Source organism: Bacillus sp. AFS037270 (assembly GCF_002585305.1).
Genome location: NZ_NUNF01000042.1, coordinates 1 through 85,573 on the forward strand (window position 1 = coordinate 1; position 85,573 = coordinate 85,573).

The window sequence follows — 85,573 nt, forward strand, 5'->3', positions numbered from 1 at the left end:
CGCTTCCGCTTTTCTTATTGAAGTCTGCTTTCTACTTGACGGCATACCTCATCAGCAGACATTCCATTTGCATCAATTACAGAGCCTTTTGTGCTGGTATCAGACATACCCATCACATTTGAATCTAGACCTGTAACTACACAACAATCACAGTTTTGTGCATCTGACTCCTGCTTTAATTCTACCACATCATACCCTTTTTCCCTTAATACTTGTTGAATATTTGTAAGAGATTGTTCTACTCCAACTTTTGCCATACAAAACACCTCCTCCTGTAGGTTATTTTGCCTTAAGATTTGGGAAATATTCCGTATAAGCTGCGATATTTGTCCAAAGGATATTAGGGGAGGTGTATGAAATGTCGAGAGGCAGAAAAGGTAAAGCCGATCCGTCCACCATCGGCCTTAATTCTTCACAAGTAGAAGGTCAAGGTACTACAACAACAGAGACTGGTTCAACTGAAGTACCTTCGTCTAGAAAGAAACAAAAAAGATATTAGAGTAAGAAAAGCGCAAGGCGCCNNGACCTCGAGCCGATGGCGCCTGGAGCTGGACAATTCTCGAGGTCAAAAACTTTTATACATTTTTATCTCATAAAAAAGAGGATGTCTGTTTTAGACACCCTCTTCATCTTATTGATACATTTCCGCCACTTGTTTTTGAACCTCTTCATTTTCTAAATATTCATCATAGCTCATTTGCTTATCTACAAGACCTTTTGGTGTGAATTCAAAAATTCGATTGGCAATTGTTTGAATAAACTGATGGTCGTGTGATGAAAACAGCATTGAACCTTTGAAATTAATTAATCCATTATTTAACGCCGTGATCGACTCCAAGTCTAAATGGTTTGTAGGTTCATCTAATAAGAGAACGTTTGCTCCATTCAGCATCATTTTAGAGAGCATACAGCGAACCTTTTCACCACCGGATAGGACACTGGCTTTTTTCAACACTTCTTCGCCGGAAAATAGCATTCTTCCTAAAAATCCTCTTAAGAAGCTTTCGCTATCGTCTTTTGGTGAGAACTGACGAAGCCAATCCACAAGATTCAAATCGCTATTTTCAAAGTACTCGGAGTTATCCTTTGGAAAATAAGCTTGGGAAGTGGTAATCCCCCACTTAAATGTGCCGCTGTCAGCTTCCATTTCCCCCATTAAGATTTTAAAGAGAGTCGTTTTTGCCAATTCATTCGTACCGACAAGGGCAATTTTATCGGCTTTATTCATAAAAAAGCTTATGTTATCTAGGACCTTTATTCCATCAATTGTCTTTGTTAATCCTTCAACACGTAATAAATCATTGCCGATTTCACGATCTGGTGTAAATCCTACAAACGGATAACGGCGAGAAGATGGCTTGATGTCATCAAGTGTAATCTTATCTAATAACTTCTTACGGGATGTAGCCTGTTTTGATTTAGAGGCATTGGCACTGAACCTGGCGATAAAGCTTTGAAGTTCTTTAATTTTTTCTTCTTTCTTCTTGTTCGCATCTGAAGCCATTCTGGATGCTAACTGACTAGATTCATACCAGAAATCATAGTTTCCAACATAAATTTGAATTTTACTGAAATCCAGGTCCGCAATGTGAGTACAAACCTTATTTAAGAAATGACGATCGTGGGATACAACAATGACCGTATTTTCAAAGTTAATTAGGAAGTCCTCAAGCCATTGAATTGCTTTGATATCCAAGTGGTTTGTCGGTTCGTCCAAAAGTAAAACATCTGGTCTGCCGAACAATGCTTGTGCGAGCAATACCTTTACTTTTTCAGAACCAGTTAATTCAGCCATTTTCTTATAATGAAGATCCTCACCAATTCCAAGGCCTTTTAACAAAATTGCTGCTTCAGGCTCTGCTTCCCAGCCGTTAAGTTCGGCAAATTCACCTTCAAGTTCAGCTGCTTTCATTCCATCCTCATCGGTGAAGTTTTCTTTCATATAAATAGCGTCTTTTTCCTGCATTACCTCATAAAGTCTTGCGTGACCCATGATAACGGTTTTGAGAACCTCAAAATCCTCATATTCAAAATGATTCTGCTTTAATACAGCCATACGCTCATTTGGCCCTAATTGTACTGTACCTGTTTGTGCTTCAATTTCACCGGACAATATTTTTAGGAATGTTGATTTTCCGGCTCCATTCGCGCCAATTAGTCCGTAGCAATTTCCTGGTGTAAATTTAATATTTACATCTTCAAATAATTTACGGTCACCATATCTTAAACTTACGTTACTTACAGTAATCATAGTAATAATCCTCCAGAACAAAAATATCTACTAATTATACCATTAATCTAGAGGAAGAGCGAATTCTTTACAGCTTATTAATATTATAAGAAAAATTTTCTAAAAAAATTTTTCCATTTTCACACTTTATTCATAATTTTGTTGTAGAATTGGGTTAAGAAGTTTTAAAGAGGGTGAGAAGTATGGCAAAAAAACAGCTTACTGAACTCGTTAACAAATTAAAAAAAGCTGGTATTAAAGCGAGTCTGACCAAACCAAAGTCAACTTATCTATTAACATTGCAGCAAATTAAATAAAATCCGATCCTTTGAATGATATTACTACAGCAAAAAGCGATTAATCCAAGTGGACTAAACGCTTTTTTTATTACTCTATTTTATCAAGTATTTTGTCGTAAACTTCCTGCTTATTAAACTCTTTTCCCATTGGGAACTTGGCAATAAATTTATTATCTTCATCAACAAGGTACGTAAAGGTAGAATGAATAAATTGGCCGTTTCCAGGATCTTTGTATTGGAATTGCAAAGCGTTCGTAATCTTACGAAGTTGTTTTTGGTCATCTTTTATTTGTTGTTTTTCCCCGGTTAAAAACAACCAGTTGTTGTCATTTTCTATTCCAAACCCCTTTTTATATTCTTGCAAAATCTCGGTTGTATCGCGGTAAGGGTCAATGGTTATAGTGACAAATTCTATGCCCTTTCCATAGATCCCCTTTTTCAATAAATCTTCCTTTAAATCAACCATTTTTTGTGTAGTTGTGGGACATACATCAGGGCAATGAGTATAAATAAATTCAATTAGTTTTAACTTTGTTTTATCTTTCCCGAAATTAAATGTATCTCCACTTTGTGTAATGAAAGTAGTGCTAGCTGGAATGGCTGCATTTGCATCACGGATAAGAAAAAACGAGATTCCTCCAGCAATCCCCAGAAATACAGCCAGGCTGCAAATAATATAAATCCTTTTCAAAAAGATCCCCTCCTACCATAAAGATAAATAAGTTTTCCGGAAAAAGATATGGATATTTTGTGAAAAAAAGTGGATGCACCCTAAACTCTATTCCTTTATACTTATTATAAAACGAGTGTTCACATCAGATTTCTTCAAAATTAGAGAGTTGGTGATTAGATGAAAAAGGCATGCAAATTCTTGATTCAGCTGATTATTCTTATTGTTATCTACCAAGTTGGGAATTTAACAGTTAAGTACTTGCACCTACAAATTCCCGGGAATGTGCTTGGGATAGTTGTATTATTGGTATTGCTCTGGTCAGGTTTGATTAAGGTGGAACAAATTGAATGGGCGGCAGGTTGGCTCCTTAAACATCTTGGCTTCTTTTTTATTCCAATATCAGTCGGCCTAATGACATTAGGAGATATTTTCAAGACAAAAGGTTGGATTTTACTTGTTATTCTTTTTATCAGTGCCATCTTGGGGATCATTGCAGCGGGAAAGACAACTCAAGCTGTCATTACGAAAAATCAAAAGGAAAATGTAAATTATCATGATCACGCTTTATAGCATCCTACTAACTATTGGTGTCTATTTATTTGCTCGTTTTTTAACACAAAAATATCCTTCGCCCTTAACGAGCCCTGTTTTCTTAAGTACAGTTATCATTATCATCATTTTGCTTGTTTCCAATATATCATATCAGGAATATAAACCGGCTAAATCGATAATGACCTACCTGCTCGGACCGGCAACTGTTTCCCTGGCAGTCCCGATTTATAAAAATCGTGAATTATTTATAAAATACATAGGGGCAGCTGTAGCAGGTTTATTCATTGGCAGTATTTCCACGATTGCAGCAGCTCTTTTACTTGCTAAAGGACTGCATCTTTCAAACTTTTATCTCCTTGGTTTGACGGTAAAGTCCGTTACTGTCCCGGTTGCTACAGAAATTGGGGGAATTATCCATGGGAATGTCTCTCTTATTGCAGCATACGTCATCATTACAGGGATGATCGGGGCCATGTTTGGTGCCAAACTTTTGAACTGGTTTAAGATAGACCATCCTTTTGCCCGAGGTTTGGCCATTGGTACGATTGCTCATGGTATTGGTACAGCTGAGGCGGTTAAGGAAGGGGAAATACAAGGTGCTGTTTCAGGTGCAGCAATGGGAATTGCCGCCGTCTTGACCTCGGTTATTGTTCCATATATAATAAATTTCATCATTTAATAGGCTAATGTTTGTTGACAGTTGTTGTTAATTATTGTATATTTTAGAAGAATTTAATTACTCAAAAAAGGGAGTATGTTTTATGTTAGGTGTCGTTCTTAACTAATCCAATCAATTGGATATGTTCATTCCATTATTCTCGTTCATTTTTTTCGTAAAATGGAGGGTTTCTTTAGTTGTGGAATGAGGTTAAGAACAATGAGCAAGCATAAGCATACATCTTATTCCAATGTAGCTGTGTACACTCGTGTAGACAGTTTTTATTTTGGATTAATTTAAGTATGAAAAAATGGATGGTTTACCATTCGTTTCTTAGAGCCGCAATGACATTGTTCATTGCGGCTATTTTTTATTATTAGGAGGTTTATAAAGTGAATCAACATACATTTAACATGTTGGAATTCCAGCAAATTAAGGACGAAATTGCTAACTTTGCATTAACCAAAGAAGGTAAAGAGAAAATAAAGAATCTTGTCCCATCAACAAAAGTTAAGCAAATAGAGGCATGGCTTGAAGAAGTTACGGAGGCAGTCGAGATTTTGAAAATTAGTGCAAGTGTTCCTGTGCATGGCCTGGATGGAATGACTGCCATCCTTCAGAACATGAATAAAGGAGCAGCACTTAGAGTAGAGCAACTAACAAAGCTATATGATTTTTTGGATAGCTGTGGAAAAATGAGGAGATACATGAAGGATAAAGCTTTTTATGCACCAAGGGTATCTGCCTATGTCGAGGTTATTGATGAATTACCTGAACTGGCCGCTGAAATTATTCGCTGTGTCCGTAATGGCAGGGTAGATGATTACGCAAGCAAGGAATTATTAAAAATAAGAAAACAACTTGCGATACAAGAGGAACGTTTGAAGGAAAAAACGATGCAACTGATCCGTTCCAATAATAATAAATTGTATTTACAAGAAAATGTGGTAAGTCAACGAAATGGGAGATATGTGATTCCGATAAAAAAAGAATATCGCAACAAAATAAAGGGGACGGTCCTCGATACATCTGCATCTGGGTCCACACTTTTTATAGAACCAGAAGAAATTGCTGTCTTTCAGGATCAATTAACGTGGCTTCTTTCAGATGAAGAAGTAGAGGTTCAAAAGGTGTTAACCTATTTAACAGGTTTAGTGGAACAAAAGGAGCAGCAAATCTGTCTTGCCGTTGAAACAATGATTCAATACGATTTTCTTTTTGCTAAAGCAAAATATTGCCGAATGATTAAAGGCTCTAAGGTGGGTATTAACCAATTTGAGGAATTAACATTAATACAGGCCCGGCATCCTCTTTTAGGTGACAAGGCTGTCCCATTAACTTTTACGATGAGTAGGGAAGAAAAGGCACTTGTTATCACCGGACCAAATACCGGCGGGAAAACTGTAACCATTAAGACAGTGGGCTTGTTAACATTAATGGTGCAAAGTGGTCTGCATATTCCTGCCGCTGAAGAAAGTAACATTAGAATCTTTGATCGAATATTAGTAGATATTGGTGACGGGCAAAGTATTACCGAAAATTTAAGTACCTTTAGTTCTAGAATTGTCAATATTATTGAAATCTTAAAGGATACGAATGATCGAACATTAGCCTTATTAGATGAACTTGGCTCTGGTACTGATCCGGGAGAAGGAATGGGGCTTGCTACCGCTATCTTAGAAACTCTTTATCAAAAAGGAGCAACCATTCTAGCAACGACTCATTATAGTGAAATAAAAGAGTTTGCAGAAGAACATTTAGGCTTTATAAATGGCTCAATGGAGTTTGATTTAACAACGCTCTCGCCAACATACCGGTTAGTGATCGGCCGGGGAGGAGATAGCCAGGCGTTTGCAATTGCCTTGAGACTCGGGATGCACCCAGCTATTGTTGAAAGAGCTCATTACATCACTTATAAGGAAGAAAAACAATATCTAAGTCAAGAAACAGAACAATGGAAATTAAAAGAATTAGAAAAACAGGTGATGATAAATAAGTACCAGCAGCAACAAGCTGCAGTAAAAACAGAAATACCAATTTATCATCAAGGTGATAATGTTAAAATTTCACCAGCAAATGAGTTTGGGATTGTGTACAAGGGTCCGGACCAGCATGGAAATTACCTTGTTCAAGTAAAAGGTGAAAAAGTATCTATAAACCACAAACGATTGACCATATATATCAGAGCAGATGAGCTATATCCGGAGAATTATGATTTTGATATTATTTTTCAATCAAAGGAAAATCGCAAAAAAAGCAAGCTTCTTTCCAAAGGCTATCAAGAGAATATAACAATCGATTATTCTGAATAATGGGAAACAGGATGTCTCAATGAAAAGGTTAAATAACCTATTTTGAGACATCTTGTTTTTAGAATTGTACAGCCTGTAGTCCTTAGTTAATAAGACAAAGGCCTATTTTTTTTGATTTGCATATTGTTGGGCAAGAAGGAGTTTTACTTCATTATAGCTTAAGCCGGATTGACTATTCAGCCGTTTTACTTCTTCAATATCCGTACCGACTTTGCTATACCGTTTCTGTTCAGATGACATCTGAATTTCACTCCAATCTCTAAAGAAATTTTTTGTGGAAATGAAAAGTAACATTTTTGTCCATACTAGTAAAAAAAGGAGGCGGTTCCCATTTTTTACGGTAAAAGGGCTAAAGAAGAAGAGATTGAAACCATACTTGTTGATACTGAGGTTTACTCTTGCTCGGATGATGCTTGTATCGGCTGGATGAGAAAGGATTTTGTCGCAGACGATCTGCTATGTCCAATGTGCGGCAACCAAATGTTACAAGAAATAAGAGAGCTTCCAAAAATCTAAATAAATATTCTATTTATAAAAAGACTGTCACTGTAGTGGACAGTCTTTTATTCTTCACCGAAATCAAAAAAATGTTCTTCATATGCTCTCTGGGCAGATTCTGAGGATGTGAATATTCCATCATCATCCTCAATGACATGAAATGTTTCATTAAGAAATAATGCTAAGGCATTTGGGTCTTTCGGGTGCTGAACAATCTCTGCTGGTTGAACATTTGCTACAGAAGGAACATGCGGGTTACGGTAGATGACATATACTTCATCTCCGGGTTTGGCATTTTCTAAATCAATTATACTCATATTGAATAACCATCCTTTACAAATTTTCGTTTTGCTGTCTGATCTCATCCCCAGTTATAATCATATTAGCTTCTTCAAGTGCCTTGTGCTCGTTGACTGAATCTCCCGGTGTATTTTTTTTATTGGGGAATACTGAGCCGTTTTCGATAGTCACTAGCGGTTGTTCATCTGCAGGTGTCAAATAATCTTTCTTCTTAGCCATCAGAATCATCTCCTTATAGTAAAAGGTTTCACATAGAGAAATTGGTTTATGCCTTCCTAATTTTTTCCTAAGCGGAATATATTGTCTATAAAATAAAAACCCTCCATTTAGTATGGAGGGCCTTTGTGTTACTCTTCTTTTTTTGATAAGCAGTGATCACATTCCATTAAGTAGCTTTCAGCCTGTTCATCCATATGTTGACCACACTCTGGACATTCCTTTTTTGGTAAGCTGCGGAAAAATTCAACTGGACTCATTAACATTTAAAACCCCTCCTCGATTAATACAGTTTATTGTATTTGCTTTTGTTGTAGTACAGTATAAATAAAAAAAATAAACTTTTTTTGGCTTTTGTAAGATGGAATATTTCTGTGAACTACTCTTCTCTTTTAGATAAACAGCGGTCACATTCCATTAGATAACTCTCAGCTTGTTCCTCCATATGTTGACCACATTCTGGGCATTCCTTTTTTGGTAAGCTGCGGAAAAATTCAACTGGACTCATTAACATGTATAACTCCTCCTTTATTAATACAGTTTATTAAACATCCTCTTGTTATAGTACAGTATAAACAAAAAACTCCTTTTTGTGTAGACTTTTTTTAGAAAAATTTATCCTTTCTAAAAAAATAAGACTTTTGTCCCGAAAATCTATTTATGCATTCCTTTAGTTTCATTTATAATGAGGTAGATAACCCGTGGATAAAAGAAATATTACTTCCATACCTATTTAATTTACATTACAATCATAGTAGAAATACCTTGTAGACATTGGAGGGATGCAGTTTAATGGGGGCAATGCTAGGAATTTTTCATCCATACTTTATTATTATCGCCATTGGTTTAACAATTATGGCATCATATACAGCACTAGATATGTTTATCTTGATAAGATCGTCAAATCAAAATAAAAGACTGTTGTTTCTTGGCGGGACCTTATCGATGGGGATTGGGATATGGGTAATGAACTTTATGGCATTAATCTCGGCGGACACGAATCGCTTTACCAGTTATCATATACCTCTCACGATTCTTTCTATTTTTATTGGGATCGCATTTACCGGGATGGCGTTTCTTTGGTTTTTTGGAAAAACGATTAACATATTTCACTTACTAATTGGCAGCTTATTTTTAACCCTTGCTGTAATCGCAATTCAGGTTATTGGTTTATATGCAATGAATGTAAATATAGACTATAATATCGGCCTTATGATTTTTTCAGGATTGTTAATATTTGGCTCCTTTTTATTTTCACTGTGGATTCTTTTTTCTTCGACCTATTCCCAAGGTAATCAAGTTTGGTTAAAACCGATAAGTGCAATTATCATAACAGTAGCCATAGCGGAAGGACACTTTTTATTAAAAAGAGCTGCTATTACGACCAGCGGGGCGATATCTAAAGATCAAGCAGACAGTCCGTTCTTTATTTATTTGGTATTGTTTGTTTCGGTATTGATTATTGGCGGCTTGATCATTTCAAGTATGTTGATAAGCAAGCAATTAGCAACAACTGATACGAACTTAAAGGATATCACAGCAGCCCTAGATGCCTCGACAATTGTAGCTATTACGGACCCTAAAGGTATTATTACTTTTGTTAACGATAAATTTGAAGAAATTTCCAAATATAAAAAAGAGGAAATTATCGGAAAAAATCATCGAATCCTTAATTCAGGCTATCATTCAAAAGAATTCTTCCGAAATTTATGGCAAACCATTCAGGCAGGCACGATATGGCGTGGTGAGATTCGCAACAAAGCCAAGGATGGTTCTTTTTATTGGGTTGACACGACCATCGTTCCTTTTTTGAATAACAAAGGGAAGCCTGTCCAATATGTTGCTATTCGGTCTGATATTTCTAACAGGAAAAAGGCTGAAGAACATCTAAAAGAAATGATTAAAGAGAATGTTGATATAAAATTTGCTTTAGATCAATCGTCTATAGTAGCCTTTACAGATGCCAAAGGGAAAATCACTAGTGTAAATGAAAAGTTTTGTGAAATTTCTAAGTACAATCGTGATGAAATTCTAGGGCATGATCACCGAATCCTTAATTCTGGCTATCACTCCAAGGAATTTTTCAAGAACTTATGGAAAACAATCGGTTCTGGTCAAGTATGGAAGGGCGAATTAAGAAATAAAGCGAAGGATGGGACTTATTATTGGGTTGACACAACTATCGTTCCGTTTTTAAATGAACAGGGCAAACCTTATCAGTATTTAGCCATTCGTAACGATATCACCGAACGAAAGAAAACAGAAGAAGTCCTTCACCGTCAGGATAAGCTTGCTGCAGTAGGACAACTGGCGGCAGGTGTTGCTCATGAAATCCGTAATCCGTTAACGTCCATGAAAGGGTATGCTGAATTCTTACAGTTAGACGAAAAGGATCCAGAGCGGATGGAATTTTTAAATATTATTCTGGATGAAATTGAGCGGGTTAATACCATTGTGGAGGATTTTATGGTACTAGCGAAACCTAAAGCGGTTGAATTAGAGGAAAAAAATGTTGTTCCTGTGATTCGAAATGTTGTTTCTTTGCTGGAATTTGAAGCTAGGAAAAAAAATGTCCGCTTATCATTTGACTGCAATCAAGAGATTATCCAAATTGAATGTGATGAAAACCGGTTAAAGCAAGTTTTTCTTAACTTTATTAAAAACGGAATTGAGGCCATGCCAAATGGCGGAGAATTGCATGTGAAAACTGTCATTCATGATAATAATGTTCAAATCTCTATCCAGGATTCAGGTGTTGGAATTCCAAAAGAAAAATTAAAGAAACTGGGAGAACCATTTTTCACAACGAAGAAAAATGGAAACGGCCTAGGTTTAATGGTAAGTTTTAAAATCATTGAGAGTCATAATGGAAAAGTGTTTGTCGAAAGTGAACCAAATAAGGGAACAACGTTTAATATCTTATTACCTGCTAAAATTGCCTAGAACGAGAGGAAACTCTCGTTTTTTTATTTTCATAAAAGTTCCTAAATTTTTAATAATTTTGAATCTACAATTGTATGATAATCGATTATGATGAATATATAGGTTTTATGATTCTATGGGAGGGGACCTGAGTGTCAGATACAAAATTGGTAAAAACCATTTGTGGTTACTGTGGAACAGGCTGTGGTCTTGTCTTAGAAGTGGCGGATAACAAAATAATGAAAATCCGCGGAGATAAAGAAGCACCGGTTAATAAAGGACAAACGTGCGTAAAAGGAGCATTTGCGTATAAATACGTGCATGCCAAAAGTCGAATAAACTCACCACTTATCCGCAAAGCTGGAAAATTAATAGAAGCGACCTGGGAAGAGGCTTATCAATATATTGCGAGCAAATTATCGGAGATAAAAACTACCTGGGGACCTAATGCCATCAGTATGTTTGCATGCGCGCGCAGTACTAATGAATCTAATTATGTAACGCAAAAATTTATGCGGACGGTTATCAACAGCAACAATATTGATGGCTGTAACCGAACGTGACATGCACCTAGTGTTGCCGGTCTGGCAACTATTTTTGGAAGCGGTTTCCCAACAAATACCCTTGAAGATTTTGATCGGGCAGAAGTGCTGCTGCTAATGGGTTCTAATACGACTGAAGCCCATCCTATTATTGCGAACCGCATGAAAAAGGCTGTAAAAACGGGACTAAAAATCATTGTCATTGATCCCCGGAGAATTGATATGGTTAAAGTGGCTCACCGGCATTTACAGATTAATGTAGGTACAGATATAGCTCTTATAAATGCTTTCATACGAGTTATCTTAAAAGAAGGTCTATACAATGCCGAGTTTATTAAGAAATTTACGGTTGATTTTGATCGGTTAGAAAGTCAGGTAGAACCTTATACACCTGAGTATGCTGCTATGATTACTGGTCTTTCCGCTGATGATATTGTAACAACTGCGAGAGAGTATGCGACGTCCAGCGGCTCTATGATAGCCTATACACTAGGTATTACAGAGCATCATTGCGGTGTAAATAATGTTTTTGATATTGCGAATTTAGCTCTATTAACTGGGAACATCGGTAAACAAGGAACAGGGATTATGCCGCTGAGAGGGCAGAATAACGTCCAAGGAGCGGGTGATATGGGCTGTCTTCCTAATCAACTCGCCGGAGGGATGAGCATAGCGAATAATGAATTTCGTGCCCGCTATGAAAAGGAGTGGGGGGTTAAACTGAACCCAAACCCAGGTGATACGCAAACTCGAACTTTTGACCGTCTAGAGATGGGTGAGTTAAAAGCTCTTTATGTAATTGGTGAGAATCCGCTTTTAGCTGATGTTCATATGAATCATACGAAAACATTATTTGAAAAGCTTGATTTACTAATTGTCCAGGATATTTTCTTAACAGAAACCGCCCAAATGGCCGATGTTGTTCTTCCAGCTCGTTCTTGGGGTGAGGTGGATGGAACCTATACCAATACAGATCGTAGAATCCAGCGGGTTCGTAAGGCTGTTGAACCACATCCTAATACCAAAGAAGATTGGGAAATTCTTTGTGACCTTGCGACATTAATGGGTTATCCGATGCATTATCATAATAGTGAGGAAATCTGGAATGAGGTAAGAAAGCTTGCCTGGGAGATGTATGGTGGTATAACCTATGACCGTCTAGAAGAAGAATATAGTATTCACTATCCTTGTCCCGATGAAAATCATCCAGGAACTTTCATTATGCATGAACGGTTCCATAAACAGAATCCTGATATAAAAAAATCACGATTCGTTCCGGTTGATTATACTGAACCATTAGAATTGCCGGATCCGGAATATCCATTTATGTTAACAACAGGCAGGCGTTATGAATCTTATAATACCCATTCGCAGACCCGCTTCTATGCAGATGGTGTTAAAGTAAAACAAACAGAAGAAACCATTGATATCCATCCCGAAGATGCCCGCTCCCTTGGGATACAGGATGGCGAGGTGGTACAGGTTACTTCCCGCCGAGGGGAGCTTCTTGTAAAGGTAAAAATTACTGAACAAGTGGTTCCTGGACTTGTATTTATGAGCTTCCATTGGAGTGAAACACCAACTAACGTATTAACATTGAATGAATATGACCCCATCTCAGGCACTGCCGAATACAAAGCTTGTGCTGTTGCTATAACAAAGGTGTCTTAAGATCATTCCCAAAAAAGTGCAGCGAATCCGCTGCACTTTTTTAGTGTATTATTATCTGAATATTTAGTTACTCAGAAATGCTATTGTAATATAATTGCCATTCTTGTAAACCAATTAACATCCCCTTGTTCTTTTTCTCGGAAAAAAACATGTTATGATGAGAACAGTTAGTAGCGAAGAACATGGGAGGATATAGAAATGATCAAAAAAATAAAAGCATTCCTAGCAGTTGCTGCACTCTCAGGGACTGTAGGCGCTAATGTACATGCCGAAGAAATAACTGTTCAAGATGGAGATACCCTTTGGGGGATATCACAGGTACATAATACATCTGTAGATAAAATTAAAACCTGGAATCACCTTTCTACTGACCTGATTCATCCAGGAGATGTATTAACGATTGCAACGGAAAAACAATATACCGTACAACAGGATGATACATTAGGTGATATTGCGTTAAAATATCAAGTGCAAGTAAACCAAATTAAACAATGGAATAAATTAAATACAGACCTCATTCATCCAGGCTTAACTCTCATTATTTATGATGAGGTAACGGATAGTGTGAAAAATGCTGAGGCAACAGATCTTAAGGAGGAAAATCCTGTTACAAGTAATTTAGAAAAACCTGTTGCAAAATCAGTGGTAACTGCAGCCGAACCGACGACTTCCACCATTCCGAAACCAGTTAAGGCTGCTGAGCCTGTTAAGCCAGCACCAGTTTCTCAGCCGGCTAAAACAACTGCGAATTCAGTGAAAACAGATAGCAGCGATGAAAATAACAGCAAAGAAATTACGGTAAAGGCCACAGCTTATACAGCTTCATGTGAAGGGTGTTCAGGAACTACAGCAACAGGGGTGGATCTGAAGGCTAATCCTGACGCTAAAGTAATTGCCGTAGACCCAAAAGTTATTCCACTTGGAAGTAAAGTATACGTAGAAGGTTACGGAGTGGCTACTGCCGCAGATACAGGCGGTGCTATAAAAGGAAATAGAATCGATGTTTTTATCCCTACAGAGCACGGGGCTCTAGAATGGGGCAATAAACACATTACGGTTAAAATAATAGATTAAAAAAACTGCCTAAACTAGGCAGTTTTTTTGTGTTTAATTAACTAGCTTGTTTTACTACAGAACCTGTAACAGAAGCTTTTCTTTGATAGAAGAACCAGTTTAGAATAAATGAGATGACATAGAATCCAATAAAGAAGTAGAATGCAGTTACATAAGTTCCTGTTGAATTAATAGACCATCCGAAAAGTTTTGGAATAAAGAATGATCCATATGCGGCAAAGGCTGCTGAGAACCCGATAACAGGTGCTGCTTCTTTTGGTATAAAAATGGTTGGTATCATTTGGAATGTTGAACCAGAACCAATACCTGATGCTAGGAAAAGAATTAAGAAAGAGAACAGGAATCCATTAAATTGCTTTCCATTTAAGAAGTATATAACACCAACTGCACCAATTCCCATAATGACTAATACATAGGCCGTCACTCTTGCTCCACCAAGCTTATCAGCCATCCAGCCGCCAACAGGTCTAGCGGCTGCTGCAACTAATGCACCAAGGAAGGCGAGTGAAAGATGTTCAGGAAATTGTGATCTCAAAAGAAGCGGAAATGCCGCAGAGTAACCAATAAATGAACCAAATGTAGCTACATATAAAGCTGTCATAATCCATGTGTGTTTACGTTTAACGATAACAAATTGATCAGCCACCGTTTGTTTTGCACCTGGTACGTTATCCATTTTAAAAATAGCAAGAATGGTCATGATGATAATTGGAATTACCCAGATAAACGCTGCATTTTGTAACCATACGGTTTGACCAGTTGCTAAAACTTGTTTGCCGCCAACGAAAGCAATGGTTCCTGATGTAATAATTAATGGTGTAACAAATTGGACCACTGATACTCCCATGTTTCCAAGACCACCGTTAATTCCAAGAGCCGTACCTTTTTCTTTTTTTGGATAGAAGAAGCTAATATTAGCGGATGATGATGAGAAGTTACCTCCGCCAAGACCACATAGTGCAGCGAGTAATAACATAATTGTATACGGTGTGTCCGGATTTTGAACAGCAAAACCGATTCCTATTGCTGGGATTGCAAGAACGGCAGTAGAGATAACGGTCCAGTTCTTTCCTCCAAAAAATCCTACTGCAAATGTATAAATGAAACGAAGTGTTGCGCCCACAAGTCCAGGGATAGCGGCAAGTGTTAATAATTGCTCTTCTGAAAAATGAAAGCCAACGTCGTTGAGTCTAACGGCAACAACGGACCAAATTTGCCAAACAATAAAGGCCAGCATAAGTGATGGTACAGAGATCCATAAATTTCTACTTGCGTGTTTTTTTCCTTCGGATTTCCAGAACTTTTCATCTTCTGGATTCCAGTAATTAATTCGGGCCATGTGATTTCCCCCTAAATGGTTAGTGTAATTATTAATTTTCAGCATTGGCTTGCTTGTGTTTTTACTATAAACTACATACTGACTTGAAATTTGTGACGAACGTCACAAAAATAGTGAAGGAAATGTGAACACCTGCTATTAGACAAAAAGTTGTAATAATTAAGCTTGGTTAAAAGTAAGGTGAAAAATAAAAAAGAAATCCTCAAAAATGAGGATTTCTTTTATAAATATGTTTTTCGTCGGATCGCTCTTTCACTTCATAAAACATGCCTACATAGTTTTTGGCATCTCCGGAATCATCTTTAATTGCGGTAATTGTAAGCCATTCTTTGTATATTTCATTATTTTTGCGCCTATTCCAAATAAAGCCTTCCCAATATCCATTTGTAAGTAAACTTTTCCACATTGCTTGATAAAATTCATGGGTATGTTCACCCGATTGAAGTACACTTGGCGTTTTTCCGATTACTTCCTTTAAACCATAACCAGTTATTCTTGAAAAGGCAGGATTTACATTTTGAATGATTCCGTTTACGTCTGTTATACAAATACCATCAATGGCGTGATTAACTATTTTCTGAGAAAGCTCTAATCTTTCTTGGTAATATAGCCAAATTGCGATTACAAGACTAGCTAAAGAAAATTCAGAAAGAGACATAAATCCTATCGCATAGTGCCCTGTCAAATTAAAGAAAATGGTGAGAATAAGCGGCGGGAAAAAACCCCCTAGACCACCCATGGCTGAAACTATTCCGTTGACAATTCCTGCTTGCTTGGAAAAGTATAAGGGGACCAGCTTAAAGATTGCCCCGTTTCCTAACCCAGCAAAGAAGGCCACTAACAAGCATCCAAATGAGTAAATTGGCAATGATGGTGTAAATGATAACAAAAAACCTGCAAAAGTTAAGCTAAAGAAAACAGCCATTAGAATTAAAAAGGGATTAATTTTATCACCAAGCCATCCCCCTACTGGACGGAACAAGGTTGCAAGCACGATAAAACCAGTGGTTCGTATTCCAGCATCAATTTTATCTAATTCAAATTGATTTACTAAGAAAGATGGTAAATAGATTGTAAAAGCAACAAATGAACCAAATGTGACAAAATAAAATATGCTTAATACCCATAGTTTTGGATTTTTATAAACTCCATTTAATTGCTCTGATAAGGAGTGGCTTATTTTCCGTTCTTGTTTATCACCAAATAAAAAGTTTAAAATGGCAAATAGAAGCATTAAAAAAAGAAAAAGGTTTACTGTAGATCTCCATCCAATAGCATTGGCAAGAACAGGAGCTAAAAAAGCAGTTATTGCTGTTCCTATATTTCCAGCTCCATATATTCCATTAATAAATCCATGTTTGGTTTTTTCGTAATATTTTGGCAAAGAAGTAACGCCAATAGAAAAAACTGCACCGCCAAGCCCCAGCAGTAACCCACCAATGATCAACATTTGAATGTTGCTCGAATAACTGATGATGATAATGGGAAAAAGAAGGAAAATAAAGCTTATACTAAATAAAATTCTGGCCCCATATTTGTTTGTCCAATAGCCTATTGGAACCCTTAATAGGGACCCAAGGATAACGGGTACTGCCGTTGCCCAGGCAATTTCAGTTGTTGTTAGATGGATATCTTCCTTAATAAATGGCATTAGAGAAGAAATTAATACCCAAACCATAAACCCTGCAATTAAACTACTTGTTTGAATAAATAATTGTCCTTTACCTTTTTTCATTGTCTTCCTCCCTGTAAAGCCGTTTTATTCTCTATTTTCGAACGAGTGTTTTGACCATTGTATTAGCTAAATTCCTTTGATTTCCCTAAGTATTATAAACAACAATTAGAGAGAATACAGTGAGGTTCGACACTGCCAGATAAATATATTTACATATATTAATTGTAGTTGTATATTTTTCCTGTAATATGTGTTTTACTGTTACCATAATTTAAATGAAGTATAAATTTTTCTACAAAAATAATAATCGGTTAGGAAGGATATAAAATGGAACAAAAAAAGTATTTTCTTGATCCTCCTAAAATCCTTGTTGTTGGATTTGCTTCTATTATTTTAATAGGGGCCATTTTATTAACGCTTCCTGCTGCAACTACAAATGGACATGGTCTGTCTTTTTTAAATGCTTTGTTCACTGCTACATCAGCAACTTGCGTCACAGGTCTTGTGGTAGTGGATACTGGTACAACTTTTACAATATTTGGTCAAATTGTCATTTTGTCATTGATTCAAGTTGGAGGCCTCGGATTTATGACATTCGCAACTTTTTTTGCCTTATTATTAGGAAAGAAAATTTCTTTAAAGGAAAGAATACTACTGCAGGAATCTTTAAATAATCTTTCGATGGAAGGAATTGTCAAGCTTGCTAGGAGGATTATTATTTTTACGGGTGTGATTGAATTTATTGGAGCACTTATATTAACGATTCGTTTTTCCTTCGATATGCCGCTTAGAAAAGCTATTTATTTTGGTATTTTTCATTCCATTTCCAACTTTAATAATGCAGGATTTGATTTAATGGGGGAATTTCATAGTTTAACAGGCTATGTGGAGGACCCAACTGTAACCCTAACCGTTTGTTTACTAATTATTTTGGGTGGAATTGGTTTCATTGTCATGAATGAACTATATGAATATCGAGCTATTAAACGCGTTTCACTGCATACAAAAATTGTCCTTTTAACAAGTGCTATTTTAGTCATTGTAGGAACCATCGGCATTTTTTTATTAGAGTATTCCAATCACCTGACATTAAAGCCATTATCCCTGACAGGAAAAATCCTAGGTTCCTTGTTTCAATCTGTCACAGCTAGAACGGCAGGTGCCAATACATTAAGTATCGGGGATTTAACTCAATCCAGCTTATTATTAATTATTTTGCTGATGTTTATCGGTGCTTCGCCTGGATCAACGGGAGGCGGGATAAAAACGACTACCTTTACCACATTACTAGGGGCAGTTTGGTCACAAATTCGCGGGAAAGAGGATGTTATTTTTTACCGTCAGCGTATTGAATATGAAACCATATACAAAGCTTTAACGGTAACATTTAGTGGACTGTTTCTCGTGATGTTCATGACACTTGTATTAACTATTTCTGAAAAAGGACATGAATTTTTAGCCATTCTTTTTGAGGTGACGTCTGCCTTTGCAACTGTGGGGCTTTCAATGGGATTAACACCTGAATTATCAGATATTGGCAAGATATTGATTATGTTGACCATGTTTGCCGGAAGGGTGGGGCCTTTAACGATTGCATTTGCCGTGACTATGCGGAGAAACCCTGACCCGTTCCGCTATCCTAAAGGTAAAATTATGATTGGATAATGATTTCGTAAGACTCCTGTTAAACCAAACAGGAGTCTTTTTTGCTATGGTTATGATAAAATTTAAACATTAGAGATACAGATTGGAGTGAATATAATGAACTTTCCACAAATTGAAACCTTTGAAGGTCGACTAGAACTAATGAAATCTCTTGCAAAAAAGTTTTTAACAAGAGCGCATCAAGTGGACATAGAGGGGGCCTTTCCTTTTGACAATATTGAAGATTTGAAAAATACAGGTTATACCACCTTAACAGTTCCCTCAAGATATGGGGGCAAGGAGATTTCCTTATATGAACTAGTTCGCCTGCAGGAAATGATTGCAGAAGGTGATGGGGCTACTGCGCTTTCTATTGGCTGGCATATGGGGATTATCATGAATCTCCATGAGAAAAGATCATGGGGTGAATCATTATTTAAGTTTTTGTGTGAAAAAGTAAACAATGGTGCATTGATTAACAGCGCACAAACTGAGCCTAAAACAGGCAGTCCAACACGGGGAGGAAGACCAGAAACCAACGCAGTAAAAACAGACCAGGGCTGGGTGATTACAGGCAGAAAAACCTTTACTACCATGGCACCTGTATTGGATTATTTTATTGTCAATGCAACAATAAAGGAAACCAATGAAATGGCCAACTTTTTAATCCCAAGAGAAACCAAGGGAGTGAAAATTGAAGAAACCTGGGATAGTATCGCTTTACGAGGAACGGGAAGTCATGATTTAATCCTTGAAAAGGTGGTCATTCCTGAAGAATATCTTGTTGAAGTGCCAAATGCAAAAGGCAGAAAGGCTAACGGATGGCTGCTTCATATTCCTGCCTGTTATCTTGGAATTGCCAAGGCAGCCCAAAGGTATGCGATTCAATTTGCAAGCGAATATTCTCCAAACAGTATCAATGGTACTATTATTGATTTACCAAACGTAAGGCAAAAGATTGGTGAAATGGAACTAAAAATAATGCAGGCGGAGTCTTTTTTATACTCCATTGCAAAACAATGGGATTCCGCTACAGAAAATGAGCGGGAAAAGATGCTTCCGACACTAGGAGCTGTTAAGTTAACGGTCACAAATGCCGCAATTTCAATTGTAGATTTAGCGATGAGAATAGTAGGAGCAAAAAGTTTATCCCTCCAAAACCCACTTCAACGATATTATCGCGATGTCCGGGCAGGCTTGCATAATCCTCCAATGGATGATATGACCATCGAGCTTTTGGCTAAGGAAAGCATTTTTATCCATCAAAATAATTTATAACTCTACGGAATTCGACAAGACCTTTAGAGATTACTAATAGATGCTTATTTATTTATATCTATGGGTATCTTAAGATAAAGGAGTGAGGAAGAATGCCAAGAGGTAAAGAATTAGAGCAGCTCCCAATGGCGAATATTGCACCCGGAGCTGGCAAAGACGCTGGTAAATACAATCGGGAAGTCCTTGGGAGTATAGTACAAAATGAACAGCCCCAGCCTAGTGAGATTGAAAAAGAAAATGAAGACATGGTCTAATAGAGCAGGAATTGTCCTGCTCTTTTTTATTCAGTAAAAATAAAGACCATCTTTTCAGCGAAAAGATGGCAATCCGATTAATCTTCCATTAATTCATGAATCTCAACAATTGATCGTTCTTCAAGCGGTCCCCGCAAATGAACAGTGGCTGTTCTTCCGTCTTCATTTAACTGATCAATCCAAACGGAAGTTCCGTTATATTTAACTTCAATATCAGCAGAAGACGATAGAATTTGCTTTACTCGATTAACATTCATTTTTTTCACTCCTGAATTCTATGATGGTAATTTAGGTACAAATATATTGTAACCGTTTTCTTCTATTGTATATTAATGAGTGGAATAGATATCAATTTGGTTGCCGTTAATTGTCCCATCTTCATGTAAATTCTCTAGGCTGCTAAGGTAGTTCTCAAGTTCCACTTGCATTTCCTTTGGTGCACCAGGTTTTAAATGCCAATTTCCAGGCTCATCAACAAAATACGAGCTATTTGTAAACTCCGGCCTCTTTCTAGGCATAAACTCACTCCCTTATTCCTTCAATAGTTAATCATAATGATAATAAAAAGAGTCTCAGGAAAGTTTGATTTATAACTTCCATCGTGCTTATGCTTACCAATAATTATATAATTATTCGATATCCAATCCGTAAAAGATAAGTCTATATTCTTATTGCCTCCCTGATTCGTTCGGGTTTATGATAGGTGAAATAAAGGGAGCAGCACTTTGGGGAAGATGAAATATTAGGCACATAAAAAACAATTTTTATGAATGTGAAACCAAAACACCATGGTCATCGTCATATATATTTGAGAATAAAAACAGTCATGTCCTACATAAAACGGTCATATGATAAAGGAGAATTTAATCAGAAGGACAGGTAATGATGTTGTCGAGAAATGTTGAAAAATAAGTAAAAATAACGTGTACGGTATTAATAAATCATACATAAAATGGCATATTTTATGTTTTAATTTTTTAAAAAAGTGTGGTATAGTAATTGAGGTTCGTTTACCGGAGCTTATTGGTAAGTGAGAGGAGAATTATGTTATGAATAAAATTAGATTACCTAAAACATTAAATAACAGCCATATTTCATTCTTTGTAATTGCCGTTTTATTATTCTGGATCAAAACATATGCGGCCTATCAAATTGAATTTAACTTAGGAATTGATAATAATCTGCAGAAATTTTTGCTGCTGATCAATCCTTTAAGTTCAGCGCTTTTTTTTCTTGGTTTAGCCTTGCTCTTTAAGAGACGTACCAAGCTAGTCATGATTATTATCAATTTCTTTTTATCATTCTTGTTGTACGCTAATATCGCGTATTATCGATTTTTTAATGACTTTATTACGGTACCAGTACTAATGCAGACAAAAACAAATGCTGGACAATTGGGGGATAGTGCACTATCTCTAATTTCTCCATTTGATATTTTATACTTTCTTGATACAATCATTTTAATTGTTTTGGCGTTAACTGTTTTCAAAAAAGTGACAGTAACGAATAGAAAGTCTTATAAAATGGTTTTATTGTTTGCAATCACTACGTTTCTTTTTAACCTGGGGTTAGCGGAAAAGGATCGTCCACAATTATTAACACGTTCTTTTGATCGCAACTACTTAGTTAAATACCTAGGTGCATACAATTTTACGATTTATGATGTAATTCAAAATATTAAATCTTCTAGTCAGCGGGCATTAGCTGACAGCAGTGATATCACGGATGTAGAGAACTATCGTAAAGCAAACTACGCTGCTCCAAATCCGGTTTACTTTGGTAAGGCAAAAGGAATGAACGTACTTTATATTTCAATGGAGTCCTTCCAAAGCTTTATGATTGATTATAAGATGCCAAACGGACAAGAGGTAACACCATTTTTGAATTCATTGGCACATGATGGCAGTACTTTCTATTTTGATAATTTCTACCATCAAACAGGGCAAGGTAAAACATCTGATGCTGAATTCTTAATGGAGAATTCCTTATACCCTATGGCACAAGGGGCCGTTTTCGTTAATAAAGCTCAAAATACGTACCAGGCGATGCCTTCAATTCTAAAAGGACAGGGATATACATCTGCTGTTTTCCATGGAAACTATAAAACATTCTGGAACAGAAATGTTATCTATAAAGCTTTTGGATATGATCAGTTTTACGATGCGGAATACTATAACATGACTGACGAAAATACCAAAAACTATGGAATGAAAGACAAACCATTCTTTAAAGAATCTATGCCTTTGTTGCAAGGCTTAAAGCAGCCATTCTATACAAAGTTCATTTCGTTATCTAACCACTTCCCATTTGAAATGGATCCAGAGGATACAGATTTTCCAGCTGGTGATTATGGTGATTCGGTTGTTAACCAGTATTTCCAATCTGCCCATTATATGGACCAGGCATTTGAACAGTTCTTTAATGACTTAAAAGCTAGTGGATTGTACGATAATACAGTAATTGTTATGTATGGTGACCACTATGGTATCTCTGAAAACCATAATGAAGCGATGGCTAAAGTATTAGGTGTAGATGAAATTACACCGGCTATTAACGCAAAATTACAGCGTGTACCTTTATATATTCACGTACCTGGTGTGAAAGGTGGAGTTCAGCATCAAATTGGCGGCGAAGTGGATGTCCGTCCAACTGTCCTTCATTTATTAGGTATTGATACAAAGGATTATATGGAATTTGGTTCTGACTTACTTTCTAAAGATCATCGTAATTGGGCGTTGTTTAGAAATGGTGACTTTGTATCATCGGACGGCATTCAAATCAATGAAAAATGTTACGGATATGAGACAACTGAAGAATTAACGGATAATGCCCTATGTAAGAGCATTGATGAAAAAGTAAAAACAGAATTGCAGATGTCAGATGAAATTGTCTATAAAGACTTATTAAGATTCTATAAGCCTGAAGGATATACCCCAATTAATCCTAATGACTATGAGTATTTAGGACCTAAGGGAAAAGCAACAAAAACAACTGAAGACAATTAATTATTGAGAGAGGGACTTTGTCCTTCTCTTTTTTATTATTTAGAGGGGAAGCAAAATAAAGGATTAGCCAATTTGGACAGGTTAGCATATAATAAGTGAAATACATTTACGAACAGTCAGGAGTGGATCGCATGAGAGACGTAACTTTATTGGATATATTTGAACACCGCATTGCCCAAAAGTATTTAAACCGCTCAGGACTTGCCCATGCGATTGCGGTGGCATACCATGCTTTTCATTTGAGTAAAGAACATCAGCTTGATGTTGATATTGCTGCTAAAGCAGGGCTTCTCCATGATATGGGGCACTATACTTGGTATAAGAACGGAAAATGGGATTATGACCTATATAAACAAAATGATATTCATCCAATAAAAGGCGCCGAACGGGCGCATAAGCTATTGATCCGCCTTGGGGAAAACCCAATTAAGGCCAAGACGATTGCGCTTGCGATTCTATTTCATACCGACTCATTTTTGCCTTCAAATGATATTGTAAGGACACCACTACAGCAAGTTGTAAAATGGGCGGATGAAAAAGATGAAGAAGAAGGTGGAATGCATCATTATCGGACGATTGATTATGAACGTGCAAAAAAAAGTATTATTCGTTTAGACAAGTGGATTGACGAAGAATATAATCATCAATAGAAAAAGGCTGTGCTTTCATTAGCACAGCCTTTTTGCTTATCCCTGTTTAAAGCCTTCTTCTTGCATGAAAGCTATAGCTTCTTCGTATGTATCAAAGCTTTCTTCAAGGTTTAGGCCAAAGTAGATATTCCATACTTCATTTTCATAAAGCAAAATGAGAACGTTACCCTCTCCGTCGACCCAGCGCTCTTCCTGTAATTCTCCAATAATGGCTTCCTCATTGGTTGACTTTTCTAGGGGCGATAAGGCCGCAATGGACTCAGTTAAGATACTCCGAAGCTGCTCAGCTGAAAAATCTCGGATATTGACCATTCCCTTTTCATCTGTTTCATAATGATCCAGGTGACCGGCATAAACAAAGCCATTTCCATTCGGATGCAGATGATAAACTATATTTTTTTTATCAGAAATACTTTCTGGAAGCTGAAAATTAACACGTTTTAGAGAAACATCTTTCCTCTCTAATTCTGGGTAAGATTCAATAATGGCTAGTTTTTCATTAAATGTCAGCATATAAAACTCCTTCTTTTTAACAAATATTCTCTTATCATACAGATATTTTCCCCAAACGTAAACTCGAATATAGTTGAAAAAAGAAAAAGGATTGAAATTTAAATGAAATGGTGTAAAATTACACTAAAGGAGTAATGTTGTAAATAATCCCATAAATTACATAAATCACATAAAACACCTGAATGGAATGAAATAAGGAGGGAGTTTAAATGGAACCCAATAAAATGGAAGAGAGAAGAAGAACCTTTAGGTATGAGTTATATAAGTTGAAAGAAGAAGGGTATCTTTCAGATGCAATGGTTGAGACAGTGGCGAAGGCACATCACCAATACCATCTCGATTTACTAAAAGAAGAAGATGTGCACGCGGTTGAACATGAGTCATTACAATCAAAGTCAATACCTGCTGCCACTCCGAAACCTGCCAAATTCAGAAAAACACTTTCACCCGAAGAGGCTCGGGAGAGAAACATAACCTGGTCTTTAAATATAGGTGTTATTTTTCTATTAATCGGCGGTTTATTTGTAGCAACAAGTAATTGGGAATCTATGACAAGCTTAATGAAAAGCTGTTCAATTGCTTTTGTTTCATTGTTATTTTATGCGATCGCTCTTATTGCCAATAGAATACTTCATATTGATAAAACGGCTTTTGCCTTCACAGTGTTAGGGAGCTTATTCTTACCGATTTTTATTCTCTCCTTAGGCTGGTTTGGGCTTTTAGGCTCGTATTTATCGATTGACGGTGGAGGACGTTATCTGCTTGGATTGCTCGGAAGTCTACTATCACTTGTGGTGTATATACGGTTTGCGAGAAAATTAGGTTCGCGATTATTTGTCTGGTTCTCGTTTGTTTGTTTTTCTATAGGAGCTGCTTTTTTACTGGCGGCCCTTCATTTGAAGATTGATCTTTTCTATCTAGGAATGGTGCTATATAACGCAGTCCTTATCCTTGTTTTCAAACGGGTGAAGAAGATTAGCGGACTACAACTATTTACTAAAGAATTTATACCATTTATCCAAGTGAATTTGATTTTATCTACACTATTTATGCTATACCTTTTTGATAGTGAGGTCTTGTACAGCTTTAACCTCCTGTTAACTGCTGTGATTTATTTATCGATGATGTATGTTACTGGCAGGAAGGAATATCACTTTATTTTTACTGTCATGCTGGTTTATGGTGCTTATCAGCTCGTTGAGAATAGTTTCCTTGAAAATGTAGGCGGGATTGTTTACGCATTAGTGGCCTTTGGGATTATCTTTGTTCCTAAAGCATTAGATAATAAATTCTCACTAGACAAAGCATTTCAGTATACCAGTGCTGTTATTTCAGGTTTTGCTTTTATATATATTAGTAGTGAAGGAATTTTGTTCCGTTCGGGACAACCGGCAATTGTGCTTCTGATTGCCTATTTTATTATGGCAGCAAATTTTATTTACCTTTCCCACCATAGTTCGCGATTTATTTTTCCTTATTTAAGTGCACTTTTACTGTCATCAGGCATCTATGAAGCTGTTTCTTTATTAACCAGTCCGATTGAAGAAATCAATTTCGCTCTTAAATTATTTTTTACAGGATTTATTCTCTTTAGTGTCTTGGGTATCTTTTATTTCTTTAAGTATATACAGCAGATACGAAATGCAGCAGTAGAGATAGGATTTTCCATTATGACAATTGCCATGATCCTTACGCTTGCTTTTCTTTATTGGTGGGAATTGGGTGTGATGCTCTTGCTTTTAGCTGTGGCCGCCTATTTACTTCATCAATACCAAGATAGAATTCTTCTAAAGGAAGCTGCCTTATGGATATTGCCTAGTGCACTAGGCCTTTCCATCGCCGCTTTTGGTGAGGAGTTTAATGTAAACTCCCTCATTTACTATTCTGAATATGGGTATGCGGTTAATTTCGCAGCCGGAGCTGTGCTTATTTTAGTTTCAAGCATTGTCTGGGGAAAGCTTTCTAAGCAAGATTTTGCAAAAAGCTCTCTGTTTATCGCCCAAGCCCTTTATACATTAGCCATAATCCATGCCATTGTTAGTCCTATCAATCACACCTGGGTCCAGCCTTTAGTTATGCTAGCGGGAATAGGAATGTATTCCTATTTTTATAAAAGGATTGGGACCAATTGGATACCTTATTTTATCAGTTTAACGACGCTTCTTTGCTATTTTTCCGTTATGCATGCTATTACAGAGAAGTTTGCATTTAATCATTTGACCAATTCATTAGTGTCATCTATGTGTGCGATCGTTCTGCTTGTGATCGCGGTTCTCTATCGAAAATCAAATCCTGACCTCGAGGCAGCATTTGCTTGGGTCGGACACCTCATTCTTCCTCTTGTCCTTGCGATTACTTGGTTTATCTATCAAGAAGATGCCGTCTTTAGCTTTATAATGGCCCTAGTTGGATATGCAGTTAGTGCCAAATTGGCTGTTAGGGAGTGGAAAAGAAGGGTTTTCCTTTACGGAAGTTTTACAGCATTATTTTTTGTTATTACAACAGGGATGGGGAGAATACATCTTGAGTCCGATGTAAGATTTGCATTCCCCATCAGCAGTTTACTAATGTTTGCATTTTTCTTATTTGCCAACGAGGAATTTAAAGAAAGAACAACTTTTTATTTAGTGCCATTTTCCATGATCGGGATAGCTTCCTTGCTAATGGTCTATCCATATGGTTTCATCCCATATCTAATCACCTGCCTGTATGTAATTGGAATCCTGATTTATTTGCATAATGCAAAATGGGACATTTTGGGCATTGTGCCTTTAGGTTTCGCTTTCTTGGCCAATGTTGAGTTCACATATGTAAGCGATTTGACGTCGCCTGAAAAAAAACTTGTATTTGCTGTCATTGGTATGGTGTTAATTTTATCTGGTAAAATCCTTTATAAGAAGCTAGTTGAGCCAAGAACAAAGTTATTGGAAATGAAAATAGACGGATATACAGTTACTGGTCTTATGTATTTTGTGTATATGTATTTTTTAGAGAATCAACAACTTTGGAGTCATGCATTGCCGGGAACTCTGATTGTACTAACTTTTTGGCTTCAACGGAAAAGAGTACCTGCTGAATATGCTGCTTTTATGACCATTGCGGCGGGCGGTTATTCGTTACAGCCTTATTATGCAATTATTAGTACGATCCATATCCCGTCACTTTGGCTGCGTGAGGTATACGTTCTTCCCTATATCCTGTTGACCATTTTCATCCGGAAATGTTTAAAGGGGAAATATGAAAAAGTAGTGAAGGCTCTTCAATGGATGGTATTATTGTTTGTAGCGCTGATTTTAATCCAAGATGCATTGTCAAGCCATACCATTTATGATGCAATTATTTTAGGTTCACTTTCCTTGTTATCAATGGTGGCAGGAATGTATATTCAAATAAAATCGTACTTTTTTGTAGGTGCAGGTGTATTACTGTTAAATGTTTTTCTGCAAACGAGACCATATTGGGGCAACATGCCTTGGTGGGTATACTTGCTGATAGCGGGGATAATCTTAATCACAATCGCAAGCTTTAATGAATGGAATAAACAAAAGGTTCAAAAGGGAGAGTCCACTTTTATTACCTTCCTGAAAGTTAACATTATTGATAATATACGAAAGTGGAACTAATACAATGCTCATTTACATTGTTGTTTTTCACTATAAAATATGTTATAATGTAACTAATTAAATATTACGTTATTGGAGGAGCCTGTCACCAAGGGATAATTATGTCCTTTGGTTGACGGGCTTTTTTGATTTTTACTAAAAAAGAGTCTGTAGAGTTTAAAGCACAGACTCTTTTTATTTTTTTGAAAGGAAAGGTGAATCAGATGGATTTCATTTTCGAGTTAGCGATTATTTTATTAGCTTCTAAAATAGCTGGGGATATTAGTGTTAAGTTAGGACAGCCGTCCGTTTTAGGAAAGCTTCTTGTAGGAATTCTTTTAGGGCCGGCTGTTTTAGGGCTTGTTTCGAACACGAGTACATTGGAAGAACTTAGCCAGATTGGTGTCATTTTGTTAATGTTTATAGCGGGTTTAGAAACCGATATTGATGGATTTAAACGCTCATGGAAAGCCTCAACCCTCGTAGGGTTAAGTGGAATCATTGTTCCGTTCTTTATCGGGTTTATAGCTGGAGTCATTATGAATATGTCCACCATTGAGGCTTCCTTTCTAGGCTTATTGCTTTCCGCTACTAGTGTAAGCATTTCTGTTCAGGCACTTAAAGAATTAAATAAAATGCAATCAAAAGAAGGGACAGCAATCTTAGGTGCAGCTGTTATCGATGATGTAGTAGTCATTATCGCTCTGGCCTTTTTAATGAGCGTGGCAGGTGGTGATGTTAATTTAAGTATCATCATATTGAAAAAGGTTCTCTTTTCCGCAGGAGCGATCTTGGCAGCTTGGAAGTTAGTACCGTGGATTTTAACGAAATTTGCACCATTAAAGGTAACAGAATCCGTTATTTCCGGTGGATTAATCATCTGTTTTTTGTTTGCTTATATGGCAGAATTAACCGGTGTTGCTGCGATTATTGGGGCCTACATTGCCGGCTTAGCCATAAATATCACCAAATTTAAACATGAAATTTTAAAAAAGGCAGAAACAATTAGTTACTCCCTTTTCGTACCTGTATTCTTTACTTCGATTGGAGTAAAAGCAAGCTTTGAGGGTATTTCACAACATCTTAGTACGATCATCGGGCTTACCATTCTAGCAATCCTAACAAAGTTAATAGGAGCTGCAGCAGGTGCAAAACTGGCCAAATTTTCATGGAGCAGTTCACTTGGAATTGGTGCGGCAATGGTTTCAAGGGGAGAAGTAGCCTTAATTATAGCTGCAATTGGTCTAGAGAGTCATTTAATCAGCCAAGAGCTTTTCGCCATTTTAGTTATTGTTGTTCTTGTAACTACTTTAGTTACACCACCGATGATGAAATACTTTTTTAAAAAAAGTCAGAGTCAAAAAGATATAAAAATAACAGCTTAATTAAAATTTTTGAAAAACGACCCCCATGTTCTCTTTTGGCAGCTCGAATAGTTTAGTAGAGTAATTAACTATTAAAAGTTCTATGGAGGTTAGAGATGGGAATCAAATTAATCGATATCGACAAACTACTAGAAGCCACTTCAGATCTAACATCTGAGAAAAACAATAATAAAGTGAAAAAAGTGGAGATTGACCAACTTCTTGAAAATACTCGTAATTGGTAAGCAAAATGACGACATTAAATAATAATACACCATGAAATGCCTTCTACTAAATAGAGGGCATTTTTCTTTTTATAGTATAAATAACCCTCCACAATGAAAGCGGTTTTACCTAGTAATATTAATAACTTGAAGTTTCGAGCTTTAAAGCGAAAAAATATTTTTGGTTTTTCTATTGCTTTTATCGAAAAAAGATACTAGAATAATAATAATTTTTAATATATAAAAAATTATTAGAAAATTGCAAGGAAATTGGGGGAGCATGTTCATGAAAAGAAAGGTAAAGGCAGTCTCGATTGCATTAGCAGGAATGTTGCTGTTAGCTGGATGCGGAAGCAAGGAGTCTTCAGGAAGTTCGGAAAAATCAGGATCAGAAAAAGAATTTAATGTAGGTATTACTCAATTCGCACCACATCCGTCATTAGATGCTGCAACAGAAGGATTCAAGCAGGCGTTGAAGGACAAAGGGTTAAAGGTAAATTTTGATGAACAAAATGCTCAGGCGGATATGAATAATACACAAACCATTGCGAATAATTTTGTCGGCGATAAAGTGGATTTGATATTTGCAAATGCTACACCGAGTGCAACGGCCGCTTTAAATGCTACAAAGGATATTCCAATTGTTTTTACATCTGTGACGGATCCTGTCGGAGCAGGTCTAGTTAAATCGTTTGATAAACCAGGTATTAATATTACTGGGACCACTGATAATCATCCTGATGCAACAAAGAAAACGATTAGCTTTATTACGGATGAAGTAAAAGCTAAAAATGTTGGCGTGATTTATAATTCAGGTGAGCAGAATTCAGAGGTCCAAGTTAAAGCTGTGAAAAAACTTGTTGAAGAAAAAGGTGCTAAACTTGTTGATGTTTCAGTAGCAAATACTTCAGAAGTAAAGCAGGCTGCTGAGTCTTTAGCGGGTCGTGTTGATGCAATATATATTCCTACCGATAATACAGTTGTTACAGCTCTTGATGCTGTTATTGCCGTTGCCAATAGTAAGAAAATCCCTCTTTTTGTTGGAGAGCTGGATTCAATGAAGAAAGGTGCAGTAGCGGCTAGTGGATTCAGTTATTACGACCTTGGTTACCAATCCGGAGTAATGGCTGCAGATATTTTATCAGGTAAGAAAAAACCTTCGGAAATCCCAGTTGAGCTTCCAAAAAGCTTAAAACTAGTCATTAATAAGAAAGCGGCTGAAGCCCAAGGCTTAAAAGTGAAGGATGAATGGAGTAAACTTGGCGAATTTTATGATGGAAAATAATCTTAAGTAATGATCTTTTTCAAGGAGGTAACCTATGCCTCAAGGTTACCTCCTTGACTCGTACATAAGAGTAAACAATGGCTCTAATATATTGGGCCCAAACACTCAAAGAAAGGATGATCTCTATGTTTACAGCCATATTTGGATCTTTTGAAGCAGGTATCATCTATGCGATTATGGCGCTGGGCGTCTACCTTTCCTTTCGTATTTTAGATTTTCCAGATTTAACGGTGGATGGGAGTTTTGTTACAGGTGCCGCGATCTCAGCGGTATTAATAGCAAATGGAGTAAACCCTTTTTTGGCTACAATTACGGCATTAATCGCCGGATTTGCTGCTGGCTGTATGACTGGCCTTCTTCATACGTTTGGAAAAATTAATAATTTACTTTCCGGTATTTTAATGATGATCGCGTTATATTCTATTAATTTACGAATTATGGGGCGAGCAAATATACCTTTATTAAATACTGATACTGCTTTTACAAAAATTGGTGACCTTTTTGAAAAATGGGGAATTGATTCATTCTTCAATCAAATTCTAACCAAAGTTGGACTTGGCGATAGCCTTCCAGAAACATGGGGAATTTTGATATTTATGATTATCGTGACATTTGTAATCAAATTCCTAACAGATTTATTCTTACAAACTGAAATTGGTCTTGCTATCAGAGCTACCGGCGATAATAAGAGAATGATCCGCAGTCTTTCAGCAAATACCAATATTCTAGTTGTTCTAGGTCTTGGCCTATCCAATGCCTTAGTTGCTTTCTCAGGGGCACTTATTGCTCAACAAGGCGGGTTTGCCGATGTTGGTATGGGAATTGGAATGATCGTTATTGGTTTAGCTTCTGTTATTATTGGTGAGGCACTTTTTGGTACCAAAACAATGGCAAGAACGACACTGGCTGTTATAGGCGGATCTATTATCTATCGAATTGTCGTAACTCTAGCATTACGAGCGGAGTTTATGAGCCCTGGAGATATGAAATTAATTACTGCCATCATTGTCATTATTGCTCTAACGGCACCAAAAATCATTGATGCTTCAAAAGAGAAAAAGCGTAAGGCTCGAAGGAAAGCGGAAAGAATGAATCTAATTCAGGCCTCTGCACAAGGAAAGGGGGACAATCATGCTGCACTTAAATCAGATTCATAAGATTTTTAATGAGGGAACCCCGGATGAGAAAGTGGCGATTGATCATGTCAACCTCTCCCTTAAAGCAGGGGATTTTGTAACAGTTATTGGAAGTAACGGTGCAGGTAAATCCACGTTAATGAACATCATTTCGGGGGTTTTAATTCCAGATGTGGGTGATGTTCATATAGGAGGAAAGAATGTTACGAGCATGTCAGAGTACAACCGTTCAACGATGATTGGACGTGTGTTTCAGGATCCGATGGCAGGTACGGCTCCTAGTATGACAATTGAAGAGAATCTTGCAATGGCCTATTCACGGAATAAAACGAGAACACTTCGAAAAGGAGTAACGAAAAAGAGACGAGACTATTTCCGGGAGGTTCTTGAATCCCTTCATCTAGGCTTAGAAAACCGCCTTAGTGCAAAGGTTGGGTTACTTTCTGGCGGGGAACGGCAAGCACTTTCCTTGTTAATGGCAACATTCACTGAGCCTTCTATCCTCCTGCTCGATGAACATACAGCCGCACTTGACCCCTCTCGTGCAGAGCTTATTACCAACTTAACAAAGGATATTGTTGCTAAATATAATCTGACAACCTTAATGGTTACCCATAATATGCAGCAAGCAATTGACCTAGGGAATCGGTTAATCATGATGGATAAGGGTCAAATCATATTAGAAGTGAATGAAGAGGATAAGGACAAGCTGACAATTGAAGGATTATTAAGTGAATTTAAACGAATTCGCGGTACGCAAATGGCAAGTGATCGAGCCATACTGGCGTAATGTAAAAACTTTTTTACATTTTTAGACATTGTGGCATTTTCTAATATTATTTCCAATTTTTAAAAAGTGAAAACATACCGAATAAGGTGTGTTTTTTCTTTTTTCTGGGAAATATGATTTCGTCAAATTATGATTCTTTATCACCTAAAAGCGTTATTGCTTTATCTCCTGTTCTTGAGTGGACAAAAACCTATCACTTAAAATGAATACTGAATATTCCTGATTTAAGATGAGATGGGGGTCATTTGATGAAAGAAAAGAGAATAAGAGCAGACAAGTTGGCTAATGACTTTTTTCCGGTCCGTGATGTTGATTATATTGAAATCTATACAGGTAATGCTAAGCAAGCTTGTCACTTCTTTTGTACTGCCTATGGTTTTCAGCCAGTTGCCTATTCAGGTCTTGAAACTGGCAATCGTGAAACCGCTTCCTATTGTTTGAAACAACGTAATATTCGGATTGTACTGACGGGTTCCTATACTAAGGATAGTGAAGTTGCCCAATTTGTTAAAAGACATGGAGACGGCGTCAAGGATGTTGCCCTGCTGGTGGATGATGTAGACAAAGCTTTTGCAGAAGCTGTAAAAAGAGGTGCGATTGCTCATACTGCTCCATATGAAATGAAGGATGCAAATGGAGTGGTAAAAAAGGCCGTTCTCGGTACATATGGAGACACTATCCATACGTTAATTGAGCGGAAAAATTATCAAGGAGCGTTTTTACCTGGTTATGAACCATTATCGGCGGAGCTGCCGGTTGAAGATGCGGGGTTAATTGGTATCGATCATGTGGTCGGAAATGTCGAGCGGATGGAGGAATGGGTGGAATATTATTCAAAAGTGATGGGCTTTATTGAAATGAAACATTTCTCTGACAAAGATATTACCACGGAATACTCGGCTCTTATGTCTAAAGTCATGCATAATGGCGGTCGAATAAAATTCCCGATTAATGAACCTGCCGAGGGAAAACGAAAATCACAAATTCAAGAATTCCTGGAGTTCTACAATGGTCCCGGGGTTCAGCATTTGGCCATTTTAACAGAAGATATTGTTTCGACAGTCACCACTTTGAAAAAGAATGGGGTGGAGTTTCTCAAAACACCGGACACTTACTATGAGTCATTAGCAGAGCGGATTGGGAAAATAGACGAAGAGATTGAGAAGCTTCGTGAACTTAATATTTTAGTGGACAGGGATGATGAGGGGTACTTACTACAGATTTTCACTAAGCCAATTGTGGACCGGCCGACATTATTTATCGAAGTCATCCAGCGTAAAGGAGCCCGTGGCTTTGGCGAAGGAAACTTTAAAGCACTTTTTGAATCGATTGAACGTGAACAGGAAAGACGCGGAAACTTATAAATAATAGATCAATAGGTAAAGGTTTAAATGGGGGTCTAAATCGATCGGTCAAGGGAGAGCAGCTTCTCCCTTTCAATAAAAAAAACCTTAGATAGGTGAGATATGTGAAGTTTATAACCTTTGAAAAAAGCGATGGAAGGATTAGCGCAGGATGGTTAATAGATGATGAACATGCAGTAGATATGTGTGAAGCTTCAGGTCACCGGTTTCCTAATAATCTATTAGATTTTCTCAACAATAGTGAAGAATACTTGAAACAGGCAAAAGGCTGCTCCCTGCTCCCAGGTCAGGAGGGTGTTTATCCATTAAAGGAGCTTCGTTTAAGAGCACCGCTGCCTAACCCAAGAAGTTTTCGTGATTTTTATGCTTTTGAACAGCATGTAAAGTCGGCACGGGAAAAACGTGGGCTTTCAGTAGTTCCTGAGTGGTATAAGATACCTGTTTTTTATTTTTCCAATCATCTTGCAATAAGCGGGACAGGAGACAAAATTCCGAGACCTGCAAATTGTTGTTGGCTGGATTATGAACTGGAAATTGCCTGTATTATTGGAAAGGAAGGCAGGGATATTCCAGCCGATCAAGCAGATGAATATATTTTTGGGTATTGTATTTTAAATGATTGGAGCGCGAGGGACCTTCAGAGAGAAGAAATGAAGGTTGGATTAGGGCCGGCTAAGGGGAAGGATTTCTCCACCTCAATTGGGCCTTGGATTGTTACGAAAGATGAACTAGAACCTCTTAAAGAACATGGTGGTTTTAATCTCACTATGAAGGCTCGTGTAAATGGGATTTTGCTTTCTGAGGGGAACCTGAAGGATATCTACTATACCTTTGGTGAAATGATTTCAAGAGCCTCACAGGGGGTCACCCTTTATCCAGGTGAAATCATTGGTTCAGGAACAGTTGGAACCGGCTGTATCCTCGAGCTTGGTTCTGAAGTACACCGCTGGCTGGAACCGGGTGATTTGGTAGAACTTGAGATTGATGGGCTTGGTGTACTGAAGAATACAATCATCGACTAAAAAAGAGGTGAAATGATGTATTACCGTCAAATGGGCCAGATTCCTCATAAGCGTCATACGATGTTTAAAAAAGCGGATGGGAGTTTATTTCGAGAACAGGTAATGGGGACGTGCGGATTCTCAGGAACACAATCGATTTTGTATCATCACCATATGCCGACTGAAATAGTTAAGTCGGAACTAGTTGGCGGTTATTTGCCGGAATATGAGGAGCAGCAGTCTTTAAAACACCGTCACTTTATGACTAGTAAAGCGCATCTAGAGGGAGATGCGCTTAAAGCAAGGAATTATTTAATGGGAAATCAAGATCTCCTTATCGGAACGGCCAAGGTGACAGAGAAGATGTCATGTTTCTACCGAAATGGGGATGGAGATGAACTATTATACATTCATTACGGATCCGGAAAGCTCGAGACCATGTTCGGTACCATTTCCTATCGTGAAGGTGATTATTTAATAATTCCGATTGGAACCATTTATCGGGTCATACCTAACAAACAGGAAACCACTCAATTATTGTTTATTGAATCCTTCAGTCAGATTACAACACCCAGGCGTTATCGAAATGAATATGGCCAGCTCTTAGAGCATAGTCCTTTTTGTGAGCGCGATATTCGCGGACCTGAGAACTTGGTGACATTTGAGCAAAAAGGGGAATTTGAAATTTTTACGAAATCAAGAGGAGTCATCTCCTCACATATACTTGGTCATCATCCATTTGATGTGGTGGGCTGGGATGGATACTTATATCCCTGGGCATTTAATATTGAAGATTTTGAGCCCATTACAGGAAGGGTACATCAGCCGCCGCCGGTTCATCAAACGTTTGAAGGTAATCATTTTGTGGTTTGTTCATTTGTTCCGAGACTATTTGATTATCATCCCGAAGCCATACCAGCCCCTTATTATCACAGTAATGTCAATAGCGATGAACTGCTCTATTATGTAAAAGGAAACTTTATGAGCCGTAAGGGGGTCCAGGAGGGTTCGATTACACTCCATCCTGGGGGGATTCCTCATGGCCCTCACCCTGGAAAAGTAGAAGCTAGCATTGGTAAAAGAGAGACATTGGAACTTGCTGTTATGATTGATACCTTTCACCCTTTAAAAATGGTTAAGTATGCTCAAGAAATAGAGGACCCAGGCTATATGTATTCCTGGTATAAATAATGAGAGGGGCAATCCATCGAAATTCGCTGGGTTGTTTTTTTTCATTAGAAGAAAGTGGTATTGTAGTATTAAGCATTCTTTGTAATACATATAGAGTGAGGTGAAATTATGGATTTAGCTTCCGTTTTATTTAAATTAAATAGTCATACGCCCAAGATATTGGGCAGTGAAAGATTTTCAAAATATGCTGTCCTGCTTCCATTATTGCAAAAAGAGGACGGAATTCATGTGTTATTTGAGGTTCGGTCACTAGAATTGAGGCGTCAGCCGGGAGAAATTTGTTTTCCGGGAGGCAGAATAGATGCACAAGATATAGATGAGCGAGATGCAGCCATCCGTGAGACAGTAGAGGAGTTAGGGATAAATAAACAAGATATTACCGATGTATTTCCATTGGATTATATGATTTCACCCTTTGGGATGATTCTCTATCCTTATGTAGGTTATATTAATAACCCGGAAAAAATTCAGCCAAGCCCAGCTGAGGTTGGGGAAATATTTACGGTACCATTATCGTTCTTGATCCATAATGAGCCGGAAATCTATCGTGTCTCTCTGAAAGCGGAGCCGGAAGAAAATTTTCCGTTTGAGTTAATACCCGGTGGTGAAAAATATAACTGGCGGGCTAGAGGGATGGACGAATATTTTTATCGCTATGGCGGTAAAACAATTTGGGGACTAACGGCAAGAATTCTAGCCCATTTCATAGAACTGATTAGCTAAATCAGCAGAATAGGTTTAATAAGGAAAATAAGTAATAAAACAGTGATTTTACTTGTGTATAAGCTTACCTCTTCATTTTTTTCTCGATTGTCTTTTTCACAAGGACAATTGTTTGTGATGAGCGGAAAAAACACTTGATTATTTTTTAAATTGTAATAAAATTAAAATTATATTTTTATAGAGTAGGGGATGTATCCATGAAGGTTGTAAAGTTTGGCGGATCCTCTTTAGCTTCCGGAAGACAACTAGAAAAAGTATTTCAAATTGTCACTGCTGACCGTGAACGTAAAGTGGTCGTTGTATCAGCTCCGGGAAAGAGGTATGCAGAAGATATAAAGGTAACAGATTTATTGATTGAATGTGCTGATGACTGCTTACAAAATAAGGATCCAAAGGAAAAGGTAGCGGCTGTCCTTGAGAGATATGCAGCTATTGCAAATGAATTAAATCTTTCAGATGGAGTGATCCAGGAAATTCATGATGACTTATTAACAAGAATTGCCAGTGACAAAAGCAAACCGGATCGGTTTATCGACTTGCTAAAAGCCAGTGGTGAGGATAATAATGCGAAATTAGTAGCCGCTTATTTTCGAGCACAGGGTGTAGAAGCTCATTATGTAGACCCTAAGGAAGCAGGCCTTCTTGTCAGTGATGAGCCGGGAAATGCCCAAGCATTGCCGGAATCCTATTTACGACTAAATTCATTAAATGAGCAGTCTGGCATTCAAATTTTTCCAGGATTCTTTGGTTATAGCCTCAGTGGAGAGGTGTTTACCTTCTCAAGGAGCGGTTCGGATATTACCGGTTCTATCCTTGCAAATGCGCTAAAAGCAGACTTATATGAAAACTTTACAGATGTAGATGCGGTTTACTCTGTAAATCCTTCAATTGTCCAAAAGCCAAAGGAAATAAAAGAATTAACTTATCGGGAAATGCGAGAATTATCATATGCGGGATTCACAGTATTACATGATGAAGCACTTGTACCAGCTTTTAGAGCAGGAATCCCTGTTAATATTAAGAATACAAATAATCCATCAGCACCAGGAACACTTATAGTGAACGAACGTGACAATACAAATGGACCTGTCATTGGCATCGCCAGCGATAAAGGGTTTTGCAGTATTTATGTCAGCAAATACTTAATGAACAGAGAAATCGGCTTTGGGCGCAAGCTGTTAGGTGTATTAGAAGATTATGGTCTTTCATATGAACATACGCCATCAGGTATTGATGATGTGTCTGTGATCTTACGGGAGAATCAGCTTGATGAGAAAATCATGGATGAAGTGATTAATCGAATCAAAAATGAGTTACATGCGGATGAAGTGAAAGTTGCCCATAGTCTGGCCCTCATTATGGTGGTTGGAGAGGGAATGCGCCGAAATGTTGGGACCATGGCAAGAGCTTCAAAGGCACTTGCAAAGGCAAGGGTTAATATTGAAATGATTAATCAAGGTTCTTCTGAGGTTAGTATGATGTTTGGTGTCAAAGAAGTAGATGAGAAGCGGGCGGTTCAGGCTCTTTATGAGGAGTTTTTTGTTCCTGTGACTGTTTGATTTCTTTTCATTAAAAAAGGTACGTTAATCACGACGTACCTTTTTCAATTTCAGTTTTGTACGAATCAACGCCCATAAAGCGATAACAAGGCCGCCTAGAGTGTCAGCAATTAAGTCTGTCATTGTATCTTTATTTCCTCCGCCTTGCAAGGTCATCCCAAATATCTGGTCGCAGCTAAACTCGTAGACCTCCCACAAAACACCGCCTAATGCCGCAAACGATGCGGTAAAAAGGAAAACAAACCAAGGGGAAATCTCATTCCCTGCATCCCTGTGAATTAACCTTTCATATAATGCAATTCCCGCGAACGCAAGGATGGCACCACTGACGAAATGCATAAAAGTATCCCACCAGCCAAGTCCATACCAGCCTAATATAGAACCCAAATATTGTGAACCTACTAAGAAAATGATATAGGAAAAGACAATGGGCAGATTAAATTTCAGCTTTGTAAACAGGGCTAACAAAAGCGGCACTGCTCCACAAACAATACCGCCTATTGCCACAGTGGATTTAAAAGTTTGGCCAATACTATAGTAATACACTGCCAAGACGGCCATGAATACGACATACAATAAACTGACTATTATCACAAGTTTTCTTTTCATTACAGCACCTCTATTTAATTTAGACTTCTTTTCCTAAAAAGGGTATATACAGCTGTGATTAGACCTCCTCCTAAACCGAACAGAAGATCGTACATGGTATCTTTATTGCCACCCCTTTGCATCGTATGTGTTAAAGTCAAATCGCCTAAAAACTCATAAATCTCCCAGAGGACACTTGAGGAAACAGCAAGTGAGAGGACAAACAGAACAAGAATCCCAACAGAAACATTCCTTCGTGCATGTTGAGGAATCCAATATTTATAAAGACTTATTCCCACAAACCCTACAAACATTCCTTTTAAAAAGTGCAGAGTAGAATCCCACCATTTATAATACAAATAAAAGCTTGAGATGGAACCTAAATATAAGGAACAAAATAAGAAAAGATAATAAGAGATGATTATGGGAATGTTAAAGGGATTATTTTTCATCTTTAGTAAGCCAAGCGGCAGCAAGCTGACGAAAATCCCTCCAAGTGCTACTTGCCACCTAGTATGGTCATGTTTCATCAAGTAATAAATAAATAATGCAGTCATACCCAGACTAAATAATATGCTTAATGCAATAACAACCTTCCTTTTCACCTGCTCACCTCAAATCAAAATCACTCCTTACAATTATGTCCAAAAGTTATTAATTATAAAGGTATAGGTACGGCTCGCAAAGTGATAGTAGAAACGGTATAGTAATAATGTATGAAAATTTTTAAAAGATGAAACTTGGTGGTGGTTCAATGCAAAAGGCACAAATTCCAACATATGAACGGATTGCTATTGATTTAGCAAATAGAATCTATGATGGAAAGTTTAAAGTAGGAGAAAAGATTCATGGCAGGTCCACCCTTGCAAGTGAATATAAAGTCTCACCTGAAACAGTCCGAAGAGCAATCAAAATATTAGAGGACGTAGAGATTGTCCATTCCACTAAGGGAAGTGGGATTGTCATCTCATCGCGAGAGAACGCATATAAATATATTCACCGTTTTTCCAATTTAGCGAGTATAAAGGATTTAGAGAAACAAATGAACAGCCTCATTTCAGAGAGGAATAGGCTGGATGAGGAACTTTTTGAGACGTTAAGAAAAATCATGGATTATTCAGGGAAGCTCAGGCATACCAATCCCTTAGCACCTATTGAAGTGGAAATTTTTCCAGGATGCATTCATATCGGAAAAACAATTTCAGAAACGAAATTTTGGCAAAATACAGGTGGGACGGTTATAGGAATGAAGCGCAAGGGGGAGTTAATCATTTCACCCGGACCGTATGCACTAATCCTTGAAGGGGATGTTTTACTTGTAATTGGTGATGATGAGACATATGATAGGGTCGTTCATTTTTTAGAAGACTAAACGAATCACATAATTACCTAAGCTGGACAATAAAAAAGAAGCCGGTCAAGATGACCGGCTTTAATTATTAATTTAATAATCCCTCTTTTTCTAAAAATTCTTTGGCAACCTTAGCTGGAGACTGTTTAAGACTGTCAACCTTGTAGTTAAGTTCCCGCATTTTTTCATCCGTTAGTTTTCCGGATAAGCTATTGAGTACTTTTTTCAATTCGGGATGCTCTTTTAAAGTTTCCTCTTTTATAATAGGTACCGCATAATACGGTGGGAAAAACTGCTGGTCATCTTTTAATACCTTTAAGTTAAACGCTTGAAGTAAACCATCGGTGGAAAAGGCATCAATAACATCGCTTTTATGATTTTTTAAGGCAGTGTAGCGTAATCCACCATCGATTGCTTTAACATCCTTAAATGCCATATTATAGGTTTTTGAAAGTCCAATTAACCCATCTTCACGGTTTGGAAATTCAATGGTAGGACCCATAATTAAGTTTCCGCTTACCTTAGCTAAGTCTGAGATAGTATTTAGACCATACTCTTTTGCCGTATCTTGTCGAACGGCTAACGCATAAGTGTTATTAAATCCAAGCGGCTTTAATAGTTCAATTCCATATTTTTGCTTAAATTCTTTCTCCACATAATTATAGACTTTATCTGGATCACTTTCCGGAGGCTGTTTTAAAATATTTACCAAACCTGTGCCCGTATATTCTACATACATATCAATATCTCCAGAATTTAATGCACCAAAAGCGACCTGTGAACCCCCTAGATTTAATTTACGTTCTACCTGTATATCCGTCTTAGCTTCTATTACATCAGCCAGCATATTACCTAATATTAATTGCTCACTAAAGTTCTTTGAACCAATAACAATTTTATCCTCAGCTTGTGCAGTAGAATATGCTTTAAATCCTACAGCTGCAACCAATAAAATAGCCGCAAAGGCAATTAATGACCTTTTTGCTGTTTTTCCCTTTTTCGATATTGATTTTTGCTTGCTAGTATAAGATAAAGATGATTCTAGTTTACCAACTGCGAAATCAATGAGCAGAGCGAGAATACAAGCTGGAATTGCTCCGGCCAAAATCATGTAATTATCGACAGTTTGAACCCCTGAGAATACCAGGTAACCAAGTCCACCTGCTCCAACGAAAGCCGCAATAGTCATTAAACCGACTGCTGTTACCGCTGAAATTCTGATACCCGCCATAATCATTGGGAAGGCCAGTGGCAACTGTACCTTTTTCATTGTTTGACTCTTGGTCAGACCAATACCTTTGGCGGCTTCCAGAATGTCTCCATCAATATTTGTTAAACCTGTATAAGTGTTCTTAACGATTGGAAGTAAGGAATAAAGTACAACCATTACAATAGCAGGTGTACTGCCGATTCCGATAAACGGGATGAGAAAACCAAGTAAGGCTAAACTTGGAATAGCCTGAATTACGTTTGTGGTCCCAATTATCGGTTTTGAGAGTTTAGGTTCATTTGAAATTAATATTCCTAATGGGATTCCAATAATTATGGCAATTATAACGGACACGATACTTAAATATAAATGCTCTCCTAGTAAGCTAAGGATTTGACTATAGTTATTTGTAAGATAATTCCAAAAACCGCTCATTAAAATGCCACCTCCAAATCAATTAATTGACTGCTTAACGCAGATAAGATACTGCTTCTTGTTATTAAACCTGTTAATTGGCTGGTACTGTTCACAACAGGCAGATATCCGATTTTATGTTCGTTCATAGTTGCTAACACTGAGATTAAATTGGCATCCTCTGAAACAGACAGGACATTTTGCTCCATAACCATTTCAATAGATAAATTTCGATTGAGTAATTGGATACTTTTTAATGTCACCAGGCCTCTTAAAATATTATGTTTGTCTGTCACCATTAAACTATCAACCTTATGATCCTTCATAACCTCGATGGCCTGCAAAACAGTACGCATCGCGGTTATCTTGACGGGATTTTGGATCATGATATCCTCAGCCATTAATAATTCTGGATTATTCCAAACCCTTCTTTTTCCAATAAAGTCTTCGACAAATTGATTAGCTGGATTTTTAAGAATATTTTCCGGAGTGTCATATTGAAGAATATCCCCATCTTTTAAAATACAAATTTTATCAGCTATTTTTATAGCTTCATCCATATCATGGGTAACGAAAATAATCGTTTTGTTTAATTCCTTCTGCATCTGGAACAATTCATCTTGAAGGGAGCTTCTGGTTACAGGGTCTAGTGCACTGAAAGGTTCATCCATCAGAATAATATCAGAGTTTGTGGAAAAAGCTCTCGCAACACCAATTCTTTGCTGCTGCCCGCCACTTAATTCCTTCGGGTATCGATGTAAATATTCTTTTGGCTCGAGGCCTACCAATTCCAGTAATTCATTTGTCTTTTTCTCAATGGAAGCAGGGTCTTCGCCCTTTAACTTCGGTATTAATTCTAAATTCTCCTTGATAGACATATGTGGAAATAGACCGGTGTTTTGAATGACATAGCCAATGTTACGGCGGAGTTCAATGGGATTCATTGAGGTGATATCAGTTCCATTTACAAAAATCTGCCCGGATGATGGTTGGATTAATTTATTAATCATTTTTAATAATGTGGTTTTTCCGCATCCACTTGGACCAATAAAGACAACTAACTGTCCCGCATCGATTTTTAATGAAAATGGATTGATTATGGTTTTAGTCCGATATTTCTTAACAATGTTCTTGAATTCTATCAATTTCATTCCCCCTTAAATTTATTAGATCAATATAGTAACAACTTAATTTTAACAGATAAGTTGTTGGTTGTCGACCCCAGATGAAACTAATGAGGATATACCCAGTTAAACTAAAAATGAAACCAAGGTTTTTATGAGTGAATATTTGCCATATTTTTTATGTAAAATGTAAAATAAAGATATGAAAAAAGTTACGATAAAAGAGGAGAATTAACTTGGGCTTTGTCCGGGACAAATTCAGTGCGAAGTTTTTCCTTTTCCTCGTGATTGCCTTTATTTTGATCCATGTACCGATAATAGGAAACTATGTAAAAATAATTAATACACTTATCCATGAAACGGGTCATGCGATCATTGCTTTATTTGGGGGAAAGGTGGAAACCATTTCTTTATTTATGAACTCTGAAGGCGCAACAATTAGCGATCAATCAACATGGATGGGCAGTTTTTTTACAAGTCTTGCAGGCTATACCTTAGCATCCTTCATGGCCTTTTTGTCTTTTTTGTTATTAAGGAGAAAAAAGGAAATACTGCTGATTGACATTTTACTAGCGTTTATTTTTTTAAACTTGATATTTTGGGTGCGTAATCCTTATGGAATATTTTGGCTCTTTTCCTTTGCATTTGCCTTCCTGTTTTTACTGATTAAAGGGAGTCAGGGTGTCAGAGACCATCTTTTATTGTTAATTGCAGCTATTCTATTAGTGGATTCTGTTCAAAGCACATTTGAAATTTTATTCCTTAGCGTTCTACAACCACAAGCTGCGGGGGATGCAGCTAATCTCGCCCAGTTAACAGGGTTTCTTCCTGCGGCATTTTGGGGGCTGTTTTTCTTTCTGCAAGCACTTTGGTTTTGTTTTTATGGATTTAAACGAGGTTATTACAAGGTAGGTATTTAAAAGAAGGCGGACCTAGCTCTCAATTGAGTAAGTCCACCTTATTCTGGCGTTACTTTCGTAAATCTTTTTTAGTGATTTCGCTGCGTATGCTAGTTTCTTTGGAGAATTCAGTATCCTGTTTTTTGTTGTTGGGATATTTATTCATACGTTCCCGATTATCATTGCGGTTGGTCATTAAAATTCCTCCTTTCTATATTTATGGTGCTTATTTTGCACCTGGAGTGTATTTTTTATCTAGGTTTTATTTCTCGAACTAAGCTAAAAGATCTGAGCATATATTATCCAAAACGATAAAAATCCGAAATGGAGTGATGGGTCAGGATGATAGAAGTGATTAGATCACGTAGAAATATTAAAAAGTTTAAACCGGATGAAGTGAAAGAGGAAGACCTTATGACTTGGCTGCAGGCTGCTTCAATGGCACCTAATCATCGCATGACAGAACCGTGGGAAATCCTTTTTCTCGGGAAGGAAACAAGAGAAAAATTAAACCATAAAACAAACTTTGGCAAAGCCCCTGTGGTTATGGCCGTTTTATCTAAGAAGGGTATGACACAAATAGAATTGATAGAAAATGCATTAGCGACAGCATGCTTTATTCAAAATTTTAACTTAGCTGCTTGGGCAGACGGAGTGGGGTCATTTTGGTCATCAATCGGGGCATCAGAGCGAAACAGGGAAATACTTGGAGTTCCGGATGGATACGAAGTCATCGGTGTATTAGGGGTTGGCTATCCGGAAATAATTCCAGAGCCAAAACCGCGAAAACCGATTGCTGAAAAGATCAAAAGGTTACCTTAAAGTAAAATCCAGCCAATATTCTCGAGTGGCTGGATTTTATTTTTAAGAATCAAATTAGTGTTGGAGAACCGGAGCTATTTTTAAAAAAATCCCGATACTCGGTTGTGAGATTATCAATAATAGTTTGCACAGGTAGTATATCTTTAATTTCGGCCACTCGTGCCCCCGCAAAAACAAGACCATTCTCGACATCACCATCCATGGATGTAAGCAGTGAATCAAGTGTACAAAACCGATAAGAACAATTCTTCAAACAATCTTGACATTTAGTGATTTTTACTTTATTTTCGCCGGAGATAAGGTTGGAAAAGTTATTCTTAATGGCCCTTCCTTGTAAGCCAACGGTTGTTTTAACCAATACTAAATCCTCATTATTTGCATTTACATATTTTTGCTTAAAGGCAATTGGTGCATCACATTCCACACTTGCTACAAATCGAGTTCCCATCTGCACCCCAGCCGCACCCAAGGCTATTGCCTTTGCAATATCTTCTCCGTTCATAATTCCGCCGGCAGCAATTACTGGTATGGATACTGCATCTACTACCTCTGGCAGGATATCAAACATTGGACGATCTGTACCAAGATGCCCTCCTGCTTCAAAGCCTTCAACGACAACAGCAGAGGCACCTAATCGTTCTGAAATCCTCGCTAACTTCGCTGAGGAAACTATCGAGATAACAGGGATCCCTGCTTGTTTCCCCCAGCTGTACATATCCCTTGAAATGCCTGCACCGGAGATAATAAAATCAACCTTTTCTTCAAGGGCAGCCTTCATTTTTTCCGCAAAGTCATTCATGGCAAATAGAACATTCACACCAATAAATCCTTTATTTTTAATTAGGTCCTTTGCTTTTCTTATATGTGTTCGCATCTCCTCGACGGAAATACCAGTTCCGGAAATAATCCCAATACCTCCTGCATTAGCAACAGCTGAAGCTAGCTTGCTAAGCGAAATACCAACACCCATTCCTCCTTGGAGAATCGGAACCTTTGGCATCATATGCCCTATTTTTAGTTGTGGAAAATTCAAATGATTACCCCTTTTCATAAAAATAAGAAACTTCCCATGAATCTTACCATGGAAAGAGGAGTATGTAAGTGATAATTGTTACCTGGTCATAAATGTAAGTTATAGATTCTTGTTAAAAAAATATTCGATTTTATCTGCCATTTGCGATATATTAAGCAAATAGAAAGAAAAGAGTAAATCAGGATGTACTGAACATTGAATAGGAAGCGTTCAACAAAAACAAACTAAGCGTTATGGAAATAAGATTGGATGGTGTCTTGTATGGTAAGACTTTTTACGGATATTGACTTAGACGGCCTCGGATGCGGGCTGATTGCCAAAATCGCCTTTGGTGATCAGGCAAATGTTTATTACTGTTCTTATCGGAATTTAAATAAACGAGTGGAAGCAGTTATAACACATCCTGGCAATAATCAGGAAGAAATTTTTATAACCGATTTAGCGGTGAATGAGTCGGTCGAGAAAATGCTTGAAGAACGATATCGGCAGGGGAGACCTGTTCAGATGATTGATCATCATGTTACCGCCATGCATTTTAACGAATATAAATGGGGAAAAGTGATTCCAGAATATGATAATGGGAAAAAGACATGTGCAACCTCTTTATTTTATGATTATTTAATCGAACATAAAAAAATGGAAAGAAATCAAGCTTTAGAGGAGTTTATTGATTTAGTCCGTCAATATGACACCTGGGAGTGGGATGAAAATAACAATGTCACAGCAAAGCGGTTAAATGACTTATTTTACATACTGAACAGAGAACAGTTTGAAGAAGAAATGCTAAAGCGGCTGACTGAAAATAAAGAATCCTTTTCGTTAACAGACACAGAAAATATGATACTTGATCTTGAGGAACAAAAGATTAATCGATATATCCACTCAAAGAGCAGGCAGACGATACAGACCTTTGTGAATAATTATTGTATTGGAATCGTCCATGCTGAACAGTATTTGTCTGAGCTTGGCAACGCGTTAAATAATATTTATACTCATTTAGATATGATTGTCCTTTTAAATGTCTCGGGTAAGAAAATGGGCTTCAGGACCATTCATGATGAAGTAAATGTGGCAGAGTTTGCCCAAAAATTTGGTGGTGGGGGACATCCAAAGGCATCTGGAGCAGATTTGTCTAAAGAAGCCTTCGAAACTTTTGTTGTCGAGGTATTTGGCTTAAACCCACTGAAGCCAGACACCGACCGTAATGAATTTAATGTAAAGGAATCTGCAATCGGGACAAGTTATCAAAATCATAATGGGGAAATTTCTTATATTGTTCCAACGGGGGATGGGAATTTTTATATTGTCCATAAAGGGGAAAGGGAAGCACCGCTGTATTCCAGTTTCCCTGAAGCTGAGCGCTCTCTGAAAAGAAATCATGCTTCATGGCTCCGATTTGACCAAGAATATTTGAAACAGTTGTCAGCATTTCTTCATCTATCCATAGATGAGTTGAAAGAAAACTATAACGAAATCCTTAGTAATAACTTTGTCGATATTATGAATGTATAAGAGCTTAGGACACCTAAGTTCTTTTTTTTATGAGATAAGAAAGTATAAAAGTTTTTGACTTTGAGAATTGTCTAGCTCCAGCGCCTAGCCCCTNNCGTCTTATGCTTGTCGGGGCTGAACAAGGCGCTTGCGCTTTTCTCATGTTATTAAGGTTTTCTTAAGGTGTAACTGGTAAATTATTCTTAGGTAAATAGTATAGTTATTTTAGAATTGTAATTTATGTGCAATAGTTGGTAAAATCTAATACATACTACTGTAATATTTTTATGCTATTCTTGGTATAAGGATAATTATCTTCATTTTAACAAAGTATAAAAGGTTTTCTATTGTGATGATGATTAACATGATGATTAACATTAAATAGCTTATTACTATACCTTTTTGAACGAAAAACAACCGAGGTGATAAAATGGCTGCAACTTCAAAAAGGAGTAAATTCTTCGACAATGCCAAATTTATTTTAATTTTTCTTGTTGTTTTCGGACATATCATTAGTCCGCTTAAGGAGCAGAATGGAATACTTTTTACTTTGTATACGGCAATATTTTTATTCCATATGCCGGCATTTATCTTAATCTCAGGATACTTTGCAAAAGGGTATAAAAAGAAGGGCTACTTTAAGAAGTCAGTAAAGAAGATATTAATACCATATTTTATCTTTCAAATTATTTACTCCATTTATTATTATCTAATTGGTAAGGAAGAGAAGTTGGCTTTTGACTTCTTACATCCTCATTGGTCATTATGGTTTTTGTTAAGTTTATTCTTTTGGAATTTACTGTTATATGTCTTTGCTAAGCTAAAGTGGCTGGGGTTTGGAGTAGCGATCATATTAGGGATTGCGATCGGTTACGTAGAGGATGCCGGGAGTTTTTTAAGCCTTTCAAGAACCTTTGTCTTTTTCCCTTATTTCTTATTAGGCTTTCTACTAAATGCTAATCAGTTAAAAAGGGTTGTACGGGCTAAGTATTCACTTCCAATTGGAATATTAGTGATTATTGGGACCATGTTATTCTTCAGATTAGGCTTCCCAAAAGACGCAGTGCCATGGCTGTTAGGAGATACCTCTTACGCGAATATGGGCGGGATGCAATGGTCGGATGGTCTTGTGCGGATTATACAATATGCTCTGACATTATTGGTAGTGTTTGGATTTTTAGCGTTAATTCCTTCAACACAATACAAACTTACAAAGATTGGTGAAAGAACATTATACGTCTATTTATTCCATGGTTTTATTATAAAATCAATCCAAGTAATTTTGCCGGATGAAGGTTTAGCTTTTCTATCAGGAAATTACATTTTACTTTTCTTCCTGTCGTTTTTCATCTGTCAAATACTCGGCAGTTATTTTATAAAAAAATATACACGGCCACTGGTGGAACTTAAGGTTAAAACTGGATAAGCGAACATAAAAAGTCGAACGTACGGTACGTTCGACTTTTGCTTTATAGAAAACCTAAAAGACTGCTCATAAAATTCTTCTTTTTCCGTTTAGCTTTTGTTTGGTCAAAGACGATAGGTTTTTCAGTTTGTAATGGTGAGGTCGATTCGTTCAGCTGGCCTTGGAGGTGTTCCATTTTCTGGGTTAATTTTTTAACTTGATCTTGTAACTCCTCTATTTCCCGCCGATGCTGCAGCAATTGATAGGAGGCAACAGAATCTGCTTTTGCATGTAAACTAAGCTCTAACTCCCGGACCTTCTCAAATAACTTTTCCATTGCTTTATCATTTTCAACCGCCTTTACAGTACCTTTTCGGATGCTTTTTTTCTCACCAACTGGGCTGATTTCATGAAGAAGTGTTCCGGCCTGCAGTTTTTCATGAATTTCTTTTAATTGGTGAATATCCTCGCTGCTAAAATGATAATGTCCTCGTTCATTTTTTTCCATAGGCAGTTCAAGCTGCTTTACCCATCGCTGGATGGTGCTCGCGGATACTCCTAATAATTTTGCTACTTCACTAGTATTCATGCCACATCCCCCTTAATGATAGAATAAGCCTAAAAACCAAGAGTGACGAACGATAAATTAATCCTGAAAGAATAAAGGAACATGACAATAAATAATAAGTAATGAACTCATGTCCAAAACTTCCACCATCTCTTTTCTTTTGCAGCGGCTACATCACGAAAATTGGTTAACATTTGTTGGAAGGCTAATTCCCTTTGGGTAACTTCGTTTCGGTATTGATTTCGCTCTTCAATCAGGATTTCACGGTCTTTTGTGATGGCTTCAGCTAGACCGGAGATTTCGTTGTTAGTTACATCCACATAATGGGAAAGTTCTTCAGAAGTCTCCGATAGCTGCTTTGAAAGTGAAAAGATTTCTTCTGAGGTTTCTAATGATGCATGTGTCACTTTATTTGCAAGCTGCTTCAAGCTGTCTGTCGTTTCCTCTGATATTTTTTCTACAGAATCCGATAATTCTTGAATCTCCGCCTTAGTGTTTTCTGTGGATTTATAAATGGAATCAGAGATTGATTTTACGGTTACATACGTACCTTTCGTAATTTCTTTTCTCACTTCGTCTAGAACTTCTTTGCGCATGACACTTCGAATTTCATCCTTTACTTCACTTAAGAACGTTTTTTTGTAGGTTTCCATAGCCTCAAAAAAAAGTTCCGTATTTTTCATGGCGATCTCCTCAATTGGCACCGGTGTTATGGCCTCATCAGCGACAGTTTCTAAAGGTATTTCGTGATCGGGAGCGCTGGACTTTTCTAGGGGAATGTCTAAAGAGAGCTCAGGTTCCGAGGGCATGACTTCTTCTAGGAACATTTCTGAAGAATCCTCTTGCATAGCTGGTATCTCGACATCCTCAGGCTCTTCAATTTTTTGAATTTCTTGGCGGATGGCTTCTTTACTAACCTTTTTGTCAGCCATCTGTTTTATTTCTAACAATAATTCAATTTCTAAATCCGTATATATTCTAGCTCCTTGTTTTGTACGAGGGATATCAAGTAAATCTTCAAAGTCTTGTTCCCATTTTCGTAATGTCCCAGGAGATACATTTATTTTTTTAGAAACTTCTTTTAAGGTATAGGTCTTCATAAGGTTCATTCCTCTCTCTATTTATATAGGAAAATTTTTGGTCATATATCTAGTTATTCACCATCGGGTATATACTTTTCCTGCCGCTTGACAAAAGCTATCAAAACAAGACTGAAACCACGAAATAACAACATTTTTTTGCAAAAAAGGCGCTGAATACAAAAAGAAGAGAAGTGCCGTTATTCCANNTGGAATAACGGCACTTCTCTATCTATTGTCTATTTAACTAATCCAAGCGTTTTCAATCCATTATATATACCAGAGTTTGAAACGTCAGTTGTTTTATGCTTGGCATATTGGAAAATATCAGGATGCCCGTTCCCCATTGCAAAGCTTTCCCTAACAGCTTGGAGCATTTCTTTATCGTTCATCCCATCGCCGAAGGCAATGGCGCTTTCCTTGGGGATGTTGAGATATTTTAATAGCATTTGAATCCCATACCCTTTATTGATTTTATCTCTAATTACATCATAGGAATGCTTTAGACCTTCAACATTTACTTGTGATAAATGGATTCCAGCCTCACTTTCATAAAGAGGCACATCCTCAGGTTTTAGATTAATCAGGGTAATTCCTAAAACATCACGATTAAACTCGGGGCCATAAGCTTCATTTTTATGAAAGTGAAACACCTCAATAAATTTTTGGATAACTGGTGCTTCGAGGTTTGTGAAGACATTTTCTTTATTTGTATAGAGAACGGCATCATGGTTGTGCTCCGTAGCAATCGTAAGGTAACGATTTATTAAGGATGGTTCTAACGGTTCCTGAAAGATGTCTTCACCTTTATATACAGCATTGGCTCCGTTATAGCCAATAAAAGAGCGAATGTTCAATTGAAAAGCTAAATCATCGATTTCATGGAGCGGCCTTCCGGTAGCTAGAAAAACCTCTATTCCCTTATCCTGAACCTGGGAAACGGCTTCTTTCGTTGATTCCTCAATTCGGTTATCTGGTGTAACAAGTGTGCCATCAATATCTAGGAATAAGACTTTATACATTGTCATCATGTTGCTCCTTTTTTTAAAAGTTATGAATAGTTTACCACTTTTTGAACGGAGATATCATGTCTAAATGACCGAATGACACATCATCCAATTGGAAAAGGTAATCTAGAATCTTCCAATCTAAATGAAGTGAGGAGTTATAGATGATAAGACTATTTATTATGTTATTAAGTATTGCCATTACGGCTTCTCCGGTCAGAGTAACTGCTGCTCAGAAAGTACCGATCCTTATTTATCATTCCATCGCTGAATATTCGGGGACAGGCTCAAAGGAGCTTTATGTCACACCAGAAAACTTTGAAAAACAAATGATATACCTGCGGGACCATGGTTTTACGTTATTAACGTTTGAAGAATGGCACGAAGCAATGAAAGTAAAAAAGCCCATTTTTATCACCTTTGATGATGGATATAAAAATAATTTAACTGTGTTTGCTGTCTTTCAAAAGCTGCAAACAAGGGAGTTTAAGCCGAAAGGGACCATTTTTGTCATTTCTGACTTTATTGGCAGAGCTAATCGTTTATCAAGAGAGGATATAAAACGAATTGCAGACTCAGGCTTAATTTCGATTCAGTCGCATACTGCTACCCACCCTGATTTAACGACATCAGATAAACTTACTTACGAACTCAAAGAATCACAAGAAAAAATTCAACGGATTACTGGAAAAAAGGTAATCGCACTTGCATATCCCTACGGAAACACAAATAAACAAGTGGTGACTGAAACGAAAAAGTATTATACGTACGGATTGACCACCACCCCTGGCCCCTATTCATCGGCAGGGATAAAAAATGAACTTTATTTGCTTCCTCGTACATATGTTAAATATTCTACTACCATTGATGAGTTTGCCAAAATCGTCGAAGTTGAATAAACAAAAACAGTTTCTTTTTATATAAGGAAGCTGTTTTTACGAAAAATTTTGTAGGGAATTTCTATTTTCACTAGGCACGAATATCCTCTTATAGAGGGGGGATTGGGATGTCTGGTACCATAGGCGTGTGGGAGGAGCATTTATTTTGGCTCGAAATTCTCCAGGATCATGCTATTTTCGTCCGTGATCATTTATCTGTAACTGAAAGAAATGAGATTTCTATTGCAGAAGGATTTAATCAAGCCTTCCAAGGCTTACTTGGAAATTTAAAACTATTGAATCCAGCATTAAGTCTCGCCACAAATGAAATGGTAGAGTTTGCTAAACAAGCTCATGCCACTGCTTACGATTATTTCCGATTTGAAGGACATTTACAAAATTTAAGGATTAAAAACGAAGTAAATCTAAACTTGTCACCTACTTATTTGAATGGCACGTTAAATGAAAATCAAGAATATTTACGTCAATTATCTTTCCTCGCCAATGGTCAGCAGCCGGTTCCGCTGCGGCTGGATCAACTTTTAGATTTGTGGCTGGAGGACCAGCTAGGGCATATTATTCTATTAAGAAATATTGTCGATCCGATTGAATTATCTGTTGATCGACAAACAGAACTATATGCGCAAAGGTTTCAAATGTTTATATTGCAAAATCATCACGTAAAAGGTTTCCTGCGTTTTACAGAACAGGGGTTCCCGCGTCAAAAAGAACTGGCTTTAGAAGTGGGGAGAACGGTAATTGAAATGAATCAGTATATTCGTTCGATTGTTGAAAAATATATGGGGAATAGAATATTAAATAAAACAACCCTTAGATTCCTCGAACACCATTTCCCTGAGACCTGTTATTTTATTAAAAAATTGGCGGATTTTGCCCCCGAACTACATGAAGAGAGTGTTCATTGTTCATTACGTAAACCATCATTTGGATAGAAAAAAACTGTGCAGGTTGCTGGGGCGCTTTGCACAATTTTTTTGTAAATTAGAGCTAAGAAAAACTGCATTGATACCACATTGTAAACTTTGGGAAACTTGGATGTAATCAAATACCGCTATAATAGGGTAAATATAGGCAAATCTATTAGGGTGGGTGTTTTTTATGGAAGAAACATTGGTGAAATCATATTTACAAAAATCACTAGACGAGTGGAAGGATGATATTTCCGTAGTCTTAGCCGAAATTGCCAAAGAATATGATGAAGTGGCACAGGAATTAAAGGTTTATTCATATAAGTACGGAATTACGAAGCAAGTCATTCAATCAACAGTGAATGAGGAGATTATTGAAAAAATCCGTGAAATGTATCATAAACCCTTTGAAGAAAGCTATAACCAACTAAAAGAATACATAAAAGATTTAGAGGAAAAAAGAAGAGTTTTTCAAATGTTTATTCAAAAAATTGAAGAGGTAACCAAAAAGGAATCAGCTAAAATAACAACTTACTAAGATCAGAAGGGCAGACAATAATAATTTGGCTGCCCTTCTTTTTTTGGAAACTAAAATAAACGGTCTAAAAGGGCCTTGCATATATTGATTAGAAGAATATAAAGTGTGAGGTGTGGAACAAGTGATCACAGCTAACATTGGAAGTAAAATGTTTCGGATCCCGGAGACCCTTGAAGAATATTTTCAACCATTCCGCTCACATGTGATTGGGATGAACCAAGAATTTGATTCCCCCTTCGGTCAACAGAAAATCATTTATGCCGACTGGACAGCCAGCGGACGATTGTATCAACCGATTGAACAAAAAATATCTGAGGTTTTTGGTCCGTTTATGGCCAATACCCATACCGAATCAAATATCACCAGTTTAATGATGACAGGCTTATATAAACAGTCCAAAAGAATTATTAAGGAGCATGTTAATGCAGATCAACATGATGTTGTAATCCTAGATGGTTTTGGGATGACTTCGGTCGTAAATAAACTACAGCGAATTTTAGGGCTCCGAGTTCCAGAAATTTGGAGAAACCGATTTCAACTTCCTGAAAGGGAAAGACCAATCATTTTCTTGACACATATGGAACACCATTCGAATCAGACAACGTGGCTTGAAACACTTGGAGAGGTCGTAATTATTAAACCCGATGACGATGGAAGAGTAGATCTAAGTCATTTAGAACACCTCCTTACTGTTTATAAGGAGCACCGTGTGAAAATTGGATCCTTTACAGCATGTTCCAATGTAACAGGGATTCAAACGCCATATCATCAGCTTGCGAAGCTCATGCACTTACATGGGGGACTATGTTTTGTGGATTTCGCGGCCTCTGCACCATATGTCGAGATAAATATGCATCCGGAGGATCCGCTTGAGAAGTTAGATGCGATATTTTTCTCACCGCATAAATTTTTAGGCGGACCCGGAACAAGTGGAGTATTGGTCTTTGATTCAAGGATTTATACCAATAAGGTTCCAGACCATCCCGGCGGCGGAACGGTCTTATGGACAAATCCTTGGGGTGAACACCAGTATTTTGATGAAATAGAAATGCGGGAAGATGGAGGAACCCCGGGGATTCTGCAGTCGATCCGGACTGCTTTATGCTTGAATTTGAAAACGAAGATGGGGATCAATCAAATATTGAAAAGAGAGAAAGAACAGCTTAGTCTGTTATTTTCCCTTTTGGAGAAGATTCCAGAGGTCAAAATATTAGCTGGGAATATCAAAGATAGAATTGGTATTGTCTCGTTTTATATTGAAAACATTCATTATAATATGATCGTTCGTCTCTTAAATGACAGGTATGGTATTCAGGTAAGAGGGGGATGTTCATGTGCCGGAACGTATGGCCATTATCTTTTAGAAATCGATAAAGCAACTTCTAAGCAAATTACTGAAAAAATTAATCATGGAGATATGTCCACAAAACCTGGGTGGGTTCGATTCTCGGTTCATCCAATCATGACAAATGAAGAAATAATTATCTTTGTTCAGGCGATCAGAGAAATAATTGAAAACATAGAAGAGTGGAAAAGGGATTATGTTTATGATCCAGCTAGCAATGATTATTTCTATATCCATCACCTGCGTGAGGATATGTCGCCATTCTTTAGATTTAGTTAATTTACTGTATTGGTCCAAATGGTCAGGCGCTTACCTTTAGGGGGAGGCGTCTTTTTACCTTCCAATAATGAACAGTGTCGGATATATGTTTTTGATTTGGACAGAGGCAGGAGGCTTTCTCATATGTACCCGGAGTTGTAGTAATACAGTCAACCACAAACTTGTATAGGAATATGCTATCAAAAGGAAGGTGGGATAGCATGATTCATACGGTTCAACCCGGCGAAACCCTTGGAACGATATCAGCAGACTATCGAGTTAGCCTAAGGCGCCTTTACGCCGCAAATCCTGGAATTGGACAGTTACACGTAGGACAAAAAATACAAATACCCGGCCTCCCCGAGCCCAGTTCCATACCTTACTCTATACAGGTTTCTGTTGGAAAAAGGAGACTTACATTATATAGTAGTGGCAAGTTAGTGAAAATATTCCCAATCGCAGTAGGAAGGATGCTAACACAAACCCCGGTAGGAGATTTTGTCATTGTCAACCGCCAATATAATCCGGGAGGTCCATTCGGGGTTTTATGGCTTTCTCTATCAAAGCAAGGGTATGGGATACATGGAACTAATGATCCAACTTCGATTGGAAAAGCCGTTTCACATGGATGTGTAAGGATGTATAATCGGGATGTGCTGCAGCTTGCGGAAATGGTTCCAAATGGAACCAGGGTCAGTATTCGTCCATAAAAATCCCACTCCCTAAAAAGGGAGTGGATTCTAGTGAATTGTAATGGTTTGTAATTGTGAATTATTTTTAGCCTTTTATGCCTAAATTTGAAAGTTAATTTTAACTTTGTTTCTCAACTAGAACGCCCCCAGTCTCAAATTCGCATTCCAAACGAAGCCGTAGTCAGAATACTGGACGGAATTTTTTTAATTAATTTTTATTAATTATTTACTGCTTTTTTTCTAATACTATTCCAATAAGAAGTCTAAGGACGGTTGATTACATGAGGAGAAAAAATAAAAATCGAATTCCTTTTTTGATCTTGTTTATTATCCATACTTTCCTCATTGGTTTAGCCTTTTATAAAAGTAAAACCAAGAAAAATACCTTTATTTTTCTTGGTTCAATTATGGGATTTGCTTATTTACTGGAGTTTTTTGTTTTAAACTTATTTAAAGGTTATAAATACAAGCCCAAAGTTATTAAAAATAGATCATTGGACAATATTTTTGGGGCTTTTTTATCCCAGTCCATATTTGTCCCTTTTACTGCTGTGTATCTGACTATTACTAAAGCTGGGTGGGGTACAAAGTTCTTAGGAGGTATTTATTTTACTTTAGTTGAAATATTATTTTTGCAATTAGGGGTATATAAACATAATTGGTGGAGAACAATTTATACCTCCATTTTAATTCCGATATATTTTCTCTTAAGTGATTGGTGGTATTATGGGATTACTCAGAAGAATGTATTGGTACGTAATTTATCCTTCTTCTTGATGATCATGGTAACTGAAACAAATTTATTTTTACTATTAGCGATCCTTCGTAAAATCCGATTCGGATGGGGGAGATACCATGCTTGGACGGAGCATTTTATTATTACACCGTTATATTCTATAACCTTTTCAGTTTTCACTTATTTTACCTTAAAAAAGCAGAATGATGGGTGGGCAAAAATAAAGGTCCTGTTGCTTGATGCCTGTTTGTATCAGATTTTTGTTAAAACTAGGATATTAAAAATGAAAATAAAATTAATCCATTATATTTTGATAAAAGGTGTTATGGTAATGGTCTATGGGACATATAGAAAATGGATTTTAGGGGAGATAGGATTTAATCAATCTGATACAAATTAAAAAACGCCGTGCGGCGTTTTTTTATAGTAAATTCTTTTCTTGATTATAAAGGAGGAACATGGTAAAATGACTGTTGGTATTATATGTATGAGATAATAGTTTTTAAAATACCTATTATAACATTAACATATAAGGTATGCATTGTCAAGAAATTAAATCTATATTTTAATGGGGAGTGGTTAGATGAGCGAAAGAGAGAGCGCCGCCTTACGTGAGGAACAGGAGAGAGTAAGTACGGTTGTAAAGGTCATCGATCAAAAGGTAAAAAATCTGCAAAAGAATACAGGTACAGTACGCTCCGATGTTATTGAGATTCGCAAGAACTTTTGGGAAGATGTTACGGTTAACATGGATGAACCAGATGATATTATTGAAACGGCAGCAAGTATAAAGCAACAGGCTGAACTTCTCTCAGAGCGAGAACGTACTCATATTCACATGGATAAAAATCTAAAGACACTCGCCCGATTAAAATACTCACCTTATTTTGGACGGATTGATTTTCTAGAAGAAGGCGAGAAACAGATTGATCATGTCTATTTAGGCATTGCCTCATTAATGGATGAAAACGACGAGAATTTTTTAATCTATGATTGGCGGGCACCCATTTCAAGTCTTTATTATGATTACTCTCCAGGGTATGCACAATATAATATACCTGAAGGCACTATTGATGGGGAGATGACATTAAAAAGGCAATTCATTATCCGGGAATCAGATATCAAGGCAATGTTTGATACAGGTGTAACCATTGGTGACGAAATGCTTCAGGAAGTGCTTGGGAATAATGCAAGCACCCAAATGAAAAGTATTGTTGCTACTATTCAACGGGAACAAAACGAAATCATCCGAAATGAGCGCAGTAAAATATTAATCGTCCAGGGAGCAGCTGGAAGTGGAAAAACTTCAGCTGCACTTCAGCGCGTTGCCTACTTACTTTATCGTTATCGCGGTACCCTTAATGCCGAAAATATTATGCTTTTTTCGCCTAACCCTCTATTTAACAGCTATGTTTCGACAGTACTGCCTGAACTCGGTGAGGAGAATATGCAGCAATCCACTTTCCAAGAGTATTTAACCGAGAGATTGGGCAAAGCCTATGATGTGGAGGATCCTTTTTCGCAAATGGAATTCCTGCTTAGCGAAGAGTGTGAAGAGACATACCAGACTAGAGTGGAGGCTATTCGATTTAAAGCCAGTATTGAATTTAAAAATATTATTGACCATTACGTATCCAAGCTATCAAATCAGGGCTTAATCTTTAGGGACTTATCCTTTAGAGGTGATATTATCATTTCTAAGAAGGAAATTAGTGACTATTTTTATAGGTTGGAAAAAAGCTATTCCATTCCAAACAGAATACAGCTTGTAAAGGAATGGCTGCTAAAGGAATTAAAGCGTGCGGTGAAGCGGGAACGATCTCGAAGCTGGGTAGAGGATGAGATTCAATTCCTTGAAAAAGAGGACTACATGGAGGCATTTAAGAAGCTCCAAGAGAAGAACCACTTTTCGGATAATACCTTTGATGATTTTGAAAGAGAACAACGGCTGCTTGCAGAAATGGTTGTGAAAGAAAGATTTAAACCATTATTTGCGAGAGTGAAAAGCTTAAAGTTTATTGATCTAACACAATTATACCTGAAATTGTTTAAGGAAACTGAACAATCTGTAAACGGCCTTCCAACACATTGGCCAGAGATTAGTCAACAAACAATTGATCACATCCAGCATAGGTTGGTTCCCTATGAAGATGCTACCCCTCTTGTTTACCTGCAGGATTTACTAGAAGGCCGAAAATCAAATACAGCCATTCGCCATATTTTTATTGATGAAGCACAGGATTATACTCCCTTCCAGTTTGCCTTTATCCAACGACTATTTCCTTACAGTAAAATGACAATGCTTGGCGATTTCAACCAGGCCATTTTCTCAGGGGCAACGGGTTCTCAGACGGTTTTGACCGATTTGGATATTAGTAATGAAGAAGTTGAGACTTTTGTCTTAACCAAAACTTATCGTTCAACCAGGGAAATTGTGGAGTTTTCTAGTGCTTTGATTAAGGGTGGGGAAAAAATCGAACCCTTTAACCGAAGAGGGAAGAAACCAACCGTGAGCCATGTTGATCAGACACAGTTAAATGGAGCAATTCTTGATTCCATTAAACAATATAAATCGGAAGGATATCAAACGATTGCGGTGATCTGCCGAACGGAGGAAGAAAGTAAGGCGTTGTTTGAGGAACTAAAAGAAGCTATACCGGTTCATTTAATTGAAAAAGGGACCATTTCTTATGAAAAAGGAATTAATGTAATTCCTTCTTACTTAGCCAAAGGAATTGAATTTGACGCTGTCATTCTTTATGATTGTACGCGATATGAAAAGGAAAGTGAGAGGAAGTTATTTTATACAGTTTGTACACGTGCAATGCATGTCCTGCATATGTTCGCTACCGGTGAATATAGCTCGCTTATGGCATGTGTACCAAAGGATTTTTACGATGTGATTTAGATAAAATGTAAAAGCGGCAGGGGTTGTTTGATACTTCCTGCCGCTTTTCTAAGTAATTATTTTTTCCATTGCTTTTGCACTTGTTCAGTAGCAAGACGTAAAATTTCATCATCAGACATTTCACGATGGGCGATAACATTTGTTAAGTAGCTTTTTCCTTCGAAAGTTATTGTTACTTCTACTTGTACCATTTAAATCACCTTTCTTTTATGAAGTAATGTAATATTTGTGTCGGAAAATTCATTCAGGATCTTTGTATATGATCATGATCGGATTTGATATAATGAATTATAGAAAAATGTCTATGGGAGAGTACAGGATGTCGATAAATTTTGAAGAAATAAACAAAGAAACATTATATATTGCACTTGAGATTTTCAATTCTAATCCTCAATATAATGTGATGGAAAATAGGAGTAAAACTAGGTCACTTAAAGATATGGAAAAGGAATTTCTGAACCCAAATACAATCAGTGTATTTATTAAGCTTGATGAGACCTATATTGGGGTTATTGATTATATGCTGGAAAATCCAAAAGATTCTCTTCCGTGGCTTGGATTGTTAATCATCCATAAAGATTATCAAGGTTTTGGTTTTGGAAAACAGGCCTATGAACATTACGAAAGTGAGATGCGGAATCGGGGTTTGGACAAAGTCCGAATTGGTGTCCTGCAAGAAAACACAATAGCGCAGCACTTTTGGGAATCTTTAGGATTTGTTTATTATATAACATCTAAAGCTCAAAATGGAAGCGGCATATTATGTTATCAAAAATAAATCTAAAATCCTGCTATCCGAAATTAAACCTCGACTACCATAAATTCTTCAACAAAGACTTGTACTTGTTTTTTATCTAATTTGTTTTTTCTTAGCATCGATTCTGCCATAACTAGGAGTGTATGAACAGAATGATCCCGCTTTAAATCATGTATGGACATGTCGCCATTCAATAATTGAATAGCTTTATCTCTGATGTCTTGATTCTTAGAAGAAGTGTATAGCAGATAGGCAATACAGGTAACCTTGTCCACGATCTTACCCCCAATCAAGATTTCATTTTTTTATTAATTCGACTGTAATCTAACTAATTCCTGCTAATTATTAAGGAATTCTGAAAAATAAAATAGTTTTTGCTGAGTGATAAGGGCCAAAGACGATATGGGGAGACTAACTTTCAAATTTCTACATTAATTTTCTAATATAACGAATAATTTGTTGAATATTGCTTATGTCACATGGTATTTTGTATAATATTGAAGGGATAAAAGAAATGAGGATAGTCAGAATTCTACCTTTCGTCCCCCTAGGATGAGAGGTATTTATTATTATATAGGGTAAAACATCCATTCTGGCTATTAGCGAAACCTTTTACATAGGATTTAGGAGGAAGAAGAATGAAACAAGCCTTAATTAAGGATTTGTACAGAAATACCGAAAGTTATATTGAGCAAAAAGTGCAATTGTCCGGATGGATTCGGACAATCCGTGACTCCAAAACCTTTGGGTTCATTGAATTAAATGATGGCAGTTTTTTTAAGGGTGTGCAAATCGTATTCGATGAGCAATTAGAAAACTTTAAGGAGCTTACAAAGCTTCCGATCAGTTCTTCGATTAGAGTAAAGGGAGACTTTATTTATACACCTCAAGCAAAGCAGCCTTTCGAAATTAAAGCAACGGAAATTATCATTGAAGGAACATCTAATGTAGATTATCCGCTACAGAAAAAAAGGCATTCCTTCGAATATTTAAGAACAATCGCACACTTGCGTCCAAGAACGAATACGTTTAATGCGGTTTTCCGGGTAAGATCATTAGCATCTTATGCGATCCATAAATTTTTCCAAGATAAAGGATTTGTCTATGTTCATTCGCCAATCATCACTGGCAGTGACACGGAAGGCGCTGGCGAAATGTTCCGTGTCACCACATTGGATATGGACAATCTTCCGAAGAATGAAGAAGGTAAAACAGATGTTACGCAGGACTTCTTTCATAAAGAAACAAACCTTACCGTTAGCGGTCAGCTTTCAGCTGAGGCGTTTGCATTAGCGTTTAGAAATGTATATACATTTGGACCGACTTTTAGAGCAGAAAATTCAAACACTGCTAGACATGCGGCTGAGTTTTGGATGATCGAACCTGAGCTTGCCTTTGCTGAGCTTCCAGATATCATGGATTTAGCGGAAGAAATGGTGAAGTGTGTAATTGGCTATGTACTGGAACAAGCTCCTGAAGAGATGAACTTCTTTAACAGCTTTGTAGAGAAGGGATTGTTAGATAGATTGAATCTGGCTCATACAGCTGACTTTGGAAGAGTAACTTATTCCGAAGCCATTGAGTTATTGAAGAATTCTGGAGAAACATTTGCTTATCCGGTTGAATGGGGTCTTGACCTTCAAACGGAGCATGAACGCTATTTGTGCGAGAAAATCTTTAAACGCCCAGTATTTGTAACGGATTATCCAAAAGAGATCAAAGCTTTTTATATGCGTTTAAATGAAGACAACAAGACTGTAGCCGCAACAGATTTACTTGTACCAGGAATTGGTGAGTTAATTGGTGGAAGTCAGCGTGAAGAGCGAGAAGAAATCCTAGCCGAAAAAATCAAAGAATTAGGAATGAGCGAAGAAGATTATTGGTGGTACCTGGAATTAAGAAAATACGGCGGCACGAAACACTCAGGTTATGGTCTTGGGTTTGAACGTTTAATCATGTACCTTACCGGTATGGCAAATATTAGGGATGTTATTCCATTCCCAAGAACAACAGGAAATGCTGAGTTTTAATCAAAAATAAAAAGAAGATCCAATGGGTCTTCTTTTTATGTGCTGCTTTTTATATTTTATAAATTTTGCAGTTCTTCTTCAAAATAAAATGTACTAGGATGTTCTTTAACGATATAAGAATACCTCTTCATATTTTTCACATATTGCCATTTTAAAATGGTGACTACCTCGCCTGTTTCTATAATATTTACGGTTTGACCAGCAGTGTATCGGTTATTTGAGCTTTTCATTTCCACACCCCTTAAAGATTCATTTTAAGTATAACACAAAAACGCCTCTTATGTGTTGTCACTCTATAGGATATGGAAGTAACCAAAGAAAAATCAGAACCGTTCTCCTTTCCATTATAAAGTAACTATGGTATGCTTTACATAAAGCGAGGTGTCATTTTTGACAAATTATAAAGCAAAAAGAAGTAACCTCAAGGAGTTATTATCCAAAAGTGGTATGACTTTAGAAAGTTTAGAAAGGAACACAAATATTCCTAGAAGTCAACTAGACGATTACTTGTCTAAAAAAGTAATGAATCTAAATTGTGCCATGACTATTTCAAAAGAATTAAATTGCCAGATTGAAGATCTATATGTTTGGGCATCTGACGTGAAGTAGAGTAGAGCGGAATTATTCGTAATAGGTGGTAAAAAACAGACTCAATTAAAGTCTGTTTTTTTTATAAGGTTGTGTTAAAGGTTATTGTTGATTATTAGCATGTTGATTGGAGCGGAAATCAACACTCAAGTTTAACACAGCCTTTTATAAAAAAAGCACGCGGATTCGCGTGCTTTATCTATATTCTTAAACTTCTAAATCACACTTTTCTAAAGGTATAACCTTAGTCTTTTTCGTGAATTTGTATCCAATCCATAAAATAAGGAATAAAGGTAAGCCGATATAAGATACTAAAACACCATTCCAATCGATTTGGTCACCCATAAAGGCTGAATAATTTTGACCAAGGACTACAAATGCACAAACCGCAAAGGCAAAAATTGGACCAAATGGGAAAAGTTTTGATTTAAACGGTAATAAGTTAAGATCTTTTCCTTGTGCTACATAAGCTCTACGGAAACGATAGTGACAGATGGCAATTCCAAGCCATGCAATAAAGCCTGACATACCAGAAGCGTTTAATAACCAAACATAAACGGTTCCATCTCCAAAGAAAGAGGCCAGAAACGCAAGAGTTCCTACTAAGGTTGTCGCGATTAAAGCATTTACCGGAACACCATTTTTATTTAGTTTTCCTAAGAATCTAGGAGCCTTTCCTTGGCGTGCAAGATCCCAAAGCATCCGTGTTGATGCATACATTCCAGAGTTACCCGCTGATAAGACCGCTGTTAAGATAACCGCATTCATAACAGAAGCAGCGAACGCAATACCAGCTTTTTGAAAAACAAGTGTAAATGGGCTGACTGATACGTCCCCATTAGCCAAGTTTTCGTTTGTGTACGGAATAAGAAGACCAATCACTAAAATGGCTAATACATAAAATAAGAGAATACGCCAGAATACAGATTTTACTGCACGTGGTATCGATTTACTTGGATCATCCGTCTCGCCGGCTGCAACACCTAATAGTTCAGTTCCTTGGAAAGAGAAACCTGCTGCCATAAAGATACCAAGCATTGCCATAAACCCGCCGTGAAAAGGAGCATCACCGACCGTGAAGTTTTTAAAGCCGATTGCATGATCACCCATAATACCAAAAATCATCAATGTACCTGTAATAATAAAAATAATAACTGTAACTACTTTAACTAGCGAGAACCAATACTCCGCTTCCCCAAATCCTTTTACTGAAAGATAGTTTAATAGGAACATAATTACTAAGAAAATAGCACTCCATACAAATGAAGGAGTATGTGGGAACCAAAACTTCATGATCATGGTGACAGCAGCTAATTCTGCCGCAATTGTAATCGCCCAGTTATACCAGTAGTTCCAGCCAAGGGCAAAGCCAAGGGATGGATCGACAAATTTAGTTGCATACGTACTAAAGCTTCCAGCAACTGGCATGTAAGCGCCCATTTCAGCTAAGCTTTGCATTAGGAAGTACACCATTACTCCAATCACAAGATAGGAAAGAATCGCTCCGCCTGGACCGGCCGAGTGAATTGCGCCTCCGCTTGCGAGAAATAATCCAGTTCCGATGGTTCCGCCAAGAGAAATCATTGTCAAATGACGAGATTTTAAGCTTCGTTTTAATTCATTCGAATCCTCTTTAGATGTATGTTTACCTGTATTTATATCTTCTAAAGGTCTAGCTGTTTGTCCTTGCATTAATAAAACTCCTTTTCTTTTTTATAAAATGCTGTTAACGTACGCAAGTACCTGATGGTCAGCCTGCAATTTACAGTTTCGAGAAGGAGTTTTGGAATAAAAAATGCCATCGAAGCAGACTCCGATGGCATTGTTAATACCCCGCATCATACCTTCCGAAAGATAGCTCAACACGTTTGCTTGGTTGGTTCAAACGTGACAGTTCTGCTCCTATTCGAAGACAGACCCAGCATGCTTTTATAGAGAAGAAAGCACACTTCGGCAGCTTTTCCTTTCAAACAAATTCATCGATGTCTCTACATCTCATCCGTTTTACTGATAAAAACCGCGACCTCTACCTCATCGGTTTTGATGAGGATTTTTCTATTAAATTAATATGCTACTAAAGTATCATTGATATACTCAAATTGTCAACTTGTTTAATAAAAGTCAATTAAATCTAAATAGGCAGACTATTTATGCTATTGGAAAAAAACTATTAAGTTTACTTTCATTTAGAGAATCAGTATCATTTAAAAAAAAGAAAAAATTGGGAGGCAGGAGGATTTGCCATGCAGATTATTGGAGTAATTGCCGGTTCCCTCATTGTAGTGGTGGCATTTAACCTTTTTTTAATTCCTCACGCTGTATTAAGCAGCGGATTAAGCGGAATATCAATGATATTAGGGATGGTTACCCCGCTTAATACCGGTTTGGCAAACTTCCTATTGAATTTACCACTGATCATTATTGGTTATAAGATGCTAGGAAAGAAATTCATTATGAATACTATTATTTCTGTAGTCATCATTTCAGTGGGCCTTTACATAGTGCCTGAACTTCCAATTGCGAAGGATTCAATTCTTTCATCCATCTTTGGAGGGATTTTGGCAGGTCTTGGAGTAGGGTTGGTCTTTCGTTCATCGGGTTCAACGGGCGGATTTGACATCATTGGGATGATTGTGTCGAGAAAAAAGGATTTTCCAATAGGTGTGTTACTTTCGGGTATGAACGCTGTTGTCATTGTGATTAGTGGATTTTTATTTAATTGGGATGCGGCCCTTAATACATTAGTATCTATTTATTTAACCGGGAAAGTTGTGGATACGATCTATACGGACCATGCGAAGTTAACCTTGATGATTATTACGGATAAAGGTGAAGAACTAAGGCAACATTTGCTAGCCAATCTCTATAGAGGTCTTACCGTCATGGATGGGATTGGTGCATACTCCAATGACAAGCGCAACATCATCATAACTGTCATTACTCGATATGAACTTAATGAAGTCAAAAATCTTATTGTTGAGGTGGATCCGTGTGCTTTTGTCAATATCACGGAAACGATTGAAGTAATGGGGCTGTTTCACAGAAAAAATCGGTTTTAGTACATAAAAGAGGCTTGCATGTATAATCACATGCAAGCCTCTTTTATAGTAGCCATTCTACTTATTTGAGCGATTTTTCGCCCATTTTACTATTGTATTTATCACTTCTTCAAGATCTTTTCCGGCAGTTGTAAGTTCATACTCCACTCGTTTAGGAGAGGTCGCAATCACCTTTTTGGTAATTAACCCTTCTGATTCCAAATCTCGCAGCCGCTCTGTTAACAAACGGTCGGAAATGCCGGGGATTGAGGAAATAATTTCATGATATCGCTTGGGCCCTGTCATCAGTGCATAGATAACCGCACCCATCCAACGTTTACCAATGAATTCAATCGCACTATGAAAATTCGTGCAGACATGTTGAACTTCCTTTTTTGAATCAGACCTACAGGAATGTTTGTTGAGTTCACTCATTTTTTTACAACCTCTTTTTAACTTTTCTAACAATATCATACCATAATTTTTTTCCTTGACGATAGGTACTTACTTTTAGTAAGATAAAAAAACAAACTTACTAAGAGTAAGTAAAAATGTCCTAGGAGGAAAATTTCTCATGGAAACAATTGCTGAAAAAAGATTAACAGACGTAATGAAAGAACGTCGCTCTGTAAGAAAATATGAACCTAATGTTTCGATTTCTGTAGAAGAAATTAAAGATATGATTAAAGAGGCAACAACAGCACCATCATCAAGTAACTTACAGCCATGGCGCTTTATTGTAATTCAAGATCAAGAAACAAAAGCAGAGTTAAGAACGATTGCATTCAACCAAGAACAGGTTGAAACAGCGTCTGTCGTTATTGCTGTCTTAGGTGACAAGGAAATGTATAAAAGTATTGAAAAAGTGTATCAAAGTGCCTTTGAAGCCGGATTCATGGATAAAGTGAGTATGGAGCAATTAATTGCTAATGGTAACAGCACATACCCACATGCACCTGAAGAGGTTCGCAAAAATATTGCCACATTCGATGCGGGGCTAATCTCCATGCAGTTGATGCTGATTGCGAAAGAAAGAGGCTATGATACAGTACCGATGGCAGGCTTCGATAAACAGAAATTCATCGAAAGATTTAATGTCTCCGATCGCTATTTTCCAATTTTACTACTTCCAATTGGAAAGGCTGCAGCACCAGCACACAACACCACACGATTACCACTAGAAGATGTAATAATTGATTATAAATAAAAAATGAAACACCCTCAAGCTTTAATTGTCTTGGGGGTGTTTCATTTTAGTTATTGATATATTTTTCAAAAACAAATCCGAAATCCTTCACACAATATTGTTTTTTGCTATCCTCAAGCCATTGAAAGGCTGCTTGGTTAAGCATTTTGAATTGGACGACTAAATTGCTGTCGGGGCTTGTAATCCGGCCAAGAGTGGTTGAAGCAACATCAAGGCTTTGTTTAGCGAATTGCAGGCTGATTTCATTTTCATGGGAGATTTCAGAAATTTTGATTAATGCTTTATATAAGTCCTTTACTTCCTCAATATGTTTCTTGTGGACATCAATCGAGAATGGAACCGAGCCAATTTTGAATTTAATTTCAACGTCAAGATCGACAGTCCCAGCTGTTTCAAGCATGACATCTGAAATTCGGTTTGTTGCATAACTATAGCGATGCAGCATCCGTTTTTTACTAGTCGCGCTTGTACCATCTAGATGGATAAGTGCATTATTAGTAAAGCAATATTCATCAGATTTTGATTTTATTAAGAAATAAATTTTTTCATTGTCTTCATGCATGACATAATCGTCTGCATCCACTTTATCATAATTTTCCGGTCTAATAACGGAACCTACATCACTTAATCCTAAAATATCAGCAGCCACTTTTCCAAACATCGAATCATCCTCACTTTATATTTTTTTTGTCTAAGCTATGTACGAATTTAAGAGAATTAAGTTTCATACTTTTGCTCAATTTGTATATGACAGAACATTTTATGCCGGACATCAAAGCATATGCATATAATTTCATAAGATATGTTAACATAAAATTCAGAAATCTGATATACTGATACAAATCAAACGGTGTGAATGGAGCATGTCCGATGTACCTTTTAAGGGTTTGTTAGCGGTTTGACTGCACCAGTTTTAATTCAAAAATATAATCTTAAATGGTTACTGTGTTACACCCAATGCGAAGAAAGTAAGTTGTTGAAAACAAATAGCTTACTGTCCATATCTGACCAAATTGTGCAATTAATCGCTTGGCCTATCGGAACGATGGTAATTAGTACTATGACTTGCGGAACAATGGGGAGTAAGGGTAGCTTTTATCTTTGCAGCTGGTCTGTTCCTATCTTTTTTTATCATTGCCATAAAGCATAAAAGAGAATTAATGATGGTGGAAAGTGACTAAGTTAAACAAAAAGGGAAATCACATGTTGATTTCCCTTGAATATGAAAGGAAAGAGAAGAATGCGCCCTATTATGTTAGGCATATTTGCCGCTTTCTTTTTTGCGATTACTTTTATCCTCAATAGATCAATGGATCTAGCCGGAGGAAGTTGGATTTGGAGTGCATCCTTAAGATATTTCTTTATGGTTCCATTTCTAGTTCTAATTGTAATCGGGAGGAAGAACTTTAAACCATTGTTACTTGAAATGAAAAAGCAGCCTGGTATCTGGATATTATGGAGTACAATCGGTTTTGGATTCTTCTATGCACCGATCTGCTTTTCGGCGGCATATGCACCTGGCTGGTTGATTGCCTCAACTTGGCAGATTACCATTATCTCCGGTTCTATGCTGGCACCACTTTTTTACGAAACTGTCATGACGGAGAAAGGGGCTATTCAGTTAAGAGGAAGAATACCCTTTAAGGGTTTAGGGATGTCACTGATTATTTTACTAGGAGTTATCCTTATGCAATTGGAACAAGCGAGTCACTTATCGCTGATGGCAATTGCCCTAGGGGTATTACCAATTATCCTTGCGTCCTTTGCCTATCCGCTGGGTAACCGGAAAATGATGGAGGTGTGCGGAGGCCGCCTAGATGTCTTTCAACGGGTATTAGGGATGACACTAGCCAGTCTGCCTTTTTGGATTGCATTATCAATCTATGGTTTGCTTACGGCTGGTTCTCCAAGCCTAGGGCAAATCACTCAATCGGGGCTTGTGGCTATATCCTCAGGAGTTATTGCCACGGTTCTTTTCTTTCAAGCCACTGATTTAGTAAGAGGTGACATGCAAAAGCTCGCTGCTGTCGAGGCTACCCAATCGATGGAGGTTTTATTTGCTGTAATGGGAGAATTATTGCTCTTAAACTCGGTGATGCCTTCAGCCGTATCCTGGAGCGGCATGGCATTAGTCATGATTGGCATGGTTTTGCAAAGCCATTTTTCTAACAAAATAGTAAAACGGAAAATTCATAATGTAAGTGTTTAATAGTAAAAATCCTTATCAATACTCGGTGATAAGGATTTTTATTTTCTTTCTTTTAGTGCGAAGATGCTTCTATCATTGCGAGCGAAGTTTTTGAATGCCTTTTTTGACTTATTTAATTATCAGCTGCATATAGTTGTAACATTAAATCTACTTTATGGGGTGATTGCGATTAGAAATACAGGTAAGGATGACTTTGTCCAAGGTTTTGTGCCACATCATAACCACGGTTCAGTTGACTATACAGGTGTAAGCTCAGGGCATGTGCATCAATGTTTGGACGTTACATCACCGCCGATTCCAACTCAAGATGGAGGGCATATTCATTATACGGAAGGATATGTGCTATTTGAGGATGGACACACACACCATTATCGTGCATACTCCGGTCCAGCTATACCAGTAGGAAATGGGATGCATGTCCATTATTATGATTTCAATACTACTGAAGACAATGGCCATAGTCACCATGTAAAAGGTGTCGATCAACCAGCACCGGGATCTAAGTAATTTGTACAAAAAACCAATCTTTTTTAGTGATTGGTTTTTTCTGTTAACATGTTAAAAAAATCTCACATCAAAGGAAATTTGAAGAGTTTGGCAAGAAAAACTATTCCTTAAATGGAAACATGTTCTAATACTAATGGATGTAATGCATTGGTGCGGTCTACGAATATAAACCCATCGTACCGCTTCCCCATGTTAGAAGGAACATAATTTCCAAAATGTTCGTATTCGGGATGATACACGACACCAATAGCTCGATGTCCAACTGTTTAGGAAAATTCTTTACGGTTTTGATCGTTAAAAATAAGATACTGATTCATGGCTCCTGACTGATGCATGAAGTATTCCCAGCAGCCGGGTTGGGCAGGCGGAACATCCATTACTTCCAAGTTCACTCCCCATTCCGTTGAGGCAATTACGGTGCCTGTATAAGTCCCGAACCCAACGATAAATACCATGTCTTCCCCATTTTGTTCGCGAACGAGCTGCCCCACATTTACCATTCCTTCGTCCTTCATGTCAGTGGCCCGTGCATCTCCAACGTGTGTATTATGTTCCCAAATGATAACCTTTGCATCTTTGCCATAAAACTTACTAATGGAATTTAGAGCATCAACCATGTGCCGATCACGAATGTTCCAAGATTCATCATCACTTTTCACCATGGTGCGGTAGTATTCCTCAGCATGTGCTGTAACAAGAGCATTTACTTCCATATTGAGACTGCTCTCTTGATCATCCTCAAACTTCCATTTATTTTTTTGTATCGTGGAAAGGAGGTGGAGTGCCTCTTCCATACAGTCCTCAGATAAATAGCCGGCAGAGACAGCATAGGATTCGTTATTTCGGTTATGGGGCTCAAAACAAGCAAACGCCTTCTTAGCAGCCTCAAGTTCTGGAGAATTATTTTTTGTTAAAAAACCAACTATCTCATCAAGACTTTCCCAAAGGCTGTATACATCCAAACCATAAAATCCAACCTTTTCTGATCGATTCGTTTTTATATTAAATTCCTTTAACCACTCAATCAAGCCGATTATTTCTTGATTGGCCCACATCCATGTAGGCCAACGGTTAAAATCTTCTAATACTTCCCGTACATCCTTATTAGATGGGGAAAATCCTTTAATATATCGATTAATTGATTGGCAGGCTGGCCAATCACCTTCCACTGCAATAAAGGAAAAGCCCTTTTCTTGAATTAGCCTCTTCGTTAATTCTGCCCGAATTGTATAAAACTCTGATGTACCATGTGAAGATTCTCCAAGCAGGACGTATTTCGCATCACCAATCGCTTCTATTAACGGATCAAGATCGTTAATAGAATGAAAGGATTTCGCATATTTCCTAAGGGATTCTATCATCTGCCCTTTTCATCCTTTCTAATATTGATCTATTTTAAATAAGGTTCCCTTATTACTTTGATACTAATCCAGGACGGAATTTCCAAAAGTTCACATAACTGTCACAAACTTTCCGTTTATTCTAAAGATTCTGTGATACACTAAAAGTGTAAAAAAGAAATATAAAAAGTTAACATCTTAGGAGGCTCAACCATTCGTGTTCGTTCCGTTATGTGAACGAGTAGTAGTAAGGTTGTACTGATCAATCATTTGGTAGGTGGAGCGATAAAAGGTCTTATAGGGATGATAAATCCAAAACAAACACCTTTCATAAAGGATATCTATGATTTAATAGAATCTCTATCAAAGGTAGAAGCTAAGGGTTTATAGGTTAGTACCTAGTTAAACGAAATACTTTAACAAGGTATCCATAACTGAAACCAAACCTAAAAGATGTATCGCCAAGAAGCTGAATCCGAATGAGGAAAAAGAGTCTTATACGGTGTCAAAACCGAAAATGATTTGTTTCTTTTAGGAGTTTGAATTCCATTAAACACATGCGAATTAATTCCTACAACGGAACAAACACACATCGGCTGAGTTTTCAAAGTGTCGCTTAGCTTAAAAAACTAAACGGAAATAATCATTTGAAAATCATTAGCTGGTGTCATGGTTGGGTCTCCTAAGCTGTTAATTAAATGAAGGAGTTACTTCTTTATTGAGGTAGCTTCTTTTTATTAATTTAAATTTTGAATTAAAGGTTTTGAGTATAGTTGATAAAAAATTAGGGAAAATAATCCTCGAAAAGGAGTGATGGTAATGATTAAGAAAAAACAACCAACCGTTGCACCAGGGATGGATGACCAAGAAGAACTAAATGCGAGTGCAACTGAGAAAGAAGTAGAAGAAGGGGAGTACACTAGTGTGACAACCCTCTCCTACGATGAAGTTGACCCAAGTTGATCCATTTACTGCCTTAATATGAGGCAGTTTTCTTTATGAACAAAGAAAAGTAAGCATTTAAATATAAATAGCAGCTTAAATTCATTATACTATTAGTAAGATGCTATACTGAAAGGGGAAAGATAATGTCGGGGACACAAGAGATCAGTTTAATTGACCAGAAAGAGGCCATCATGGCTAAGATTCAACACAAAGGGTTGACGAAGAAGAAGATTTTCCAGAGGGCTCTATTAATCACGCTGGGGGCCATTCTAATGTCTGTAGGGTTGGAAATATTCCTTGTCCCCAATAATGTAATAGATGGCGGTATTACCGGCATTTCCATCATGTTGTCCTATATTACAGGCTGGAAACTAGGGGTGTTCCTATTTCTTTTTAATATTCCTTTTATCTTTTTAGGCTACAAACAAATTGGAAAGACCTTCGCATTATCCACTCTATATGGAATTGTCATTCTTTCGGTTACAACTACACTCCTTCATCCAGTTCCAGCTTTTACACAAGATATACTACTTGCCACCGTTTTTGGGGGAATCCTGCTCGGCGTTGGAGTAGGTTTGGTTATTCGCTATGGAGGTTCTTTAGATGGAACCGAAATTTTGGCCATTCTTTTCAATAATAAACTTCCCTTCTCTGTTGGAGAAATTATCATGTTTTTTAATTTGTTCATCTTAGGAAGCGCGGGATTTGTTTTTTCGTGGGATCGGGCTATGTATTCTTTAATTGCCTATTTTGTCGCATACAAAACAATTGATATCACCATTACTGGACTTGATGAATCTAAGTCTGTTTGGATTATTAGTGACAATGCCAGCCAAATTGGTGATGCTATTATGAATCGTTTAGGTCGTGGAGTCACCTACTTGAATGGGGAGGGTGCCTATTCTGGTGATGAGAAAAAGGTAATTTTTTGTGTGATAAACCGTCTTGAGGAAGCAAAATTAAAGGAAATTGTAACAGAGAATGACGGCAATGCGTTTTTAGCGGTGGCGGATATTGCGGAAGTACGGGGTGGAAGATTTAAGAAAAGAGACATCCATTAGCAGGAAACCGTAGAATGGTGTCGGAATTATTGGGGATTTTTGTAACTTTTATAATTATATTGTCGTTAATTCAGGAAATAAAAATAGATTTCATGGATGTTTTGTCGTACTATGCGCTTACCTAGGAAATAGTTTTAGCAAAAAATGAAATATTTCTGAAAAAGATGACAGAGTGGTCTGCCATCTTTTTTGTTTTTAGAGCAAAAGCTCATATACCTCATTGAGTTGATAAGCTCGTTTTTCATCTTGAGCCTCTTTTGCGTGGTTAATTTCTTTGGGTAATATGTTATTTAAAAAATGGATTTCCTTTTGGGTTAAATCCCTGACAAAAGGGCCTTCAGATTTGTAAGTGCCTTCAATGAGTTTCTTATATATAAATCTTCCTTCGGAGTGATCGTCCGTATAATTGGATAATATTTCTTTTAAGTACGCCAAAGTGTTATCCATGTAGTCATCCCATCCTTTCACCTTGTTAGTTATTTTTCATCGAAAGGACAATAATATACATAATCAATGGTGTGGATTATTTAATATAAAAAACCTACTTTTGTGTTAAAAAGTAGGCGGTCTTCCTATTTTGATACAGTTAATACCCGATAGCTGAGGACATCCTGGTATTTAATAACGATATTCCCGTGTTCATTCAGTACGTGAAAAAGTTCAGGTTCGAAGTCCTTTGAGAAATTGAACTCAGGTGTTTGATTCCCGTGGCTTAGTGGCAAATTATATGCTTTAATTTCAATATTGTGGAACCCTGCCTCTTGTAATAGCAGCCTCCAGTCTTCCTCTAGCAATAACGAGTCAACGGAGTAGAAATTCATAATCTCAGCTGCTTCCAGCTGATTAACAGGGCGGTTAATGGTCATTTCGTTTGCAATTAAACGTCCGCCTTTTTTTAATACTCGATAAAATTCTTTAAGGGCTTTTGGTTTATTAACAAAAGCTAAAACTGATTCCGATAAAATAAAGTCAAATGTATGATCGGCAAATGGAATTTCCTCAATCGAACCCTTTATTAAAGAAATGGGGAACTGCAGCTTTTCAAAGCGGTCTTTCGCTTTTTCCACCATGATCGGGTTGATCTCCAAACCAATCACGTTTGCTCTGTAGTGTTGATACAAGTAAGCTGCCGTTTGACCAGTGCCGCAGCCTGCATCTAATATAACCGATTGGTCATTTATCTTTTCCTTTGAAAGAATGTCTTGCGTAAGAAGGATTCCTCCTGGATGAGCACCACCAACACCGAATTTTGCTAAAAAATCAAAATAAGTTAAGCTTCCCATAGACACCACCTATTTTCTTTTTAGCCATTGTATGTTCAAAAATGGGAGGTGGTTCATTAATACTAAAACAGATAATAATTTGATAATTAAATGCGAAAAAATTACAATTTACACATGTTTTGTATCACATATTTTTTTAGGGATGGCACAAATTAAGCAAATAGAGGGGAGAAGTGTTAACTTCTATACAAAGCAAAAGGGGTGCTGAATATGAAAAAAATGACAAGACAGCCGTTTTTCAAATTGTTTACTCCTAAACCAAAAAGCAGAATGCCGTTATGGGCATCACTTGTTGGACTATCTTTAAGTGCCGCTTTGTTTGGGATAACAAGAGGGAAGCGTAGTGATTTTGCACTTCCTTTTCAAAATGCAGTGAAAAACTTTTCAGAAAAAACCAAACTACCCAGCCTGAATGTAATGGACAATACAGCTCTAACTGAGTTTTCAGAGGAGCTAATGGAAAGTGCATTAAATAATAATAAACAATAAAAAGCAAAAAAAGTCCGCTGTTGATTCAGCGGACTTTTTTAATATAGAGCGTTTGGAACTTTCTTTGGTTGGTATTCAATCAAATCTGAAGAATAGAGATTGATTACTAATAAATGACCAAGTGTTTTTGCTCTGATTAAAACTGGCTCTTTATAGGTATTTTTAAAAGCAAAATCAGGGCCATACCAACTAACCGTTGCATCTCGGCCAGGCGGGATGTACGGAACCTTTCTCGTATGTGAAAATCTTTGGAGAATTTTTAATCCCGCACTATCTACAGCGTTAAATAGGGTGGATGAGACTTGACATATGCCACCGCCAATATCCTCTGAAAATTCCCCTCTTATGATCACAGGAGCCTTTAAATAACCTTTAGAAGCAGTCCTCTTTCCGACCACTTTGTTAAAAGAAAAGGTTTCTCCTGGAAAGATGACATAATTATTAATTGCCTTAGTTGCTAAATCAATATTATTGGACCTAGTTTTGTTTCCAGGATTAAAGGACGTTACATAACGGCCAATTCTCATACTGCGTATATCCGAAAGTAATTCACTATCCACTTTAGGATAAACAGATAACATTGGGATTTCTAATTTGCCTGATTGATGTGAAAAAAAATAAGCATACAGCTGTTCTGTAAAAGCCTGGCGATGAATTTGCAAACCGATTTTTTCTGACACAATCTCACCATTGGAATTAATAATGGCATTTTCAGGCTTAATCGAGAAATGCTTGTCCAAGTTATCTAAGAATTGATTGTACTTTTTTGAATCTATAATCGGCAAATCTGTATAGGGATAGGAGAAATCCTCCTGTTTAATAGTTGTCACATGGATCCCGTTTTTTGTTATGACTAAATGATCGGGAGAGTTAATCGGTTGTGATGTTAAGATAATGCCTAAAATACATGATAGTATCATTGAATGCACGCCTCCTCATTATAATATAAGTAGAAAATTCACTTTTCATGTAGGGATTTGGAGAGGAAGTTAAAAACGTAAAAATTTATATTTATTTCCAATTTTCAGCTTTACAAATTCCAAACGGTACACTATTATCATTATTAATAATGGTAATAAATGAAAGGACCTATAATAATGGTAAAAGAATCAACCGTAGACGTAATATTGCATCCCGTTCGGATGAGAATCATTCAGTCTTTAATAAACCAACAAATGACCGCTCAACAAATGAAAGTATTACTACCTGATATTCCACAAGCATCATTGTATCGGCACATAAAAAAACTAGTGGAGGCAGGTGTAATCCATATTATTGATGAGATTCCAAATCGAGGGACAATTGAAAAGATATACTCTCTGCAAGACCCTGCCAAGGCATCGATCCCCCCAGAGAAATTAAACAGTTTCACCAAGGATGAGCATATGGATTTATTTTTTAAATTCATGGCCAATATCATGGGTGAATATGAACGATATTTAAACCAAGAAAAAATTGATTTAGCCAGAGATGGTGTATCATTTAGGCAGACTAGTGTATTTTTAGACGACAACGAGTTTGTACAATTTATTAAGGAAATATCCGAGGTTTATGCAAGGGTAACGCAAAATAAGCCGAAAAAGGGAAGAAGAAGGAGAACATTAGCTACGATCATTATTCCTGAACAAAAACACAAAGAACAATAGGGGGATATACGATGAGAACGGTGGAGAGAGAAGTAACAATACAAAGCCAAACAGTATTAAAGGGGACGCTGTGTATACCGGAGGCTAGGATAGAAAAAAGCCCCGCAGTCGTAATTATTTCAGGTTCAGGAAAATTAGATCGTAATGGAAAAATGAATGAAAAAATGGATTTAAAGTTATATCGTCAGTTAGCTGAATTTTTAACATCGATAGGATTCATCAATCTAAGATATGACAAACGAGGTGTTGCAGCTAGTGAGGGGGATTATTTAACAACAGGTTTATGGGACTTAGTAGATGATGCCCAAGCGGCCGTTCGATTTTTAAAAAACCTTCCCGAAGTAGATCCTGATAAGGTGATCGTGTTAGGACATAGTGAAGGAAGCACGATTGGGTCAGCGTTGGCTGTAAGAGAAGAGCTCGGCGGTTTAATCCTACTATCGGGGGCGGTTGAGAGAATAAGTGAAGCGCTTAAGCGGCAGAGAGAAATTGCCAGAGAGGATGTTTTGAAAGCTAAAGGATTCCAGGGCATTTTACTTCGATTATTAGGTGTGCATAATAAGATAGAGAAACAAGCACAAAAATATATAGAAAAGGTACAAAACTCAACAGAGGATTGTCTTAAGGTTAGTTTTACAAAAATAAATGCCAAGTGGATGCGTGAACATTTTATGTATAATGTCAGAGAGGATTTAGCAAAGGTTACCTGCCCAGTCTTAGCTATTACCGGAGCACGTGATATTCAAGCTAATCCAGATGTCATAAAGGATTTGCCGAAGTATGTTAAAGGTGATGCTGAATACTATGTTATTGAAAATATGGGGCATTCCTGCAAACTAATTACAAGTACCTCCACCATGTTTACGGTCAAAAAAGATATTATTGCAGAGGGTAATTTGCCTATTCATCCGGAGCTTGTTGAACTGTTAAATAATTGGCTGCAGACTCACTTTGTTAGTACACCAATAGAGGAGTCCATTCTTGGTTAATTATAAAATTGGGCCGTCGCGATGATGGTCCGATTTTTTAAATGAAAAAAATCGGAATTTGTAGTATAGTAGCAAGTGATAACAAACAAATAGATAATAGCTAGCAAAAAAATAGCATAAAACAGGAGCGTCAAGCAATGAATGAAAACGAAAGAATTCAACTAAATGTCAGAATCACGAAAGAAACCTCTGCTAAGCTGGATGAAATTGTTGAATATTATCAACAGGGATTAAAGCTAGGCAGAATTTACAAAGGTGACGTTTTAACAGACATCATTGAAAAATCGTATGAGGTAATGAATAAACAGAAAAGATCTTTTAAACGGTACTAATAGAAAAGGAAGGCCAAAAAACAGAAGTTTTCCAGCCCTTCTTTTTTTTTTGCTTAAAAAGCACTAAAAATTTATTAGAATATTTAGAAAAGAAATTGAATAATTAAGTTTTGAAGGTATAATTGTACATATAACATACTAACTGGTTAGTATTGCTCGGGAAGTTGGATGATGATAGTGAGAGGGCTGGTTTAGATGAAATTAAGCGAAAAAACAGCTATTGTTACAGGCGGCGGCAGTGGAATTGGACGGGCAGCGGCCCTTCGGTTTGCAAAAGAAGGGGCGAAAGTCGTTGTGGCAGATATCGATTCAATAGACGGGGAAGAGACCGCCAACTACATACGCGAGCACGAAGGGTCATCCATTTTTGTAAAAACAGACGTGGCTGATCCGGAGCAAATCAAACGATTAATCGAAACGACCACGGGCACGTTTGGTGGACTACACATCATGTTCAATAATGCTGGGGTCGGGAACTCAGAAGTCAGAAGTGTAGATTTGTCAGTGGAGGAATGGGACCGAGTTGTTGATATTAACCTAAAAGGAGTGTTTCTAGGCATTAAATATGCCGTTCCCGCATTAATCAAGTCAGGCGGGGGTTCCATCATTAACACCTCTAGTCTGCTCGGTTTAAAAGGGCAAAAATTTGTTTCCGCTTACAATGCCTCCAAGGCCGGAGTAGTGGTGTTGACGCAAAACGCTGCACTTGAATATGGAAAATACAATATCCGTGTCAATGCTATTGCACCTGGTGTGATTGATACCAAGATTATTGATAATTGGAAACAAAATGAACGGAAATGGCCGATTATTTCACGAGCAAATGCCCTGGGGAGAATCGGAACACCGGAAGAAGTAGCCAACGCAGTGTTATTTTTAGCATCAGATGCAGCATCCTTTATTACTGGCGCGACGCTTTCAGTCGATGGAGGCGGTTTGACGTTTTAAGTTTGAACTAATAAACAAGAATGCGGAGGGGACTTATGAGTCAAAAAAAAGCTTGGTTGGAGCACTATCCGGAGAGTATAGGAAAAACAATTACAATCCCTGAAATACCAATGGGTAAAATTCTACAAGAGACAGCCGCAAAATTTCCTGCCAATAATGCCCTTTCTTTTTACGGAAGAAAAATCACCTACGAGCAGCTTAACCAAATGGCGCAGAGCTTTACTTCCGCCCTGCAAAAAAATCAAGTACAAAAGGGCGACAGAGTTGCAATCATGCTCCCCAACTGCCCGCAATATGTGATTTCCTATTATGGAATCCTAAACGCCGGAGCAATTGTTACTCAAGTAAATCCAATGTCCGTAGAGCGGGAGTTGGAATATATTTTGAAGGATTCCGGCGCAGAGACGATCATCGTCTTCGATGCCTTATATCCAAGAGTCAAAAGTGTTCAGCCGCAAACAAACTTGAAAAATGTTATTGTGGTAAGAATACAGCCATCCAGCCAAGATTTTTCTCCTGACCGTAGCTTCGAAAGCTTCCTCGGTGAGGGCGATGGAAACATTACTCCCATTAGTTTTGAGCCTGTACATGATGTAGCGGTTCTCCAATATACAGGCGGAACAACCGGACGTTCAAAAGGTGCAATGCTCACGCACTACAACATTTTGGCCAATGTCCTCCAAAGCTATGAGTTTTTTAAGCATGAAATAGAAATGGGCAAGGAAAGGTGTTTAACAGTCATTCCTCTTTTCCATGTGTTTGGGATGAGTTCTTGTATGAATCTCTCCATTTATACTGCAGCCGAATCGATCATGCTGCCACGGTTTGAATTAGAGGAGGTCCTAAATACCATAAAAAATGAACAGCCAACCATGTTCCCCGGTGTTCCCACGATGTATGTGGCGATCACAAGTCACCCTCGGGCAGAGGAATATAACATTAATAGCATTAGAACCTGTAATAGCGGCAGTGCACCGATGCCCGTTGAATTGCTGCGTAATTTTGAAAGAAAGACTGTCTCAAAAATCCTCGAGGGCTATGGCCTTTCTGAAGCCTCTCCTACAACGCACTGTAACCCGCCATTTGCTGAGAGAAAGCCAGGAAGTGTGGGGATCGGCATGCCTTCAACAGAATACAAGATTGTCGATTTAGCAACAGGCACGGAAGAAGTTCCGGTTGGTGAGCTAGGGGAAGTGATAATTAAAGGACCGCAAATTATGAAGGGTTACTGGAACCTGCCGGAAGAAACGGCGCATACACTCCGTGAAGGCTGGCTCTATACCGGTGATATTGCTAAAGTGGATGAAGACGGCTATTTATATATTGTTGATAGAAAGAAAGATTTAATTATCGCGAGTGGTTATAATATCTATCCCCGCGATATAGAAGAAGTATTATATGAACATCCAGACGTACAGGAAGCCGTTTGTATAGGGGTGCCAGACCCTTACAGGGGCGAAGATGTGAAGGCAGTTTTAGTCCTGAAGGCGGGAAGTACGGCAACAGAGCAGGAAATCATTCAATATAGTAAGCAAAACATGGCTGCCTATAAAGTACCTCGACTTGTTGAATTTCGTGATCAACTGCCGAAAACAGGTGTAGGGAAAATCCTTCGCCGCGTCTTACGGGAAGAGGCCATGAATAAGTAGATGTGTGAATCCTTTAAGAACACAGAATGCTGTAAAGGAGAGAACAGTCTTATGGTATAATTTGAATAACATTTAACAGATTGTGAGGACATAAAGGTGAAGGAAAGAATAACGGAACAAAGCATCCGCTTATTTGAAAAAAAAGGATTCAGTGAAACATCCATTCAGGATATTGTGGATTCCCTAGGGGTAACAAAGGGAACATTTTATTATTACTTTTCAAGTAAAGAAGAATTATTAATGGATATTCATCGCGGCTATATTGATGAATTACTGGTCCAACTAGAGCGGATTTTTAACGATTCATCAAAGAATTATAAAGAAAAACTATTTGAAGTTGTATTTTTGCTTCTTTCGGATATTAAATCCCGGGGTTCTGCAGCGAAAATCTTTTACAGGGAATTATCCAATTTAAATGAAGAACATTCCGCCTTAATTATTTCAAAGCGTGATCAATTCCGTTTAAATATTGAGGCGCTGATAAAAGCAGGGATTGAGAACAGGGAATTTCGTCAGGAAATCAATGCTTCAATTATTACATTCGGAATCCTTGGGATAACAAATTGGAGTTATCAGTGGTTTAATCCAAACGGCAGCTGCTCGGATCGTGAGGTTGCTGAAATTTTTGTCGAAATGATTTTAAAGGGTATTCAAGTGAATGGATAAAACAAAAAAGGGGAGGGTTACTTTTTAAACGTCTCCCCTCTTTTTTAAAAACTATATACTAACCAGTTAGTATGTGGATTATTTGTATGGTGAATTTAATCCATGTTTAAATAATTTGTGTCTAGAAGAGTCGGATTTTCTAGTATGACAGGAGGAATTTTATGCCACGTCAAATGAATAAGGATACGATTCCAGTTCGACAAGGTGAAGAATTGGATTTGTCCGTTTTGGAGAAGTTTTTGCGAGAAAATATTGATTTATTAACAGGAGGACAGCTGGAAATTTTGCAGTTCTTTGCGGGCCATTCTAATTTGACCTATCAGATTAAGATGGGAAATTGGAAGGCGGTGCTAAGACGTCCTCCGCTTGGGCCAGTGGCACCGAGAGCCCATGATATGGGGAGAGAATACAAAATCCTCTCTTCGCTAAACCCGATTTTTTCCGTTGCTCCAAGGCCGCTTCTTTATTCGGATGATCCAACTATTGTTGGTAGTCCATTTTTTATCATGGAGAGAAAAAATGGCTTGGTAATTGATACTTCTTTTCCGAATGGGGTTGAAGTGACAAGGGATCTCTGCCAGCGTCTTTCCGTGATTATGGTCGAAAAATTGGTCGAATTACATGAAATCGACTACAAAGAAACAGGACTTGCCGAAATAAGCAAACCAGAGGGCTTTATGGAAAGGCAGGTCCATGGCTGGATAGGCAGATATGATCGGGCGAAAACCGATGAAATCCCAGTGGTAGATTCCCTAAAAAAATGGCTCGTGAATCATATTCCTAAACAGTCAGAAGCGGCGATTATCCATTACGATTATAAATTTAATAATGCCATGTTTAATGAGGATTTAACAGAAATGGTAGGACTGTTTGACTGGGAAATGACAACTGTCGGTGACCCGTTGGCTGATCTTGGTGTGGCAATGGGTTATTGGAATCAGGGAGACGATTCCGGACTATTGATTAATGGGTTAGGGAAAGCGCCTGTTACTGCTGTCCATAACGGCTTTTTGACGAGAAAGGAATTCATTGAACTCTACGCTAAAAAAAGCGGCAGGGATATTACCAATTTCAATTTTTATTTAACCTTCGCCTACTTTAAGCTTGCCGTCATAGGCCAGCAAATCTATTATCGTTACAAAAAAGGGCAAACCAGTGATACTCGTTTTGCGAATTTTAACCACTTTGTAAAAAATTTAATCTTGCATGCTGCACTTGTGTCGGAAGAAAAGCTTTAATGGGGGAGCAGAATAGGAATGACAAAAATTCACCTTCTGATGAAAAAAGAAGAAATTAAAGAAGAAAAAATGGCAGTTGGAAATAAGATAGCAGTCGTCTTAGATGTGCTTCTGGCGACCACAACGATTGTTTCGGCATTAAAGGATGGTGCAAAGGAAGTCATTCCAGTTTTGCATAGCCGTGAAGCAATGGGAGTTGCAAATGAGTTTTCACAGGGGAAATATATTCTGGCAGGTGAACTGGATGCAAGACCAATAGATGGTTTTGTTTATCCCAGTCCTACCTTAATTAGAGAGAATATTAAGGGGAAGACATTAATCTTGTCTACTACTAATGGAACCGTCGCTTTAAGGAAATCGGCTTCGGCAAATAGGGTTTATATTGGTTCGCTGCTTAACAATCCCGCAGTAGCCAGATCACTACAGGATTGTACTGATGATTCAACCATCCTGATTGTTTGTTCAGGTAATTCCGGGGAAACGAGTTTAGAAGATTTCTATGGCGCCGGGCATTTAATTGATTGTCTGCTTAACATGAGTGAATACGAATTAACTGATGCAGCAAAAACAGCCCTATATTTTTACCGAGGACAGGATGATTCCTACGAAGTATTGCTAGATTCATATGTTGGCAGGCTTTTAGACAAACATGATCAGCATCCTGATTTAAGGATTGCTGCATCTAAAGGAATTACCTCCATTGTTCCAATCTTAAGGGAGGGAAAGGTAATAGTCGAACCAACATTGTCCCGCTAAGCAGGTAATACCATAGTATGTTGCATCCCAGTTTATTTTTATAAGCTTTTAAACAATCCATTTTGGGAGGAAGATGTAAAATGACGCAAGAACATTTATTAGTTGAAAAACTTGGTCCAGTCTTATCCTTAACCTTAAATCGTCCAGAAAGGCTAAATGCCTTCAGTCCGGAGATGATCTTGGGATTAAAAGAAGCCCTCCAGCAAGCTCAAATTAACGAGGATATCCAAGTTATTGTCTTGTCTGGAGCGGGGAGTGCGTTTAGTGCGGGCGGGGACGTTAAAACGATGGGGCAGGCAAAGGGGGTTCAAGTATATGAGCATATTGGCAAGCTAAATGAACTGATTTTACTAATGAAAGAGACCGAAAAGCCGATTATTGCTGCTGTTCATGGCTTTGCTGCTGGTGCAGGAGTAAATTTAGCCTTAGCCTGTGATCTCATAATAGCTGCAGAAGGAAGTAAGTTTGCGCTTAGTTTCTCCCAAGTGGGCCTCATTTCTGATGGCGGCGGGTCCTACTTACTTCCAAGGCTAATTGGCCCACACTTAGCAAAACAATTCTTATTTACAGCCGAGCCAATCCCTGCTGAACGCTTGTATCAGTTAGGGGCAATCAACTTTTTAGTTCCATTGGAAAAACTCCAAGAAGAAACAACCAAATTTGCGTTAAAATTAGCCCACGGACCTGGAAAAGCTTATGGAAAACAAAAGAAATTAATTGATCAAGCATTTACCTCCACATTAGAGGAAATATTAGAGCAGGAACGTCTCATTCAGACATTAATGGTCCAAACCGAGGATCACCAAGAAGGTATCACCGCGTTCAAGGAAAAAAGAAAACCAGCCTTTAAAGGAAAGTAGGAGTGGAATTTATGAGAGCGATACAGTTAAAAGAATATGGGGGACCAGAAGTTTTAAACCTCGTTGATATTGAAAAACCAGTTCCTCAAGGTCATGAAGTATTAATTGAAATCAAAGCAATCGGTGTTAATTATGCAGATACTGCACGCCGGGAAGGACAGTATGTCGTAAAAACACCGCTGCCATTTATTCCTGGTGCAGAAATTTCCGGAGTTGTAACAGAAGTTGGCGATCAAGTCACAAAAATAAAGCCTGGTACAAGAATTGTAACCTTAATTGAATCTGGGGGCTATGCGGATTTTGCCCTAGCTGATGAACGGTCCGTCATTCCAATTCCTGAGCAATTAGATTTCCAGACCGCTGCAGCACTGCCGCTTCAAGGTCTAAGCGCGTATCATATTTTAAAAACTATGGGCCGTTTGGAAAAAGGGGAGATTGTCCTTGTTCATGCGGCAGCAGGCGGTGTAGGAACAATAGCAGTACAGCTTGCAAAATTGTTTGGGGCGGGAAAAATCATTGCCACCGCTAGCTCGGAAGAAAAACTAGCCCTGGCACGTGAAATGGGAGCAGACGTACTCATTAACTATACAGAACCCGATTGGGATAAGAAGGTCCTTGAGGCAACTGGAGGCAGAGGCGTAAATGTTGCCCTCGAAATGGTCGGAGGAGAGGTTTTTAATAAAACCGTTAAATGTCTCTCCACATTTGGCCGCCTCGTTATATTTGGTGCAGCAAGCGGCGAACAAAGCCGGTTTTACCCATCATCACTTATGGCGAGGAATCAATCCGTCATTGGATTTTTCCTGCCGCAAATTATGAGAAAACCAGACCTGCTACAGCCAAGTTTAGTAGAATTATTTACATATCTTGGCCAGGGGAAATTAAAGCTGACGATTGGCGGCGTGTTTCCTTTAGAAGAGGCGGCCAAGGTCCATACCTTATTACAATCTCGAAAAACACAAGGCAAATTGATTTTAGAGCCTTAAAAGAAATGCATCTAGTGTAACTTGTTGAAGGCGCGGAGAAAATGCGGTTTCGCTTTTTGCTGGTTCTACATTAAAAGTATAGTAAAAGAACAAAGGAGGCTTGAATATTCAGGTCTCTTTTTCTCGTTTATAAAATGTTCGCTTGTGGATAACTGTTAATAAAAGGACTGTCGACGTCCAGCTCCAGCGCCTAGCCCCTCGATAGTCTACAAGCCACTCAGGGAATGAAG

At 37.6% G+C, this 85,573-nt stretch carries 87 protein-coding genes, 2 pseudogenes and 1 riboswitch; of the genes and pseudogenes, 57 read left to right on the plus strand and 32 right to left on the minus strand.

All coding sequences use genetic code 11. The features are described from left to right. Positions 1–14: 14 nt before the first annotated feature. Positions 15–257, minus strand: a complete 243-nt coding sequence (locus COD92_RS20425; RefSeq protein ID WP_098529318.1) for a YkuS family protein — start codon at positions 255–257, stop codon at positions 15–17. Between the two features lie 101 nt (positions 258–358). Between COD92_RS20425 and COD92_RS20430 the strand changes: the two genes are divergently transcribed. Next, a complete protein-coding gene (locus COD92_RS20430) occupies positions 359–499 on the plus strand; it encodes a YuzL family protein (RefSeq protein WP_098529316.1) in 141 nt (46 codons plus the stop codon). 132 nt (positions 500–631) lie between these two features. Here the strand turns inward: COD92_RS20430 and COD92_RS20435 are convergent, their stop codons facing one another. Both COD92_RS20435 and COD92_RS20440 read right to left on the minus strand, forming a co-directional pair. After that, the gene (locus tag COD92_RS20435; protein WP_098529314.1) at positions 632–2,251 is read right to left on the minus strand and encodes an ABC-F family ATP-binding cassette domain-containing protein; all 1,620 of its coding nucleotides are present in this window, start codon (positions 2,249–2,251) and stop codon (positions 632–634) included. A gap of 366 nt (positions 2,252–2,617) precedes the next feature. Beyond that, positions 2,618–3,220 (minus strand): SCO family protein, encoded by a 603-nt coding sequence (locus COD92_RS20440; protein ID WP_098529312.1) that lies wholly within the window; start codon positions 3,218–3,220, stop codon positions 2,618–2,620. A gap of 159 nt (positions 3,221–3,379) precedes the next feature. Between COD92_RS20440 and COD92_RS20445 the strand changes: the two genes are divergently transcribed. From COD92_RS20445 to COD92_RS20455, 3 genes are all read left to right on the plus strand, one after another. Continuing rightward, positions 3,380–3,772: a CidA/LrgA family protein gene (locus COD92_RS20445; protein ID WP_098529310.1), complete on the plus strand. Its 393-nt coding sequence runs from the start codon at positions 3,380–3,382 to the stop codon at positions 3,770–3,772. Continuing rightward, the gene (locus tag COD92_RS20450) at positions 3,756–4,433 is read left to right on the plus strand and encodes an LrgB family protein (RefSeq protein WP_098529308.1); all 678 of its coding nucleotides are present in this window, start codon (positions 3,756–3,758) and stop codon (positions 4,431–4,433) included. Before COD92_RS20445 ends, COD92_RS20450 begins: the two co-directional genes overlap by 17 nt. Positions 4,434–4,804: 371 nt before the next feature. Beyond that, entirely contained in the window at positions 4,805–6,724 is a 1,920-nt protein-coding gene (locus COD92_RS20455; RefSeq protein ID WP_098529306.1) for an endonuclease MutS2, read from the plus strand. Between the two features lie 102 nt (positions 6,725–6,826). Here COD92_RS20455 and COD92_RS32155 read toward each other — a convergent pair whose 3' ends face one another. Then, positions 6,827–6,964, minus strand: coding sequence for a hypothetical protein (locus COD92_RS32155; protein ID WP_098529304.1), 138 nt, complete (start codon positions 6,962–6,964; stop codon positions 6,827–6,829). Between the two features lie 90 nt (positions 6,965–7,054). Here COD92_RS32155 and COD92_RS20465 point away from each other — a divergent pair, with 90 nt between their 5' ends. Next, positions 7,055–7,240: a cold-inducible protein YdjO-related protein gene (locus tag COD92_RS20465; RefSeq protein ID WP_098529302.1), complete on the plus strand. Its 186-nt coding sequence runs from the start codon at positions 7,055–7,057 to the stop codon at positions 7,238–7,240. A 47-nt stretch (positions 7,241–7,287) separates the two neighbouring features. On the opposite strand, the gene COD92_RS20470 is transcribed toward COD92_RS20465, so the two are convergent. From COD92_RS20470 to yhfH (COD92_RS20485), 4 genes are all read right to left on the minus strand, one after another. After that, positions 7,288–7,539, minus strand: a complete 252-nt coding sequence (locus COD92_RS20470) for a transcriptional regulator SplA domain-containing protein (protein ID WP_098529300.1) — start codon at positions 7,537–7,539, stop codon at positions 7,288–7,290. A 16-nt stretch (positions 7,540–7,555) separates the two neighbouring features. Continuing rightward, positions 7,556–7,741 carry a hypothetical protein gene (locus COD92_RS20475; RefSeq protein WP_098529298.1) on the minus strand — a complete coding sequence of 62 codons (186 nt, stop codon included), beginning with the start codon at positions 7,739–7,741 and terminating at the stop codon, positions 7,556–7,558. A 128-nt stretch (positions 7,742–7,869) separates the two neighbouring features. After that, positions 7,870–8,004 (minus strand): protein YhfH, encoded by a 135-nt coding sequence (gene yhfH, locus COD92_RS20480; RefSeq protein WP_098529296.1) that lies wholly within the window; start codon positions 8,002–8,004, stop codon positions 7,870–7,872. A gap of 113 nt (positions 8,005–8,117) precedes the next feature. Next, positions 8,118–8,252, minus strand: coding sequence for a protein YhfH (yhfH, locus tag COD92_RS20485; protein ID WP_098529294.1), 135 nt, complete (start codon positions 8,250–8,252; stop codon positions 8,118–8,120). A 278-nt stretch (positions 8,253–8,530) separates the two neighbouring features. Between yhfH (COD92_RS20485) and COD92_RS20490 the strand changes: the two genes are divergently transcribed. The 4 genes and pseudogenes from COD92_RS20490 to COD92_RS20505 all read left to right on the plus strand — a co-directional run bounded on the left by COD92_RS20490 (position 8,531) and on the right by COD92_RS20505 (position 13,947). Further along, positions 8,531–10,681 carry a PAS domain S-box protein gene (locus COD92_RS20490; RefSeq protein WP_098529292.1) on the plus strand — a complete coding sequence of 717 codons (2,151 nt, stop codon included), beginning with the start codon at positions 8,531–8,533 and terminating at the stop codon, positions 10,679–10,681. 131 nt (positions 10,682–10,812) lie between these two features. Further along, positions 10,813–10,971: pseudogene (locus COD92_RS33415) on the plus strand (hypothetical protein); the annotation flags it as partial. Positions 10,972–10,977: 6 nt separating this feature from the next. Continuing rightward, complete coding sequence (gene fdhF / locus COD92_RS33420) at positions 10,978–12,873, plus strand: formate dehydrogenase subunit alpha (protein ID WP_369689368.1); 1,896 nt, start codon at positions 10,978–10,980, stop codon at positions 12,871–12,873. A gap of 198 nt (positions 12,874–13,071) precedes the next feature. Continuing rightward, positions 13,072–13,947, plus strand: a complete 876-nt coding sequence (locus tag COD92_RS20505; RefSeq protein WP_098529286.1) for a LysM peptidoglycan-binding domain-containing protein — start codon at positions 13,072–13,074, stop codon at positions 13,945–13,947. Positions 13,948–13,984: 37 nt separating this feature from the next. Here the strand turns inward: COD92_RS20505 and COD92_RS20510 are convergent, their stop codons facing one another. Both COD92_RS20510 and COD92_RS20515 read right to left on the minus strand, forming a co-directional pair. Beyond that, entirely contained in the window at positions 13,985–15,286 is a 1,302-nt protein-coding gene (locus COD92_RS20510) for an MFS transporter (protein ID WP_098529284.1), read from the minus strand. A gap of 202 nt (positions 15,287–15,488) precedes the next feature. Continuing rightward, entirely contained in the window at positions 15,489–17,021 is a 1,533-nt protein-coding gene (locus COD92_RS20515; RefSeq protein WP_098529282.1) for an MFS transporter, read from the minus strand. 267 nt (positions 17,022–17,288) lie between these two features. Here COD92_RS20515 and COD92_RS20520 point away from each other — a divergent pair, with 267 nt between their 5' ends. From COD92_RS20520 to COD92_RS32160, 3 genes are all read left to right on the plus strand, one after another. Next, a complete protein-coding gene (locus COD92_RS20520) occupies positions 17,289–18,626 on the plus strand; it encodes a TrkH family potassium uptake protein (RefSeq protein WP_098529280.1) in 1,338 nt (445 codons plus the stop codon). A gap of 96 nt (positions 18,627–18,722) precedes the next feature. Then, complete coding sequence (locus tag COD92_RS20525) at positions 18,723–19,883, plus strand: acyl-CoA dehydrogenase family protein (RefSeq protein ID WP_098529278.1); 1,161 nt, start codon at positions 18,723–18,725, stop codon at positions 19,881–19,883. Between the two features lie 92 nt (positions 19,884–19,975). After that, on the plus strand, positions 19,976–20,137 hold the full coding sequence (locus tag COD92_RS32160; RefSeq protein ID WP_176541147.1) for a hypothetical protein: 162 nt from the start codon (positions 19,976–19,978) through the stop codon (positions 20,135–20,137). 77 nt (positions 20,138–20,214) lie between these two features. On the opposite strand, the gene COD92_RS20530 is transcribed toward COD92_RS32160, so the two are convergent. After that, entirely contained in the window at positions 20,215–20,394 is a 180-nt protein-coding gene (locus COD92_RS20530; RefSeq protein WP_098529276.1) for an H-type small acid-soluble spore protein, read from the minus strand. A 72-nt stretch (positions 20,395–20,466) separates the two neighbouring features. Next, a complete protein-coding gene (locus tag COD92_RS20535; RefSeq protein ID WP_098529274.1) occupies positions 20,467–20,655 on the minus strand; it encodes a hypothetical protein in 189 nt (62 codons plus the stop codon). A gap of 531 nt (positions 20,656–21,186) precedes the next feature. Between COD92_RS20535 and ltaS the strand changes: the two genes are divergently transcribed. Together ltaS and COD92_RS20545 are read left to right on the plus strand one after the other, a co-directional pair. Beyond that, positions 21,187–23,142 (plus strand): lipoteichoic acid synthase, encoded by a 1,956-nt coding sequence (gene ltaS / locus COD92_RS20540; RefSeq protein ID WP_098529273.1) that lies wholly within the window; start codon positions 21,187–21,189, stop codon positions 23,140–23,142. A 131-nt stretch (positions 23,143–23,273) separates the two neighbouring features. Continuing rightward, positions 23,274–23,792: an HD domain-containing protein gene (locus COD92_RS20545; protein ID WP_098529272.1), complete on the plus strand. Its 519-nt coding sequence runs from the start codon at positions 23,274–23,276 to the stop codon at positions 23,790–23,792. Positions 23,793–23,828: 36 nt separating this feature from the next. Here COD92_RS20545 and COD92_RS20550 read toward each other — a convergent pair whose 3' ends face one another. Then, the gene (locus COD92_RS20550; protein ID WP_098529270.1) at positions 23,829–24,305 is read right to left on the minus strand and encodes a hypothetical protein; all 477 of its coding nucleotides are present in this window, start codon (positions 24,303–24,305) and stop codon (positions 23,829–23,831) included. 209 nt (positions 24,306–24,514) lie between these two features. On the opposite strand from COD92_RS20550, the gene COD92_RS20555 reads away from it, so the two are divergent. The 11 genes from COD92_RS20555 to COD92_RS20600 all read left to right on the plus strand — a co-directional run bounded on the left by COD92_RS20555 (position 24,515) and on the right by COD92_RS20600 (position 38,544). Next, positions 24,515–27,928, plus strand: coding sequence for a hypothetical protein (locus tag COD92_RS20555; protein WP_098529268.1), 3,414 nt, complete (start codon positions 24,515–24,517; stop codon positions 27,926–27,928). 203 nt (positions 27,929–28,131) lie between these two features. Next, a complete protein-coding gene (locus tag COD92_RS20560) occupies positions 28,132–29,292 on the plus strand; it encodes a cation:proton antiporter (RefSeq protein WP_098529455.1) in 1,161 nt (386 codons plus the stop codon). A 95-nt stretch (positions 29,293–29,387) separates the two neighbouring features. Next, positions 29,388–29,516 (plus strand): hypothetical protein, encoded by a 129-nt coding sequence (locus tag COD92_RS32945; RefSeq protein ID WP_255286609.1) that lies wholly within the window; start codon positions 29,388–29,390, stop codon positions 29,514–29,516. A 265-nt stretch (positions 29,517–29,781) separates the two neighbouring features. Continuing rightward, complete coding sequence (locus COD92_RS20565) at positions 29,782–30,780, plus strand: ABC transporter substrate-binding protein (protein WP_098529266.1); 999 nt, start codon at positions 29,782–29,784, stop codon at positions 30,778–30,780. Positions 30,781–30,905: 125 nt separating this feature from the next. Continuing rightward, positions 30,906–31,937 (plus strand): ABC transporter permease, encoded by a 1,032-nt coding sequence (locus tag COD92_RS20570; RefSeq protein WP_098529264.1) that lies wholly within the window; start codon positions 30,906–30,908, stop codon positions 31,935–31,937. Continuing rightward, positions 31,912–32,706: an ABC transporter ATP-binding protein gene (locus COD92_RS20575; RefSeq protein ID WP_098529262.1), complete on the plus strand. Its 795-nt coding sequence runs from the start codon at positions 31,912–31,914 to the stop codon at positions 32,704–32,706. Before COD92_RS20570 ends, COD92_RS20575 begins: the two co-directional genes overlap by 26 nt. 248 nt (positions 32,707–32,954) lie before the next feature. Continuing rightward, the gene (gene hppD, locus COD92_RS20580) at positions 32,955–34,070 is read left to right on the plus strand and encodes a 4-hydroxyphenylpyruvate dioxygenase (protein WP_098529260.1); all 1,116 of its coding nucleotides are present in this window, start codon (positions 32,955–32,957) and stop codon (positions 34,068–34,070) included. Positions 34,071–34,174: 104 nt separating this feature from the next. Beyond that, a complete protein-coding gene (locus tag COD92_RS20585) occupies positions 34,175–35,092 on the plus strand; it encodes a fumarylacetoacetate hydrolase family protein (RefSeq protein ID WP_098529258.1) in 918 nt (305 codons plus the stop codon). A gap of 15 nt (positions 35,093–35,107) precedes the next feature. After that, positions 35,108–36,262, plus strand: a complete 1,155-nt coding sequence (locus COD92_RS20590; RefSeq protein WP_098529256.1) for a homogentisate 1,2-dioxygenase — start codon at positions 35,108–35,110, stop codon at positions 36,260–36,262. A 108-nt stretch (positions 36,263–36,370) separates the two neighbouring features. Further along, a complete protein-coding gene (locus COD92_RS20595; RefSeq protein WP_098529254.1) occupies positions 36,371–36,985 on the plus strand; it encodes an NUDIX hydrolase in 615 nt (204 codons plus the stop codon). Between the two features lie 197 nt (positions 36,986–37,182). Next, the gene (locus COD92_RS20600) at positions 37,183–38,544 is read left to right on the plus strand and encodes an aspartate kinase (protein WP_098529252.1); all 1,362 of its coding nucleotides are present in this window, start codon (positions 37,183–37,185) and stop codon (positions 38,542–38,544) included. 24 nt (positions 38,545–38,568) lie between these two features. Here the strand turns inward: COD92_RS20600 and COD92_RS20605 are convergent, their stop codons facing one another. After that, positions 38,569–39,153 carry a DUF2238 domain-containing protein gene (locus COD92_RS20605; RefSeq protein WP_098529250.1) on the minus strand — a complete coding sequence of 195 codons (585 nt, stop codon included), beginning with the start codon at positions 39,151–39,153 and terminating at the stop codon, positions 38,569–38,571. A 14-nt stretch (positions 39,154–39,167) separates the two neighbouring features. After that, on the minus strand, positions 39,168–39,737 hold the full coding sequence (locus COD92_RS20610) for a DUF2238 domain-containing protein (RefSeq protein WP_098529248.1): 570 nt from the start codon (positions 39,735–39,737) through the stop codon (positions 39,168–39,170). Positions 39,738–39,886: 149 nt separating this feature from the next. On the opposite strand from COD92_RS20610, the gene COD92_RS20615 reads away from it, so the two are divergent. Then, positions 39,887–40,504, plus strand: coding sequence for a GntR family transcriptional regulator (locus COD92_RS20615; RefSeq protein ID WP_098529247.1), 618 nt, complete (start codon positions 39,887–39,889; stop codon positions 40,502–40,504). 67 nt (positions 40,505–40,571) lie between these two features. Here COD92_RS20615 and COD92_RS20620 read toward each other — a convergent pair whose 3' ends face one another. Both COD92_RS20620 and COD92_RS20625 read right to left on the minus strand, forming a co-directional pair. Next, positions 40,572–42,128: an ABC transporter permease/substrate-binding protein gene (locus COD92_RS20620; RefSeq protein ID WP_098529245.1), complete on the minus strand. Its 1,557-nt coding sequence runs from the start codon at positions 42,126–42,128 to the stop codon at positions 40,572–40,574. Then, complete coding sequence (locus COD92_RS20625) at positions 42,128–43,252, minus strand: ABC transporter ATP-binding protein (protein ID WP_098529243.1); 1,125 nt, start codon at positions 43,250–43,252, stop codon at positions 42,128–42,130. Before COD92_RS20625 ends, COD92_RS20620 begins: the two co-directional genes overlap by 1 nt. A gap of 215 nt (positions 43,253–43,467) precedes the next feature. Here COD92_RS20625 and COD92_RS20630 point away from each other — a divergent pair, with 215 nt between their 5' ends. Beyond that, positions 43,468–44,151, plus strand: coding sequence for a M50 family metallopeptidase (locus COD92_RS20630; RefSeq protein ID WP_098529241.1), 684 nt, complete (start codon positions 43,468–43,470; stop codon positions 44,149–44,151). A gap of 49 nt (positions 44,152–44,200) precedes the next feature. Here the strand turns inward: COD92_RS20630 and COD92_RS32950 are convergent, their stop codons facing one another. Further along, the gene (locus COD92_RS32950; RefSeq protein WP_255286607.1) at positions 44,201–44,326 is read right to left on the minus strand and encodes a hypothetical protein; all 126 of its coding nucleotides are present in this window, start codon (positions 44,324–44,326) and stop codon (positions 44,201–44,203) included. Between the two features lie 146 nt (positions 44,327–44,472). On the opposite strand from COD92_RS32950, the gene COD92_RS20635 reads away from it, so the two are divergent. Beyond that, positions 44,473–44,952, plus strand: coding sequence for a nitroreductase family protein (locus COD92_RS20635; RefSeq protein WP_098529240.1), 480 nt, complete (start codon positions 44,473–44,475; stop codon positions 44,950–44,952). Positions 44,953–45,001: 49 nt separating this feature from the next. Here the strand turns inward: COD92_RS20635 and COD92_RS20640 are convergent, their stop codons facing one another. Then, a complete protein-coding gene (locus COD92_RS20640; RefSeq protein ID WP_176541146.1) occupies positions 45,002–46,003 on the minus strand; it encodes an NAD(P)H-dependent flavin oxidoreductase in 1,002 nt (333 codons plus the stop codon). A 243-nt stretch (positions 46,004–46,246) separates the two neighbouring features. Here COD92_RS20640 and COD92_RS20645 point away from each other — a divergent pair, with 243 nt between their 5' ends. Then, positions 46,247–47,497 carry a DHH family phosphoesterase gene (locus COD92_RS20645; protein WP_098529236.1) on the plus strand — a complete coding sequence of 417 codons (1,251 nt, stop codon included), beginning with the start codon at positions 46,247–46,249 and terminating at the stop codon, positions 47,495–47,497. Positions 47,498–47,906: 409 nt separating this feature from the next. Then, entirely contained in the window at positions 47,907–48,902 is a 996-nt protein-coding gene (locus tag COD92_RS20650) for an acyltransferase family protein (protein ID WP_098529234.1), read from the plus strand. Positions 48,903–48,945: 43 nt separating this feature from the next. Here the strand turns inward: COD92_RS20650 and COD92_RS20655 are convergent, their stop codons facing one another. From COD92_RS20655 to COD92_RS20665, 3 genes are all read right to left on the minus strand, one after another. Continuing rightward, positions 48,946–49,470, minus strand: a complete 525-nt coding sequence (locus COD92_RS20655) for a MerR family transcriptional regulator (protein ID WP_098529233.1) — start codon at positions 49,468–49,470, stop codon at positions 48,946–48,948. A gap of 107 nt (positions 49,471–49,577) precedes the next feature. After that, positions 49,578–50,549, minus strand: a complete 972-nt coding sequence (locus tag COD92_RS20660) for a MerR family transcriptional regulator (protein ID WP_098529231.1) — start codon at positions 50,547–50,549, stop codon at positions 49,578–49,580. A gap of 218 nt (positions 50,550–50,767) precedes the next feature. Continuing rightward, entirely contained in the window at positions 50,768–51,556 is a 789-nt protein-coding gene (locus tag COD92_RS20665) for an HAD family hydrolase (protein ID WP_098996499.1), read from the minus strand. Between the two features lie 143 nt (positions 51,557–51,699). On the opposite strand from COD92_RS20665, the gene COD92_RS20670 reads away from it, so the two are divergent. From COD92_RS20670 to helD, 7 genes are all read left to right on the plus strand, one after another. After that, positions 51,700–52,434, plus strand: coding sequence for a polysaccharide deacetylase family protein (locus COD92_RS20670; protein WP_098529227.1), 735 nt, complete (start codon positions 51,700–51,702; stop codon positions 52,432–52,434). Between the two features lie 107 nt (positions 52,435–52,541). After that, positions 52,542–53,366: a DUF2935 domain-containing protein gene (locus tag COD92_RS20675; protein ID WP_098529225.1), complete on the plus strand. Its 825-nt coding sequence runs from the start codon at positions 52,542–52,544 to the stop codon at positions 53,364–53,366. Positions 53,367–53,532: 166 nt separating this feature from the next. After that, complete coding sequence (locus COD92_RS20680; protein WP_098529223.1) at positions 53,533–53,880, plus strand: hypothetical protein; 348 nt, start codon at positions 53,533–53,535, stop codon at positions 53,878–53,880. A gap of 121 nt (positions 53,881–54,001) precedes the next feature. Continuing rightward, positions 54,002–55,504: an aminotransferase class V-fold PLP-dependent enzyme gene (locus COD92_RS20685; RefSeq protein ID WP_480253568.1), complete on the plus strand. Its 1,503-nt coding sequence runs from the start codon at positions 54,002–54,004 to the stop codon at positions 55,502–55,504. Positions 55,505–55,704: 200 nt separating this feature from the next. Continuing rightward, positions 55,705–56,193 (plus strand): L,D-transpeptidase family protein, encoded by a 489-nt coding sequence (locus COD92_RS20690; RefSeq protein WP_098529221.1) that lies wholly within the window; start codon positions 55,705–55,707, stop codon positions 56,191–56,193. A gap of 263 nt (positions 56,194–56,456) precedes the next feature. After that, a complete protein-coding gene (locus COD92_RS20695; protein ID WP_098529219.1) occupies positions 56,457–57,311 on the plus strand; it encodes a hypothetical protein in 855 nt (284 codons plus the stop codon). Positions 57,312–57,494: 183 nt separating this feature from the next. After that, entirely contained in the window at positions 57,495–59,819 is a 2,325-nt protein-coding gene (helD, locus tag COD92_RS20700) for an RNA polymerase recycling motor HelD (protein WP_098529217.1), read from the plus strand. A 56-nt stretch (positions 59,820–59,875) separates the two neighbouring features. Here helD and COD92_RS20705 read toward each other — a convergent pair whose 3' ends face one another. Beyond that, positions 59,876–60,010 (minus strand): BA3454 family stress response protein, encoded by a 135-nt coding sequence (locus tag COD92_RS20705; protein ID WP_098529215.1) that lies wholly within the window; start codon positions 60,008–60,010, stop codon positions 59,876–59,878. A gap of 128 nt (positions 60,011–60,138) precedes the next feature. Between COD92_RS20705 and COD92_RS20710 the strand changes: the two genes are divergently transcribed. Next, positions 60,139–60,597 carry a GNAT family N-acetyltransferase gene (locus tag COD92_RS20710; protein WP_098529213.1) on the plus strand — a complete coding sequence of 153 codons (459 nt, stop codon included), beginning with the start codon at positions 60,139–60,141 and terminating at the stop codon, positions 60,595–60,597. A 23-nt stretch (positions 60,598–60,620) separates the two neighbouring features. Here the strand turns inward: COD92_RS20710 and COD92_RS20715 are convergent, their stop codons facing one another. After that, a complete protein-coding gene (locus tag COD92_RS20715) occupies positions 60,621–60,851 on the minus strand; it encodes a hypothetical protein (RefSeq protein WP_098529211.1) in 231 nt (76 codons plus the stop codon). A gap of 363 nt (positions 60,852–61,214) precedes the next feature. On the opposite strand from COD92_RS20715, the gene asnS reads away from it, so the two are divergent. Further along, positions 61,215–62,606 (plus strand): asparagine--tRNA ligase, encoded by a 1,392-nt coding sequence (gene asnS / locus COD92_RS20720; RefSeq protein ID WP_098529209.1) that lies wholly within the window; start codon positions 61,215–61,217, stop codon positions 62,604–62,606. A gap of 56 nt (positions 62,607–62,662) precedes the next feature. Here asnS and COD92_RS32165 read toward each other — a convergent pair whose 3' ends face one another. Then, positions 62,663–62,836, minus strand: a complete 174-nt coding sequence (locus COD92_RS32165; protein ID WP_176541145.1) for a hypothetical protein — start codon at positions 62,834–62,836, stop codon at positions 62,663–62,665. A gap of 151 nt (positions 62,837–62,987) precedes the next feature. On the opposite strand from COD92_RS32165, the gene COD92_RS33425 reads away from it, so the two are divergent. Beyond that, positions 62,988–63,215 carry a helix-turn-helix domain-containing protein gene (locus tag COD92_RS33425; protein WP_368731443.1) on the plus strand — a complete coding sequence of 76 codons (228 nt, stop codon included), beginning with the start codon at positions 62,988–62,990 and terminating at the stop codon, positions 63,213–63,215. Positions 63,216–63,401: 186 nt separating this feature from the next. Here the strand turns inward: COD92_RS33425 and COD92_RS20730 are convergent, their stop codons facing one another. After that, a complete protein-coding gene (locus tag COD92_RS20730) occupies positions 63,402–64,886 on the minus strand; it encodes an amino acid permease (RefSeq protein ID WP_255286606.1) in 1,485 nt (494 codons plus the stop codon). 155 nt (positions 64,887–65,041) lie between these two features. Next, positions 65,042–65,231: riboswitch (Lysine riboswitch) on the minus strand. Positions 65,232–65,437: 206 nt separating this feature from the next. On the opposite strand from COD92_RS20730, the gene COD92_RS20735 reads away from it, so the two are divergent. Next, a complete protein-coding gene (locus tag COD92_RS20735) occupies positions 65,438–66,253 on the plus strand; it encodes a YitT family protein (protein WP_098529205.1) in 816 nt (271 codons plus the stop codon). Between the two features lie 57 nt (positions 66,254–66,310). Here COD92_RS20735 and COD92_RS20740 read toward each other — a convergent pair whose 3' ends face one another. Next, on the minus strand, positions 66,311–66,667 hold the full coding sequence (locus COD92_RS20740; RefSeq protein WP_098529203.1) for a winged helix-turn-helix transcriptional regulator: 357 nt from the start codon (positions 66,665–66,667) through the stop codon (positions 66,311–66,313). Positions 66,668–66,806: 139 nt separating this feature from the next. Between COD92_RS20740 and COD92_RS20745 the strand changes: the two genes are divergently transcribed. Next, complete coding sequence (locus COD92_RS20745) at positions 66,807–67,439, plus strand: nitroreductase family protein (protein ID WP_098529201.1); 633 nt, start codon at positions 66,807–66,809, stop codon at positions 67,437–67,439. Between the two features lie 46 nt (positions 67,440–67,485). Here the strand turns inward: COD92_RS20745 and COD92_RS20750 are convergent, their stop codons facing one another. After that, a complete protein-coding gene (locus COD92_RS20750) occupies positions 67,486–68,100 on the minus strand; it encodes a PH domain-containing protein (RefSeq protein WP_098529199.1) in 615 nt (204 codons plus the stop codon). Between the two features lie 579 nt (positions 68,101–68,679). Here COD92_RS20750 and COD92_RS20755 point away from each other — a divergent pair. Both COD92_RS20755 and COD92_RS20760 read left to right on the plus strand, forming a co-directional pair. Next, positions 68,680–69,648, plus strand: a complete 969-nt coding sequence (locus COD92_RS20755) for a DMT family transporter (RefSeq protein WP_098529197.1) — start codon at positions 68,680–68,682, stop codon at positions 69,646–69,648. Between the two features lie 168 nt (positions 69,649–69,816). After that, positions 69,817–70,155: a YmaF family protein gene (locus tag COD92_RS20760; RefSeq protein WP_098529448.1), complete on the plus strand. Its 339-nt coding sequence runs from the start codon at positions 69,817–69,819 to the stop codon at positions 70,153–70,155. Between the two features lie 107 nt (positions 70,156–70,262). On the opposite strand, the pseudogene COD92_RS20765 reads toward COD92_RS20760, so the two are convergent. Further along, a pseudogene (locus COD92_RS20765) lies at positions 70,263–71,516 on the minus strand (erythromycin esterase family protein). A 798-nt stretch (positions 71,517–72,314) separates the two neighbouring features. Here COD92_RS20765 and COD92_RS32170 point away from each other — a divergent pair. Together COD92_RS32170 and COD92_RS20770 are read left to right on the plus strand one after the other, a co-directional pair. Further along, the gene (locus COD92_RS32170; protein ID WP_176541144.1) at positions 72,315–72,458 is read left to right on the plus strand and encodes a hypothetical protein; all 144 of its coding nucleotides are present in this window, start codon (positions 72,315–72,317) and stop codon (positions 72,456–72,458) included. Between the two features lie 173 nt (positions 72,459–72,631). Further along, the gene (locus tag COD92_RS20770) at positions 72,632–73,501 is read left to right on the plus strand and encodes a YitT family protein (protein ID WP_480254369.1); all 870 of its coding nucleotides are present in this window, start codon (positions 72,632–72,634) and stop codon (positions 73,499–73,501) included. Between the two features lie 195 nt (positions 73,502–73,696). On the opposite strand, the gene COD92_RS20775 is transcribed toward COD92_RS20770, so the two are convergent. Both COD92_RS20775 and COD92_RS20780 read right to left on the minus strand, forming a co-directional pair. Next, positions 73,697–73,948 carry a sigma-G-dependent sporulation-specific acid-soluble spore protein CsgA gene (locus COD92_RS20775; RefSeq protein WP_098529193.1) on the minus strand — a complete coding sequence of 84 codons (252 nt, stop codon included), beginning with the start codon at positions 73,946–73,948 and terminating at the stop codon, positions 73,697–73,699. A gap of 125 nt (positions 73,949–74,073) precedes the next feature. Further along, complete coding sequence (locus COD92_RS20780) at positions 74,074–74,784, minus strand: class I SAM-dependent methyltransferase (RefSeq protein WP_098529191.1); 711 nt, start codon at positions 74,782–74,784, stop codon at positions 74,074–74,076. Positions 74,785–74,994: 210 nt separating this feature from the next. Between COD92_RS20780 and COD92_RS20785 the strand changes: the two genes are divergently transcribed. Then, entirely contained in the window at positions 74,995–75,273 is a 279-nt protein-coding gene (locus tag COD92_RS20785) for a hypothetical protein (protein WP_098529189.1), read from the plus strand. Between the two features lie 38 nt (positions 75,274–75,311). Here COD92_RS20785 and COD92_RS20790 read toward each other — a convergent pair whose 3' ends face one another. Further along, positions 75,312–76,193 (minus strand): VanW family protein, encoded by an 882-nt coding sequence (locus COD92_RS20790; protein ID WP_098529187.1) that lies wholly within the window; start codon positions 76,191–76,193, stop codon positions 75,312–75,314. A gap of 177 nt (positions 76,194–76,370) precedes the next feature. Here COD92_RS20790 and COD92_RS20795 point away from each other — a divergent pair, with 177 nt between their 5' ends. From COD92_RS20795 to COD92_RS20840, 10 genes are all read left to right on the plus strand, one after another. Continuing rightward, entirely contained in the window at positions 76,371–76,919 is a 549-nt protein-coding gene (locus COD92_RS20795) for a helix-turn-helix domain-containing protein (protein ID WP_176541143.1), read from the plus strand. An 11-nt stretch (positions 76,920–76,930) separates the two neighbouring features. After that, complete coding sequence (locus tag COD92_RS20800; RefSeq protein WP_098529183.1) at positions 76,931–77,908, plus strand: alpha/beta hydrolase; 978 nt, start codon at positions 76,931–76,933, stop codon at positions 77,906–77,908. A 137-nt stretch (positions 77,909–78,045) separates the two neighbouring features. Continuing rightward, a complete protein-coding gene (locus tag COD92_RS20805) occupies positions 78,046–78,240 on the plus strand; it encodes a hypothetical protein (RefSeq protein WP_098529181.1) in 195 nt (64 codons plus the stop codon). Between the two features lie 195 nt (positions 78,241–78,435). Next, positions 78,436–79,188 (plus strand): SDR family NAD(P)-dependent oxidoreductase, encoded by a 753-nt coding sequence (locus COD92_RS20810; RefSeq protein ID WP_098529179.1) that lies wholly within the window; start codon positions 78,436–78,438, stop codon positions 79,186–79,188. Positions 79,189–79,223: 35 nt separating this feature from the next. Beyond that, complete coding sequence (locus COD92_RS20815) at positions 79,224–80,837, plus strand: long-chain-fatty-acid--CoA ligase (protein ID WP_098529177.1); 1,614 nt, start codon at positions 79,224–79,226, stop codon at positions 80,835–80,837. Positions 80,838–80,933: 96 nt separating this feature from the next. Then, positions 80,934–81,503 carry a TetR/AcrR family transcriptional regulator gene (locus COD92_RS20820; protein WP_098529175.1) on the plus strand — a complete coding sequence of 190 codons (570 nt, stop codon included), beginning with the start codon at positions 80,934–80,936 and terminating at the stop codon, positions 81,501–81,503. Between the two features lie 161 nt (positions 81,504–81,664). Then, positions 81,665–82,741 carry a phosphotransferase family protein gene (locus COD92_RS20825; protein ID WP_176541142.1) on the plus strand — a complete coding sequence of 359 codons (1,077 nt, stop codon included), beginning with the start codon at positions 81,665–81,667 and terminating at the stop codon, positions 82,739–82,741. 18 nt (positions 82,742–82,759) lie between these two features. Further along, positions 82,760–83,497: a 2-phosphosulfolactate phosphatase gene (locus COD92_RS20830; RefSeq protein WP_098529173.1), complete on the plus strand. Its 738-nt coding sequence runs from the start codon at positions 82,760–82,762 to the stop codon at positions 83,495–83,497. A gap of 80 nt (positions 83,498–83,577) precedes the next feature. Next, entirely contained in the window at positions 83,578–84,357 is a 780-nt protein-coding gene (locus COD92_RS20835; protein ID WP_098529171.1) for an enoyl-CoA hydratase/isomerase family protein, read from the plus strand. 11 nt (positions 84,358–84,368) lie between these two features. Next, positions 84,369–85,343, plus strand: coding sequence for a quinone oxidoreductase family protein (locus COD92_RS20840; RefSeq protein ID WP_098529169.1), 975 nt, complete (start codon positions 84,369–84,371; stop codon positions 85,341–85,343). Positions 85,344–85,573 lie beyond the last annotated feature (230 nt).

Bases quoted from the DNA above. Each gene is read 5' to 3' on its own strand.
- COD92_RS20645 (WP_098529236.1), top strand. From the start codon at position 46,247: ATGGTAAGACTTTTTACGGATATTGACTTAGACGGCCTCGGATGCGGG.
- COD92_RS20810 (WP_098529179.1), top strand. From the start codon at position 78,436: ATGAAATTAAGCGAAAAAACAGCTATTGTTACAGGCGGCGGCAGTGGA.
- yhfH (WP_098529294.1), bottom strand. From the start codon at position 8,252: ATGTTAATGAGTCCAGTTGAATTTTTCCGCAGCTTACCAAAAAAGGAA.
- COD92_RS20800 (WP_098529183.1), top strand. From the start codon at position 76,931: ATGAGAACGGTGGAGAGAGAAGTAACAATACAAAGCCAAACAGTATTA.
- COD92_RS20660 (WP_098529231.1), bottom strand. From the start codon at position 50,549: ATGAAGACCTATACCTTAAAAGAAGTTTCTAAAAAAATAAATGTATCT.
- COD92_RS20555 (WP_098529268.1), top strand. From the start codon at position 24,515: ATGGAACCCAATAAAATGGAAGAGAGAAGAAGAACCTTTAGGTATGAG.
- COD92_RS20435 (WP_098529314.1), bottom strand. From the start codon at position 2,251: ATGATTACTGTAAGTAACGTAAGTTTAAGATATGGTGACCGTAAATTA.
- COD92_RS20520 (WP_098529280.1), top strand. From the start codon at position 17,289: ATGGAACAAAAAAAGTATTTTCTTGATCCTCCTAAAATCCTTGTTGTT.
- COD92_RS20550 (WP_098529270.1), bottom strand. From the start codon at position 24,305: ATGCTGACATTTAATGAAAAACTAGCCATTATTGAATCTTACCCAGAA.
- COD92_RS20755 (WP_098529197.1), top strand. From the start codon at position 68,680: ATGCGCCCTATTATGTTAGGCATATTTGCCGCTTTCTTTTTTGCGATT.
- ltaS (WP_098529273.1), top strand. From the start codon at position 21,187: ATGAATAAAATTAGATTACCTAAAACATTAAATAACAGCCATATTTCA.
- COD92_RS20470 (WP_098529300.1), bottom strand. From the start codon at position 7,539: ATGAGTATAATTGATTTAGAAAATGCCAAACCCGGAGATGAAGTATAT.
- COD92_RS20640 (WP_176541146.1), bottom strand. From the start codon at position 46,003: ATGAAAAGGGGTAATCATTTGAATTTTCCACAACTAAAAATAGGGCAT.
- COD92_RS20840 (WP_098529169.1), top strand. From the start codon at position 84,369: ATGAGAGCGATACAGTTAAAAGAATATGGGGGACCAGAAGTTTTAAAC.
- COD92_RS20795 (WP_176541143.1), top strand. From the start codon at position 76,371: ATGGTAAAAGAATCAACCGTAGACGTAATATTGCATCCCGTTCGGATG.
- COD92_RS20570 (WP_098529264.1), top strand. From the start codon at position 30,906: ATGTTTACAGCCATATTTGGATCTTTTGAAGCAGGTATCATCTATGCG.
- COD92_RS32950 (WP_255286607.1), bottom strand. From the start codon at position 44,326: ATGACCAACCGCAATGATAATCGGGAACGTATGAATAAATATCCCAAC.
- COD92_RS20745 (WP_098529201.1), top strand. From the start codon at position 66,807: ATGGAAACAATTGCTGAAAAAAGATTAACAGACGTAATGAAAGAACGT.
- COD92_RS20705 (WP_098529215.1), bottom strand. From the start codon at position 60,010: ATGGTACAAGTAGAAGTAACAATAACTTTCGAAGGAAAAAGCTACTTA.
- COD92_RS20805 (WP_098529181.1), top strand. From the start codon at position 78,046: ATGAATGAAAACGAAAGAATTCAACTAAATGTCAGAATCACGAAAGAA.
- COD92_RS20545 (WP_098529272.1), top strand. From the start codon at position 23,274: ATGAGAGACGTAACTTTATTGGATATATTTGAACACCGCATTGCCCAA.
- COD92_RS20730 (WP_255286606.1), bottom strand. From the start codon at position 64,886: ATGCAAGGACAAACAGCTAGACCTTTAGAAGATATAAATACAGGTAAA.
- COD92_RS20450 (WP_098529308.1), top strand. From the start codon at position 3,756: ATGATCACGCTTTATAGCATCCTACTAACTATTGGTGTCTATTTATTT.
- COD92_RS20785 (WP_098529189.1), top strand. From the start codon at position 74,995: ATGAAAAAAATGACAAGACAGCCGTTTTTCAAATTGTTTACTCCTAAA.
- COD92_RS20635 (WP_098529240.1), top strand. From the start codon at position 44,473: ATGATAGAAGTGATTAGATCACGTAGAAATATTAAAAAGTTTAAACCG.
- COD92_RS20780 (WP_098529191.1), bottom strand. From the start codon at position 74,784: ATGGGAAGCTTAACTTATTTTGATTTTTTAGCAAAATTCGGTGTTGGT.
- COD92_RS20650 (WP_098529234.1), top strand. From the start codon at position 47,907: ATGGCTGCAACTTCAAAAAGGAGTAAATTCTTCGACAATGCCAAATTT.
- COD92_RS20600 (WP_098529252.1), top strand. From the start codon at position 37,183: ATGAAGGTTGTAAAGTTTGGCGGATCCTCTTTAGCTTCCGGAAGACAA.
- COD92_RS20510 (WP_098529284.1), bottom strand. From the start codon at position 15,286: ATGGCCCGAATTAATTACTGGAATCCAGAAGATGAAAAGTTCTGGAAA.
- COD92_RS20665 (WP_098996499.1), bottom strand. From the start codon at position 51,556: ATGACAATGTATAAAGTCTTATTCCTAGATATTGATGGCACACTTGTT.
- COD92_RS32170 (WP_176541144.1), top strand. From the start codon at position 72,315: ATGATTAAGAAAAAACAACCAACCGTTGCACCAGGGATGGATGACCAA.
- COD92_RS20695 (WP_098529219.1), top strand. From the start codon at position 56,457: ATGAGGAGAAAAAATAAAAATCGAATTCCTTTTTTGATCTTGTTTATT.
- helD (WP_098529217.1), top strand. From the start codon at position 57,495: ATGAGCGAAAGAGAGAGCGCCGCCTTACGTGAGGAACAGGAGAGAGTA.
- COD92_RS20425 (WP_098529318.1), bottom strand. From the start codon at position 257: ATGGCAAAAGTTGGAGTAGAACAATCTCTTACAAATATTCAACAAGTA.
- COD92_RS20560 (WP_098529455.1), top strand. From the start codon at position 28,132: ATGGATTTCATTTTCGAGTTAGCGATTATTTTATTAGCTTCTAAAATA.
- COD92_RS20825 (WP_176541142.1), top strand. From the start codon at position 81,665: ATGCCACGTCAAATGAATAAGGATACGATTCCAGTTCGACAAGGTGAA.
- COD92_RS20655 (WP_098529233.1), bottom strand. From the start codon at position 49,470: ATGAATACTAGTGAAGTAGCAAAATTATTAGGAGTATCCGCGAGCACC.
- COD92_RS20565 (WP_098529266.1), top strand. From the start codon at position 29,782: ATGAAAAGAAAGGTAAAGGCAGTCTCGATTGCATTAGCAGGAATGTTG.
- COD92_RS20770 (WP_480254369.1), top strand. From the start codon at position 72,632: ATGGCTAAGATTCAACACAAAGGGTTGACGAAGAAGAAGATTTTCCAG.
- yhfH (WP_098529296.1), bottom strand. From the start codon at position 8,004: ATGTTAATGAGTCCAGTTGAATTTTTCCGCAGCTTACCAAAAAAGGAA.
- hppD (WP_098529260.1), top strand. From the start codon at position 32,955: ATGAAAGAAAAGAGAATAAGAGCAGACAAGTTGGCTAATGACTTTTTT.
- COD92_RS32160 (WP_176541147.1), top strand. From the start codon at position 19,976: ATGCCAAGAGGTAAAGAATTAGAGCAGCTCCCAATGGCGAATATTGCA.
- COD92_RS20525 (WP_098529278.1), top strand. From the start codon at position 18,723: ATGAACTTTCCACAAATTGAAACCTTTGAAGGTCGACTAGAACTAATG.
- COD92_RS20605 (WP_098529250.1), bottom strand. From the start codon at position 39,153: ATGAAAAGAAAACTTGTGATAATAGTCAGTTTATTGTATGTCGTATTC.
- COD92_RS20690 (WP_098529221.1), top strand. From the start codon at position 55,705: ATGATTCATACGGTTCAACCCGGCGAAACCCTTGGAACGATATCAGCA.
- COD92_RS20740 (WP_098529203.1), bottom strand. From the start codon at position 66,667: ATGAGTGAACTCAACAAACATTCCTGTAGGTCTGATTCAAAAAAGGAA.
- COD92_RS20590 (WP_098529256.1), top strand. From the start codon at position 35,108: ATGTATTACCGTCAAATGGGCCAGATTCCTCATAAGCGTCATACGATG.
- COD92_RS20735 (WP_098529205.1), top strand. From the start codon at position 65,438: ATGCAGATTATTGGAGTAATTGCCGGTTCCCTCATTGTAGTGGTGGCA.
- asnS (WP_098529209.1), top strand. From the start codon at position 61,215: ATGAAACAAGCCTTAATTAAGGATTTGTACAGAAATACCGAAAGTTAT.
- COD92_RS20750 (WP_098529199.1), bottom strand. From the start codon at position 68,100: ATGTTTGGAAAAGTGGCTGCTGATATTTTAGGATTAAGTGATGTAGGT.
- COD92_RS20680 (WP_098529223.1), top strand. From the start codon at position 53,533: ATGGAAGAAACATTGGTGAAATCATATTTACAAAAATCACTAGACGAG.
- COD92_RS20475 (WP_098529298.1), bottom strand. From the start codon at position 7,741: ATGGCTAAGAAGAAAGATTATTTGACACCTGCAGATGAACAACCGCTA.
- COD92_RS20790 (WP_098529187.1), bottom strand. From the start codon at position 76,193: ATGATACTATCATGTATTTTAGGCATTATCTTAACATCACAACCGATT.
- COD92_RS20595 (WP_098529254.1), top strand. From the start codon at position 36,371: ATGGATTTAGCTTCCGTTTTATTTAAATTAAATAGTCATACGCCCAAG.
- COD92_RS20615 (WP_098529247.1), top strand. From the start codon at position 39,887: ATGCAAAAGGCACAAATTCCAACATATGAACGGATTGCTATTGATTTA.
- COD92_RS20775 (WP_098529193.1), bottom strand. From the start codon at position 73,948: ATGGATAACACTTTGGCGTACTTAAAAGAAATATTATCCAATTATACG.
- COD92_RS20575 (WP_098529262.1), top strand. From the start codon at position 31,912: ATGCTGCACTTAAATCAGATTCATAAGATTTTTAATGAGGGAACCCCG.
- COD92_RS20670 (WP_098529227.1), top strand. From the start codon at position 51,700: ATGATAAGACTATTTATTATGTTATTAAGTATTGCCATTACGGCTTCT.
- COD92_RS32945 (WP_255286609.1), top strand. From the start codon at position 29,388: ATGGGAATCAAATTAATCGATATCGACAAACTACTAGAAGCCACTTCA.
- COD92_RS20445 (WP_098529310.1), top strand. From the start codon at position 3,380: ATGAAAAAGGCATGCAAATTCTTGATTCAGCTGATTATTCTTATTGTT.
- COD92_RS20835 (WP_098529171.1), top strand. From the start codon at position 83,578: ATGACGCAAGAACATTTATTAGTTGAAAAACTTGGTCCAGTCTTATCC.
- COD92_RS20675 (WP_098529225.1), top strand. From the start codon at position 52,542: ATGTCTGGTACCATAGGCGTGTGGGAGGAGCATTTATTTTGGCTCGAA.
- COD92_RS20620 (WP_098529245.1), bottom strand. From the start codon at position 42,128: ATGAGCGGTTTTTGGAATTATCTTACAAATAACTATAGTCAAATCCTT.
- COD92_RS20430 (WP_098529316.1), top strand. From the start codon at position 359: ATGTCGAGAGGCAGAAAAGGTAAAGCCGATCCGTCCACCATCGGCCTT.
- COD92_RS32155 (WP_098529304.1), bottom strand. From the start codon at position 6,964: ATGTCATCTGAACAGAAACGGTATAGCAAAGTCGGTACGGATATTGAA.
- COD92_RS20490 (WP_098529292.1), top strand. From the start codon at position 8,531: ATGGGGGCAATGCTAGGAATTTTTCATCCATACTTTATTATTATCGCC.
- COD92_RS20515 (WP_098529282.1), bottom strand. From the start codon at position 17,021: ATGAAAAAAGGTAAAGGACAATTATTTATTCAAACAAGTAGTTTAATT.
- COD92_RS32165 (WP_176541145.1), bottom strand. From the start codon at position 62,836: ATGAAAAGCTCAAATAACCGATACACTGCTGGTCAAACCGTAAATATT.
- COD92_RS20710 (WP_098529213.1), top strand. From the start codon at position 60,139: ATGTCGATAAATTTTGAAGAAATAAACAAAGAAACATTATATATTGCA.
- COD92_RS20530 (WP_098529276.1), bottom strand. From the start codon at position 20,394: ATGAATGTTAATCGAGTAAAGCAAATTCTATCGTCTTCTGCTGATATT.
- COD92_RS20830 (WP_098529173.1), top strand. From the start codon at position 82,760: ATGACAAAAATTCACCTTCTGATGAAAAAAGAAGAAATTAAAGAAGAA.
- COD92_RS20815 (WP_098529177.1), top strand. From the start codon at position 79,224: ATGAGTCAAAAAAAAGCTTGGTTGGAGCACTATCCGGAGAGTATAGGA.
- COD92_RS20535 (WP_098529274.1), bottom strand. From the start codon at position 20,655: ATGCCTAGAAAGAGGCCGGAGTTTACAAATAGCTCGTATTTTGTTGAT.
- COD92_RS20505 (WP_098529286.1), top strand. From the start codon at position 13,072: ATGATCAAAAAAATAAAAGCATTCCTAGCAGTTGCTGCACTCTCAGGG.